This is a genomic window from Ferrimonas sp., from assembly GCF_048263965.1.
In the GTDB taxonomy this organism is placed as follows: domain Bacteria; phylum Pseudomonadota; class Gammaproteobacteria; order Enterobacterales; family Shewanellaceae; genus Ferrimonas.
In genome coordinates this window covers 55492-169999 of sequence record NZ_JBLXDO010000004.1, presented here as the reverse complement: position 1 = coordinate 169999, position 114508 = coordinate 55492, and the positions used below count along the sequence as shown (strand labels likewise).

95 protein-coding genes, 1 tRNA gene and 2 other RNA genes (2 of these 98 running past the window's edge) are annotated in these 114508 nt (G+C 59.0%); 50 read left to right on the top strand and 48 right to left on the bottom strand.

What is annotated here, in order from left to right; all coding sequences use genetic code 11:
• The 5 genes from ACN0RV_RS06215 to ACN0RV_RS06195 form a co-directional block, all read left to right on the top strand.
• Positions 1 to 1920: the 3' portion of a phosphoketolase family protein gene (locus ACN0RV_RS06215; RefSeq protein ID WP_417346544.1), read on the top strand. The gene continues 447 nt to the left of window position 1, outside the view; 1920 of the gene's 2367 nt are visible here — the last part of the coding sequence; its start codon lies beyond the left edge, outside the window; the stop codon is at positions 1918 to 1920.
• Between the two features lie 287 nt (positions 1921 to 2207).
• Complete coding sequence (gene epd, locus ACN0RV_RS06210; protein ID WP_417346542.1) at positions 2208 to 3227, top strand: erythrose-4-phosphate dehydrogenase; 1020 nt, start codon at positions 2208 to 2210, stop codon at positions 3225 to 3227.
• 25 nt (positions 3228 to 3252) lie between these two features.
• The gene (locus tag ACN0RV_RS06205) at positions 3253 to 4431 is read left to right on the top strand and encodes a phosphoglycerate kinase (protein WP_417346540.1); all 1179 of its coding nucleotides are present in this window, start codon (positions 3253 to 3255) and stop codon (positions 4429 to 4431) included.
• 85 nt (positions 4432 to 4516) lie between these two features.
• Positions 4517 to 5584, top strand: coding sequence for a class II fructose-bisphosphate aldolase (gene fba / locus ACN0RV_RS06200; RefSeq protein ID WP_028109226.1), 1068 nt, complete (start codon positions 4517 to 4519; stop codon positions 5582 to 5584).
• Positions 5585 to 5717: 133 nt separating this feature from the next.
• Positions 5718 to 6443: a DUF481 domain-containing protein gene (locus tag ACN0RV_RS06195; protein WP_417346537.1), complete on the top strand. Its 726-nt coding sequence runs from the start codon at positions 5718 to 5720 to the stop codon at positions 6441 to 6443.
• Here the strand turns inward: ACN0RV_RS06195 and ACN0RV_RS06190 are convergent.
• The 4 genes from ACN0RV_RS06190 to ACN0RV_RS06175 form a co-directional block, all read right to left on the bottom strand.
• Positions 6418 to 8451, bottom strand: a complete 2034-nt coding sequence (locus ACN0RV_RS06190; protein WP_417346536.1) for a hypothetical protein — start codon at positions 8449 to 8451, stop codon at positions 6418 to 6420. The two genes, ACN0RV_RS06195 and ACN0RV_RS06190, sit on opposite strands and share 26 nt — an antisense overlap.
• Before the next feature lie 235 nt (positions 8452 to 8686).
• Positions 8687 to 9283 carry a TatD family nuclease-associated radical SAM protein gene (locus ACN0RV_RS06185; protein ID WP_417346534.1) on the bottom strand — a complete coding sequence of 199 codons (597 nt, stop codon included), beginning with the start codon at positions 9281 to 9283 and terminating at the stop codon, positions 8687 to 8689.
• A gap of 8 nt (positions 9284 to 9291) precedes the next feature.
• Positions 9292 to 10515, bottom strand: a complete 1224-nt coding sequence (srmB, locus tag ACN0RV_RS06180; RefSeq protein ID WP_417346532.1) for an ATP-dependent RNA helicase SrmB — start codon at positions 10513 to 10515, stop codon at positions 9292 to 9294.
• A gap of 7 nt (positions 10516 to 10522) precedes the next feature.
• Positions 10523 to 11218, bottom strand: a complete 696-nt coding sequence (locus tag ACN0RV_RS06175) for a tRNA1(Val) (adenine(37)-N6)-methyltransferase (RefSeq protein ID WP_417346530.1) — start codon at positions 11216 to 11218, stop codon at positions 10523 to 10525.
• Positions 11219 to 11564: 346 nt separating this feature from the next.
• Between ACN0RV_RS06175 and brnQ the strand changes: the two genes are divergently transcribed.
• On the top strand, positions 11565 to 12869 hold the full coding sequence (gene brnQ / locus ACN0RV_RS06170; RefSeq protein WP_417346528.1) for a branched-chain amino acid transport system II carrier protein: 1305 nt from the start codon (positions 11565 to 11567) through the stop codon (positions 12867 to 12869).
• 45 nt (positions 12870 to 12914) lie between these two features.
• Here the strand turns inward: brnQ and ACN0RV_RS06165 are convergent, their stop codons facing one another.
• Positions 12915 to 14165 (bottom strand): hypothetical protein, encoded by a 1251-nt coding sequence (locus ACN0RV_RS06165; protein ID WP_417346526.1) that lies wholly within the window; start codon positions 14163 to 14165, stop codon positions 12915 to 12917.
• Between the two features lie 386 nt (positions 14166 to 14551).
• Here ACN0RV_RS06165 and ACN0RV_RS06160 point away from each other — a divergent pair, with 386 nt between their 5' ends.
• From ACN0RV_RS06160 to ACN0RV_RS06145, 4 genes are all read left to right on the top strand, one after another.
• Entirely contained in the window at positions 14552 to 15748 is a 1197-nt protein-coding gene (locus tag ACN0RV_RS06160) for a PP2C family protein-serine/threonine phosphatase (RefSeq protein ID WP_417346524.1), read from the top strand.
• A gap of 3 nt (positions 15749 to 15751) precedes the next feature.
• A complete protein-coding gene (locus tag ACN0RV_RS06155) occupies positions 15752 to 16078 on the top strand; it encodes an STAS domain-containing protein (protein WP_417346522.1) in 327 nt (108 codons plus the stop codon).
• Between the two features lie 19 nt (positions 16079 to 16097).
• Positions 16098 to 17246: a sugar phosphate nucleotidyltransferase gene (locus tag ACN0RV_RS06150; RefSeq protein ID WP_417346633.1), complete on the top strand. Its 1149-nt coding sequence runs from the start codon at positions 16098 to 16100 to the stop codon at positions 17244 to 17246.
• 63 nt (positions 17247 to 17309) lie between these two features.
• Positions 17310 to 17699 carry an ATP-binding protein gene (locus ACN0RV_RS06145; protein ID WP_417346520.1) on the top strand — a complete coding sequence of 130 codons (390 nt, stop codon included), beginning with the start codon at positions 17310 to 17312 and terminating at the stop codon, positions 17697 to 17699.
• Positions 17700 to 17923: 224 nt separating this feature from the next.
• On the opposite strand, the gene ACN0RV_RS06140 is transcribed toward ACN0RV_RS06145, so the two are convergent.
• The 3 genes from ACN0RV_RS06140 to ACN0RV_RS06130 form a co-directional block, all read right to left on the bottom strand.
• A complete protein-coding gene (locus ACN0RV_RS06140; RefSeq protein ID WP_417346518.1) occupies positions 17924 to 19525 on the bottom strand; it encodes a glycoside hydrolase family 9 protein in 1602 nt (533 codons plus the stop codon).
• 377 nt (positions 19526 to 19902) lie between these two features.
• The gene (locus ACN0RV_RS06135) at positions 19903 to 23019 is read right to left on the bottom strand and encodes an efflux RND transporter permease subunit (protein WP_417346516.1); all 3117 of its coding nucleotides are present in this window, start codon (positions 23017 to 23019) and stop codon (positions 19903 to 19905) included.
• Between the two features lies 1 nt (position 23020).
• The gene (locus ACN0RV_RS06130; protein ID WP_417346515.1) at positions 23021 to 24211 is read right to left on the bottom strand and encodes an efflux RND transporter periplasmic adaptor subunit; all 1191 of its coding nucleotides are present in this window, start codon (positions 24209 to 24211) and stop codon (positions 23021 to 23023) included.
• Between the two features lie 111 nt (positions 24212 to 24322).
• On the opposite strand from ACN0RV_RS06130, the gene xerD reads away from it, so the two are divergent.
• The 3 genes from xerD (at position 24323) to recJ (ending at position 27939) form a co-directional block, all read left to right on the top strand.
• Positions 24323 to 25240, top strand: coding sequence for a site-specific tyrosine recombinase XerD (xerD, locus tag ACN0RV_RS06125; RefSeq protein WP_417346513.1), 918 nt, complete (start codon positions 24323 to 24325; stop codon positions 25238 to 25240).
• Positions 25241 to 25441: 201 nt separating this feature from the next.
• Positions 25442 to 26152 carry a bifunctional protein-disulfide isomerase/oxidoreductase DsbC gene (gene dsbC / locus ACN0RV_RS06120; protein WP_417346510.1) on the top strand — a complete coding sequence of 237 codons (711 nt, stop codon included), beginning with the start codon at positions 25442 to 25444 and terminating at the stop codon, positions 26150 to 26152.
• Between the two features lie 62 nt (positions 26153 to 26214).
• Positions 26215 to 27939: a single-stranded-DNA-specific exonuclease RecJ gene (gene recJ / locus ACN0RV_RS06115; RefSeq protein WP_417346508.1), complete on the top strand. Its 1725-nt coding sequence runs from the start codon at positions 26215 to 26217 to the stop codon at positions 27937 to 27939.
• Between the two features lie 52 nt (positions 27940 to 27991).
• Here recJ and ACN0RV_RS06110 read toward each other — a convergent pair whose 3' ends face one another.
• Complete coding sequence (locus ACN0RV_RS06110; protein WP_417346506.1) at positions 27992 to 29461, bottom strand: Na+/H+ antiporter NhaC family protein; 1470 nt, start codon at positions 29459 to 29461, stop codon at positions 27992 to 27994.
• Between the two features lie 190 nt (positions 29462 to 29651).
• Here ACN0RV_RS06110 and prfB point away from each other — a divergent pair.
• From prfB to ACN0RV_RS06090, 4 genes are all read left to right on the top strand, one after another.
• A protein-coding gene (gene prfB / locus ACN0RV_RS06105) for a peptide chain release factor 2 (protein ID WP_417346504.1) occupies positions 29652 to 30750 on the top strand; the annotation gives its coding sequence in 2 pieces (ribosomal slippage) (positions 29652 to 29726 and positions 29728 to 30750; 1098 coding nt in all).
• Positions 30751 to 30765: 15 nt separating this feature from the next.
• Complete coding sequence (gene lysS / locus ACN0RV_RS06100) at positions 30766 to 32250, top strand: lysine--tRNA ligase (RefSeq protein WP_417346502.1); 1485 nt, start codon at positions 30766 to 30768, stop codon at positions 32248 to 32250.
• Positions 32251 to 32704: 454 nt separating this feature from the next.
• A complete protein-coding gene (locus ACN0RV_RS06095; protein ID WP_417346500.1) occupies positions 32705 to 33967 on the top strand; it encodes a dicarboxylate/amino acid:cation symporter in 1263 nt (420 codons plus the stop codon).
• Positions 33968 to 34228: 261 nt separating this feature from the next.
• Complete coding sequence (locus tag ACN0RV_RS06090; protein WP_417346498.1) at positions 34229 to 34972, top strand: ferredoxin--NADP reductase; 744 nt, start codon at positions 34229 to 34231, stop codon at positions 34970 to 34972.
• A 51-nt stretch (positions 34973 to 35023) separates the two neighbouring features.
• On the opposite strand, the gene ACN0RV_RS06085 is transcribed toward ACN0RV_RS06090, so the two are convergent.
• On the bottom strand, positions 35024 to 35218 hold the full coding sequence (locus tag ACN0RV_RS06085; RefSeq protein ID WP_417346497.1) for a DUF4250 domain-containing protein: 195 nt from the start codon (positions 35216 to 35218) through the stop codon (positions 35024 to 35026).
• Between the two features lie 161 nt (positions 35219 to 35379).
• On the opposite strand from ACN0RV_RS06085, the gene ACN0RV_RS06080 reads away from it, so the two are divergent.
• On the top strand, positions 35380 to 36333 hold the full coding sequence (locus ACN0RV_RS06080; protein ID WP_417346495.1) for a DUF3187 family protein: 954 nt from the start codon (positions 35380 to 35382) through the stop codon (positions 36331 to 36333).
• 54 nt (positions 36334 to 36387) lie between these two features.
• Here the strand turns inward: ACN0RV_RS06080 and ACN0RV_RS06075 are convergent, their stop codons facing one another.
• Positions 36388 to 37269, bottom strand: a complete 882-nt coding sequence (locus tag ACN0RV_RS06075; protein WP_417346493.1) for a YgfZ/GcvT domain-containing protein — start codon at positions 37267 to 37269, stop codon at positions 36388 to 36390.
• Between the two features lie 156 nt (positions 37270 to 37425).
• Positions 37426 to 38655, bottom strand: coding sequence for a phosphoglycerate dehydrogenase (serA, locus tag ACN0RV_RS06070; protein WP_417346492.1), 1230 nt, complete (start codon positions 38653 to 38655; stop codon positions 37426 to 37428).
• Between the two features lie 123 nt (positions 38656 to 38778).
• Here serA and ACN0RV_RS06065 point away from each other — a divergent pair, with 123 nt between their 5' ends.
• Complete coding sequence (locus tag ACN0RV_RS06065; RefSeq protein ID WP_417346490.1) at positions 38779 to 39396, top strand: DUF2238 domain-containing protein; 618 nt, start codon at positions 38779 to 38781, stop codon at positions 39394 to 39396.
• On the opposite strand, the gene ACN0RV_RS06060 is transcribed toward ACN0RV_RS06065, so the two are convergent.
• The 6 genes from ACN0RV_RS06060 to ACN0RV_RS06035 form a co-directional block, all read right to left on the bottom strand.
• Positions 39387 to 39968, bottom strand: coding sequence for a TetR/AcrR family transcriptional regulator (locus tag ACN0RV_RS06060; protein WP_417346488.1), 582 nt, complete (start codon positions 39966 to 39968; stop codon positions 39387 to 39389). The genes ACN0RV_RS06065 and ACN0RV_RS06060 overlap by 10 nt on opposite strands.
• A 9-nt stretch (positions 39969 to 39977) precedes the next feature.
• On the bottom strand, positions 39978 to 41414 hold the full coding sequence (locus ACN0RV_RS06055) for a coniferyl aldehyde dehydrogenase (RefSeq protein ID WP_417346486.1): 1437 nt from the start codon (positions 41412 to 41414) through the stop codon (positions 39978 to 39980).
• Positions 41415 to 41518: 104 nt separating this feature from the next.
• On the bottom strand, positions 41519 to 42055 hold the full coding sequence (locus ACN0RV_RS06050; RefSeq protein WP_417346485.1) for a glutathione peroxidase: 537 nt from the start codon (positions 42053 to 42055) through the stop codon (positions 41519 to 41521).
• Positions 42056 to 42147: 92 nt separating this feature from the next.
• Complete coding sequence (gene rpiA, locus ACN0RV_RS06045; RefSeq protein WP_417346484.1) at positions 42148 to 42804, bottom strand: ribose-5-phosphate isomerase RpiA; 657 nt, start codon at positions 42802 to 42804, stop codon at positions 42148 to 42150.
• Positions 42805 to 42980: 176 nt separating this feature from the next.
• Positions 42981 to 43421, bottom strand: coding sequence for an Hsp20 family protein (locus tag ACN0RV_RS06040; protein ID WP_417346483.1), 441 nt, complete (start codon positions 43419 to 43421; stop codon positions 42981 to 42983).
• 129 nt (positions 43422 to 43550) lie between these two features.
• Entirely contained in the window at positions 43551 to 46229 is a 2679-nt protein-coding gene (locus ACN0RV_RS06035; protein ID WP_417346481.1) for an ATP-binding protein, read from the bottom strand.
• Between the two features lie 251 nt (positions 46230 to 46480).
• On the opposite strand from ACN0RV_RS06035, the gene ACN0RV_RS06030 reads away from it, so the two are divergent.
• Together ACN0RV_RS06030 and ACN0RV_RS06025 are read left to right on the top strand one after the other, a co-directional pair.
• The gene (locus tag ACN0RV_RS06030; protein ID WP_417346479.1) at positions 46481 to 46933 is read left to right on the top strand and encodes a hypothetical protein; all 453 of its coding nucleotides are present in this window, start codon (positions 46481 to 46483) and stop codon (positions 46931 to 46933) included.
• The gene (locus ACN0RV_RS06025) at positions 46933 to 47955 is read left to right on the top strand and encodes a hypothetical protein (RefSeq protein ID WP_417346477.1); all 1023 of its coding nucleotides are present in this window, start codon (positions 46933 to 46935) and stop codon (positions 47953 to 47955) included. Before ACN0RV_RS06030 ends, ACN0RV_RS06025 begins: the two co-directional genes overlap by 1 nt.
• Here the strand turns inward: ACN0RV_RS06025 and ACN0RV_RS06020 are convergent.
• The 4 genes from ACN0RV_RS06020 to ACN0RV_RS06005 all read right to left on the bottom strand — a co-directional run bounded on the left by ACN0RV_RS06020 (position 47952) and on the right by ACN0RV_RS06005 (position 49490).
• On the bottom strand, positions 47952 to 48539 hold the full coding sequence (locus tag ACN0RV_RS06020; RefSeq protein ID WP_417346475.1) for a 5-formyltetrahydrofolate cyclo-ligase: 588 nt from the start codon (positions 48537 to 48539) through the stop codon (positions 47952 to 47954). The two genes, ACN0RV_RS06025 and ACN0RV_RS06020, sit on opposite strands and share 4 nt — an antisense overlap.
• Before the next feature lie 61 nt (positions 48540 to 48600).
• A non-coding RNA gene (gene ssrS, locus ACN0RV_RS06015) (6S RNA) lies at positions 48601 to 48781 on the bottom strand.
• 138 nt (positions 48782 to 48919) lie between these two features.
• Positions 48920 to 49100, bottom strand: a non-coding RNA gene (gene ssrS, locus ACN0RV_RS06010) — 6S RNA.
• Positions 49101 to 49151: 51 nt separating this feature from the next.
• A complete protein-coding gene (locus tag ACN0RV_RS06005; RefSeq protein ID WP_417346473.1) occupies positions 49152 to 49490 on the bottom strand; it encodes a cell division protein ZapA in 339 nt (112 codons plus the stop codon).
• A gap of 232 nt (positions 49491 to 49722) precedes the next feature.
• Here ACN0RV_RS06005 and ACN0RV_RS06000 point away from each other — a divergent pair, with 232 nt between their 5' ends.
• The 11 genes from ACN0RV_RS06000 (at position 49723) to ACN0RV_RS05950 (ending at position 62929) form a co-directional block, all read left to right on the top strand.
• Positions 49723 to 50283, top strand: coding sequence for a UPF0149 family protein (locus ACN0RV_RS06000; RefSeq protein WP_417346471.1), 561 nt, complete (start codon positions 49723 to 49725; stop codon positions 50281 to 50283).
• 26 nt (positions 50284 to 50309) lie between these two features.
• Entirely contained in the window at positions 50310 to 51611 is a 1302-nt protein-coding gene (gene pepP, locus ACN0RV_RS05995; RefSeq protein WP_417346469.1) for a Xaa-Pro aminopeptidase, read from the top strand.
• A gap of 4 nt (positions 51612 to 51615) precedes the next feature.
• Positions 51616 to 52821 carry a 2-octaprenyl-6-methoxyphenyl hydroxylase gene (gene ubiH, locus ACN0RV_RS05990; protein WP_417346467.1) on the top strand — a complete coding sequence of 402 codons (1206 nt, stop codon included), beginning with the start codon at positions 51616 to 51618 and terminating at the stop codon, positions 52819 to 52821.
• Entirely contained in the window at positions 52815 to 54011 is a 1197-nt protein-coding gene (locus ACN0RV_RS05985; RefSeq protein ID WP_417346465.1) for an FAD-dependent oxidoreductase, read from the top strand. Before ubiH ends, ACN0RV_RS05985 begins: the two co-directional genes overlap by 7 nt.
• A gap of 95 nt (positions 54012 to 54106) precedes the next feature.
• Positions 54107 to 55201 (top strand): glycine cleavage system aminomethyltransferase GcvT, encoded by a 1095-nt coding sequence (gene gcvT, locus ACN0RV_RS05980; RefSeq protein ID WP_417346463.1) that lies wholly within the window; start codon positions 54107 to 54109, stop codon positions 55199 to 55201.
• A 21-nt stretch (positions 55202 to 55222) separates the two neighbouring features.
• On the top strand, positions 55223 to 55612 hold the full coding sequence (gene gcvH, locus ACN0RV_RS05975; RefSeq protein WP_286341420.1) for a glycine cleavage system protein GcvH: 390 nt from the start codon (positions 55223 to 55225) through the stop codon (positions 55610 to 55612).
• Between the two features lie 95 nt (positions 55613 to 55707).
• Positions 55708 to 58587 carry an aminomethyl-transferring glycine dehydrogenase gene (gene gcvP / locus ACN0RV_RS05970; RefSeq protein WP_417346462.1) on the top strand — a complete coding sequence of 960 codons (2880 nt, stop codon included), beginning with the start codon at positions 55708 to 55710 and terminating at the stop codon, positions 58585 to 58587.
• Positions 58588 to 58781: 194 nt separating this feature from the next.
• A complete protein-coding gene (locus tag ACN0RV_RS05965; RefSeq protein ID WP_417346460.1) occupies positions 58782 to 60401 on the top strand; it encodes a Na/Pi cotransporter family protein in 1620 nt (539 codons plus the stop codon).
• Positions 60402 to 60762: 361 nt separating this feature from the next.
• Positions 60763 to 61677: a LysR family transcriptional regulator gene (locus ACN0RV_RS05960; protein ID WP_417346458.1), complete on the top strand. Its 915-nt coding sequence runs from the start codon at positions 60763 to 60765 to the stop codon at positions 61675 to 61677.
• Positions 61678 to 61861: 184 nt separating this feature from the next.
• Positions 61862 to 62641, top strand: a complete 780-nt coding sequence (locus tag ACN0RV_RS05955; protein WP_417346456.1) for a nucleoside phosphorylase — start codon at positions 61862 to 61864, stop codon at positions 62639 to 62641.
• Positions 62642 to 62698: 57 nt separating this feature from the next.
• The gene (locus ACN0RV_RS05950) at positions 62699 to 62929 is read left to right on the top strand and encodes a uroporphyrinogen decarboxylase (RefSeq protein WP_417346454.1); all 231 of its coding nucleotides are present in this window, start codon (positions 62699 to 62701) and stop codon (positions 62927 to 62929) included.
• A 12-nt stretch (positions 62930 to 62941) separates the two neighbouring features.
• On the opposite strand, the gene ACN0RV_RS05945 is transcribed toward ACN0RV_RS05950, so the two are convergent.
• Both ACN0RV_RS05945 and ACN0RV_RS05940 read right to left on the bottom strand, forming a co-directional pair.
• The gene (locus tag ACN0RV_RS05945) at positions 62942 to 63913 is read right to left on the bottom strand and encodes a glutathione S-transferase family protein (protein ID WP_417346453.1); all 972 of its coding nucleotides are present in this window, start codon (positions 63911 to 63913) and stop codon (positions 62942 to 62944) included.
• A 1-nt stretch (position 63914) separates the two neighbouring features.
• Positions 63915 to 64745, bottom strand: a complete 831-nt coding sequence (locus tag ACN0RV_RS05940) for a pirin family protein (protein ID WP_417346451.1) — start codon at positions 64743 to 64745, stop codon at positions 63915 to 63917.
• Positions 64746 to 65270: 525 nt separating this feature from the next.
• Between ACN0RV_RS05940 and ACN0RV_RS05935 the strand changes: the two genes are divergently transcribed.
• The 6 genes from ACN0RV_RS05935 (at position 65271) to ACN0RV_RS05910 (ending at position 73682) form a co-directional block, all read left to right on the top strand.
• Positions 65271 to 67562, top strand: coding sequence for an OmcA/MtrC family decaheme c-type cytochrome (locus tag ACN0RV_RS05935; RefSeq protein ID WP_417346449.1), 2292 nt, complete (start codon positions 65271 to 65273; stop codon positions 67560 to 67562).
• Between the two features lie 193 nt (positions 67563 to 67755).
• Positions 67756 to 68709: a LysR family transcriptional regulator gene (locus ACN0RV_RS05930; protein WP_417346447.1), complete on the top strand. Its 954-nt coding sequence runs from the start codon at positions 67756 to 67758 to the stop codon at positions 68707 to 68709.
• Between the two features lie 444 nt (positions 68710 to 69153).
• Positions 69154 to 69606 (top strand): hypothetical protein, encoded by a 453-nt coding sequence (locus tag ACN0RV_RS05925; protein WP_417346445.1) that lies wholly within the window; start codon positions 69154 to 69156, stop codon positions 69604 to 69606.
• Positions 69603 to 71498 (top strand): putative bifunctional diguanylate cyclase/phosphodiesterase, encoded by a 1896-nt coding sequence (locus ACN0RV_RS05920; protein ID WP_417346443.1) that lies wholly within the window; start codon positions 69603 to 69605, stop codon positions 71496 to 71498. Before ACN0RV_RS05925 ends, ACN0RV_RS05920 begins: the two co-directional genes overlap by 4 nt.
• A gap of 163 nt (positions 71499 to 71661) precedes the next feature.
• Positions 71662 to 72483, top strand: coding sequence for a hypothetical protein (locus ACN0RV_RS05915; RefSeq protein ID WP_417346441.1), 822 nt, complete (start codon positions 71662 to 71664; stop codon positions 72481 to 72483).
• A gap of 263 nt (positions 72484 to 72746) precedes the next feature.
• On the top strand, positions 72747 to 73682 hold the full coding sequence (locus ACN0RV_RS05910; protein ID WP_417346439.1) for a VirK/YbjX family protein: 936 nt from the start codon (positions 72747 to 72749) through the stop codon (positions 73680 to 73682).
• Between the two features lie 36 nt (positions 73683 to 73718).
• Here ACN0RV_RS05910 and ACN0RV_RS05905 read toward each other — a convergent pair whose 3' ends face one another.
• Together ACN0RV_RS05905 and ACN0RV_RS05900 are read right to left on the bottom strand one after the other, a co-directional pair.
• On the bottom strand, positions 73719 to 74636 hold the full coding sequence (locus tag ACN0RV_RS05905) for a M14 family metallocarboxypeptidase (protein WP_417346437.1): 918 nt from the start codon (positions 74634 to 74636) through the stop codon (positions 73719 to 73721).
• 71 nt (positions 74637 to 74707) lie between these two features.
• Positions 74708 to 75010, bottom strand: coding sequence for a monooxygenase (locus tag ACN0RV_RS05900; RefSeq protein ID WP_417346435.1), 303 nt, complete (start codon positions 75008 to 75010; stop codon positions 74708 to 74710).
• 93 nt (positions 75011 to 75103) lie between these two features.
• Here ACN0RV_RS05900 and ACN0RV_RS05895 point away from each other — a divergent pair, with 93 nt between their 5' ends.
• The gene (locus ACN0RV_RS05895; protein WP_417346433.1) at positions 75104 to 76021 is read left to right on the top strand and encodes a LysR family transcriptional regulator; all 918 of its coding nucleotides are present in this window, start codon (positions 75104 to 75106) and stop codon (positions 76019 to 76021) included.
• On the opposite strand, the gene ACN0RV_RS05890 is transcribed toward ACN0RV_RS05895, so the two are convergent.
• The 3 genes from ACN0RV_RS05890 to ACN0RV_RS05880 form a co-directional block, all read right to left on the bottom strand.
• Positions 76022 to 76990 carry a LysR family transcriptional regulator gene (locus tag ACN0RV_RS05890; protein WP_417346431.1) on the bottom strand — a complete coding sequence of 323 codons (969 nt, stop codon included), beginning with the start codon at positions 76988 to 76990 and terminating at the stop codon, positions 76022 to 76024.
• 4 nt (positions 76991 to 76994) lie between these two features.
• The gene (locus ACN0RV_RS05885) at positions 76995 to 77963 is read right to left on the bottom strand and encodes a LysR family transcriptional regulator (RefSeq protein ID WP_417346429.1); all 969 of its coding nucleotides are present in this window, start codon (positions 77961 to 77963) and stop codon (positions 76995 to 76997) included.
• Positions 77964 to 78272: 309 nt separating this feature from the next.
• Positions 78273 to 80246, bottom strand: a complete 1974-nt coding sequence (locus ACN0RV_RS05880) for a putative bifunctional diguanylate cyclase/phosphodiesterase (protein ID WP_417346427.1) — start codon at positions 80244 to 80246, stop codon at positions 78273 to 78275.
• 216 nt (positions 80247 to 80462) lie between these two features.
• Between ACN0RV_RS05880 and ACN0RV_RS05875 the strand changes: the two genes are divergently transcribed.
• On the top strand, positions 80463 to 80705 hold the full coding sequence (locus tag ACN0RV_RS05875; RefSeq protein ID WP_417346425.1) for a hypothetical protein: 243 nt from the start codon (positions 80463 to 80465) through the stop codon (positions 80703 to 80705).
• 3 nt (positions 80706 to 80708) lie between these two features.
• Here the strand turns inward: ACN0RV_RS05875 and ACN0RV_RS05870 are convergent, their stop codons facing one another.
• The 6 genes from ACN0RV_RS05870 to ACN0RV_RS05845 form a co-directional block, all read right to left on the bottom strand.
• Positions 80709 to 81590 carry an AraC family transcriptional regulator gene (locus tag ACN0RV_RS05870; protein ID WP_417346423.1) on the bottom strand — a complete coding sequence of 294 codons (882 nt, stop codon included), beginning with the start codon at positions 81588 to 81590 and terminating at the stop codon, positions 80709 to 80711.
• Positions 81591 to 81703: 113 nt separating this feature from the next.
• Positions 81704 to 83314 (bottom strand): Ig-like domain-containing protein, encoded by a 1611-nt coding sequence (locus ACN0RV_RS05865; RefSeq protein ID WP_417346421.1) that lies wholly within the window; start codon positions 83312 to 83314, stop codon positions 81704 to 81706.
• Positions 83315 to 83555: 241 nt separating this feature from the next.
• Complete coding sequence (locus ACN0RV_RS05860; RefSeq protein WP_417346419.1) at positions 83556 to 84437, bottom strand: AraC family transcriptional regulator; 882 nt, start codon at positions 84435 to 84437, stop codon at positions 83556 to 83558.
• A gap of 99 nt (positions 84438 to 84536) precedes the next feature.
• The gene (locus ACN0RV_RS05855) at positions 84537 to 86141 is read right to left on the bottom strand and encodes an Ig-like domain-containing protein (protein ID WP_417346418.1); all 1605 of its coding nucleotides are present in this window, start codon (positions 86139 to 86141) and stop codon (positions 84537 to 84539) included.
• A gap of 292 nt (positions 86142 to 86433) precedes the next feature.
• On the bottom strand, positions 86434 to 87054 hold the full coding sequence (locus ACN0RV_RS05850; RefSeq protein ID WP_417346416.1) for an esterase/lipase family protein: 621 nt from the start codon (positions 87052 to 87054) through the stop codon (positions 86434 to 86436).
• A 41-nt stretch (positions 87055 to 87095) separates the two neighbouring features.
• Positions 87096 to 87380, bottom strand: coding sequence for a hypothetical protein (locus ACN0RV_RS05845; RefSeq protein WP_286341451.1), 285 nt, complete (start codon positions 87378 to 87380; stop codon positions 87096 to 87098).
• A gap of 233 nt (positions 87381 to 87613) precedes the next feature.
• On the opposite strand from ACN0RV_RS05845, the gene ACN0RV_RS05840 reads away from it, so the two are divergent.
• The 4 genes from ACN0RV_RS05840 to ACN0RV_RS05825 all read left to right on the top strand — a co-directional run bounded on the left by ACN0RV_RS05840 (position 87614) and on the right by ACN0RV_RS05825 (position 93143).
• A complete protein-coding gene (locus ACN0RV_RS05840) occupies positions 87614 to 89071 on the top strand; it encodes a catalase (RefSeq protein ID WP_417346414.1) in 1458 nt (485 codons plus the stop codon).
• A gap of 333 nt (positions 89072 to 89404) precedes the next feature.
• Positions 89405 to 90580, top strand: a complete 1176-nt coding sequence (locus ACN0RV_RS05835; RefSeq protein ID WP_417346412.1) for an amino acid permease — start codon at positions 89405 to 89407, stop codon at positions 90578 to 90580.
• Positions 90581 to 90780: 200 nt separating this feature from the next.
• Positions 90781 to 92940, top strand: a complete 2160-nt coding sequence (locus tag ACN0RV_RS05830; protein WP_417346410.1) for a S46 family peptidase — start codon at positions 90781 to 90783, stop codon at positions 92938 to 92940.
• Between the two features lie 128 nt (positions 92941 to 93068).
• A tRNA-Gly gene (locus tag ACN0RV_RS05825) sits at positions 93069 to 93143 on the top strand.
• 22 nt (positions 93144 to 93165) lie between these two features.
• Here the strand turns inward: ACN0RV_RS05825 and ACN0RV_RS05820 are convergent.
• The 7 genes from ACN0RV_RS05820 to ACN0RV_RS05790 form a co-directional block, all read right to left on the bottom strand.
• Positions 93166 to 94221, bottom strand: coding sequence for an FAD:protein FMN transferase (locus ACN0RV_RS05820; RefSeq protein WP_417346408.1), 1056 nt, complete (start codon positions 94219 to 94221; stop codon positions 93166 to 93168).
• Between the two features lie 60 nt (positions 94222 to 94281).
• Positions 94282 to 96033: a flavocytochrome c gene (locus tag ACN0RV_RS05815; RefSeq protein WP_417346407.1), complete on the bottom strand. Its 1752-nt coding sequence runs from the start codon at positions 96031 to 96033 to the stop codon at positions 94282 to 94284.
• Between the two features lie 16 nt (positions 96034 to 96049).
• Positions 96050 to 96796, bottom strand: a complete 747-nt coding sequence (locus tag ACN0RV_RS05810) for an outer membrane protein OmpK (RefSeq protein ID WP_417346405.1) — start codon at positions 96794 to 96796, stop codon at positions 96050 to 96052.
• 297 nt (positions 96797 to 97093) lie between these two features.
• Entirely contained in the window at positions 97094 to 98305 is a 1212-nt protein-coding gene (locus ACN0RV_RS05805; protein WP_417346404.1) for a sensor histidine kinase, read from the bottom strand.
• The gene (locus ACN0RV_RS05800; RefSeq protein ID WP_417346402.1) at positions 98295 to 98969 is read right to left on the bottom strand and encodes a response regulator transcription factor; all 675 of its coding nucleotides are present in this window, start codon (positions 98967 to 98969) and stop codon (positions 98295 to 98297) included. The genes ACN0RV_RS05805 and ACN0RV_RS05800 overlap by 11 nt, the downstream gene beginning before the upstream one ends.
• A gap of 3 nt (positions 98970 to 98972) precedes the next feature.
• Positions 98973 to 99686 (bottom strand): helix-turn-helix transcriptional regulator, encoded by a 714-nt coding sequence (locus ACN0RV_RS05795; RefSeq protein WP_417346400.1) that lies wholly within the window; start codon positions 99684 to 99686, stop codon positions 98973 to 98975.
• 262 nt (positions 99687 to 99948) lie between these two features.
• Positions 99949 to 101163, bottom strand: coding sequence for a LysR family transcriptional regulator (locus ACN0RV_RS05790; protein WP_417346398.1), 1215 nt, complete (start codon positions 101161 to 101163; stop codon positions 99949 to 99951).
• A gap of 403 nt (positions 101164 to 101566) precedes the next feature.
• Here ACN0RV_RS05790 and ACN0RV_RS05785 point away from each other — a divergent pair, with 403 nt between their 5' ends.
• On the top strand, positions 101567 to 103771 hold the full coding sequence (locus ACN0RV_RS05785) for an OmcA/MtrC family decaheme c-type cytochrome (protein WP_417346396.1): 2205 nt from the start codon (positions 101567 to 101569) through the stop codon (positions 103769 to 103771).
• A gap of 99 nt (positions 103772 to 103870) precedes the next feature.
• Here ACN0RV_RS05785 and ACN0RV_RS05780 read toward each other — a convergent pair whose 3' ends face one another.
• A complete protein-coding gene (locus tag ACN0RV_RS05780; RefSeq protein ID WP_286341463.1) occupies positions 103871 to 104773 on the bottom strand; it encodes a 1,4-dihydroxy-2-naphthoyl-CoA synthase in 903 nt (300 codons plus the stop codon).
• 571 nt (positions 104774 to 105344) lie between these two features.
• Positions 105345 to 105749 (bottom strand): (deoxy)nucleoside triphosphate pyrophosphohydrolase, encoded by a 405-nt coding sequence (locus ACN0RV_RS05775; RefSeq protein WP_417346394.1) that lies wholly within the window; start codon positions 105747 to 105749, stop codon positions 105345 to 105347.
• 162 nt (positions 105750 to 105911) lie between these two features.
• Between ACN0RV_RS05775 and ACN0RV_RS05770 the strand changes: the two genes are divergently transcribed.
• From ACN0RV_RS05770 to ACN0RV_RS05760, 3 genes are all read left to right on the top strand, one after another.
• Positions 105912 to 106241, top strand: coding sequence for a hypothetical protein (locus tag ACN0RV_RS05770; protein ID WP_417346392.1), 330 nt, complete (start codon positions 105912 to 105914; stop codon positions 106239 to 106241).
• Between the two features lie 101 nt (positions 106242 to 106342).
• The gene (locus ACN0RV_RS05765; protein WP_417346390.1) at positions 106343 to 107089 is read left to right on the top strand and encodes a hypothetical protein; all 747 of its coding nucleotides are present in this window, start codon (positions 106343 to 106345) and stop codon (positions 107087 to 107089) included.
• Positions 107090 to 107201: 112 nt separating this feature from the next.
• On the top strand, positions 107202 to 108740 hold the full coding sequence (locus ACN0RV_RS05760; RefSeq protein ID WP_417346388.1) for a GGDEF domain-containing protein: 1539 nt from the start codon (positions 107202 to 107204) through the stop codon (positions 108738 to 108740).
• Here ACN0RV_RS05760 and ACN0RV_RS05755 read toward each other — a convergent pair.
• Positions 108737 to 109672, bottom strand: a complete 936-nt coding sequence (locus tag ACN0RV_RS05755; protein WP_417346386.1) for an adenosylmethionine decarboxylase — start codon at positions 109670 to 109672, stop codon at positions 108737 to 108739. The genes ACN0RV_RS05760 and ACN0RV_RS05755 overlap by 4 nt on opposite strands.
• Before the next feature lie 347 nt (positions 109673 to 110019).
• Here ACN0RV_RS05755 and ACN0RV_RS05750 point away from each other — a divergent pair, with 347 nt between their 5' ends.
• Positions 110020 to 110343, top strand: coding sequence for a hypothetical protein (locus ACN0RV_RS05750; RefSeq protein WP_417346385.1), 324 nt, complete (start codon positions 110020 to 110022; stop codon positions 110341 to 110343).
• On the opposite strand, the gene ACN0RV_RS05745 is transcribed toward ACN0RV_RS05750, so the two are convergent.
• A complete protein-coding gene (locus ACN0RV_RS05745; protein WP_417346383.1) occupies positions 110322 to 111272 on the bottom strand; it encodes a LysR family transcriptional regulator in 951 nt (316 codons plus the stop codon). The genes ACN0RV_RS05750 and ACN0RV_RS05745 overlap by 22 nt on opposite strands.
• Before the next feature lie 97 nt (positions 111273 to 111369).
• On the opposite strand from ACN0RV_RS05745, the gene ACN0RV_RS05740 reads away from it, so the two are divergent.
• Positions 111370 to 112548 (top strand): multidrug effflux MFS transporter, encoded by a 1179-nt coding sequence (locus ACN0RV_RS05740; protein ID WP_417346381.1) that lies wholly within the window; start codon positions 111370 to 111372, stop codon positions 112546 to 112548.
• Positions 112549 to 112631: 83 nt separating this feature from the next.
• Here ACN0RV_RS05740 and ACN0RV_RS05735 read toward each other — a convergent pair whose 3' ends face one another.
• Entirely contained in the window at positions 112632 to 113597 is a 966-nt protein-coding gene (locus ACN0RV_RS05735) for an ABC transporter permease (RefSeq protein ID WP_028109150.1), read from the bottom strand.
• Between the two features lie 3 nt (positions 113598 to 113600).
• On the bottom strand, positions 113601 to 114508 hold the 3' portion of the coding sequence (locus ACN0RV_RS05730; RefSeq protein WP_286341472.1) for an ABC transporter permease. The gene runs 211 nt beyond the window's last position; only the last 908 of its 1119 coding nucleotides appear in the window; its start codon lies beyond the right edge, outside the window; it ends in the stop codon at positions 113601 to 113603.

Here is a 114508-nt window from a genome sequence, read left to right as displayed (position 1 = left end):
GGCTACGGCGCTGCCCTGGATAACCCTGACCTGATCAACGTGGTTCTGGTGGGTGACGGTGAGTCCGAGACCGGTCCTCTGGCCGCGTCCTGGTACGCCAACCGCCTGCTGGATCCTAAGAACTCCGGCGCGGTGCTGCCGATTCTGCACATCAACGGCTACAAGATCTCCGGTCCTACCCGTCTGGGTCGTATGGACGACGAAGAGATTCGCATGGAGTTCACCGGCCTGGGCTACGAAGTGCTGTTCGTTGACGATGAGAAAGAGGAGGACGTGTACGTTCAGATGGCTGATGCCATGGACCGCGCCTACGAAATCATCAACGACATCCAGACCCGCGCCCGCAACGGCGAAGATGTATGCAAGCCCAAGTGGCCTGTCATCGCCATGCGCACCGCCAAGGGCTGGACCGGCACCAAAGAAGCCGATGGTAAGAAGCTGGAGGGTAACTGCGATTCCCACCAGGTTATCATCAACAACTGCGCCAAGGACCCTGAGCATCTGCGGATGCTGAATGAGTGGATGGCCAGCTACGGCTTTGATGAGCTGTACAAGATCGAAGATGACGGCTCTATCAAGTTCGATGCCGACATTGAGACTCTGATCCCCCGTGAAGATCTGCGCATCGGTCGCCAGATCCTGTCCTACGGTGGTGAGGTGGTTCGTCCGCTGAACAAGCCTGACCTGAAGGGACTGTCCTACGGTTCCGAGACCCCACGCGGTCAGCGTGGCGTGTCCATGAACAAGATGGGTGAGTGGATGCGTGATGCATTCCGCCTCAACGCCGAGCAGAAGAACCTGCGTATCTTCTCTCCTGATGAGACCTACTCCAACCAGCTGCAGGCGGTATTCGAAGAGACCAGCCGTGCCTGGCAGTGGCCCATCAAAGAGTGGGACAACGACATGTCCCGCGACGGCCGCGTTATGGAGCTGCTGTCCGAGAACCTGCTGTTCGGTATGCTGCACGGTTACACCGTGACCGGCCGTCACGGCATGTTCCCAACCTACGAAGCGTTCGCCCAGGTGGTTTCCTCCATGTGCGACCAGTACTGTAAGTACGTTTACGCTTCTCAGGGCGTGCCTTTCCGCAAGCCTGTGCCTTCCTGCAACGTGGTACTGTCCTCCCTGCTGGAGCGCCAGGATCACAACGGCTACTCCCACCAGAACCCGTCTCTGCTGGGCGCCATGCTGGAGAAGCACCCCACCATCATCTCTGCCTACCTGCCCGCCGACGGCAACAGCACCCTGTGCTACACCGAGAAGGCGTTTGACGACCGCGACAAGCTGAACGTCATCGTGGCCGGTAAGAAGGAGCTGCCTCAGTGGCTGACCCTGGAAGAGGCCAAGAAGCAGTGTGCTGAAGGCATCATGACCTGGGACTTCGCCTCCGATGAGAACCCGGACGTGGTATTGGCTTCCTGTGGTGACTACGTGACCCAGGAGTGTATGGCTGCCCTGGTTCTGATCCGTGAGCTGCTGCCTACCCTGAAGATCCGCTTCGTGAACATCTCCGAGCTGACCTCCGACGGCATCGGTAGCCTGAAGTACGGCCAGAACCCCACTCTGCTGGATGAGTTCCTGACCAAGGACAAGGGCGTGGTGATCAACTACCACGGTTACCCCAACACCATCCACAAGCTGCTGTTCAACTACCCGGGCATCCAGCGTTGCCGCGTGAAGGGTTACGTTGAAGAGGGTTCCACCACTACCCCATTCGATATGGGTGTACGTAACGGTACCTCCCGTTACCACCTGGTAATCGACATGGCGTACAAGGCCTTCCAGCAGGGCGTGATCACCGATGCTCAGCACGTTGAGATCACCACCGACATGCTGCAGCGCCTGGTAGACCACAGGAACTACATCAAGGAGTTCGGTGTGGATCCCAAGGAGATCACCGATTGGGTTTGGTCTCGCTAAGACGCAGTGACTGACAATAAGAGGGCCTGATGGCCCTCTTTTTTTCAGGTGACTTTGTCTCAAATTCGGTGCCGAGTTACTGAGCGTGGATGCTTTGCCTGAGAATTGTTCAAATCTGCACCAGCCTGATGTAGCTGGCTTTCATTTGATGGTTTCAGGTTGTCTTTTAATTACTGATTTGGGAGCAAAGCCACCTGTCGGCACCATTGACCTTGGGGATAAGCCTTTGGGACGTGGCCTGTTCTGGGATAAAATGGCCGCCGCTGTAAAACCGATTAAGTGAATAGATGACAATACGGGTCGCCATCAACGGATTTGGCCGCATCGGCCGTTCTACTCTGCGAGCGCTCTATGAGAGCGGATTGCGGGAACAGATACAGGTCGTGGCCATCAATGAGCTGGCCTCACCAGAGGCGATCGCCCACCTGACCCAGTTCGATACCACCCACGGCCGCTTTGCCCAGTGCGTCAGCCTGGAGCAGGGGGCATTGAAAGTGGGGACAGACAACATCGAGCTGCTCCACTGCGCCGATCCGGCCCAACTGCCCTGGAAGCGGCTGGGTGTGGATATCGTATTGGAGTGTACCGGTAAGCTGAGCAGCCGTGACGACGCCGGCCTGCATCTGCAGGCGGGGGCGGGCAAGGTGTTGTTTTCCCATCCGGCGGCCCCGGATGTGGACGCCACCGTGGTGTTTGGCATTAACGAGGTGAAACTGAAACCGGAACACCGCATAGTGTCCAACGCCTCCTGCACCACCAACTGCTCGGTGCCGGTCATCACCCTGCTGGATGAAGCCTTTGGCATAGAGCGTGGAGCCCTGACGACCATCCACTCCGCCATGCATGACCAGCAGGTGATCGACGCCTATCACGACGATCTGCGTCGAACCCGAGCCGCCAGCCAGTCCATCATTCCGGTGGACACCAGACTGGCCCGGGGAATTGAGAGAATACTGCCCCATCTGGCAGACAAATTTGAGGCCATTGCGGTGCGGGTGCCGACCATCAACGTCACCGCCATGGACCTGTCGCTGACCCTGAGGCAGCGAGTCGACATTGACAGCGTAAACCGGATCCTGGCCAAGGCGGCTCAGGGCAGGCTGCGCGGCATCCTGGACTATACTGAAGCGCCACTGGTCTCCAGTGATTTTAACCACGATCCCCACTCCTGCATCGTGGATGGGACCCAGACGCGGGTGGCGGATGGCCACCTGGTGAAGCTGCTGATCTGGTGTGATAACGAGTGGGGCTTCGCCAATCGGATGCTGGATACCTGCCTGGCAATGTCGGCACAAGAACAGATTTGATTTAATCACTTTAAGAGGAATAACCATGAGCGTTATCAAGATGAAGGATCTGGCTCTGGCCGGTAAGCGAGTGCTGATTCGCCAGGACCTGAACGTGCCGGTCAAAGAGGGTAAAGTTACCTCCGATGCCCGTATCCGTGCGTCTCTGCCCACCATCAAGCTGGCCCTGGAGCAGGGCGCCAAGGTGATGGTGATGTCCCACCTGGGTCGTCCCACCGAGGGTGAGCCTGCTGCCGAGTTCTCTCTGCAGCCCGTGGTGGAGCACCTGGCAAATGAACTGGAATGCCCCGTGCGTCTGGCCACCGACTACCTGGACGGTGTCGAGGTTGCCGAGGGTGAGCTGGTGATCCTGGAGAACGTTCGCTTCAACAAAGGCGAAAAGAAGGATGACGAGACTCTGTCCAAGGCCTACGCCGCCCTGTGCGACGTGTTCGTGATGGACGCCTTCGGTACCGCCCACCGCGCCCAGGCCTCCACCCATGGTGTGGCCAAGTACGCCCCTGTGGCCTGTGCAGGTCCCCTGCTGGCCGGTGAGCTGGAAGCCCTGGGCAAGGCCCTGGACAACCCGGCCCGCCCCCTGGTGGCTATCGTCGGCGGCTCCAAGGTCTCCACCAAGCTGACCGTTCTGGAGTCTCTGTCCAAGGTGGTGGATCAGCTGGTTGTGGGTGGCGGCATCGCCAACACCTTCATCGCGGCTGCCGGCCACAAGGTGGGCAAGTCCCTGTATGAAGCTGACCTGATCGACCAGGCCAACACCCTGACCGCTCAGGCACAGAGCCGTGGTGGCGATATCCCTGTTCCCACTGACGTGGTGGTGGGCAAGGAGTTCTCCGAGAGCGCCGAAGCCACTCTGAAGCCTGTGGCCGACGTGGCCGACGACGACATGATCTTCGACATCGGTCCCGACAGTGCCGCCGCCCTGGCCGAGGTACTGAAGTCTGCCGGCACCATCGTCTGGAACGGTCCTGTGGGCGTGTTTGAGTTTGACCAGTTTGGCAAGGGCACCGAGACCATTGCTCGCGCCATCGCCGAGTCCGATGCCTTCTCCATCGCCGGTGGCGGTGACACCCTGGCGGCCGTGGACAAGTATGAGATCGCCGATAAGGTCTCCTACATCTCCACCGGTGGTGGTGCCTTCCTGGAGTTCCTGGAAGGCAAGAAGCTGCCTGCGGTGGCCATGCTGGAGCAGCGCGCCCAGGGCTAACCGGCCCAGACCTCAATAAGAATGAATTCAGGCGCGCGGGAAAGCGCGCCTAATAAGCCTTACATATACAACAGGAGCTTTTCCCATGGCACTGATCTCTTTGCGCCAAATGCTGGACCACGCCGCGGAGCACAACTATGGTGTGCCCGCCTTCAACGTTAACAACCTGGAGCAGATGCGTGCCATCATGCAGGCCGCCGAAGCCACCGATTCTCCGGTGATCGTTCAGGCCTCCGCCGGTGCCCGTAAGTACGCCCGTCCCCAGTTCCTGCGCTACCTGATGAACGCCGCCCTGGAGCAGTACCCGGATGTGCCTGTGTGTATCCACCAGGACCACGGTACCTCTCCCGATGTCTGTCAGCGCTCCATCCAGATGGGCTTCAGCTCCGTGATGATGGACGGCTCCCTGCGCGAGGACGGTAAGACCCCTGCGGACTACGGTTACAACGTTCAGGTGACTCAGCGTACCGTTGCCTTCGCTCACGCCTGTGGTGTGTCCGTTGAGGGTGAGATCGGGTGCCTGGGCAGCCTGGAGACCGGCATGGCCGGTGAAGAGGATGGTGTGGGTGCCGAAGGCGTTCTGAGCCACGACCAACTGCTGACCGATCCTGAAGAGGCGGCCCGCTTTGTTGCCGCCACCAAGGTGGATGCCCTGGCCATCGCCATTGGTACCAGCCACGGTGCCTACAAGTTCTCCAAGAAGCCGACCGGCGACGTTTTGCGCATCGACCGCATCAAGGAGATCCATGCCCGTATCCCTGATACCCACCTGGTGATGCACGGTTCCTCCTCCGTACCTCAGGAGTGGCTGGCGGTGATCAACGAGTTTGGCGGCAACATCCCAGAGACCTATGGTGTGCCTGTTGAGGAGATCGTTGAGGGGATCAAGCACGGTGTTCGCAAGGTGAACATCGACACCGACCTGCGTCTGGCCTCTACCGGTGCCGTTCGCCGCTTCCTGGCGGAGAACCCGTCCGAGTTTGACCCTCGTAAGTTCCTGAAGGCCTCCATGGACGCCATGGCTCAGATCTGTACCGATCGCTACGAAGCCTTCGGCTGTGCCGGCATGGGTTCCAAGATGAAGCCCCTGTCCCTGCAGGCGATGTACAAGCGCTACCAGACCGGTGAGCTGGACCCTAAGGTTCACATCTAAGGCGCATTCATTCCGAACTGCTGAAACGCCCGCATTTGCGGGCGTTTTTTTTACGCTTGTGTTAACTTTGTCACACCTCCGGGCCCAGTGTTGGGGCGGAGCGTTTTAGGGATGCAGTAGAAAGGATTGGATGATGAAAAAAACACTATTGGCCGTTGCCCTGATGGCACTTTCTCCCTGGGCAGTGGCTGAAGATGCCACCGCCCCGGTCGGCAACGCAGAGCTGGGTTTTTCCAACACCACGGGCAACAGTGAAGTGACCACGGTGAAGGGCAAGGTGGAGTACAAACACTGGCTGAGTGACTTCGAGAACCGCTACCTGCTGGAAGCCCTCTATGTGGAGGATGATCAGCAGGTCTCCAAAGAGCGTTACTATGGTGAGGCCCAGAGCAACTACCGCTTCAGCGAACACTCCTACCTGTTTGGTTTTGCCTCCAACGACATCGACAAGTTCTCCGGCTACCGCTACGTGGCCACCGCCGCCGCCGGTTACGGTCGCCGCCTCTATCAGGGCAACAAGATCTATCTGGACGGTGAGATTGGCCCGGGTTACAGCTACAAGCGGGTAGACCCGGCTCAGGCGCCGGATGCGGGCAATGAATCTTCCATCATCGCCCGGGCCAACCTGGATTTCTGGTGGGCCTTCTCGGAGAGTGCGGAGTTTCGTCAGAAGCTGGCGTCGGACATCAGCCTGTCAGGCAACGCCACCATCACCAAGGCGGAATCTTCGGTCACCGCCAGCCTGGTGGGTTCCCTGGCGATGAAGTTTGCCTTCGCCGTCAAGCACACCACCAAACCGGTGGACGATAAGGATTCTCTGGATACAGAGACCTCTATGACCCTTCTGTATAAGTTCTGATGGCGTCATAGGCCGGTCCTTCGGCGGCCCATTCCAGGTCGCCGGTTCCGGCCCCCTCACCCTGGCGCATCAGTGCCAGGGCATCTCCCAGCTCCATCTCTCCATCGAGCCAGCAGGCGTTGAACTGCAGGCTGATGGGTGTGCCCCTGAAGCGGGCAGCCATCTCATCGGCGATCGCCTCCACCTGCTGGGGCCGGCTGTCCGATACCAGCAGCAACGTGTGTTCCCCCACCTGGGCGATGCAGCTGTGCATGGGCACCAGGGTCGCCAGTTGCTGGCGGATCAGACTCTGGTTGATCTGCCGGGTTTCGTGGGGCGGGGTGATCTCCTGATTCAGGCTGATGCGGATCAGTGCCGCCGGTGCCACCGCCCTGCGATAGAACAGCTGCAGCTCGCGAATGCCGGCAACCGCCACCGAGGGTTCGGCGGGGCTCATCAGGGTCAGGACCAGCTGGCCCCGGTCGTCGCTGGTATTGATCTTGGCCAGCAGAGGCAGGATCCCCTGGTTGGCGGTGGCCAGCCACACCCGCTCCTCCCAGGCTTCATTGCGTCCCAGGGTGGCGGTGATCCCCTTGGGGGTGATCCCCTCAGGCAGGCTCACCAGATCGGTGAGGTTCAGCTTACGGCAGGAATCGGCGTCCAGCCCCAGCATCGACTGCAGAGAGGGGTTGCTCAACACCAGGTGATAGTCACTGTCCATCAGTGCCAAGCCCACAGGGGTGCGTGACAGGGAGCGGTAGGCCTCCTCCTCATCGGTGATGGCATGCAGGTTGGCCACCACCAGAGGGTAATGTCCTTCGCCCTGGGTGTGGCACAGCTCTACGCTGAGCAGCTGCTGCATCTCCCGGGCGGGCAGCTGGCCGCGCCAGTGCCCCTTCTCCAGGGCAATCTCCCAGCCGTGACGGGCCAGGGAGGAGTCAAACAGCTTGGAGAACCACAGAGCCCCCTGACGCCCCCCTTTGAGGCCCAGCATGTTGAGGGCGCTAGGGTTGCCGGAGAGCAGCTTGCCCGAGGTGGTGAACAGCAGGGTGCTGCCGGCGTGCTGGTAGATCTGCTCGGTGATGTCCATGGCCAGCTGGAAGTGGCCCTGCTGACGCAGCAGGCCATGCTTCTGGATAGTGAGCCAGCACAGGAAGAGCACCAGAACCAGGCCGGTGGCGCCCAGCAGACGGCGGTGGTCCCTGGCCAGCAGCTCCAGATCATGATCATCGAAAGAGGAGACCAGATAGAAGGGTTCGAAGTGTCCCGCGGTCACCTTGAGGTAGAGGTAGTGGCGGTCATCCAGGGTCAGCTGACCAAACTGGCGACCGCGAATTTCGGGCCAGAGGGCGTTATAGTTCGCCCGCTCCTCGCTGGTGAGACGGATGTTTCCCCCGGTGTGGGACACCTTGATGGGATCGCCCTGGATGTCGAACATCACCAGGGGGATCTCGCCCATGCGGTCGGTGCGATAGAAGGCGCTCAGCACCGGGGTGAGATCGGAATAGATGGCGGCGTACTCCACCCCATGAGGGTTGCGGGGGATGGGGATCCGCTGCCAGTGCTCAATGCGGTGAAGTTTGGGGTCCACCATCAGCGGCGAGTAGCGTCCCAGCTCCTCTCCCATGGCGGGCTGATTGTCCGCCTGTCCGCCATAGCTGTTGAGGCCCTTGAGATCCGTACCCACCACCAGACGGTTCTGTTCGTCGTAGAGCTCGATGGCTTCGATCGCCTCGAACTTGTTGGAGAGCCCCTGCAGGTAGTTTTTTAGCAGGGGTTTATCCAATTGAGGGTCGTCCAGCAGGAAGCGCAACACCCCCAGTTGGGCGATGGCCTGGCCTCGGGCCTGAAGGGAGAGCAGCCGATCTGACACCCGGTCGCTGAACAGCTGCACCTCGGAGAATCTGTGATTCCCCAGCTGCTCCCGCTGGGATTCCAGGTTGACGCCGAAGGCCCACCCCAGGATCACCGCGGTCAGGCAGATGATGACGGCGATCTGGCCCCAGAGGGTGTCCACTCGTCGTCCCATGCTGCTCAGTTCCGGCAGGGAATCCAGTAAAGAGGAGAGTTTCGGTGTCATGTCAAATAAGGGTTGAGTCGAATTTGCCTCACTGTATCACTCATGTAATCGGTGAGCCACGGCCCCGGTCATCGTTGACGAGTTTCTGGTCGAGGATTTGAGACGGCAATTAGGGATTTCGATTAGACACGGCGGGATATCGCGCAGAAACAGAATGGCGGCCAGTGGCCGCCATTCTGTGGGTTTACCCCACCACATCCAGGGCCCGGTGCCTGAAGTGGACGCCCGCTTCGTCACAGATCGCCTGGCAGGCGGTAATGTTCACCCCTTCCAGGCCGTCGATGGCGGAGGCACTGACCCTGGCAATGTGCTGTGGGGCCTCCTTCAGGAAGGCGCGCATGGCCTCATAGCTGCCCTTGAGCCTGGGACGGCAGTGTTTGTGGTAGGTGGCCTCATCCTGGGCATTGAGGGAGATGGAGAGGGCATCGATGCACTCCCCCAGCTCCGGCAGGATATTGCGGCGGTGAAACAAGTTGCCCAGACCATCGGTGTTGATGCGGGTCTTGCCGCCGTGGGCTTTCACATGGCGGGCAATGGCCAGCAGGGCATCCAGGTTGAGGGTGGGCTCCCCATAGCCGCAGAAGACGATCTCATCGAAGTCGGTGACCTCGCCAAGCAGGGGGATGATCTCCTCCGCCCTGGGCTGTTTATCCAGCTTCAGCTGGTACTGGTGTACCTCGGTGCTGCCGTTGTGCTTGGGGCAGAAGGCACACTGCAGGGTACACCGACCGGTCAGGTTGATGTAGCGGCTGTTGCGGATGTCGTAGACCAGCTGGCTCATCTTGGATCCTACTTCTTTGGCTTCTTCGGCTTCTTAGGCTTTTTCACCTTGGAGGCCGGCTTCTTCGCTTTTTTCGGGGTACTGGGTTCCTTGGTCTGGGGCTTCATATCCTGGAACACCCGGCGACGAATGGGGTCGCCCACATAGCGCTCAATCTTGCCCAGATAGGGGTGATCGTGGGCTTCGACGATGGAGATGGCGCAGCCCTTGGCACCGGCGCGGGCGGTACGTCCGATGCGGTGGACATAGGTGTCTGCATGGCGGGGCAGGTCGTAGTTGATCACATGGGTGATCCCCTGAATGTCCAGGCCACGGGCGGCCACGTCGGTGGCGATCAGCACCTTGATCTCGCCATCGCGGAAGCGGGCGATGGCGGCGTCGCGCTTGGCCTGGGGCATCTCACCCTTGAGGCAGTTGGTGCGAATGCCGGCTCTGTCCATCTGGGCGATCAGCTTCTCCACCCGCTCACGGGTGCGAACGAACACCACCGCCTTGGTGCATTCTTCATCGGCCAGCAGGCGCTTGAGCAGGGCCAGTTTGTGGGTGGCGTCGTCGGCACGGTAGTAGTATTGGGCGATCTTCTTGCGCTCTCTGCGGGAGGGCGAGGTGCTGACCCGGGCGGGCTCATCCAGCAGATCCCGGGCAAACCCTTCGACGGCGTTGCCCTCCAGGGTGGCGGAGAACAGCAGGGTCTGCTTACGCCAGCGAGCCTCAGCGGCGATGCGATCCACCGTGGGGCCAAAGCCCATGTCCAGCATCCGGTCCGCTTCATCGATCACCAGGATCTCCACGTCGCGACAGGCCACCTTCTCCTTCTCGATGTAATCCATCAGTCGTCCCGGGGTCGCCACCAGCAGATCCAGGTTTTTACCCAGCATCTCGTCATCCTGGTTGTAATCCACGCCGCCGGTCAGGGTGCCTGTGGTGATTCCCAGGCCAGCCAGCAGCTTGTCCGCATAGTCGCGTACCTGGGATGCCAGCTCCCGGGTGGGGGTCAGCACCAGTACCCGGGCATGGCCTGGGTCCTTGCGGGGGAAGTCCAGCAGGTGCTGCAGGGCAGGCAGCAGGTAGGCGGCGGTCTTGCCGGTGCCCGTGGGGGCGTTGGCCAGGATATCTTTCTGCTCCATGGCCAGGGGGATCACCTCCTCCTGTACCGAGGTGGGGGTGGTGTAGCCTGCCTTGGTGATGGCGCGCATCAGCCGGGAATCCAGCTCCAGGTTTTCAAAACTCATGTGGGGTCTATCCCTTCAGATAAAAGTCGGCGGTCAGGGCGCGGAACTCCTTGGAGTAGCCGCCGTCAGGGCCATGAATCACCAGTTGTTGTATGGGGCAGTCGGCCGTTTCCCGGGCCAGTTCCGCCAGAATCAGTTTGTCCCCCTTGACCGGGGTGCTGCTGACCCGGGTTAACCGGGTCAGGGTCAGGCCGCTCTCCATGGCGGCCTGGTTTAGTCTCTGCAGACTGAAGGCGGGCAGCACCAGGCTGATATGCCCCCAGGGGGCCAGCAGCTGTGCCATCGCCTCCAGCAGCCTGTTCAGGCTGAGGCCACTTCGGGCCTGGGCACGTTTGGGGCAGGGCGCCGCCAGGCTGTCTTCGAAATAGGGCGGGTTGCTGATCAGGTGCCGATAGCGGCCCTGGTGGGCGTCGGCCCACTGACGCAAATCACCCTGGAACACCTGGATCTGCTGATGCCACGGGCTGGCGGCCACATTGTCCCGAGCCTGTGAGGCCGCATCCGGATCCAGTTCCAGGGCGTCTATCCGGCCTGAGCCTCTTTGGGCGCAGCACAGTGCCAGGAGTCCGGAGCCGCAACCCAGATCCAGGGTGCGCCCCTCGGGGACAACCCGCGCCCAACTGCCCAGCAGCACCGAGTCGGTGCTGACCTTCATGCCGCAGCGGTCGTCGTCGATGTGAAACTGCTTAAAGGTAAAACCCATGGACACATTCCAAATGTACAAGGCGGGGATTTTACCAGATTCGATATCAAAAGCCTGTGTCTCTAATAAAACCGAAATGTTAATGAAATGGTCTGACTTGGTTTCATTTTGTGGTGAGGGCATTGTGTATTGTACGCGATTGCGGTATTAACTGTCGCTGCGATTTGATGGTCCATTGGATCGCCCTTAACGAAAAAGGACGAGAAACTAACCACGGACATTCGCTTTTACCAAACGATTGGTTAGAAAACCCTCAGAATAAGAGGGAAAAACAGCAAATTGAGTGTAACCCAAAGTTTACATGGGTGGCCTTGGCAACAGGGTTTTAAATGAAGAAGAGGCAAGTTTGGAAAAGCGTTTAACCTTGATGGACACCTTGAGTGTCGGCTTTATGACCTTCGCGTTCTTTTTGGGCGCCGGTAACATGATCTTTCCCCCCATGGCGGGCTTCCTGGCCGGAGACAACTACTTCCCGGCCATGATTGGCTTCCTGTGCACCGCCGTGGGTCTGCCGCTGCTGGGCCTGGTGGCCGTAGCCAAGGCCGGTGGCAGCATTCCGGTGATCACCAAGAAACTGCCCGCCTGGGTGGGTGTGGTGATCGCCTGTGCCATCTTCATCATCATCGGCCCCGCATTCGCGGCACCCCGAGCCGGTCTGGTGGCTTACGAGATGGGGGCTGTGCCCTTTCTGACCGAGCCCGGTGCTACCACCCAGGCGCTCTACTCGGTGATCTTCTTCGGTATCGCCATGTTGCTGGCGCTGTTCCCCGGTAACCTGGTGGACAGCGTGGGCAAGGTGCTGACGCCTGCCCTGATTCTGCTGTTTGCTGTGCTGGCGGTTGCCGCCTTTGCCTTCCCCCAGGATCCCATTGGTCAGGCCCAGGGAGCGTACACCAGTGGCGCCTTCACCAAGGGTTTCCTCGAGGGGTATGGCACTATGGACGCCCTGGCCTCTCTGGTGTTTGGCATGCTGATCGTGGATCTGCTGCGTAAGAAGGGGATCACCGACAGTGGCCGTCAGGCCCGTTACCTGGGGATTGCCGCCATGATCGCCGCTGCCGGCCTGGCCTTTGTCTATGTGCCCCTGTTCTATCTGGGTGCCACCAGCTCTGTGCTGGGTGCCGGTGCTGACACAGGCGGAGCCATCCTGACCACCTTTGTGTACCAGGTGTTTGGCAATGCCGGTGTGGTGATGCTGGGTGCGGTGGTGACCCTGGCCTGTCTGACCACAGTGATTGGCCTGATCTCTGCCTGCTCCGATTACTTCGCCGAGCTGATGCCCAAGGTGGGTTACCGTGGTTTCGTGGTGGCCAACGCGGTGTTCTGTGCCGTGGTGGCGAACGTGGGCCTGAGCCAGCTGATTCAGGTGAGCATTCCTGTGCTGATGGCGGTGTACCCCGTGGCCATGGCGCTGATTGCCTTCTGCTTCATTCGTAGCCTGATGCAGAACGAGCGCGCAGGTCTGCTGCTGATGGTGTCCGTATCCGGTCTGTTTGGTGTGTTTGACGGCATGAAGGCCGCAGGCCTGAGCACCGACTTCATCTCCGCCGTTCCTCTGTACGATCAGGGTATGGCCTGGCTGCTGCCCACTGTGCTGGCCAGCGTCATCGGTTGCCTGTTGCGCCGTCCTCAGCCGCAGCTGGCACACTGAACGCCAGAATAAAGATTCAGGGCGCCCAAGAGGCGCCCTGTTTTTTTATGCGGCGGTGCCGGCTTTCTGGGCCAGCTGCACCGCACTCATCAGTTCGGTGCTGCACAGGCGGCTGATCTCCACCCCATCAAATATCGGTCCCAGAGCCGCAACCAGCCGCTCCCACTGGTCCTCATTCATCGTGTCGATCAAGGCGGCAAACTGATCCGAGACCGGGTGAGCGGGAAGGTAGTGGCGGTAGATGGCGACGACAGATTTGAGCATGCTCAGGTAGGGAGAGAGCTCGGTGGTGGTGGAGAGGGCATCGCTGTCGATCCAGCCGACCGCCACCTTGCCGATGCGCTGAGGCTGAGTCAGCGACATCCTCAGCAGCAGCTCGATGTCGAAGGCAAAGCGTTTCTCCAGCATCTGACGGGTCAGCTCATCGATGCAGCTGGACCTGAGCATCTTAAATCCGCACTGGGTATCTACGATGCTGTCCAGTTGAGGGAGCATCCTTTTCCAAAGATAGATGAACAGCTTGCCTCGGTGATTTCGCACGCCTTGCTTGACCACGACCGAGGTGGGCTCCCGTCTTGAGCCACAGGCGATCAGATTGTCATGGCGATGGAGGTTTTCCACCAGCAACCCCAACTGGCCAAGGTGGGTGGAGAGATCGGCGTCGGTGTAGGCGACGAAGTGGTCCCCCTTGTGAGGGTATTGGGCCGCATGCCACAGGCCATAGGCGATGGAGCCGCCCTTCTGACTGTCGCCGGTGCTGCTGAGGCTGGCGGCAGGCCCGCGCCTCTCCCTGATCGCCTCCTCCAGAAACACCACTTCGATGGGAGGGAATCCTGGCAGGGCATCGAGTTGATCGAGGGCACGGCCTCCGCTGTTCTCCGGGCAGCCATCGTCCACCAGTATCAGGCGCCAGCGAAGGTTGGGGTTGTCCTGGCATAACCACTGCAGTTGCTCGAACTTTCTCTGGATGAAGGCTTCACCATGGGGGTGCTCCTGGGGGCTGAGCATCCTGTTGTGTTCCTTGTACATGGCAAACACCACACTGATCACTGTGTCGGGTCTGCACTCTCTCAGGTAGAGCTTGGATATGGCCAGCTTGACCGCCATCTTGGCGGCCAGTGCCTGGTGCAGGATCAGCTCCTGTTCCAGCTGCTTGAGCTGATACAGGTCCAGCCCCTGTTCCAGCAGATGGTTTGCCATGGAGGTCAGTCTGGACTGATGTTGACGGTTGGCCGGGTTCAAAAGATGAGAAAGCTCCCCTTGTTCGGCAATCAGTTCCGTTAAGGTTTGATTCATAACCCCTCCCTGGGCAGAAAACCTGTCAGTTCAATAACGCTAGGACAGAAAACTGGATTTAACCAATGGGGCGGATAAAAACTTCAACCCAGTTTCTGGTTCGCGCTCTGGCCGGAGTTTTTGACTGTGTCAGCGGGGAGCCCGGTTAATCCTTGTCCTGGGCTGATCGCAGACAAAGGGTGATTGCCGGGACGGCGGCAAACTGAGAGGAATGAGACCGATAAGCAGATTGTGCCGGTTCAATCTCGGTCAGACTTACCCAGAGAGCCTGTGTGACTCCCTGTTCTTTCAGGCAAAGATAAGTGCAGTTCAGATTGCTGGACCCCTTGTTGTCTACTAGCGTTACTAGAGCACAGTGGAGAGTGCCAACAGGGAATTGGGTCCTAATGAAGTTACTGGTTGTGGAAGATGCCACGGATGTGCGCCTGGTCTTGGTCGCAACACTGAAGCGTTTTGGTTATCAGGTCAGGCAGGCTGCCGATGGTGCTGAGGGGTTGGCGATCCTCAAGCAGGAAACCGACATTCAACTGGTCGTGTCCGATTGGGCGATGCCGGTGATGGATGGCTTTGAGCTGTGTCAACAGCTCAAGCAGTGGCAGGCGGTCGATCGTTTCATCTACTTCATCATGTTCTCCTCCAACGACGACGAAGAGCGAATCATCTCCGGGCTGGAGGTGGGGGCGGATGACTTTATCGCCAAGCAGGCCCCCAGGGCCGAACTCAATGCACGGATTCGAGCGGGGGAGCGGATCATCGAGCTGCACAATCAGCTTCAGCGCAAACAGGAGAAGCTGGAGAAGGCCTACGCCAGCATTGAAAACGACGTGATGCAGGCGGCCGAGATGCACGCCAGGTTGCTGCCCACCATCAAGGGCCTACCCGGGGTCAAGTTTGCCTGGCATGCGGTCAGCTCGGCGTTTCTGGGGGGCGATATGTTCGATTACCTCGAGCTGGATGAGTGCCATATCGCTTTCTATCTGCTGGACGTGTCGGGTCATGGCCTGCCCGCCGCCCTGCTCTCATTCACCCTCAAGCATGTGTTGACCCCGTCCCACCAGGGGCGAAGCCTGATGAAACCGCCCCTTGACTCGGCCCCCTTCTACTACGTGGCGGATCCTGCCGAGGTGGTGGCCAAGCTGAATGACAGGTTCCAGTCTGATGATGAGCAGTATTTCACCATGGTCAGCGGCGTACTGAATACGGAGAGCGGCCGGTTGTCACTGTGTCAGGCGGGGCACCCTGGGCCCCTGCATCAGAGGGGCGGGGAGATCGTTGAGCACCACAGGAACGGCTTTCCTGTTGGCATGTTGCCCGAGCTCGACTACGAATCCTATCAGGTTCAGTTGGCGCCGGGAGACAGGCTCTTCCTATACTCCGATGGCGCCAGTGAGTGTTTCAATGCCGTCCGGCAGGAGTTCGGGGTGGCGCGCCTGATCAGCACACTGGAGCAGGGTAAGCGGCTGGATCTGGAGAGCCAGCTTCAGCGGTTGACACAGCGTCTGGCGTATTGGAACCAAGGCCCGGACTTTGACGATGATGTATCTGTGCTGGCCATAGAGTGGCTTGGCAATAAGGGAAAGTAAGCTATGGATATGCGTACTGAGACAAGAGATGGACATCTGATTGTTACCTTGAAACAGAGTCGGCTGGACGCCAGAGTGGCGCCGGGGTTTCGCCGGGCGCTGGAGGCGGCCATTGCCCAGGGGCATGACAGTATCGTCCTGGATCTGTCGGAAGTGACCTTTATGGATTCCAGTGGCCTGGGGGCGGTGGTGGCGATTCTGAAAGCCATGAAAGGGGGGGAGCTGCGCATCGTCGGGCTGCAGCGAGCGGTTCAGGAGCTGTTCCGTCTGACCAGGATGGACAGCATCTTCCGTTGCCATGACGACGTCGGCTCTGCCCTGTCTGCATAGGAGAGAACCAGTGCGAGGAATGATTCTGGGCGCGGGAAAAGGAACCCGGGTGCGTCCCATTACCGAAAAGATACCCAAGCCGATGATTCCGATACTCCGTCGGCCGGTGATGGAATCGATCGTCTATCACTTCAAGCGCCACGGTATCGATGAGATCGTGGTGAATACCTGTCACCTGGCGCCGGTCATCGAGGATTACTTCCGTGATGGCAACCAGTACGGGGTGGACCTGTGCTACTCCTATGAGGGGATCAAGGAGGGAGATACCCTGGTGGGTAAGGCCCTGGGCAGTGCCGGTGGCATGCGTCAGGTGCAGCAGACTTCCGGCTTTTTTAACAATACCTTCGTGGTGGTTTGCGGTGATGCCTGGATCGATCTGGACCTGACCGAGGCGGTGGCCTGGCACAAGAGCAAGGGCGGGCTGGCGACCATCATCACCAAGCGGATGCCGGAGGAAAGTCTCAACCGGTATGGTGTGGTGGAAACCGATGAGCAGGGCAGGGTGCTGGCGTTCCAGGAGAAGCCCCCCCTGGGCACTGCAGTCAGTGACATGGTGAATACCGGCATCTACATCTTCGAGCCGGAGATCTTCAACTACATCCCCCCCACCGGAGAGTACGACATCGGATCGCAGCTGTTTCCGGAGCTGGTGCGTCAGGGCATCCCCTTCTACGCCATCGCCATGGAGTTTCAGTGGGTGGATGTGGGCCGCTTAAGTGATATTTGGGAGGTAACCTGCAGCATCCTCAATGGTGAGGTGAGCGGCTACCCCATTCCTGGCCGGGAGATGGCGCCGGGGATCTTTGTGGGGATCAACTGCGTGATTGACCTCGAGATGCTGGACATCGAGGGGCCGGTGGTGATTGGCAACGGCTGTCGAATTGAGACCGGTGCCAAGCTCCGGGGGCCACTGGTGATTGGTCACAACTGTGTGATCGAGAGGGGGGCGGTGGTCAGTAACTCCTGCCTGGACGATTACACCCACGTCAGCGGCATCGCGGCGGTGACAGACAGAATGATCTACAGGCACCACTGCATCGACCATCAGGGACAGCACTGTACCCTGGGGGAGATAGGTGCTGAGGGGCTGGTGCGGGACAGCCGTGCCCCTTCAGAGCCGGTTACGCGAGACCGGCATCAGATGCTGGGGTTCAAGAGGGGGAACTGATGAGTGAGCGACATGGCGAAATGCATCACTCTTAGTGGAGAGGCTGGCTACGCGGAAGTGAGTATGATGGCTAAGGCGGTGGCGGCGATGTATCAGTTGTCGTCCCTGCCGGCGAAAGACGCCTGTCTGGTGGAGCTGGCGGTGGTGGAGGTCGGCAATAACATCGTGGAACACGCCTATGGGGATAGGCCGGGAGGCTTACTGGAGCTGAGATACCTTCAGTCGGAGTGCTCCATTGAGATAACTCTGGTGGATGAGGGGGCACCGATGCCGAAGGAGATGCAGGCCAGGGTGGCCTGTGCCGAACTGCTGAAGCTGGACCCGGGTGACCCCTCCACCTGGACCACCAGTGGCCGCGGTCTGGGCATAGTCAACGAAGTGATGGATGATCAGTGTTATCGCCGTGAAGGCGATAGAAACTACTTCAGGATGATCAAGCTGGCACCGGCATAGGCCAGTGGGGTCCTATCCAGTTTAGCCCCTCGACCTATTGCGATAAGCCGGTCACGAATCGCACCGCTCAGTGATTTGCTACCGCCGTGTGTCCCTGCGCCCCCCCACACTGGATCACCTTCGGTGTCCCGCAATGGCTTAGGGACGGGCTGCCTCCCTAAAGGACAATGGGGGCGTCCGTTTGGGCACGCTGCGTAACGCCAAGGCAGCGGCGAGGGGCAATCTCATCGTGGAGCCGGGGTCTTCCCGTCCACGGTCAGCAATAGACTGATCAGCCCAATGGCGGCGGCGTTATAGTCGATGGCAAACCGGTTCACCGAGTAGTCGCGCTCATCATCCACATAGCTCTTCATTCCCAGGCCCTTGGGGGCGATGCCCGCCTGGCTGTCGCCGTTGGGGCCCCCCACCATCATCCCGGCAGGGATAATGCCGGCACTGCGAGCCCAGATATGGTGGAGGTGCTTGACCGGTTTGTGGCCGATTCCTGTGATGTAGCTCTGTCCCAGGGGGTTGAGTCCGACCAGGTAGTGCCACTGGTTCCAGGCCAGGTCGAGAAAACCGCGGTTGGGCTCCAGGGCATGGCATTGGGCCAGCATGATCCCCTGTTCTGCCACCATCTTGTTTGATCCCCTGACGAATCTGAGGTTGGCCACCCGGTAGGGGTTGTCTCTGGCCTGCTCCGCCAACTGTCTGCAGCGGGCCAGCAACCGGATGGAGAGCTGCTGGGAGAGCAGGGAGTCGACATCGGCCTCCAGCAGGTGCAGGGCGCCCATCAGGGACGGATCCTTCCACTCAAACAGCATCAGGCTGCCAGGCAGCTTGGCACGGATATGGGGAAGCAGCATCTTTTCGCCGGTGGTCAGATAGAGCTCCACCGCGGCCCAGAACCTGTCATCCCGGTCGTGGTTGAGGGAGGGCTGCTGATCCCAGCGGTTGAAGATGTAGGGGTTTGATCCGCCATCGTCCGAGGTGCGCCAGTCGATGTGCTGGCGGGGGATGGACCGCAGCCATTGCCAACCCTTTTCGGCGCTCTCCAGGTAACGCTTGGCACGTTGGGGATCCCGGTCGGAGAGTTGGCGGGCCGCCATGGCCAGAACGGCGACCGCCTTGGCGCTGTCCGGGGTGGAGATGCCGTACAGGTATCGCGGTTGACGATCCAGATGCGGGGGCACCATCTCGGGCCAGCGGGCGCCAGCCACCTTGCGATAGAAGGCGCCATCTGGACGCTGCATCTTCGGCAGCCAGTCCAGGCCGATCAGGGCTTCCTCCAGTATCGCTTCGGCCAGCTCGGGCCGAGACGGGGCCAGTTGCTTTGCTGCTTCCAGCAACCGGGCGGCGGTAATGGTGGTCGTGGCCAGGTACTTGCCGTAGTCGCCGGCATCGTACCAGCCACCCCGAACCTCCACATACTGCCCCTCCCGATGGAAGGTGTCTCCCCGGGCGAGAATGGCGTCATTGCCGTGACCGGCGGGGCGGCGGTAGCCCGTGGCGCCGTCGAGCAAGGCGCGGCCTGCGTGTTGATACAGGTAGGCGCGGACCAGGAGCTCCAGAGTCTGCTCTTGACCGGCGGGGCCTATGGGAAACAGCTCCCCTTCGCTGCCTTCGAGCCTATACCAGCCGGGAGAGATGGGGCGCTCGGGCTTGAGCCAGCCATCGGCCCCGGCCACCAGGGTGGCGGCCGGGCGCTCCTGCTGGTCGAGCAGAACCACCGAGCTGTCCGGGGCGCCTTTGGCCACCAGGTGGTCACCACTGAGGTAGCCGCTCTGATTGAAGAGTATCTGGGCGTTCAGTGGCAGGCTCACCAGCAGCAGCATCCAGCGGGTCATGGGGATACCTCGAACTCGACGTCGTTTCGTGTCAGCCACTGATCCTGCCCAACATGGGTCAGGGCCTCTGCGCGGCAAGGCCTCGGGGGGATCGACCGATTAGGAAATGGGGCCAGGGGCATAACACTGTCTCCGGGAATATCCAGTAGTTCTCGTTGATGTTCCAACAATTTTTCAGTGTGGTAAAGGGAAAGCGTCAGGTTGGCCTGACCGAGGGGCGCCAGGTGGTCATTCATCAAAGCATGGGCAGGACACCGACTTTCCAAGGTCGGCATTGCCCCTGTCTTGGCTGTACCCATTCAAGGCTAGTCCAGGGGGGGATGCGTGGCAACGTACGGTAATGCAAAAGAAAAGGGAGCCAGATTGGCTCCCTTTGCTCAGGCTTTCTGCTCCTTGGCGTCAGGGCGCCACCACCAGATGAGGAAGCGTTTGAAGTCATCCAGAATCAGGTAGAGGCTGGGCACCAGCAACAGGGTCACCAGGGTGGAGAACAGGATGCCGAAGGCCAGGGAGGTGGCCATGGGGATCACGATCTTGGCCTGCAGACTCTTCTCGAAGAACACGATGGGCACCAGGCCCAGGAAGGTGGTCAGGGAGGTGAGTACGATGGCGCGGAATCGGCGAGTGCCCGCTTCGACCACGGCATCTTTCAGGCGGATACCCTGGCGCCGGGCCTGGTTGACGAAGTCCACCAGGATCAGCGAGTCGTTCACCACCACCCCGGCCAGGGCGATGATGCCACACAGGCTGAGGACGTTCAGGCTCAGGCCCAGCATGTAGTGGCCAATGGCGGCACCGATCATGCCGAAGGGGATCACCGACATGATGATCAGCGGCTGGCTGTAGGACTTCAGTGGGATCGCCATCAGGGCGTAGATGACAAACAGGGCCAGGCCGGCCCCCTGCAGCAGGCTCATCAGGGCGTCGCTCTCTTCGGCGCTGGCGCCGTCCAGCTCACTCTTCACCCCGGGGTAGTGGGAGAGCAGTTCCGGCAGATACTCCTCGTTCACCTCTTTGGCAACCTTGCCAGGCTCCACCTTGTCCTTGTTGGCCCGGGCCGTCACAGTGATCGCCCGTTTGCCGTCGGTGCGGATGATGGCGCTGTAGCTTTCCGCCAACTCCACCCTGGCCACGGCGGAGAAGGGCACCTCAACTCCGGAAGGGGTGCGGATGCGCATGTTCTCCAGGTGGCCCAGGTTGCGGCGCTCGCTCTCCGGGTAGCGCACCATCACCTTCACCTCCTCCTTGTCCCTCAGCATCCGCTGGGCTTCGTAGCCATAGAAGCCGTAGCGTACCTGGCGGGCCAGGTCGGAGAGGGTCAGCCCCAGGGCTTCCGCTTCCGGCTTGATCGCCAGACGCAGCTCCTGGGAGCCTGAGGAGTAGTTGTCGTTGATGTCCTGCAGGCCGTCATAGGTGGCCAGCTTCGCTTTCAGTTCGCTGGCGGCCTGGGAGAGCATCACCATATCCTTGCCCTCCAGGCGGAAGGCGATGTCGGCACCGGCGCCGCCTGTGGTGCCCTGGATCTCGATGCCTTTGACCCCGGGCATCTGGCCGATGGCGTCCAGCCAGAGTTCACTGATCTGGTTGGTGTCCAGCAGACGGTCCTCCCCCTTGGTCAGTTCGATGACGAAGGAGCCCGAGGTGCGTGAATTGAGGTCTGCCAGCACATGCTTGACCATGGGTTGGCCAAACTCCTGCTGCCACTGGCCATCCAGGTTCTCCAGCTGCTCCTCCATGTGCTGCAGCACCTTAAGGGTGTTTTGCTCCGAGCTGCCCTGTTCCATGGTCAGTTGCACCTGCATAAAGTCCGAGGGGATGTCCGGGAAGAACACGAAGCGGATGTGGCCTGTGCCCATCATGGCCCCCACCAGAATCAGGGCACTGACAAAGCCGGTCACCACGGTGTAGCGGCGGGCGATGCAGGTCTCGAGGATGGGCTTGTAGCGCTCCTGGATAAACTGGCGCACCTTGAGGTTGAAGGCGTGCTGCTTGCTGCCCAGCCAGCCGGTCTTGCCTCGTTTCTGCAGCCTGGCGTGGACCAGGTGTGCCGGCAGGATCCACTTGGATTCCACCAGGGAGAAGGCCAGACAGAGGATCACCACGAATCCGATGGTTTTCCAGATGATGCCAAAGGGCCCAGGCACCAACAGCATGGGCACAAAGGCGGCGATGGTGGTCAGTACCCCGAAGGTGGCGGGCATCGCCACCCGCTGGGCGCCGGCGATGACGTTGTCCGTGGTGTGACCGTGCTGCTCAATTTCGCTGTAGGCGGACTCGCCGATGACGATGGCGTCGTCCACCACGATTCCCAGTACCAGGATAAAGGCGAACAGGCTGAGCAGGTTGATGCTCATTCCCAGGGGCGGCATCAGGAACAGGGCGCCGAGGAAACACACCGGCAGGCCCATCATCACCCAGAACGCCACCTTGAACTCCAGGAACAGGGCCAGGATCAGGAACACCAGCAGGGCCCCCTGGGCCATGTTGGTGAGCATCATGTTCAGGCGTCCCTGCAGGTAGAAGGTGACGTCACCCCAGTGCTCCACTTCGATGGCGGCGGGCAGGGTCTCTTTCAGTTTGGCCACCTTGTCACGCACCTGTTCCGAGATCTCCAGGGCACTCTGTTCACCGACGCTTTTCACTCCGACGAAGACCGCAGTCTTGCCATTGAATCTGGTGTACCTCAGCCCTTCGGTAAATTCGTCGCGGATGCGGGCCACGTCGGACAGCATCACCCGGGTGCCGTCGGCACGGGTCAGCACCAGGGTGTTGGCAAAGTCCTGCTCTGTGTAGGACTGTCCCTTGGTGCGCAGCAGGATGTCGCCGTCCTGGGCGCGGATGGAGCCGCCGGGCAGGTCGATGGAGTTGCGCTGCACCGCCGAGGCCACCTCCTCGAAGGTGAGGCCATACTCCCTCAGCTTGTCTTCGGACAGCTCAATGCTGATTTCATAGGAGGGGGCGCCGGTGAGGTCGGCGCGGCTGACCGCAGGCAGGTTGGTGATCTCGTCGCGGATCTCCTTGCCCAGCTCCTTTAGTTCAGACAGGGGGGCATCGCCGTAGATGGACAGCCAGATCACGTCCTGCTCAGGGCGGATGCGGTATACCTCGGGCTTCTCGATGCTGTCGGGGAAGGTGGAGATGGTGTCGATGCGCAGCTTTACCTCGTCGAGCACCTCGGCGGGATCGGCTTCATCCTCCACCTCGATGGTGACCGTGCCGCTAGAGTCTGAGGCGACCGAGGTAACCTTCTTGATCCCCTGGACATCCTTGATCGCTTCCTCGATCTTGATGGTGATCCCCTCCTCAATCTCCTGGGGGGCACCGCCGGGGTAGCCTACGGAGACCCGGAGCAGATTCAGCTCAAATCGGGGAAACACCTCTTTGTTGATGGTGAAGGTGGCAAAAAAGCCCCCTATCAGCAGGCCGAACATCAACAGGTTTGCCGCCACACTGTTGCGGGCAAACCAGGCGATCAGCCCTTTTCTGGTTTGCATATCACTCATTGGCGCTGACCTCAGCACTCAGGGTGTTGCCATTAGTGGCCTGGGGCTCCTCGCCCAGGATGCGCACCTCGCTGCCATTCTGGAAAGAGTTCAGGGCGGTCAGGGAGATGCGATCCCCTTTGCTGATGTCGCCGCGGATGTAGACGGAGTTGAGGTCGGTGTGCACCACTTCCACCGGTCGACGCTCCAGCAGGTTGCCTTCGCCAATCACCATGACGGTGTCATTGCGGACACTGTGGCGGGGCAGGCGGATGATGTTTTTCAGGGTGCGTCCTTGGATCTCGGCGTTGACGAAGCTACCAAACTTAAGCACACCAGAACCAAGCTGTCCGTCGTGGTTGTAGGGGTCGTCGATCTGAGCCACCAGGTAGATCATCCGGCTTTGGGCATCAATTACCTGTTCGGAGCGCACCAGGTGGGCGGTCCAGCTCAGGGTGCCTGTGGGGCTCTCCTGGGTGAGGGCCACTTCGCTGTCCGGGTTGTCCGGGTTGGCAATGAAGCGCAGTTGCTCGGCACTCAAAGGCAGGCGGATCTCGGCAATGTCGGTGCCCAGCACCTCACCCAGCTTGGTGCCCAGACCGACATACTGGCCCAGGTCCACATCGCGTTTTTTCACCAGTCCATCCAGGGGAGCACGAATGACGGTGCGCTCCAGGTTACGCTGGGCACGGGCCAGGGAGGCCTCGGCGGAGCGAAGCTTGGCCTGCTCCTGGGCCAGCTGGGGCTTTCGCAGACCCAACTCTGGTGGCAGGCCGCTGGTGACCCCCTTCCACTCCTGCTCTGCCACCTTGCCCCGGGCAATCTCCTCCTGGAGCTGAGCCTTGGCCTGGGCCAGGTTGGCCTGGGCCTGCATCAGGTCGGCCTGGTAGTCGGCGGGCTCGATCCGGGCCAGAATGTCACCCTTCTTCACCTCGCCACCGGCAATAAAACCCTGTGCCAGTTCGACAATGCGGCCGCTGACCTCGGCCACCAGCTGGGTCTGATGCTTGGGCTGAACCACGCCGTAGGAGTTAAGGGACAGGGTGATGTTGTCGCTGCGAATCTCCTGTACCTCCACCAGGGGCAGGGCCTGGGTCTCTTCCTTCTTCTCGGGTTGGGGCTTGGTCTTAATAATTAGGGTTACGCCGCCCGCCAGCAGACAGAGTATGATGGCGATGGGCATCAGGCGCCTTAACCAAAGCATAATTGCGTTCCTTCGAGAATGGTTTTGTCTTTATAGCCCCACAGGTTAACAAAATGTTGAGTGGCCCGTGAGGGTTATTTGTAAGTGATTTTTTGTAGAGTGTAAGAGGCTATGACTGAGAGTAACAACAAGCTTCGTCATAAGGATCAGTTGCTTATCGAAAGGTTTCTCGACCGGCTCTGGGCCGAGCGGGGCCTGTCCGAGCATACCCTGGCGGCCTATCGCAGCGACCTGCTGCGCTTCTGCGAATTCCTGGTTCCCAGAGAGGAAGCCCTGCTTCAGGTGAGCGGCGAAACCCTTCGTCAGTACCTGGAGAAGCGCCAGCAGGCAGGGATGGCCAAGACCAGTACCGCCCGTACTCTCAGTGCCCTGCGTCGCTTCTATGGTGATCTGGTGCGCCGTGGCGAACTGGAGAGCGACCCCCTGGCCCGGATTAAACCGCCCAAACTCAGCAGGAACATACCGGATACCCTGAGTGAGGCTCAGGTCAGTGCCCTGTTGGATGAGCCGGACCGCGATGACCCTCTGGAACTGAGGGATGCGGCGATGCTGGAGCTGCTCTATGCCACCGGCCTGCGGGTCTCAGAACTGGTGGGCCTGCAACTGGAGCAATTGGGACTCAGGCAAGGGGTGGTGCGGGTGACCGGCAAGGGCAGCAAGGAGCGGTTGGTGCCCGTGGGCGAGACCGCCCTGGATCTGCTGACCCTCTATCTGAAGCAGAGCCGCCCTCACTTGCTGGCCGGTCGTGACTCCGATGTGCTGTTTCCCAGCAGCCGCGGCATCATGATGCAGCGTCAGACCTTCTGGCACAGAATCAAGCTCTATGCGGTAAGAGCCGGCATCAGCAGCAGCATCTCGGCCCACACCCTGCGCCACGCCTTTGCCACCCACCTGCTCAATCATGGCGCGGACCTGAGGGTGGTGCAGCTGTTGCTGGGGCACTCGGATCTCTCCACCACCCAGATCTATACTCATGTGGCCCAGGCCAGGCTGCAGCAGCTCCATGAAACTCATCACCCCAGGAGCTGATCTCCCAAGTTGTGCTTTGACTGGATGCCCGTCAAAAGGCCGGGCAGAGTTCGGTTTCTCCTATAAACTCAGAGCTGGTTACAAAAAAACCGGATTCGCCGCGGGTTACGGGGAAATGTAGCTTGGCTAAACAGGTTGCATACTGTAATTTCTGCTGTCACAGCCCGGTCTATACCACTGAGGCGAAATGGAGTCATTGAAATGAAAAAACAGATTTTGTCCCTGATGGGGGCACTGACCCTGGTTGCGGGTAGCGCAGTTGCAGGGGAAGCGGAAGTGAAAGCCGCCATGGAACAGAACCTGGGTATCAAGGCCGAGGCGATCTCTCCCGCACCCATCAAGGGGCTGTATGAAGTGGTCACAGGTCAGGGACTGTTCTACGTAACAGAAGATGGCAGCAAGCTGATTCACGGCCAGGTGTACGACCTGAAGAACCAGATGGCCAACCTGACTGAGCAGCGCATGTCCGGTATCCGCAAGGAGTTGCTGGCCAAGGTGGCGGATACCGCCATCGAGTTTAAGGCCCCCAACGAGAAGCACGTGGTGACCGTGTTTACCGACACCAGCTGTGGTTACTGCCGCAAGCTGCACAATGAGATGCAGGATTACCTGGATGCCGGCATCACCATCCGCTACCTGGCGTTCCCCCGTGGCGGTGCCAACAGCGGTGCCTGGAAGGAGATGGAGAAGCTGTGGTGTGCCAAGGATCCCAAGGCGGCCATGGGCGATGCCAAGGCGGGTCAGAAGCTGCCTGAGGCGACCTGTCCTGCTGCGGCGGCCATCGCCAAGCACTACCAGCTGGGTAACACCTTCGGCGTCAACGGCACCCCCGCCATGGTGCTGGATGATGGCACCATGGTGCCGGGTTACCTGCCTGCCAACCGCTTGCAGATGCAGCTCAGTAGCCGTTAAGCTACCCCCAATCCCAGAAGCGGGCCCAGGCCCGCTTTTTTATTGCCCCAGATTGAGCCCCTATGACCAGAATCGTTCGCCGCGACACCGTGGATGATGCCCATCTGCCAGATACCCTGCCGCCCCTGCTCCGTCAGCTCTATGCCCGCCGTGGCGTCCGCTGTGCCTCTGAGCTGGAACGGGAGCTCAAGGGCCTGCTCAATCCGGCCAGGCTCAAGGGCTGCGCCGAGGCGGCCGCCCTGTTGGCGGATGCCCTGGCCAGGCAGCAGCCGATGCTGGTGGTGGGGGATTTTGATGCGGACGGAGCCACGTCCAGCGCCCTGACCCTGCTGGCGATGCGCGCCCTGGGCGCCCAGCGCATCGATTACCTGGTGCCCAATCGCTTCGATTACGGCTATGGCCTCAGCCCAGAGCTGGTCACCCTGGCCCAGGAGATGGGGGCCGAGGTGCTTATCACCGTGGACAATGGCATCTCCGCCCACGCCGGTGTCCGTGCCGCCAAAGAGGCCGGGATGACGGTAATTGTCACCGATCACCACCTGCCCGGTGACACCCTTCCCGATGCGGACGCCATCGTCAATCCGGTGCAGCCCGGGTGCGAATTTCCCTCCAAGGCGATGGCCGGGGTCGGCGTGGCCTTCTACCTGATGCTGACCCTGCGCGGAGAGTTGCGTCGCCGAAACTGGTTTGCCGAGCAGGGGATCGCCGAACCCAACATGGCCAACTATCTGGACATTGTGGCCCTGGGCACGGTGGCGGACGTGGTTCCCCTGGATGCCAATAACCGGTTGTTGGTGCAGCAGGGGATCAACCGTATCCGAGCCGGCCGCTGCCGTCCCGGCATCACCACCCTGCTGGAGGTGGCGGGACGCAGTGCCACCCGCCTGGTGGCGTCGGACCTGGGGTTCACCGTGGGGCCCAGGCTCAATGCCGCCGGTCGCCTGGATGATATGTCTCTGGGGATCGAGTGTCTGCTGACCGAAGACCTGGTCGGGGCCCGCCAGCTGGCCAGCCGACTGGACAGCCTGAATGCGGAACGTCGGGAGATTGAGGCGGAGATGCAGCAGGAGGCGGTGCAGGCCCTGGAATCCCTGCAGTTGAGCGACAAGGACCTGCCCTGGGGACTGGCGCTCTATCAGGGAGACTGGCACCAGGGGGTGATCGGCATCCTGGCCTCCCGCATCAAGGAGCGTTACCACAGACCGGTGATCGCCTTCGCCGATGCCGGTGGCGGGGAGCTCAAGGGCTCGGCCCGCTCCATTCCCGGGCTGCATATGCGCGATCTGCTGGATCGTATCGACACCCTCAGTCCGGGGATGATCATCAAGTTTGGCGGTCACGCCATGGCGGCCGGCCTCAGCCTGGATGGTGCGCGCTTCGAGGAGTTTGCCACCGCCTATGATCAGGCGGTGCGGGCCGAGCTGGAGGAGCATCAGTTGACCGGTGAACTGCTCAGTGACGGTGAGCTGGCGGCGCAGCAGTTGAGCCTGCAGACCGCCTCACAGTTGCGGGACGCTGGCCCCTGGGGACAGGCGTTTCCTGAGCCGATGTTTGATGGGCGTTTCCGCCTGCTGGATCAGCGTCTGGTGGGGCAGAAGCATCTGAAGATGGTGGTGGAGACCGAATGCGGTGCCCTGCAGCTGGATGCCATCGCCTTCAACGTGGATCTCAAGCAGTGGCCCAATGGCGGTGTGCAGTGGGTGGAGCTGGCCTACCGGCTGGATGTGAATCACTGGCGGGGCAACGACAATGTGCAACTGATGGTGGAGTGGTTGTCACCCAACTAAGATTTTCCGGCAGAAAAAAAAAGGCGCAGAGTGCGCCTTTTTTTCTGCCTGGTTATCCGGTTCTGGCCTGGCCCTTGACGGCCATGGTGCCCAAAATCAACATCAGTACCAGCATCAGCGGCCACACCAGCACCAGGGAGAGTTGCTGCCCCAGCAGGGCGAAGCCCACCAGGGCCAGGCCGGCACTGGTCAGTGCCAGGGGCAGCTGGGTGCTGACGTGATCCACCGGAGCACAGCCACTGGCGGTGGCACTCAAAACCGTGGTGTCTGAGATCGGCGAGCAGTGATCCCCAAACACCGAGCCGGCCATCACCGCGCTGAGGGCGGGCAGCAGCAATTGAGGCTGCAGCTGCCAGGCGATCTCGGCGCCTATGGGGATCATCAGGGCAAAGGTGCCCCAGCTGGAACCGGTGGCGAAGGCGGTAACCGCACACAATAGAAAAATCCCCGGCAGCAGCAGTCCTTGGGCCAGATGGGCCGAGGCCCAGGTGGCCATCACCCGGCCGGTCTCCAGATCGCCGATGGCCCGGCCCACCATCCAGGTCATCATCAGAATGCCCAGGGCGGTGGTCACCGAGCGCAGTCCCATCCAACTTGCCACCAGCATCGCTTTCACTTTGATCCCCTGGTGCCACTGCAGTCCCAGGGAGAGCAGCACCGCACCGAGCGAGGCGTTGCGCATGGCGGCGCCGATGTCGGCGTTGGCCAGCCACTGCATCAGGGTGTCGCCCCCCTCCAGGCCGGAGAGGATCGCCAGCAGCAGGCTGCCGCCAATCAGCACCAGCACAGGCAGGCCCAGCAACCAGGGGCTGCCCGCCTGCTGCTCCTGGGTCTGGAAGTGTTCGGGCTTGGCGGCGGCGGGTTGAAAGCCCAGGTTGCTCCAGGCCACCAGGGCGGCCAGGGCCAGGGTGATTACCGCGTAGAAGTTGGTGCAGGCTACCTGCAGGAAGGCGGTCAGAGGGGCTTCATTGAGGAAGGTTAGTCCCGCCAGCAGAGTCATCACGTAGGGGCCCCAGCTGGAGAAGGGCAGGATGGCGCACAGGGGGGAGGCGGTGCTGTCCACCAGGTAAGCGAGCTGGGCATTGGAGATGCGGTAGCGTTCGCACAGGGGGCGGCTGACGTTGCCGTTGGCCAGGCAACTGAAGATGCCGTCGATAAACACCATCCAGCCGACGGCCACCACCGCCAGCCTGGCCTGGCGGCGGCTGCGGATCCTGGGAAACAGCCAGTGAGCAAAGGCATTGACCGCGCCGCTGCGGGCCAGTTGCTGGGTGAGGATGCCCAGCAGGGCGATGGTGAGGATCACATCAAGGTGCCACCCCTGCCATTGGCCCTGGACATAGAGCTGACCGGTGAAGTTGTTTACCAGGTAGAGCACCGGACCGCTGACCGTGCCCCAGTGCAGTATCAGGGCCGCCAGCAGCAGGCCACTGCCCAGGGCCAACAGGGTTCGGCGGACCACCAGAGCCATGCCAATGGTGAGCACCACCGGAGCCAAACTGAGAAGCTCTTTGGTTATCATATTGTTGTGCTTGTAGAGGTCAGGCCTCCATGATGCAACATAGGGAACTTGGGTGCCAGTGAAGCGCCCGGAAACCGGGCAAATTCATCGACAATTTTTTGCACAAAAACCCCGCAGAACCCGGTGCGATCCGCCCTGCTTTAGGTTAAAATTGCCGGTTTGCATAGTGTCATCAATCTGTAGGACGGAAATGTTCGAAATCAATCCGGTTCAAAACAAGATTAAGGAGCTGTCTGAGCGGACAGATCTCCTTAGGGGGTACCTTTGACTATGACGCCAAGAAAGAGCGTCTGGAAGAGGTTAACGCGGAGCTAGAGCAGCCCGACGTCTGGAACGAGCCTGAGCGCGCCCAGGCTCTGGGCCGTGAGCGTGGTGCCCTGGAGGAGGTGGTGAAAACCATCGACACTCTGGATCAGGGTCTGGAAGACGTGGCCGAACTGCTGGAACTGGCGGTCGAAGAGGAGGATGAGGACAGCTTCAACGAGACTCAGGTCGAGCTCGATGAGCTGGAAGCCCGTCTGGCCAAGCTGGAGTTCCGTCGTATGTTCTCTGGTCCCCAGGACGGCAACGACGCCTACCTGGATCTGCAGGCCGGTTCCGGTGGAACCGAAGCCCAGGACTGGTGCAACATGCTGCTGCGCATGTACCTGCGCTGGGGCGAAGCCAAGGGCTTCAAGACCGAGATTATCGAACTGTCCGAAGGGGACGTGGCTGGCCTCAAGAGTGCCACCGTCAAGTTTACCGGCGAGTACGCCTACGGCTGGCTGCGCACCGAGACCGGCGTACACCGCCTGGTGCGCAAGTCCCCCTTCGATTCCGGTGGCCGTCGTCATACCTCCTTCTCCTCGGCGTTCGCCTACCCCGAGGTGGACGACAACATCGACATCGACATCAATCCGGCGGATCTGCGTATCGACGTATACCGCGCCTCCGGTGCCGGTGGTCAGCACGTGAACACCACCGAATCTGCGGTTCGTATTACTCACCTGCCCACCAATACCGTGGTGCAGTGTCAGAATGAACGCTCCCAGCACAAGAACAAAGACCAGGCAATGAAGCAGCTGAAAGCTAAGCTGTTTGAACTGGAAGTGCAGAAGCAGAATGCCGAGAAGCAGGCGGCGGAAGACGCCAAGTCTGACATCGGCTGGGGCAGTCAGATCCGCTCTTACGTGCTGGATGACTCCCGAATCAAAGATTTGCGTACCGGGGTGGAGAACCGCAACACCCAACAGGTACTGGATGGCGACCTGGATCGCTTCATCGAAGCCAGCCTGAAATCTGGCCTGTAAGACTGAGTAGAGAAAATGACTGAACAGGTACAAGACGAAAACAAGTTGATTGCCGAACGCCGCGCCAAGCTGGACGGCATCCGCAAAGAGTGCAACGCCAACGGTCACCCCAACGACTGGAAACGCGAGCACCAGGCTGCAGATCTTCAGGCTAAATACGCGGACAAATCCAAAGAGGAGCTGGAAGAGCTGGCCGAAGTGGTGTCCATCGCCGGTCGTGTGATGGCCAAGCGTGGTCCCTTCCTGGTGATTCAGGATGTATCCGGCCGCATTCAGGGCTACGCCTCCAAGGGGGTGCAGAAAGAGCTGAAGGCGATCGGTGGTCTGGATATCGGTGACATCGTTGGCATCAAGGGCCAGCTGCACCTCTCTGGCAAGGGCGACCTGTACGTGGACATGGGTGAGTACAAGCTGCTGACCAAGGCGCTGCGTCCCCTGCCTGAGAAGTTCCACGGCCTGACCGACCAGGAGCAGCGCTACCGTCAGCGCTATGTGGATCTCATCGTTAATGAAGAGTCCCGTAACACCTTCAAGGTGCGCTCCAAGGTGATCTCCGCCATCCGTCAGTTTATGACTGAGCGTGAGTTCATGGAGGTGGAAACCCCCATGATGCAGGTGATCCCAGGTGGTGCTTCCGCACGTCCCTTCATCACCCATCACAACGCCCTGGATCAGGAGATGTTCCTGCGTATCGCCCCTGAGCTGTATCTGAAGCGTCTGGTGGTAGGTGGTTTCGAGCGGGTGTTCGAGATCAACCGTAACTTCCGCAACGAAGGTCTGTCCCCACGCCACAACCCAGAGTTCACCATGATGGAGTTCTATATGGCGTATGCGGACTTCAATGATCTGATGGACTTGACCGAGGCGATGCTGAAGGAGGTGACTCAGAAAGTTCTGGGCACCAGCGTGGTCAGCTACGGCGAAGAGACCTTCGACTTCGGTGCGCCCTTCGCTCGCATGAGCATGGTGGACGCCATCCTCAAGTACAACCCTGAAGTGACTCGCGAGCAGCTGGCCGACTTTACCACCGCCTGTGAAGTGGCCAAGGATCTGAAGATAGAAGTGGACAAGGGCTGGGGCCTGGGTCGGGTGATCACCGAGATCTTCGAAGAGACCGCCGAGCACCGCCTGATTCAGCCGACCTTCATCACCGAGTACCCTGCCGAGGTGTCTCCTCTGGCCCGTCGTAACGACGAGAACCCGGAGATCACCGACCGCTTCGAGTTCTTCGTGGGTGGCCGTGAGATCGCCAATGGCTTCTCCGAGCTCAATGACGCCGAAGACCAGAAGCAGCGCTTCCTGGATCAGGTGAAGGCCAAGGACGCCGGTGACGACGAAGCGATGTTCTACGATGGTGACTATGTGACCGCCCTGGAGCATGGTCTGCCCCCCACAGCGGGTCAGGGCATCGGCATCGATCGTCTGGTGATGCTGTTTACCGACAGCCACACTATCCGTGACGTGATTCTGTTCCCGGCACTGCGTCCCCAGGGCAGCTAAGCCTCGATGAATCACCGAATGCCCGCCTTATGGCGGGCATTTTTTTGGGCTGTCGCTTGCTATGTTGTCAGTTTGTTGTTGCTGCTTGGTCTGCCGAAGAAAATCAACACCAGTGGATTACACTGCCCCCCTAACAAAAAGCCAGTGAATTACAGCGCCCTGACACAGAGGCTGATCCGATGAGCCCGAGGAATTGAAAAAGTGTGATCCGGATCGCCTGGTGGATTGTGCTGGCTTCAACCGGGCATCCAGTGGATGAAACCAGTGATCGTCGACGCAACGGCTAGATATTGTATCTAAATTCCGCTCTGTGATTGGATAAATTGCCTGTTAACGGCCGTGCAACCTGTGTCTTTTCCCTGGCATCAGCGATAGTATGTGCCGGTCTTAGATGAAGGCTCCGCCACAAGAGAGTCGTCGAAGCGCCACAGGGCGCCCAACACAGGTAGTTCATATGCATTCCAACTCCTTGTCCAAAAGGATCTTCATTGGTCTCTTCTCCGGCCTGCTCCTTGGGACAACCATCCAGTTTCTCCTGGCCGACGTGGCCCTGTTCTCCGAGTCCCTGGTGGAGCTGGCCACCCTGGGGGGCCAGCTGTTCGTTAACCTCATCATGTTGATGGTGGTGCCGTTGGTGTTTGTTTCCATCGTCAGCGGAGTCTGTGAGCTGCCGGATGTGCGCGCCTTTGGCCGCCTGGGGAGCAAGACCTTCGGTCTGTACATCATCAATACCGTTATGGCCATTGCTGCGGCGGTGGCGATCTCCCTGATTTTCCAGCCCGGCCTGGGCGCCAACCTGGTGAGCATGGGCGAGGGGGCGCAGATTCAGTCCACCGACCTGCCCAACATCGGCCAGTTGATCCTGAACATCGTTCCCCGCAATCCGGTTACCGCCTTTGCCTCGGGCAACATGCTTCAGGTGATCTTCATGGCCCTGCTGCTGGGCATCGCCATCAAGAAACTGGGCAGTGAAGTGCAAGGGGTGGCCCGGGGCTTCGGGGTGGCCAACCGCATCATGATGACCCTGATCACGATGGTGATGAGCCTGGCGCCTTATGGGGTGTTCTGTCTGATGCTGAAGCTGGGGGCCACCCTGGAGGCCTCTACTTTCCTGTCGGTGCTCAGCTATATGGGACTGATCCTGGGGCTGCTGCTGCTGTGGCTGTTTGTGGTCTACCCTGTGGTGGTCTCCCTGACCACCGAAATGAGTGCCGCCGAGTTCCGCCGTAAGACCCGGGAGCAGGTGCTGTTCTCCTTCTCCACCGCCAGCTCCAACGCCACCATTCCAGTGACCATGCGTACCCTGGTGGAGAAGATGAAGGTCAACAAGGCCACCGCAGGTTTCGGCGTGCCCCTGGGAGCCACCATGAACATGAGCGGCGTGTCCATCTACATCACCATCGCCGCTTTCTTCCTGGCCAATGCCTATGGTGCCCCCATCACCATGGCCCAGTTGCCCGCCCTGGTGACCTCCTGCTTCCTGCTCTCTGTGGGTGCCGGTGGTGTGCCCGGTGGTGGCATGGTGATGATCGGTGTGCTCATTCATCAGATGGGACTGCCGGTGGAAGCCTTCGCCCTGGTGGCGGCCCTGGATCGGGTGATCGACATGGTGTTGACCTCCACCAATGTGGTGGGCGATACCGCGGTGGTGACCATAGTGGACCGCAGCGAGAGCCGCCAGGCCCTGCTGGAGGAGCGCACCGAACTGTCCGGTTGATCCTTACCGGCTCAGATAAAGACCCCGCTCTGGCGGGGTTTTTCTTTGTGGGGGTTCTGTTATTCTGGATATATCAATTTCATTAAGTAAGTGTTCTGCCTAGTGCGCAGGAGAAATTGTTCCAATCAAGGCGTGAGGCGCCGCTGCTAGTGGTTCTAACAGCCAGTCTCACAACGTGGAGTGGGATAATTTCAGCCAGCAGTAGTGATCAGGTATTTAGTGAAATTGGTATTCAAGTTCAACGCCACACGAGGGATGGGAATGAGCCTTTGGGTTAACGGCACCGTAGTCGAACGGATCGACTGGAACGACAAACTCTTCACTCTCAAGGTGGAGGCCGAGGTGGAGCCCTTCGTGGCTGGCCAGTTCACCAAGCTGGGGCTGGAGCAGGAGGGGGAGCGGGTCCAGCGTGCTTACTCCTTCGTCAACGCCCCCGGCGAGCCCCTGCTGGAGTTTCTGGCGGTGTCCGTGGAGGAGGGGAAGCTCTCTCCCAGGCTGCAGGATCTTCATCTCGGCGATCAACTGATGGTGGCCAAGCGTCCCACCGGCTTTATGGTGCTCGATGAAGTGCCTGCTGGCCGCGACTTGTGGATGTTGGCGACCGGCACCGCCATTGGCCCTTTCCTCTCCATACTCCGCGACCCGGCAAGCTGGGATCAGTTTGAGACCTTCAACCTGGTGTACGCGGTACGCAACCTGGAGGACATGGCCTACCTGGAGGAGATACGTGCCCTGGAGCAGGCCCGCCCTGAACAGTTCAAGTTCATTCCCGTGGTCAGTCGCGAAGAGGTGGAGGGGATGCTCAAGGGGCGAATTCCGGCACTCATCTCCGGTGGTCAGATTCAGGAGTACGCCGACTGTCCCATCACCCCCTCCCGCAGTCAGGTGATGGTCTGCGGCAATCCGGACATGATTCGCGATACCCTGGCGGTGCTGGAGGGGATGAAACTGAGGAAAAACCTGAGGCGCACTCCAGGACAGATCACCATGGAGAAATACTGGTAGGTTCCTCTCCATGTCGCGACAGGTCAGGAGGCGACCGCCCCTGGCCTGGGCTTACTCCCTGCGAAACTGATTCTGTTCCGGCAGATAGTGAAAGCCGATGGCCCCCAGTTTGTGTTCCAACTGGGCGCCGCTGATCCCCAGATCCTCCTCAAGCTCTCCAAGGTTGTCGCAGGACAGCCTCAGACGCTCGTTGACTATGCCCAGCAGGATGTGGGCATCCAGCAGTTCCGGCCGTTGAATCTCCATAATGCCTCCAGAAAGATGGCCCCTGTCGTTAACTATAGATTAGGGGCTAAACGACGGAGTGTGTACAGCAGGGGTTAAGGTAGGATCTCCCTACACTGGTATAAACTTGCCATGTTTTCTATTGAGGGCATGATGGAAGTGGGATTGAGGGAGGGAATCGGATGCGAACCAGAACAATCTTATGGTCCCTACTACTGGCCCCGGTGGTGGCCCAGGGAACCGAATATGGCCCCCTGATGGTGAAAGCCCAGTCGCCATTGCAGGCCCAGGCTTACACACCCATGTTGCGCAGTGGCCAGGTGTTGGAGACCGGTGCCGTGGAGTGGTACCTTACCGGCACCATCGCCAGCGTCTGGGCGGTCACCCCAGACTACGAGATGGACTACTACCACAATGAGGTCAATTTCGGGGCTCGCTTCGCCCCGTGGGAACGCTGGGAGTTTGAACTGAACTACCAGTACCGTTTTGCCGCCGATAACGGCCTGGACACCATCACCGAGAAGTTTCATGACTTCTTCGGCCTGGGGCAGAACGGTCGCGACCTGGTGCCCAAACATCGCTTCTATATCTCCGCCCCCCAGTACGGGGTGCTTTATGAGGACTTCCAGGGAGAAACCCTCAGCAATGCCCTGTCTGGTTATGCCGGCTACCAGCTCTACCTCAAGGGGCCCCATGCGGTGTCTGCCGGACTGGGTCTCTCCTATAACTACGTAGGCAGTGGTCCTTTCGAGATCAGCTCCTTCGAGCAGATTGCTCAGCTGAATTACAGCTATCAGCCTAACTCACCCCACCATTTTCATTTCACCGTGGGCACCGCTCACAGCGACGATCAGGAGGTGTCTGGGGGATTGAAGATGAGCGACTGGTCCTGGATGGCCGGTGGCAGCTATCAATACCGCATCGGTGAGCGTCATCGGTTGCTGCTGGAGTATCACGTCTACAGTGGTGAAACCAAGGATGTGAATGAGCTGGACGAGATCTCCCACGAGTTCCTCCTGGGTTACCGTTATCACCTGAAGCGGGGGGCGATCGAACTGACCATGATTGAGAACGTGTTCAATATGGACAACAGTACCGACATCGCCTTCGCCCTGGGCTATCGTCACCGGATGTAGCGCAGTCCGATAATAAAAAAGGGCACCCGGGGCGCCCTTTTTCGTTGGAGGAGGTTACTCTTCGCCAAACAGTGGGTAGGGGCGTGGCTCGATGGCCAGTTCCACCTCTCCGATGCGCAGCTTGGCATCGGCCTCCACATCCTTAGCCATCACCGCCGTGGCCCAGAGTTCCCCCTCAACCAGCTGGCTGCTCAGCAGGGTGCCGCCACGACGCCAGTTTTCACCCAGAGCCAGCTCCAGATCCCCTTCGGGCAGGGCTGACGCGGCGCCTTTGAGTACAAAGGTGGCGCGCTTGTTGCCACCGCGGAAGTGCATCCGGGCCACGGTCTCCTGGCCGATGTAGCAGCCCTTGTCGTACTGGATGCCGCCGACGGCGTCCAGGTTCAGCATCTGGGGCACCAGCTCGCCGCTTTGACTGGCGGGCAGCATCGGCCAGGCCTGGGCGATCTCGTGGCGTAGCCACTGCGCCTCAGGGCCGCTCTCCAGGGCAGCCAGGCCGTTGGGCAGCTCGCCCAGGATGATGGCACTGGTTTTGTCCAGCAGCAGGCTGGCGTTCTCCTGGTGGCGCAAGTTGCCTTCTCCGGCAAACAGCTCGCCGGCCAGATGACAAGCATCGTCACCCAGCAGGCCATGAATCGGCAGCTCGTTGCTGGCGTCGGTGATGGACACCTTGTTGAACACCGCGTATTTCTGCAGCTGGGGCATATCCAGGGAGATCAGCTCCTTGGGCATCAGCATCAGAATGTCGCCGTTTTGCTTCAGCAGTCGGAAACTGGCCAGCAGCTTGCCCTTGGGGTCACAGTGACCACCCCAGCTCCACTGGTTCTCCTCCAGGGTCATCAGGTTGATGGTGAGTTGCCCCTGCAGGAAGGTCAGGGTGTCGTCGCCGCTGATGCGGACAAGACCCAGGTGGGTCAGGGGGATGAGCTGCGCCATGGCAAATCCTAAAAATATGGTCTTTGGAAGCCCATCAGTGTAAGCCATGGCGAAGTGGAAAAAAACTGGCCTAAGTCCCCATTTTGAAAGGGGCTACTCACCGGAAGGTGAATAGCCCCAACAGAGTCAGACCTGGCAGTGGGCCACCGAAAAAAATCAGTGGAGGATGCGGGCCCGAATGGTGCCGTCGATGGCGCTGAGCTGGAGCAGGGCATCGTCGGCGTACTGGGTCTCTACGTCCATCACCACGTAACCCAGGTCGCCCTTGGTCTGCAGGAACTGAGCGACGATGTTGATCTCCTTGGCAGCGAATGCCTGGTTGATCTGGTTGAGGATGCCGGGCACGTTGTGGTGAATGTGCAGCAGGCGGCTGGCACCGGTGTGTTCCGGCAGGGACACTTCGGGGAAGTTTACTGCAGAGAGGGTGGAGCCATTGTCGGAGTACTTCACCAGCTTGGAGGCCACCTCGATGCCGATGTTTTCCTGAGCCTCCTGGGTGGAGCCACCCACATGGGGAGTCAGGATCACATTGTCGAACTCGCGCAGCGGGGTGACAAACTCCTCGTCGTTGGATTTGGGCTCCACCGGAAATACGTCGACGGCGGCGCCGCGGATGCGGCCGCTGGAGAGGGCGGCGGAGAGGGCGTTGATGTCCACCACAGTGCCCCGGGAGGCGTTGATCAGTATGCTGCCCTGACGCATGTGAGCTAGGGTGTCTGCGTTGATCATATCCTTGGTGGCCGGGGTTTCCGGTACGTGCAGGCTGACGATGTCGGCCTGGGCCAGCAACTGAGGCAGGGATGCCATCTGACGGGCATTACCCAGGGGCAGCTTGTTTTCGATGTCGTAGAACATCACCTGCATTCCCAGGCTCTCCGCCAGCACGCCCAACTGGGTGCCGATGTGGCCATAGCCGATGATCCCCAGTACTTTGCCTCGGGCCTCGAAGCTGCCGCTGGCACTCTTCTGCCAGACGCCGCGGTGGGCCAGGGCGTTCTTCTCCGGAATACCACGCAGCAGCAACAGGATCTCACCCAGCACCAGCTCGGCGACGGAGCGGGTGTTGGAGAAGGGGGCGTTGAATACCGGCACGCCCTTCTTGGCGGCGGCGTTGAGGTCTACCTGATTGGTGCCGATGCAGAAACAACCGATGCCCACAAGCTTGTTGGCGGCTTCAATGACTCTCTCGGTCAGCTGGGTACGGGAGCGGATGCCAATGAAGTGCACATCCTTGATTCGCTCAATCAGTTCCTCCTCGGAGAGGGAGGTTTTCAGGGCTTCAATGTTGTCATAACCGGCCAGCTTGAAGCTTTCGATGGAGCGGGGGTGCAGTCCCTCCAGCAGCAGAACCTTAATTTTGTCTTTTTCGAGAGAGTATTGGGTCATGGTACAGATTCCATACAGCGCGAGTGGGAATAGCCCAGCTTACCCTAATTCCTTTTTGTATGAATAGTGGAATTGATCGTTATACTTAGCCGCAATACAACCATAGGAATGATAGATAACGCCATGTCACAAACCTTGTCCCGCCTGGCCTGGGCCGCTGTTTTTATCCCGGTGCTGATCTGGTCCGCCATCGATCCCAAGGATGGTTTTACCTGGTTTCTGGAGGTGCTTCCGGCCCTGATCGGGGCGGTGATCCTGCTGGCCACCCTCAAGCGCTACCCACTGACGCCCCTCTCCTACCAACTGGTGCTGGTGCACTGCGTCATCCTGATGGTGGGGGGCCACTACACCTACGCCGAGGTGCCCCTGTTCGATACCCTGGCCGAGTGGTTTGATTGGGAGCGAAACAACTACGACAAGGTGGGGCATCTGGCCCAGGGGTTTGTTCCCGCCATCCTGGCCCGGGAGATTTTCCTGCGTAACCAGGTGGTACGCCCCGGAGGCTGGGTCTTCTTCCTGTCGGTCTGCTTCTGTCTGGCGTTCTCCGCCTTCTACGAACTGATTGAGTGGTGGGTGGCACTGCTCAGCGGGCTGGAAGCCGAAGCCTTCCTTGGAACCCAGGGTTATGTCTGGGATACCCAGTCCGACATGATGTGGGCCATGGTGGGAGCCATTGCGTCCCAGCTGCTGCTGGGACGGATGCACGATGGTCAGCTGAAGGCGCTGAACGATCAGGTGTGATGGCCGGGGGCGGCCAGGGCGTTCCAGAAGATGCTCATGGCCGCCTGCTGCTGCTGAGGATCCGCCGCTTGTTCCGGATGGTCGATAAAGTGGCCGGCACTGGCCATAAACAGGCTGTGGCACACCTCCATCATCAGCTCATGGGGGTAGTTGGCCAGCTCTCCCCGCGCCTGACCCATCTTGATCAGCTCCAGCACGAAGCCCAGGGTTTCAAACTTGGCGGTTCGCCGTGTCTGCGGCGTCAGCACCGGAGACTGGTAGTAGGCCAGCAGGAAGCGCAGCTTGTCCGGGTGGCTCAGGGCCCACTCCATGGAAGCCTGCCACATCTTGCCTGCCATCTCCCGGGTGGGAGTCTGGGCAGTGACCGGCGGCAGTCGCTCCGCCAACTCGCCCTTGATCGCCAGATAGAGGGCTGACACCAGCTCCTGCTTGTTGGCAAAGTGGTGAAACAGGGTACCGGTGGCCACACCGGCTTCCTTGGCAATCTTGGCGGTGGCCGCCCCCTCAAGCCCTTGCTCCACGAAGAGCACCAGGGCGGTATCCAGAATCTGCTGACGTTTCGAGGCGCTCACCTCAGCTCCTTATTTGAGGAAGAATTTGAAGATCAGCTTCTGCAGCCATTTGCCATAGGGCGGGTACATCATCTTGCCCGCAAAGAAGCGTCCCTGACGCAGCACCGTCTTGGCATGGGAGAAGGTTTTGAACCCCTCGATGCCGTGATAGTGGCCCATGCCCGATGGTCCGATGCCACCGAAGGGGGCGTCGTCTGCAGCCACGTGGAACAGCGCATTGTTGATGCACATGCCGCCGGCGTGGCTCTGGCTGATCACCTTTTGTTGCAGCACCTTATCATAACTGAGCAGGTAAAGGGCCAGGGGGCGGGGGCGGCTGCGAACATACTCCAGCGCTTCATCGATGCTGTCATAAGGGATCAGTGGCAGCAGGGGACCGAAGATCTCCTCCTGTCGCAGGGTCATCTCGTCGGTGGTGTCCAGCAACAGGTGGGTGGTCAGACGTTGGTCTTCATCGCTCCTGTGATGGCCGGGGACGCAGGGCAGTACCCTGGCGCCTTTGGCTTCCGCATCCATCAACCAGGCGGTCAGTCTCTGGTACTGGCGTTGATCGATCACTGAGGTGTAATCCGGGCTGTCCACCCCCTTGGGGTAGAGGCGCTGGAACCGGCGCTGATAGGCGTGTGCAAAGGCGGTCAGCTTCTCTCTGGGCACCAGTACATAGTCCGGAGCCACGCAGATCTGTCCGGCGTTAAGGCATTTGCCGAAAATCATTCTCTCGGCGGCGGTGTCCAGATCCATGTCCGGCCCCACTATGGTGGGACTCTTTCCACCCAACTCCAGAGTGACTGGGGTCAGGTTGTCTGCGGCGGCGCGCATCACGTGACGCCCCACAGTGGTGGAACCGGTGAACAACAGATGATCAAAGGGCAGGGCGCTGAACTGGGCGGCCACGTCGGCTTCTCCCTCGATGCAGACTACCTGCTCCTCCGTGAAGGCTTCTCTGAGCATCTTGATCAGGGCGACATTGGTGTGGGGGGTAAACTCGGACAGCTTGATCATCGCCCGGTTGCCAGCGGCCAAGGCGGTGATCAGCGGGCCTATGGAGAGCATTACCGGAAAGTTCCAGGGCACCACGATGCCCACCACCCCCAGGGGCTGATAGTGCACCTCGACCTGAGCGGGAGCGAGCAGCAGCCCGGCGTGTCGGCGCTGAGGCCTGGTCCATTTTTTCAGGCGCTTGGTGGTGTAACCGATGTTCATTACGCAGGGCAGGATGTCTGAGATCAGGGTGTCCTGCTGGCTGCGGCCCTGGTAGTCCTGGTCCAGGGCCTGACAGAGGTGGTCACTGTGTTTCAGCAGCGCCTGCTTGAGGCGGTTGAGATCCTCGATGCGGCGGGAGACCTCACGGTAGGGCTCCTGGTGAAACGCCCCTTTCTGCTGCTCAAAGTGCAGCAGCATGGCGTGCTTTTCACTGGTCAGGGGCTGAGAGGGCTGCTCGGTCATGGGGCCTCCGGGACAAATAAAGAAACCGACTGATTGGTCGGTCTGATCTTGGTCCAAAAATCAGGCGCCGTCAAGGCGCCTAATGAGAATTATTCAGAGTTGGTTCAGCTGCCAGAAACCAACTTATTGATCTCTGAGACTATCTCTTCATCGTCTGGCTTGGTGGTGGGGGCCCAGTAATCCACCAGCTTGCCGTTGCCGTCCACCAGATATTTGTAGAAGTTCCACTTGGGGGAGCCTCCCTGGTCCGCCAGGGCTTTGAAGATGGGGTCGGCATCGCTGCCGCGAACCGAAATGGGGGCCAGCATGGTGAAGCTGACGCCGTAGTTGCGATAACACACCTCGGCGGTCTTGGCCTCTTCATCCTCCTCCTGGAAGAAGTCGTCGGAGGGGAAGCCGATGATCACCAGCTGCTCGCCGTAGGTTTTGTGTAACTGTTCCAGTTGTTTGAACTGGGGGGTGTAGCCGCAGTTGCTGGCGGTGTTGACGATCAGGGCGGGGCGGCCGGCGGTCAGTTGGCACAGGTTGACCTGCTCCCTGTCGTGCAGGCGGCGTTTGTCCACGTCCAGCCAGTCTGGGCAGGAGGCGGCGTAGAGGGAGGGGGTGGCCAACAGGGCCAGCAGGGCGATAACAGCTCGCATTGTCACTCCTTGGACTGAATAAAGGGGTATCCACTACCCCTTACGTGAGAAGGTGGCGGGCCGATCACCTGATTGGCCCGACACTGGCACCATTACTTGATGGTTTTGACGCCTTGCTCGGTGCCCAGCAGCAGCACATCGGCACCACGGTCGGCGAACAGACCGTTGGTCACCACGCCAACGATGGCATTCAATTGAGCCTCCAGTTTCTTGGGCTCGGTGATCTTCATGTCGTACACGTCCAGGATGACGTTGCCGTTATCGGTGACCACGCCTTCACGGTAGACCGGGCTGCCGCCCAGCTTGACGATCTCACGGGCCACGTAGCTGCGAGCCATGGGGATCACCTCAACGGGCAGGGGGAAGTCGCCCAGGATATCCACCTGCTTGGAGCCGTCGGCGATGCAGATAAACTTGTCGGCCACGGCGGCCACGATCTTTTCGCGGGTCAAGGCGGCACCGCCACCTTTGATCATCTCCATGGCTGGATTGATCTCATCGGCACCGTCCACATAGACGGAGAGGTTGTCGACGCTGTTCAGATCGAACACCGGGATGCCCAGGGCCTTCATCTTGGCGGTGGAGGCTTCGGAGCTGGATACGGCACCCTCAATGTTGTTTTTCTTGGTGGCCAGAGCATCGATAAAGTGGTTTACGGTGGAGCCGGTGCCCACGCCCACAATGCTGCCGTCTTCCACGTATTCCAGCGCGGCCCAGCCGGCGGCTTTTTTCAGTTCATCTTGTGTCATCGAAGGATCTCCTAAAAGTCTGTCGGGAATTATAGTTCCCTTGGCTCTTGGAGATAAACCATTACGTCACATTTGGGGAGAGAAAAAGAGAGGTGGTATTTCAGAGGCTTTTAATGCCGGAGCCGCAGGGAGATAACGGCTCCGGCAAGGCGCCCGATAGTGGGCGCCAGCGGTCATCAGGCTTCGACCAGGCGGCCTTCCTGCTTGATGGCGATCTTGCGAGGCTTCATCGCCTCCGGGATCTCGCGGACCAGATCCACGTGCAGCAGGCCATTCTCCATCTGGGCGTCACTGACCCGAACGTGGTCGGCCAGCTTGAAGCGGCGCTTGAAGTTGCGCTCGGCGATGCCCTGGTGCAGGTAGTGGCGTTCCACGTCACCCTTGGCCTTGGTGCCCTCGATGCGCAGGGTGTCACCCTCAACTTCGATATCCAGCTCATTGTCACCGAAGCCGGCCACGGCCATGGTGATGCGGTAGTGGTTCTCTTCCACCAGCTCGATGTTGTACGGAGGGTAGCCGTTGTGGTTCTCGGCGCGTTGGGCTTCATCTATCAGCTTGGCGAAGCGCTCGAAACCGATGGCGGATTTGTACAGGGGGGCAAAATCAAAACTACGCATAACAGTGTCCTCTATTGAGCAACAAATCAGTGTTTAAGGTTGTCGTCCGGGCCTCCATTGAGCACCCATGCTTCGACACTGTTAGAGATGGAGTCGCCGCAGGGCTTTTCAACCCTCTCATAGAATTTTTTACACAGCTGCGGCTTCCAGTGTTGGGGTGAGTCGAGCTATTGCTCCGATAAGCTGCTGTTTATCATATGGTTTTGGCACGTAGTAATCCATGCCTGCGTCGTAACAGGCCTGGACATCGTCGTCCAGAACGCTGGCGGTCAGTGCGATGATCGGTGTGCGGCGTCGCTGCTGTCGCTCCTCCAACTGGCGAATCTGCCGACTGGCTTCAAAGCCGTCCATCACCGGCATCATGCAGTCCATCAGAATCAGGTCGTACTCGCCCGCCAGTACCATGTTGGTGGCCTCCTGACCGTTGTTGGCGATCTCAACATGGAACCCGGCTTTGGTGAGAATGATCTGGGCGACGCGCTGATTGGTCTTGTTGTCCTCAACCAGCAGCAACCGGGCGCGATACTGGTTTGACTGGATCGAGTGGGTGAGTTGCTGGGAGCCGGTTGCCAGGTTGTCGGAGGCCATCAGCTTCTCCAGATTTCTCTGCAGCCGCTCACCCCGAATGGGGGCCAGCATCACCTGAACCGGAGTGGTGATCTCATCCAAAGTCAGGCTGTTGGAAAGGTCATTGAGCAGCATCAGTGGCAAGGGGTGCTCATTCTGCAGGGCCATCAGGGTGCGCTCGCCATCGGGCAGGCTGGAGAAGCGTGCCATCATCAGATCGAACCGGTTCTCCCCCCGGAGCATCGGCAGCAGTTCACTGACCTGGGTGATGTAACTGACCTCCATCCCCAGGGCCACCAACTCCTGAGTGTAACGCTGGGCGGAGTCGTGATAACCATCCAGCAATAGCACCTTCAGACCCTCCAGTTTATTGGCGTTGATTCTGGGGGCGGGCACCTCCTCCAGCGGCAGCTCCAGCAGGAAGGTGCTGCCCTCTCCCTTGAGACTGCTGACCCGAATCTGGCCTCCCATCAACTGGGCCAACTGCCGACAGATGCTCAGCCCCAGGCCGGTGCCGCCAAACTTTCGGGTGGTGGAACCATCCTCCTGCTTGAAGGGGTGAAAGATCTCCTCCTGCTTGTCCGCGTCGATACCGATGCCCGTATCTTTGACCCGGATACAGAGGATGGCAGGCTGCGCCTCCCGCTTTAGTACCCGGCAGCCTAGCAGTACTTCGCCCTCCGCGGTGAACTTCACCGCGTTGGAGAGCAGGTTCAGCAGAATCTGGCGCAGGCGATGGCTGTCTATCATCACCTGTTCCGGCAGCTCAGGTGGGTACTCCACATCGAAGCGGATCCCCTTCTTCATCGCCTTGGGAGCCACAACGCTGGCTACTTCGTAGAACAGCTCTTTGAGTTTGGTTTTGATGGGGGAGATCATCAGACTTCCTGCCTCGATCTTGGACAGATCCAGCACATCATTGATGATCGACTGCAGCGCCCTGGAGGAGCTCTGGATGGTATGCAGGTACTCCAGCTGCTCACCGCTTAACTGGGTGCTGTTGAGAATATCGCTCATGCCAAGAATGCCATTGAGGGGGGTGCGGATCTCATGACTCATGTTGGCCAGAAAGATGCTTTTGGCGTGGTTGGCTTTCTCCGCCTCCTCCTTGGCGCTGATCAGGCTGGCTTCGAAGCCTGCCCGCTCCTGCACCAGGCGGTTCAGTGTGGTGCCGAGACGGCTGAGTTCGTCCCGGCCTGGCAGTTCGATACGCAGGTCGTAGTTACGGGTCTCTTCAACCTGTTTCATGGTTTCGCCTATGGTTGCGATCCCCCGTCGCAGGTGACGGGCCAGCCTTAGCGCCAGGGCGGTCATCATCCCCAGCATCAGCAGCAGGATGGCCAGGTTGACGGCAAAGTGGGTCTGCCTGGCGTGATAGGCCTGACTGGCGGAGTGGGCGATGTCGTTGCGCACCGACTCCAGCACCTGATCCAGCAGTTTCATACGGGTATCCGCTGCCTCGATTCTTGCCGGGGTCAGGGAATGGCTTTCGCCCTCCAGCAGGGATTGGCGCAGCTCATTGCCCCGGGTGAAAGCATCATTGGTGAAGGCGGAGAGCAGCAAGTTGACCTGGGATTCGCTGGCGTAGACGCTGACGTACTTATCCAGCACCGATTGTTGCAACAGTGCCAGCTCCTGCAGCCGTTGTCGGGCGGAGATACTCAGGGTGCCGGATTTGAGCGCTTGCTTGATCACCAGCAGCTCCTCGCGGGCATACTCCAGCATGAACAGCAGCTGGTTGTAGGCGAGAATCCCCTCCCGAACGGTGCGGCTCTCCACCTCCACCGGCAGCGACTCCACCATTCTCAGGCTGTTTTGCTGCCAGTCATCGACCAGAGAAAGCCACTCCCAGCGGAGATCGGTATCCAGCTCGCTGTCCGGCAACTCCCCGATGAGGTAAGAGAGCTCCTCCAGGTGGAGGTTAAAGCCGTCGGCGTCTGCGGCGAAGAGTTGGTGAAACTCAGCGGCATCAAGGTGGGTGGCAGCCAAGCGGGCATTGGAGATCTGGGTGGCCAGGGACCCGAGGGAGGGCTCGACCACCATGGAGCGACGCAGCTTGTCTACGGCGCCCATGGCCAGCTGCAGTTCAGAGATTAACTGGTAGCGCTGTTCGATCTGCTGCAGATCCTTGAGTTCGTTGTACTGCCCCATCATGTAGCGGCCAAAGATGATGGAACAGAAAAGTAGTGGTATGACCACTAGCAGTTGGATTCGGCTGCGCAGCGAAAGATGTTGAGCCATTGAGCTTCCCTTCTCAACCAGCAAAAATGGTGATGTGTTTACCGGAGTTGTCGACCTTTGTGGACTGTTTTATCTGTATGAACTGCCCGTGCTCCATGCTTACCCGGTTCCCCCATGCCAGCAATCCAACGTCTTGATTGATTGCCATGATTTCCGGTTAATTTCTGAACGTCAAAGATAAACACGCCCTATACTGTTACCTGATAAAGCCTAGCAATGATTACGGATTTTGCTTATCAGGGATGACTTGAATGATGCATTCAGGGATGAAATGGGCTTATCGGCTACTGTTGCTGTCGCTGTTGCTGGTCTTCTGGCCGGCACGGGGGCAGTACGTGCTGATCACCCTCAACGACAATATGCCTGCCATCAGTGAGAGCAAGGCCAAGATGCTTTACCTGGGTAAACTGCGCTCCCTCGACAGTTTTGGCCGGGTGGATCTGCTGGATTTTCCCGAGGGAAGCTCCCAGAAGCAGGCGTTCTATCGATCCTTCCTCAATAAATCGATTCCCCAGATCAACAGCCGCTGGGCTCGGATTGCGTTTTCCGGTAAAGGCAAACCACCGGAGAGCCTGTCCGTAGCCAGCGAAGAGGCGGTGCTCAACTGGCTGGCTGAGCACCCCAGGGGCATCGCCTATGTGCCAAGAAACCAGGTGCCCATGGGGGCGCGGGTTATTCTCGACATCGAACAGGGAGTGGATTGATGAGAGCCGTCATTGTGATTATTGCTGTGCTGACCTCCTGGGGAGCCCAGGCAGCCATTGAGTTGTGGGACCAGTATCTGACCCTGTCCGGATTTGCCTCTGTATCGGCCACCAAAAGTGACAACAGTGTGCCACTCTACTTCCACCGTGGCATAGGGGATGAATGGTGCTACGACTGTGACACCACCGTAGGACTGCAATTGGATTCCAGCTTCAGCGAGCAGTGGCGCGCCTCGGCACAGGTGGTCAAGCGTCCCCAGGATACCTTCTCCGATCCCCAGTTTGAGTGGGGTTACCTAAGCTGGCGGGGGGAGCAGACTGAGATCCGGGCCGGGCGGTTGCGGATGCCCCTTTTCCTGGCGTCAGACTACTACTTTGTGGGCAATGCCTACCCTTGGGCCCGCCCTCCGGTGGATCTCTATGACACCCTGCTTGGCATTACCGCATTCAATGGCATCGACCTTATTTATGAGACCAGCTTGAGCGATGAACTTGAGCTGGCGCTGCACCCCTACTACGGTGGGCACAATCATGAGACCGTCGATGTGGGCGTGGCGAAGTTGAGGGTCGAGACCGACATTCAGACCGGCATCAACCTGAAGCTCAATACGCCGGAGCTGCTGCTCAACTTCTCCTACCTGTACACTGAGTTCACCCTGGACGGGGTGGAAGATCGGATGGACATCTTTACCATTGGTGGCCGGTACGAGGGTGAGTTATGGGAGTTCTGGGTCGAATTTGAGAAGGACAACCTGCAGCACGGCGGCTACCTGGGCGTGGTGATGAACCTGGATCTGTGGCGCCCCTACCTGATGGTGGCGAGAAACTGGGAAAGGCTGGAGTCGGTGAGTTACATCGGCGGCATCCGTTATGACCTTCAGCCAAACCTGTCGGTGAATCTGGAGGTGCAGTTGGCGGATGCCCTGGACGATACCGCAGGCCAGTTCATACTGCCTCCCAGGCTGGTGGGGGAATCGACCCAGGCCAACCTGGTGACTCTGATGCTGAGTTACAACTTCTAATCCCCTTGGTATGTGGCCAGCCAGCGCTTGGGGGTGGCTACCGCATCCAGAGGAACGTCCCAGGGGGCAGACTCCAACCGTTCCAGTCGCTGATTTTCGTGGGCGCAGCCCACCAGCAGCGGTCTGGGACTGTCGCCCGCCAGATAACGGTCATAGCAGCCGGCGCCCATGCCAAGACGGTTGCCCTGATCATCAAAGCCCACCAGGGGCATCAGCATCAGGTCAATCTCCTTCCTGTGGAACACTTCACCCTTATCCCAGGTGGGTTCGGCGATGCCATACCTGTTGTTGACCATGGTGGTATCGGGGGCGAAGCGCTGGAACAGGATCTGTTTAGGATCACTGGGATCCATCACCGGCAGCGCCAGGCTCTTGTGCTGCTGCCACAGCAGGCGTATCAGCGGCATCAGGTTGGGTTCGCCATCATTGGCCAGGTAGAGCGCGATGGTATCCGCTTGGGCTATCTCAGGCTGGTTGATGAGATTGTGGGCCAGTGCCTGAGAGGCCTGACGTTGCTGTTGTGGGGAGAGCGTGCGGCGCAGTAGGCGCAGATGCTGACGAAGTGCCTGGCGATCCTGTGGCATAAGCTGGGGTCCTTGGGAAATCCAAGTCCAAAGGTACAGAAGATGGGAGGAGAGAGAAAGAGTGCTCCCCACAGATGTCGCTGCAGGTGTAAGCCCGTGAACCGTAGGTTCAGGGCGGGAACACTGCCTTCGCCGTAGGCTTCTCGGTACCTGCCGAGCATGCGCAGTAGCGCCGGAAAGTGAACCCTTGGTATGTAGCATCGGCCAGGGACATAACCCGCTGACGAGCACCACAGGGAGCGTGTAACTTGTCGGGCCCGGGGCCCGGGACGGTTCGATCTTTTGAGACCCTGGGGTCGCAGAAACCGGTTTGCCGTCACTAAAGGCTGTCACCAGAGGTGGCTGCCATACCGGACTCAAATGAGCCTCGGTAGAGAAGAGTGCTCCCCGCAGATGTCGCTGCGGGTGTAAGCCCGTGAACCGTAGGTTCAGGGCGGGAACACTGCCTTCGCCGTAGGCTTCTCGGTACCTGCCGAGCATGCGCAGTAGCGCCGGAGAGTGAACCCTTGGTTGATAGCATCGGCCAGGGACATAACCCGCTGGCAAGCATCACAGGGAGCTCAGTAATTGTAGAGCGATTTACCGTTCGGTGCCTTGCTCTGTAAATCCAGACTACTGCGAGTCTGAGCCGGACTCAACCGATTTTGGCTGCGCCACTTCACGTTTGCGCAAAGCCTGTTCAATGGCATTTTCAAGTGCTTGAATTTTCTTCGATCTCTCCTGCATTTCCCGTTGAGTACGGGTTTCCAGGCTCATCAATTCATGGGTGAGATTGAGGGCGGCCATCACCGCCAACTGATCGATGGAGAGCAGGGCGTTACGCTGTTTGAGCTCAAGAAAACGCTGGTTCAGCTGGTGCGCGACCTGCTGCAGGGTGGCCTCCTCCCCAGGGGGGCAGGCGATGGTGTAGACCCGTTCGAGAAGCGTAATTTCTATGGTGTTTGAGCTCATTCTGGGTTCCGCTGTTTTGGCCGGGTACGGACTATATGCCGCGAGGGCCGATTCTGCAAGGCGATGCCCCCTGTTATGCCTTATGGTTAGCCGGATCTCAATACGGCTGTAACACCTTGTATCAATGAATGAACAGCAGAAACTTCGGCCTGGCTGACAGTGCAGGGAAGATATGGAGCACGACCTGCCGCCGTGATAGCATGAGCTCACTTCTACTGCGGGAATAGAACAGATGAAATGCAACTCACCTTTACTGCTCAATAAGCTGGATGCGGCGCTGAGCAAAGCCGGTTTGACCATGCTGCCCAGTGAATTCCACGGCCTGATGACCGGCCTGATCTGCGGCGGCATTCGCCTGGATAAGCGCGGTTGGCAGGAGAGCTTCCTGGCCCTGGCCAACGAAGGCCAGCCGTTCGGTGAGGAGTTGGAGAAGGTGATGAAGGAGGTCTATCGCTGCATCGATAAGAGCCTGTCTGAAGATCCTGAAGTGCCGTTCCAGCCGTTGCTGCCCGATGAAGATGAAGCCCTGGCGGTGCGCCTGGAATCTCTGATTGAGTGGATCCAGAGCTTCTTCCTGGGTCTGGCCCGGCTGCAGCCCACCTTTAATACGGTCGGGGGCGAGCTGGGTGAAATGATCGGCGATCTGCGAGAGATCACCAACGTTGAGTTCGACGTAGAAGACAACGAAGAGAATGAACAGGGCTTCCGGGTTCTGGTGGAGCACGTGGTGGACACCTGCTGGAAAGCCCTGCTGGAGTTCGGCACCCTGCCCGGCGACAAGACCCTGCACTGAGAACAATAACTAAGGATTAGCGCCCAATGGAGATTAAGGATTTCAAGGCACAGCGTCAGCAACTGATGGCCAGCCTGCCCGAAGGCAGTGTGGCCCTGCTGTTCGCCGCCCGGGAATGCACCCGTTCCAACGATACCGAGTACCACTTTCGCCAGAACAGCGACTTCTTCTACCTGACCGGATTCAATGAACCCGATGCCCTGCTGGTGTTGCGTCCCGGTCAGACACCGGAGTCGGTGATCTTTGTCCGGCCCACCGACAAGCTGGCGGAGATCTGGCATGGCCGCCGCCTGGGGGTGGATGCCGCCCCAGAGGCGCTGCAGCTGGATGCCGCATTCAGCGTGGAGCAGATGGCGGAATTGCTGCCGGACCTGGTCAATGGCGCCGATACCCTGGCCTGGCTGCCCGGCCAGGAAGGCTACAGCGACGAGGCGGTGTCCGCCCTGATGGCCACCCTGCGAGGCGGCTTCCGTCAGGGACGCCGCGCCCCCACCCAGCAGCTGGATCTTCGCGCCCAGCTGCATGAGATGCGTCTGCACAAGAGCGACGCCGAGGTGGCGGTGATGGCCCGCGCCGGTGAGATCAGCGCCAAGGCCCATGTGCGGGCCATGCAGGCCTGTCGCCCTGGCTTGTACGAGTATCAGCTGGAAGCGGAGATCAACCATGAGTGCGTCATGCACGGTGCCCGCTTCATGGCCTACAACTCCATCGTGGGGGGCGGTGACAACGCCTGCATCCTTCATTACACAGAGAACGAATCACTGCTCAAAGAGGGCGACCTGGTGCTGATCGACGCCGGTTGCGAGCTCGAAGGTTATGCCGCCGACATCACACGCACCTTCCCGGTCAATGGCCGCTTCACCGAAGAGCAGAAGGCGATCTACGCCCTGGTGCTTGAGGCTGAGAAGACCGCCATTGCCATGATCAAGCCCGGGGTGTCCATCAAGGAGGCCAACGACCAGGTGCTGAAGATCATGGTTTCCGGCCTGGTGGAATTGGGGCTGCTTCAGGGAGAGGTGGATGAACTGATCGAGCAGGACGCCCACAAGGCGTTCTATATGCACGGCCTGGGTCACTGGATCGGCATCGACGTTCACGATGTGGGTGACTACCACACCGCCGAGCGCACCCGCCCTCTGGAACCTGGCATGGTGCTGACCATCGAGCCCGGACTCTACATCGGCCCTGACGCCGAGGTGGACCCCAAGTGGCGGGGCATCGGCATCCGGGTGGAGGACGATGTGCTGGTTACCGAGGAGGGCCACCGGGTTCTGACCGGTGACGTGCCCAAGGAGATCGACGAGATTGAGGCCCTGATGGCCGGGTAATCCCATGGATCAGTTTGATATTGCCATCGTCGGCGGTGGCATGGCCGGTGCCACCCTGGCACTGGCCCTGGCAGGACAGCAACAGCAGGGGCGGCGCTGGCGCATCGCCCTCATCGAGGCGCACGCGCCCCACAGCCAGACCCACCCCGGCTTCGACAGCCGGGCCATCGCCCTGGCCCATGGTTCGGTGGCCCGCTATCAGCAGTTGGGGTTGTGGAATGCCCTGGCACCCCATGCCGCGCCCATCCACACCATCCACGTCAGTGACCGTGGCCATTGGGGCCAGGTGAAGATGACCGCTGCCGAGCAGGGTGTGGATGCCCTGGGGCAGGTGGTGGAGCTGGAAAGGGTGGGACCGGTGCTGCATCAGGCCCTGGCACAGACCCAGGTGGTGCGCTTCTGCCCCGATGCCCTGGCCAAGCTGGAGCAACAGCCACAAGCCTGTCAGCTGACCCTGGAGTCCGGCGCCCAGCTCAGTGCCAAACTGGTGGTGGCCGCCGACGGCGGGCCCTCCCTGGTCAGGCAACAGCTGAAGCTGCCGGTGAGTCGCAGTGATTATGGCCAGGTGGCGGTGATCACCAATGTGGAGCTGAGCCGCGGTGGCGACATCGCCTATGAGCGCTTCACCGACGAGGGGCCCCTGGCCCTGCTGCCCATGACCGGGGGGCGTTACTCCCTGGTGTGGGTACGCCATGAAGATCAGGCCGAAGAGTTGATGGCCCTGGAGGATGAGCCCTTCCGCCAGGCACTGCAGCGGGCCTTCGGCTATCGTCTTGGCGAAGTTAACCGGGTGGGCAAGCGCTTTAGCTACCCCCTGGTGCTGCAGCGCATCGAGCGCCCCATCCATCACCGGGTGGCCCTCATTGGCAACGCCGCCCAGACTTTGCACCCCATCGCCGGGCAGGGGTTCAACCTGGGGATGCGCGATGCCCTGACCCTGGCGGATCGGCTGGCACAGGCGCTGGAGCAGAGCGAGGACCCGGGCAGCTTTGCCCTGCTGGACGATTATGCCCAGGGGCGCAAACCGGACGTGGACCGCACCGTGGGGCTGACCAACAGCCTGGTCAAACTGTTTTCCAATAACAATTTCCTGCTTCAGGTTGGTCGCAACCTGGGGCTTATCGCCATGGACCTGTTCCCCTCGCTGGGGCAGGAGATGGTGTCCCACACCATGGGACAGGGATCCAAGAGAAGGAGCGCAAGGTGGTAACGGCACAATCGGTTCAGGTAGCCATCGTCGGCGGTGGCATGGTGGGCATGGCAACCGCCATCGGGCTGGCCAAGGCCGGCATCAGCGTTGCGGTCATCGATCGTGAAGAGCCCACCCCGGCCAGCGGCCCGGCGGACCTTAGGGTCAGTGCCATCAACCGCGCCAGCGAACTCTACCTGAAGCAGCTGGGCGCCTGGCCCCGCCTGCCCAAGGAGCGGGTCTCCCCCTACACCGGCATGCGGGTCTGGGACAAGGACAGCATCGGCGTCATCGAGTTTGATGCCAGGGATTACCATCAGCCGGATCTCGGCCACATCATCGAGAATCGTTCCATCGCCTACGCCCTGTGGCAACAGGCCCAGAGTGAGCCCAAAATTCGCTGTTTTGTCGGCGCGCCGCAATCAGTGGCGTTCGGCGAGCAGGAAGCCTGGCTGACCCTGGCAGACGGCGCCATGCTCAGTGCCCGGTTGCTGGTGGCCGCCGACGGTGCCAACTCCTGGTTGCGTCAGCAGCTGAACGTGCCCCTGACCTTCCGCGACTACGGTCATCATGGCCTGGTGGCCACGGTGCAGAGCAGCCGCCCCCATGAGCGGGTGGCCCGTCAGGTGTTCCTGCCCCAGGGGCCTCTGGCGCTGTTGCCCCTGCCGGACGCCAACCAGTGCTCTATCGTCTGGTCCCTGCCACCGGAGCAGGCCCAGGCGCTGACCGAGTGCGATGCCGAGACCTTCTGCCGCAAGATCAGTCTGGTCAGCGAAGGGGTCCTGGGCAAAATCGAGGTGGTCAGCGATCGTATGGCGATCCCCCTGACCATGCGTTATGCCCGCGACTTCGTCCTGCCCAGGCTGGCCCTGGTGGGGGACGCCGCCCACACCATTCATCCGCTGGCGGGCCAGGGGGTGAACCTGGGGCTGGCGGACAGCGAGCAGCTGGTGAGTGTCCTCAAGGAGGCCGCAGACCGTGGCTGGGACCTGGGGGATCTCAAGGTGCTGCAGCGCTACGCCCGCCCGCGCAAGGCGGCGGCCCAGGAGATGATTGCGGCGATGAGTGGATTCAAGTGGTTGTTCTCAGGACAAGATCCTGTGAAAAAGGGGGTGCGCGACATAGGTCTGGCCCTGGTCAACCGCATGCCCGGTTTAAAGCAGAAGTTTATCGCCCAGGCACTAGGCATTGCTGCCTCAAACCTAAGGTGATTTTGTATACAAACAGGCTGGGTTGGGTATAATGCGCCCAGCCCCTAAAATAGACCCTGATCACAAAAGGGCATAAAGCCAGACAAGGAACACAAATGGCGAATCAAACCGTACTCTACGCGAAGCACCTGGAGTCCAACGCGAAGATGGTGGATTTTCATGGCTGGGACATGCCGATCCACTACGGCTCCCAGGTTGAGGAACATCATCAGGTCCGCACCGACGCCGGCATGTTCGATGTGTCTCACATGACCGTGGTAGACATTACCGGTGCCCAGGCACAACCCTTCCTGCGCAAGCTTCTGGCCAACGACGTGGCCAAACTCACCCAGCCCGGCAAAGCCCTTTATGGCGGCATGCTCAACGAGCAGGGGGGCGTCATCGATGACCTCATCACCTACTATCTGAGCGACAACCACTACCGCATGGTGGTGAACTCTGCCACCCGGGAGAAAGACCTGGAGTGGATCGGCGCCCAGGCCCAGGGATTCGAGGTTTCCGTGACCGAACTGCCGGAACTGGCGATGATCGCCGTCCAGGGCCCGAAGGCGGTGGAGCGCACCGCCACCGTGCTGGATGACGCCCAGCAGGCGGCGGTTGCCGGCATGAAACCCTTCTTCGGCGTGCAGGCGGGCGACCTGTTTATCGCCACCACGGGCTACACCGGCGAAGCCGGCTATGAGATTATGGTGCCCCAGGACCAGGCGGCGGACCTTTGGGATAAGCTGCTGGCAGCCGGGGTAAAACCAGCTGGCCTTGGCGCACGTGATACCCTGCGTCTGGAAGCGGGCATGAACCTCTACGGCCAGGATATGGACGAGAGCGTCAACCCTCTGGCGGCCAACATGGGTTGGACCGTGGCCTGGGAGCCGGCGGACCGCGACTTTAACGGTCGTGAGGCCCTGGCCCAGATCAAGGCCGAGGGCACCCACAAGCTGGTGGGCCTGGTGATGACCGACAAGGGCGTGCTCCGCAGCGGTTTGAACGTCTTTTTCACCGATGCCGACGGCAAGGAACAGCAGGGGGTGATCACCTCCGGCAGCTTCTCGCCTACCCTGGGTTACTCCATCGCCATGGCGAGGGTACCCCGCAGCGTGGGCGAGGAGGTAGAAGTGGAGATGCGCAAGAAGCGGGTTACCGTCAAGGTAATCAAGCCCAGTTTCGTGCGTAATGGCAAACAAGCCTTTTAAGAGATTGATGGGGAAACAACAATGAGCAACATTCCATCCGAACTGAAGTACACCAGCTCCCACGAGTGGATCCGTCCCGAGGGTGACAACGAGTACACCATCGGCATCACCGAGCACGCCCAGGAGCTGCTGGGTGACATGGTGTTCGTGGATCTGCCTGACGTGGGCGACGAAGTAAACGCCGGCGACGACACCGCCGTGGCCGAGTCCGTTAAGGCGGCCTCCGACGTTTACTCCCCTCTGACCGGTGAGGTGGTGGCCATCAACGAGGAGCTGGAAGACAGCCCTGAGCTGGTCAACAGCGACCCCTTCGGTGACGGTTGGCTGTTCCGCGTGCGCATCAGCGACGAGGCCGAGCTGGCCAACCTGCTGGATGCGGAAGGCTACCAGGCCGTCATCGACGACGAGTAACATACCGACTGATTAAAGCCCCCGCAGAGGGGCTTTTGTCTTCTTATCTGAGCCGCCCTGTACCCTGGACGCGGCATCACAAGGATTATTGGATAATGAGCGAGCAGCAGTCTCTGTCCCAACTGTTTAACCGGGACGAGTTCCTTCCCCGCCATATTGGCCCCACCCTGGCACAGCGTCAGCAGATGCTGGAGTTCGTCGGCGCGACCTCTCTGGAGGATCTCACCGGCCAGATCGTGCCGGAAGGGATTCGTCTTCAGGGCCCCCTGGGGATCGGCGATCCTCAGCGCGAAGTGGACGCCTTGGGAACACTGCGCGGCTTTGCCGAGCAAAACCAAGTGTTTACCTCCTACATCGGCATGGGTTACTACAACACCCATGTGCCCCATGTGATTCAGCGTAACGTGCTGGAAAACCCGGGCTGGTACACCGCCTACACCCCCTATCAGCCGGAGATCGCCCAGGGCCGCCTGGAAGCGATCCTCAACTTCCAGCAGCTGACCATGGACCTGACCGGTCTGGACTTGGCCTCTGCCTCCCTGCTGGATGAGGGCACCGCCGCCGCCGAGGCGATGGCCCTGGCCAAGCGGGTGTCCAAGAACAAGAAATCCAACCTGTTCTACATCGCCGACAACCTCTTCCCCCAGACCATCGACGTGGTGGTGACCCGGGCCAAGCACCTGAACATCGAGGTGCAGGTGGGCCCGGCCGAGGAAGCGGCGGATCACGACATCTTCGGCGTGTTGCTGCAATACCCTGACCGCAGCGGTCAGGTGACCGATTTCTCCTCCATCGCCGAGGCGGTGAAGGCCAAAAAGGGTATCGTCTGTGTCGCCTCCGACCTGCTGGCCCTGGTGAAACTGACCGCCCCCGCCGAGCTGGGTGCCGACGTGGTGCTGGGCAGTGCCCAGCGCTTCGGTGTGCCCATGGGCTATGGTGGTCCCCACGCCGCCTTCTTCGCCACCCGCGACGCCTACAAGCGCTCCATGCCAGGGCGTATCATCGGTGTGTCCAAGGACACCCGGGGCAAGCCCGCCCTGCGGATGGCGATGCAGACCCGTGAGCAACACATCCGTCGTGAGAAGGCCAACTCCAACATCTGTACCGCCCAGGTGCTGTTGGCCAACATGGCCTCCTTCTACGCCGTCTACCACGGTCCAGAGGGTCTCAAGCGCATCGCCGAGCGCACCCACCGCCTGACCACCCTTCTGGCGGCGGCGCTCAAGGGTGCCGGCATCTCCCTGGTGAACGACAGCTGGTTTGACACCCTCACCTTCGAGGTGAGCGATGTGGACGCGGTGCTGGCCCGGGCCAAGGTCGCCCGCCTGAACCTGCGGGTGGACGGCGGCAACCGTCTGGGCGTCAGCCTGGATGAGACCACCACCGCCGAGGCGCTCAAGACCCTGTTTGCGGTGATCGTCGACAAGGGCGAGCTGGACCTGGACTCTCTGGATGCGGCCAGCAGCAGCCCTCTGAATGATGCCCTGGTGCGCAGCGACGCCATCCTCAAGCACGAGGTGTTCAACGCCTACCACAGCGAAACCGAGATGCTGCGCTACATCCGTCGCCTGGAAGGCAAGGATCTGGCCCTGAACCACTCGATGATCTCCCTGGGCTCCTGCACCATGAAGCTCAACGCCACCGCCGAGATGATGCCGGTGAGCTGGCCCGAGTTCGCCAACATGCACCCCTTTTGCCCCCAGGAGCAGGCCCAGGGGTATCGCAAGATGGTGGACACCCTGGCCGACTGGCTGGTGAAGGTGACCGGTTACGATGCCATGAGCATGCAGCCCAACTCCGGCGCCTCCGGTGAGTACGCCGGTCTGCTGGCGATCAAGGAGTATCAGGAGTCCATCGGTGAAGGCCATCGTGACATCTGCCTGATCCCAAGCTCCGCCCACGGCACCAACCCGGCTTCCGCCATGCTGGCCAGCCTCAAGGTGGTGGTGACCGCCTGTGACGCCAACGGCAACGTGGATCTGGATGACCTGCGCGCCAAGGCGGAAGAGCACGCCGAACGCCTGTGCTGCGGCATGATCACCTACCCCTCCACCCATGGGGTGTACGAGGAGACGGTGCGCGAGATCTGCGACATCATCCACCAGGCCGGCGGCCAGGTGTACATGGATGGCGCCAACATGAACGCCCAGGTTGGGGTGACCACCCCGGGCTCCATCGGCTCCGACGTGTCCCACCTGAACCTGCACAAGACCTTTGCCATCCCTCACGGTGGCGGCGGTCCCGGCATGGGCCCCATCGGCGTCAAGGCGCACCTGGCCCCCTTCGTGGCCGGCCACTCCGTGGTGAAAACCGGCGCCGAGTCCCAGCACAATGGGGCGGTCTCCAGCGCCCAGTACGGCTCTGCCAGCATCCTGCCCATCAGCTGGATGTACATCGCCATGCTTGGGGATCGCGGCCTGGCCGAGTCTACCCAGGTGGCCATGCTCTCCGCCAACTACCTGGCCAAGAAGCTGGGCGCGCACTATCCTGTGCTCTACACCGGCCGTAATGACCGGGTGGCCCACGAGTGCATCATCGACCTGCGCCCCCTGAAGGAGAGCAGCGGTGTCACCGAGATGGACGTAGCCAAGCGCCTGATGGACTACGGTTTCCACGCCCCTACCATGAGCTTCCCGGTGGCGGGCACCCTGATGGTGGAACCTACCGAGTCCGAGTCCCAGGTGGAGCTGGACCGTTTCGTCGAGGCCATGGTCAAGATCCGCAAGGAGATCGACAAGGTGCAGTCCGGTGAGTGGCCGGCGGACAACAACCCGCTGCGCAACGCCCCCCACACCCAGGCGGACATCATGGACGAGGCCTTCGGTGAGCGCCCCTACAGCCGTGAGCTGGCGGCCTTCCCCACCCAGGCTACCCGCGAGGGCAAGTTCTGGCCTACGGTGAACCGCATCGATGACGTGTTTGGCGACCGCAACCTGTTCTGCGCCTGTGTGCCCATCGACGCCTATCAGGAGTAAGGGCTGCGAATAGCAGAAATGAAAAGCGAGCCTCCGGGCTCGCTTTTTTGTTTGCCAGGCTGAACAGCCAGCCCGGTACCCCAATCCTGCCGGGCCGAAACTTGGCAATGAAAATCCTGGCGTAGGGACGACCTTAATCAGCTAACTCGCCTATTCTTAAAGGGAATTGGGCTTAATGGAGTGAGCCGGACGCCATGGGAAACTGGCTGGAGTTTGTCGCCGGGCTGGGGATCTTCCTCTATGCCATGCAGCGGCTGGAGAGCGCACTGGGCACCCTGGGGGAGGATACCTTTCGCCGGGTGCTGCTTCGTGCCACAGGCTCCAATGCCGGCTCAGTGGCCAGCGGCACTCTGGCCACCGCCGTTTTGCAGAGCAGCTCCATGGTGGGGTTGATGGTGCTTGCCCTGGTGGGCAGCGGCCTGCTGCCCCTGTCCAACGCCATCGGCATGATCATCGGTGCCAACCTGGGGACCACAGTCACCGGCTGGCTGGTGACCCTGCTGGGGTTCAAGTTGTCGCTGTCCACCATAGTGTTGCCACTGATGGGGGTGGGGGGACTCATCTATATCTGGGGTGAGGAGCACAGCCGTCGACGGGCCGTTGGCCTGACTCTCTTTGCCATAGGGCTGCTGATCTTTGGCCTGGATACCATGAAAGAGAGCGTTGCTGGCCTGAAGGAGGGGTTCAGGCCGGAGGCCTATGCTCACCTGGGCAACTTCTCCTATCTTTTGGTGGGTCTGGTGTTTACGGCCATCATCCAGTCCAGCTCTGCTTCCATGCTGATTACCCTCAACGCGCTCAGCGCCGGGCTGGTGGATCTGCCGGCGGCGGCGGCGATCATCATCGGCGCCGATCTGGGCACCACCATCACCATAGTGGTTGGCGGTCTCAAGGGCAGTGACAACAAGCGAAGGGTGGCGGGTGCCCACGTACTGTTTAATCTGGGGACCTCCATCCTGGCCTACCCCCTGATCACCCCAGTATTTGGCCATCTCTATCCCTGGTTGAATTTTACCGATCCCCTCTATGGGCTGGTGGTGTTCCACAGTCTGTTCAACCTGATTGGGGTGGTGCTGGTGTTCCCCATGATGGGCGGCTTGGCCAAACTGCTTAAACGCATGTTCCATACGCCGTCACCCGCCATGGACAGGCTGATGATGGACATTCCACCGGATCAGGTGCCCATCGCCACTCTGGCCATCGATCGGGCCCTGCGCGAATGCTGTCAGCTGGCGCTCCTGGTGAACAATCGGGTACTGAAACTGCCCATGCCGTCGGCGACTGGGGGGGCAGAGGATGCCCCGGCGAGGGCCAGTTATCCGGAGGAGTACCGGGCACTGAGGGATAGGGAGGGGCAATTGAGCGCCTTTATTCTGGAGGTTCTGGCTCATGCTCAGGAGCGAGAAAAACCAGCCTTGCTACGGGCGTTGAAACTGCTGCGCCACCTGGGCTATGCCACCAAGGCGGTCAAGGACATACGAGAAGATCTTCGCCATGCTTCGGTGGCAGACCGCGAGCTGATGCGCCTCAAGCGAGAGCGCACTCAGCTGGAACAGCCCAGGCTGGAGCAGATAACTGGCTGGCTGGCAGAGCCCCACCGGGTTGTTGATACCGAGGCTTTGCATCAACTTCAGCGCCAGGCCCGCAAGGACCACCTGGAGTTTATCGACCGCATCTACGGCTGGATCCGTGAGGAGGCGATCCAGGGGGAGACCTTCATCGTTCTCACCAACCTGAGCAAGCACCTGCAGAATATGCAGAAGCAGTGGGTGAGCTGTCTCGAGCTGATGGGCCCACTGCCTGAGCAGGTGTAAGTGATCTCATTACATTTGATTACATTGCGGGATTTCCGAATGCTGCATAATGTCTGACCTTATCCGCGATTGCGCTCTTGCCGCATAAGTGGATGGGAGGAGCGTGAGGCGATAGCGCTTACGTTTCCACAAATTCATCAATTTTGGTGCCTGATGGGCGCCGATTGTTGGATTTTCCAATCAGTTTTTCAAGGCCGTTCCCGCCAATCCCGACAGCGTCCGGTGGGTCCGGTCATTTTTTTGTCCGCGTTTTGACCTTCCGGTCTGTTCAGCACGATCTCAGTTCCTATCGATGCAATCTGCAGTATGATGCCCACAGACAGTGCGATTCCACTGATGCCGTGACTCGGGTGCCCTCATCATGAACAAGCAGATTAAATACGATGCCTATCAGATGATCCTGTTTGATGCTGTGGCATCAACAGGCAGCTTTACCAAGGCCGCCGAGCGGCTCGATGTGTCGATCTCCCATGTCAGCAAGCAGGTGAAGGACCTGGAGCAGAGGCTGGGAGTAAAGCTGATCAAGGTGAACTCCCGGCACCTGACCCTGACCCGTGAAGGGGCCATGTACGCCGAGTCCTGCAAGCAGGTGGTCAGCATGATGAAGCAGGCGTCGGACCAGGTCATGGATTGCCGGGATGAAGTCAGCGGCCGGGTGCGTATCGCCATGTCCCACTCCTTGGGGGCCAGATACATTCAGTCCATTGCCGAGCGGCTGAACAGAGACCATCCTGATCTGATCCTGGAGGTCACCCTGGGGGATTGTCGGGTGGATATGCTTGAGGATGACGTCGATCTGTGGTTTACCACCAGCAATGAGATCACCCCGGGCTATATCGCCCAGAGGTTGTGTGATATCCGCTTCCTGCTGCTGGCCTCCCGGGAGTATCTGACCCGACATGATGCCCCCCGTCATCCCCGAGACCTCGAGGGGCACAACTGCATCACCTACCAGAGTAAGACCCGGGATTACCACCGCTGGTCCTTTAGCCAGGCAGAGCAGCGCCATGAGGTAGAGGTCAGTGGTAACTTTGTTATCGACAGCGCCGAAGTGATTCTGGATGCCGTGGTGGCGGGTATGGGCATCGGCTATATCGCCGATTATCTGCTGCTCAAGCAGCCGGGGGCGGAGAAACTGGTCACCCTGCTCGATGACTGGAAGGCCGATCAGACGATGCCGGTGTACGCCGTCTACCCATCTCGTACCGCCCTGCCTAACAGGTTGAAGGCGGTGATCGAGGTGGTTCGGGCACACCTGAACACCTCCCCTGACTGATTTCACTTAACTCTTTCAATAATCCGTTCTGCCTTGGCGGGAAAAGCAGCTTTTCCCGCTGGATCTGTTTGACCCCGACTCTCACCGATACCATGACTCCATGTCTGGAAACTGCCGATACAGCAGCAGCTTTCGGTTATTTACTTATTGTTTTTAAAAAGCTTTGTTGAGCTGGAGGCCTGGTATGACCGTGGTAAATAAGGATGAGAAGACCAAGGGGATCCGCCAATACCATATCGGTATGGTGGAGGGGGATGTGGCGGAGTACGTCCTGCTCCCGGGAGACCCTTTCCGCACCGACATCATAGCCAACTATCTTGAGGACGCCAAACTGGTGGCCCACAAACGGGAGCACAAGACCTACACGGGTTACTACAAAGGGGTGCGGGTTTCGGTGACCTCTACCGGCATGGGCTGCCCCTCTACCGCCATCGCCGCCGAGGAGCTGGCCAACATTGGTGCCAAGGTGTTTATTCGTCTGGGAAGCTGTGCGGCGCTGCAGGACGAGATCAACATTGGCGATCTGGTGGTGACTACAGGGGCGATGAAAAACGAGGGCACCTCCAAGTTTTACGTGCCCGACAACTTCCCCGCCATCGCCGACCTGGAGATCACCGCCGGGCTGATCGAGGTGGCCAAAGAGTACTGCGCCGATAAGGACCCACAGGTGCATTGGGGAATCACCTCAACGGACGACTCCTTCTATGGCGAGAGCCCGGAGTGGATCCAAAAGCTTATCGACCTTGGGCTGAAGAATATTGAGATGGAAGCCTCCGCCCTGTTTACCGTGTGTCATCGCCGTGGACTGCGCGGTGCCACCATCTGCGCCGTGGCAGCCAATCACAAGCGGGCGGAAAACTTCTGGGGCAAACGCAACATCCCTCTTGAGCAGGGCATCGAGCTGGAGACAGAGGTCGCCCTGGAGACCATCTATCGGCTGCATCAGTCTGGTCTGGCGCTGTAACCCCGGGCGGGAGAGCACTCTCCCGCTCACTGATTCACCCTGCTTGAGGATTTGACCATGAGTGTGGAGCTACTGGGGTACCTGGGTTCAGCCCTGATCACCGTGTCGCTGTTATCGGCCAATGTCTATTTTCTAAGAACCTTCAACTCCCTGGGGTGCCTCATCATGGCGGGGTATGGGCTGGCCATTGAGGCCTATCCGGTGACCCTGATGAATGTCATCTGCGTGGTGATCAACCTGACACAGATGGTCAAGGCCCGGCGAGCGTCCAGTCGCCGGGCTGTGTGAGCCTCTGAGGGGTTAGCTTCGGCCGTGGGGCCTGTCCAGATCCAGCTGGGGGCCCTCGGGCACCACCTGGGTCGGGTTGATCATGGTGTGGCTGAAGTAGTAGTGACGCTTGATGTGGTGCAGGTCCACGGTGTTAGCTATCCCCGGCTGCTGATAGAGCTCCCTCAGGTAGCCTGACAGGTTGGGGTAGTCGGCGATCCGCTGCTTGTTGCACTTGAAGTGCCCCACATAGACAGCATCAAAGCGCACCAGGGTGGTGAACAGCCGCCAGTCCGCCTCTGTCAGGCTGTCGCCGGTAAGATAGCGGTTGTCGGCCAGCCGCTTGTCCAGCTTATCCAGGGCATCAAACAGGGAGGCATAGGCTTCGCTGTAGGCTTCCTGGCTGGTGGCGAAGCCTGCCCGGTATACCCCGTTGTTGATGGTCGGGTAGATAAAGTCGTTCAGCGTATCGATGACCGGCCGCAGTGCCGCCGGGTAGAGATCCAGGGTATTGCCGGTAATGGCGTCGAACTCCGAGTTCAGCATGCGGATGATCTCCGACGACTCGTTGCTGACGATGCGGTTCTGCTGCTTGTCCCACAGCACGGGCACAGTGACCCGGCCGGAGTAGCTTGGGTTGTTCCTGGTGTAGACCTGATGCATATGGTCAAAGCCAAACAGGTGGTCGCCACTGCTGCCGCGGTCGGTGTCGAAAGTCCATCCCTGTGCCAGCATGTCAGGGCTGACCACAGAGACACTGATGTGCTCCTCCAGCCCCTTGAGCTGGCGATAAATCAGAGTGCGGTGTGCCCAGGGGCAGGCCAGGGAGACATAGAGGTGGTAGCGGCCGGACTCCGCCTTGAAGCCCCCTTCACCACTGGGGCCCGGGGAGCCGTCGGCGGTAATCCAGTTTCTCAGCTGGGCTTCCTCCCGCTGAAACTTACCCTTGGTGTCTTCTGTTTCGTACCAGACGTCCTGCCATACGCCGTCCACTAATCGTCCCATGTCAGTCTCCCAGAGTGCCAAATTTGCCTGATTGATAGTCCTTCACTGCCTGGCGGATCTCCGCTTCGGTATTCATCACGAAGGGGCCCATGTGGACAATCTCCTCGTTGATGCGGTTGCCGGAGAAGATCAGGGCTCCGCCCCCTAATTCGCTGCTGAGTTGCAGCGGTGCGCCGGGATCGGCCAGCAGCAGATGGCCGGCACCATAGCCATTGATGTGACCGCTATGAATATAGATAAACAGCTGCTCATGGTGGCCCCTGTCCAGCTCGGTGTTACCAGCCGGTGAGAGTCGCAGGTCTGCGACTGAGGCCTGCCCTGCCAGCTCATCTATGGGGGAGCGGACCTCCTGACCCTCCATCTGCCATTCGCCTGCCAGGGCGCGCAGCAGGGCGCCATCATTGCCTTGGATCTCAGGAATTCCCTGGGCGATCGAGTCCTGGTAGCGGGCGGGGCGCAGCTTGTCTTTGGCGGCCATGTTCACCCAGATCTGGAAGCCGTGCATGCCACTGGCACCGGCCACTGGCATTTCGGAGTGCACCACGCCAAACCCCGTGCTCATCCACTGTACATGACCCGGACCAATGACCTTGCGATTGCCCATCTGGTCCCTGTGTTCAAAGCCGCCATCGATGATGTAGGTGAAGGTCTCTATGCCCCGGTGGGGGTGTGGAGGAAATCCTCCGATGTAGTCCGCTTCGTTATCAGACTTGAGCTCATCAATCATCAGGAAGGGATCCAACATCTGACCGCTGAAGTCGGCAACCCGGGAGATGTTGACCCCGTCTCCATCCTGGGTGGCTACGCTCCTGGCGAGATTGAGAATCTTCATGGTCGCTCCTTAAGAATTTCGATGATCCAACCCTAGCAGGAGCCCAGAGACACAACTATCGCAAAGATCTGGTCACTAGATTCTAAAAAATAGAATGGATGCCGGTTAGGCGCGGGAAATTCTTGCCTTATCTAGCAACTACCCTGGGTCTGGCCGGCCTTTTATTCGAATTTTACGAACGCCGAAGGGAGGGTTAAACAGGGGGAGACCCCGTCACAGCGGTCAGGAGAGTTGGGGTGCAGTCGTTAGCGGCAAGAATAAATCAAAAATGCTGAAAATGAATTCAACATTTGCTGCTGGTGCAATCTGCCAGAACTCTCCTTTGCGGCACATCTGCCGGGGTGGATGTTCTGTTGGCGGGTGCCTGGCCAGAAGAATTCATCGGTTTATCCAGGTCGATGCGGAGTAATCCCGAAGTCTGTTGCGTCTTGGTTAAGTTGATATGGGTCACCATATTTAAGTCATTGTTTCTCTTACTATGCCTTGGACCATTTGGATGGTTATTCCTTTGTTGGAGAAATGATGATGAAACTTACAACTAAAACTCCGCTGGCAGTGATGCTGGCCTCTGCGCTGATGATGAGCGGCTGCAGTGACGGCGACGATGGCAAGGATGGTGCGCCGGGAGAACCTGGTGCTCCCGGTACTCCCGGAGAGCCAGGTTTGCCTGCGGGCTCCTTTGTCGATACCGCCAATAGCCCTGCGGATCTGGTCTACACCATAGTCCCCACCGATGTGGTGATTGAGCCCGGAAAACCCTTCGCGGTGAAGTTCACCGTGACCGGCAAGAACACCAAGGGTGAAGACGTGCCTTTCGTGGGCCTGGATAAGATCGCCCTCTACCTGACTGAGCAGGTTGCCAACGAGTCCGGCACCGGTGCCCCCTATCAGTGGATAAACCACGGTGTGGCCACTGAATTTGGTTCCTCCCTCTATTGCTCCCCCACAGGGGCGACCACGGATCGCAGAGGCAATGAGGTTCAGGCCTGTACTCTGGCCGAAGATGAAGCCAATCCGGGCAGCTACTCCCTGACCTGGGAGCACGATGGTGAGGCTCCGCTGATCTGGGCCGATGCCGACATCAACAACCTGCACCGCCTGATGATCCGCTCCTACAACATCGTCGATGATCAGGGAGTGGGGCTGTCGGACAAGGTACTGACCCCGCCGATGGACTATGTTCCGGCAACCGGCGAGTTGGCCGTGTCTGAGAAGGACATCGTCAGCAGCAACGCCTGTATCCGTTGTCACGGTGAGAAGGAGGGATGGATAGAGAATATTCACGCCCACCACAACTATCAGCGGGTGGAGAACTGCGTCTCCTGCCATAACGTGCAGATCAATCTGCCCGACAGTGAAAACAGCGTGGCCGATGACAATGGGGACATCAAGGGGTTCAACCCCAACTTTGCCCCCATGGTTCACCGCCTGCACGCTGGTCATCACATTGAGGACGCCCTGCTGGGCGAAGCCAAGGAGATGTTCGGTGAGATTGGCTTCCCAGCGGACATGAGTGAATGCTCTGTCTGTCACGACAATGGCGCCGGGTGGGCGGTCAACATCTACGCCGATGCCTGTCAGGCCTGTCACATCGATGTGAACTTCGAGACCGGTGAAAACCACGCCGGCATCGTTCCTCAGGACGACAGCGTCTGCGCCGGTTGTCACGGTGCCGGAGCCCTGAGCCCGCTGGAGGCCCATAACGTGGGTGGCCGCTCGGCGTCCGAGTCCGCCTTTGAAATTGTCCTTTCCAGCATCGCCATCGACGATGTCACCGGCGACATGACCCTGGTGTTTGATACCACCGCCCGCCTGGCGGATGGCGTGGCCGTGGCTGATGCCATCCTGCGCGATGACATCATGTTTGGTGAAATTGAAGCGGACGGCATCTTCAACCAGTCCGGTACCATCAATCTGCTGAAAGGTGACGAGTCCAGCGGCAGCTATACCCTGATAGTGAATGCGCCCGAACTGGTGGGCAACAGCGCTTACTTCGTGCCTGATTTTGCCATCTGCACCGACGGTGCCGACATGGTGGCCTGTGCCGACGTGGAGCTGAAGGTGTCTGCCACCATGGCACCCACCTACTGGAACTTCGCCAATGTTGATGGCAGTGACTTTATTGCGCCCCGTATCGAGAGAGAGAATGTCTCCATTGATGAGGATACCTGTAATAACTGCCACGACAACCTGACCTGGGTGAAGCTGGGCCATAACCATGGTGCCAACCAGTTCACCACCTGTGTCAGCTGCCACAGTCCCAAGGATGGCTTCACCGGTTCCTTCCACAGTCAGGTCAGCGCCATCGGCAAAGACGCCGACGGTAACGATGTGGTCGTGGACGTGAAACCGGCACAGTTCTACAACCGTGACCTGATGACCGTGGCTCACCGCTATCACAGTGGCGAGTGGCACGTAACCGGTCCTCACGGTGTATTCCGCCGGGTGGATGACCAGGGCGTCATCGGTGATCTCAATGGTTACCCGGATGTTCAGAGTGATTGTCAGGCCTGTCACAAGGCAGACGTGAGCCTGTTCACCGCCAATGGCACCCTGGCCTCGGGTAAGGACGCCATCGCCATCACCAAGGACTTCGGCACCACCTACGGCTACATCTCTCCGGTCTCCGAGAGCTGCCGTAGTTGCCACGTCCACAATACCGATGCCGCCAAGGCCCACTTCGCTGCCAACGGTGCGACCCTCACCGAGGAGCCCGCCGATAGCGCTGCCGAAGTGAGCATTGAGAGCTGCGGTGTGTGTCATGCCGAAGGTAAGACCTACGGTATCGATTCAGTGCACAGCGGTCCTGCGCACTAGCGTTTGCATTTCCCTGCAACGCACCAAGCCAAAGCGCCTTCGGGCGCTTTTTTTGGTGTAAGAAAAGATCATGAATAATAAAGGAAAATAAAGTTCTTCTTACTGTTATGAGTGACTGTATTTCCGTGACGGAGCTCCGTAAAGCCCGAGGTGGGATCGCCTATATTAGCCTTTTCAGATGTCGGGGCATTCGATGAAGCGGCTCAATGATGTGAGTATCTTTTCGTTCCAGGTGTTTGTACTCGTCTATGAGTCGCTGAACTCAATGACAGTGGCCCAGGCTCTGAATGTTCCTGCCTCGAAAGTCAGCCGAATCCTGAATCAACTGCGTCACGCCCTGGATGATCCCCTGTTTCACCGAAAGCAGTATGGATTTGAGCCCAGCGAGATGGCCGTGCGCATCTACCCTGAAATGAAGCGGGTACTGGAGTTGGCTGAGCAAGCCTGTTCACTGGATCAGGATGAGCACAGCCGAATCAAGAGAGAGGTGTGCATCGCCGCTCCGTCTGGCCTCAGGGTCGGTCTCTCCCTTCACCTGAAAAAGCTGGGGGAACAGCACAACCAGAGTTGTACCTTCGTGGTTAAACCCACCAACTACTACGTGGAGCGGGATATTCGCCAGGGGGACATCGACCTCAGTATCTCCAACGAATCCTCGGTGGCAGAGGGGGTAAACAGTCAGTTCATTACCCAGTCCAACTCGGTATTTGTGGTTGGCTGTCAACACCACCCCATCTGGCAGGTCGCCGAAGATAGGATGTTGGAAGAGATTATCCGTTTCCCCTTTGTGGTCAATGGCATCCCTGCATTCAATGATCGGATTGACCCCCTGGAGGTCTATGCCCGGGATCTGGGGCGGGAACTGGCGATTGAGGCCAGGGTGTGTGACATTGCCGAGCTGGCCAACCAGCTTCTGGACACCCGATCACTCTCCTTCGTTGGCGGGCTGCCTGCCGTGGCACTGCTGGAGCGGATAGAGGGGATAAGGGTGGAGCGTATTCCCCCCGGCCAGATGGCCCTGCTTCATGGTCGCATGGGCGCCCCTAACTACTTTCTGCTCAGCTCTTCACGCCAGCACAGCTACCCTGAGTGGCTGATTGAGGCAATTTTTAACTATGTTTCCGACGCCGTGGTGATTCCCGATTAATTTTAGAGATAAATTAGTTGATTACTATATAAGAGTATTGGCTCTAATTGTGGGGGTGGTTTTTCATGCTGTGTTAGGGCGAGTGGAAAGAATAACCTCAGACTCTAGTTAATTGATTAAATAATATGAAAAACTCAGGCCTAAGGCGCATGCCGAGCCAGTGCTGGTGCGTATTTATGCGGACTTAGCGCCACTAAAGTGAATTTTTAGATTTGTTTTCAGCCCTTCTCATTCACGCCATTCATGCTACATTCGGCACTCTTAACGCCGGTCTCGACGTGTAAAGTTTCTCATTTCTATCTGGTTGGCGCGCATCTGATTTGTGGGATCTCTTCTCTGAAATATACAGAAGTTGTCCGAGAACTTTCATTTAAAATTATAGATATGAATAACATGTGGAAATGCTTCGTCTCAGTTGCATTGGTTTTTCTTCTGACCTCGCTGGTGTCAGCCTCAGAACTTGAACGGCCTCAGGGGCGGGTTCTGTTGACCATCAGTGGCAAGATAGAGCAAACCAATGCCGTCGGGGAGGCTCGCCTCGACCGGAAGATGTTGTCCCTGCTGCCTCAGAGTAGCGTGACCACCCTGACCCCCTGGACCGAACAGCAGCACAAATATGAAGGGGTGTTACTGTCGGATCTGCTGTTGTATCTGGGGGCGTCAGGTGGACGGGTCAAAGCCAGTGCGCTCAATGATTATTTCACCCATATCGATCTGGCCGAGCTGGGGCGCTATCCACTGCTGCTGGCTACCAGCGTCGATGGCAGGCAGATGCGGGTCAGGGACAAGGGGCCCATCTGGCTGGTACTGCCTTTGACCGAGTATCCCCAGCTGGATGAGGTCAAGTTCCACGAGAAGATGATTTGGCAGCTGCGATATCTGGAAGTGCTTGAATGAAGAGATTCAAGTTGTTGGTGCTTGCCGGTGTCGTGTTGCTGTTTGCCTTCAGTTCGGCGGTAAGTAGTCAGCGTCATAGCCAGATGACCAAGCTGCTCTCCCTCTCCATGAAGACAGTCAGCTGGTCTGCCGCTGAACTGGAGATGGAGCTGATCAAGCTGCAGCATGCGTTTCGACGTGTTGCCCTGTCCGATCTGGCCGCCGATGAGGCCAGAATGAGATTTGAGATCTTCTGGAGCCGGGTGGAGGTGTTGGCTGTGGGGGCAGAGGCCAGGGACTTCAGGAGTCACCCAGGGGTCGAGCAGCTGCTTGAGAGCCTGGGGAGCTCTCTGGCGCGGATGGATCCTGACGTGATGGCGCTGACAGACGGGGATGCCAGGGCGCTGGCGTTGCTGAAACAGCTGGAACCCATGGCGGAGCAGGTGCGCCAGCTCAATGTTCAGAGCTTTTCCGGAGACCGGGCCCTGTTCAACCTCAAGAGGGTGTTCGACCTTCAGTATGAGGCCAATATCTACCTTCTTGGGCTTCTTATCAGCGGTGCGCTCCTGGTGATTCTGGTGATTCGTGAGAGCCGCAACAATCGTCGCCAGGCGCTGCACGACAGCCTCACCAACCTGCCCAACCGTAACCTTTTCCAGAGGCGCCTTGAGCTGGCCATCTCCAAAGGGCGACGAAAGCGGCACAGGGTCGCCGTTTATATGATGGACATGAACGGCTTTAAGGAGATCAACGATCAGTTGGGCCATGCGGCCGGGGATCAGCTTCTGCGGGAGGTGGCCGCACGGCTGAAGAACTCCAGTGGAGAGGGAGAACTGGTGGCCAGACTCGGTGGCGACGAGTTTGGCATCCTTCAGCAGAGTGCGGCGGGCCCGGAGGAAGCCCTGGTGTTTGCCCGGCAACTGGCGGCAGAGATCAACACGCCAGTGACCATCATGGGCCAGCGGATCTCTCCCAGGCTCAGTATCGGCATCAGCCTGTTTCCCGAAGACGCCCTACAGCCAGATAAGCTGCTCAACAACGCGGACACTGCCATGTACGCTGCCAAGAACGAGGAGATGTGTTGTCGTCTGTTCGAACAGGAGATGGAGAACCGGGCGTTGCGCAAGCGGATCCTGGCGGACGATCTGGAACGTGCCATCGCCCGGGACCAGTTGCTGCAGTTGTATCAGCCCATAGTCTCGATGAAGAATCGCCAGGTGATTCTGGTGGAGGCGCTGTTGCGCTGGCGTCATCCTGTCTATGGGGAGATCTCGCCCCTGGAAGTGGTCGCCATCGCCGAGCAGTCGGGCTTGGCCGAGTCCCTGAACTTCTGGGTGATGACCCGGGCCTGCCGCCAGAATATGGCCTGGCGCACCCAGGGGCTGGTTTCCCCTAAGGTGACGGTCAATATCTCACCCATGATGTACAGTCGCTATGACCTGGTGGCCATGGTGGAGCGGGTGCTGTCCGAGACCGGGGTGCCGGCGGACCAGCTGGTGATTGAGGTGACCGAAGACACCACCATGCAGGACATTGAATCCTCGCCGCAGATTCTGTCCCGGCTGAGGGGGCTGGGGGTAGGGCTGGCGCTGGATGATTTTGGTACGGGTCACTCCTCCCTGAGCCACCTGAAGCAGTTGCCATTCCAGAAGCTGAAGATAGACAAGACCTTTGTCAGAGAGCTGGAGAGTTCTCCCAGAGATATTGAGTTGATCAAGGCCATTATCCATATGGCCCACGGGCTGGGCATGCAGGTGGTCGCCGAGGGGATTGAGGAGTACAGCAGCTACCGTCAGCTGAGTCTGCATGGGTGTGAGTATGCCCAGGGGTATCTGTTGTATAAGCCGTTGCCCAGTGACGAGATAGGGCAGATATTGAGCAGCAGTGTGTCTCCCGAGCTGCAGCAGCGCTAGCGGCAAAAAGCGGAAATTCCCCCCTCTGACTGGAAATGAGAGCGATTCTGACTTATACCGGAGTAAAGGCACTAGTTTTACGGCGACCGCTTCCGTTCGTGCCTTCCCATTTCACACGTTCGGCCAGTCAGGCGGTCGCCAACCCTCTTCCCCTTGGGCTAGAATGGCTCCCCTGACCCATAATCCACTTCCCCCAATGACCCAACTGGATGAACGCTATCGGCTGCTCCGGGCCGCTGACGAAACCCACTTCCACACCTGCTTCTACTGCGGCTGCATCGCCACAGAGCAAGACTTTGCGCCGCCGCAGGCTCACTGGGGAGCGTTTGAGCACCACCGTCAGGCGGCGGATAACCTGCAGATTCCGGCGTGCAAGGAGTGTGTCACCCTGTTAAAAGGCTGCACCATGGGGTTGTTGCAGCAGCGTCGAGATGTGGTTCAGGCCAAACTGGCCGCCAAGTACAAGAAGGCGATCAACGTCTACCTGCGTTGGAGCCAGGAGGAGGTGGCGGAGCTGGATCGTTCCCTCAAGCACAGCATCGCCGCAGGACTGACCCTGGGAGAGGAGTCCCATCGCCGGGCGAACTATCCGGGGTTCACTTACGAGGTGGACGGCAGCCGCGTGGCTGTGGAGCAGGTGCTCAGTCAGCCTGTGGTGGTCTTCGGCCAGCGCTTCGAGGGGATTAAGGCAGCCCTGGAGCACTCTGCCAAGGCCTACGGCCTCAGTCAGGGCAAGCTGGCTCAGGGGTTGGAGCAGCACAATGACAACCTGGAGGCGGTGATCCTCTCTCTGCAACAGCAGCAGCAGAAACAGTTGGAGGCGCGTCAGATGAATCGGCTGTGCGGGGAGTTTGCCAGGACCCATAATCAGTCCCGTCGTTATGTGGTTAATGCGGTTCAGCGTTATCTGGACCGGGACGACAGGCTGACTGTGGCTGAGGCGTTGGAGAAGCTCTACGACGAGAGGGTTCGTCACTTCAGCTGATCGTTCTCCTACATAAATGTTTTGTTTTATTTACCTTTAGCCATATTGTCATCATATGTAAGGGAGTTTATTTCTCCACTCCTGATTCAAAATTAAATTTATTGGTTGCTTTACCCTTTTCGTAAATACTCTTCTTGGCAGCATGTCTGCCAAGTCATATATGTACTCGCCCTTATCTTTTTAAGTTAATTCATTGTTCACTGTTGGTAATGGATTCGATGGAAATTGGGCATGAATTAACTTTTGGTTGTTGACAGGTAAATATGCAATCGAATGGCAAAGTGAATTTTGTCAGGGAACTCTATTCTCTGGCCAATGATATTCATCGTGATCAGGGCGCTCTGCGCCGCCTGTTTCGGACTACCTCATTCATGACTTGGGGCGTGATGCACTCCAAGGGGATACGGCAGCTTTCTTCGATACTGAAGTGTGAAGCCCTGAACCCGGTGATCCGTCTTAACCCAAAGGTGATCCAAAAGCCTTTTAAACCTTATGTGTGCCGAAGTTGGAACAGAAAGAGGCGAATGGAGGAAGTGGCCAGCCATTTTCAGCTTCTTTCTCAACTGTTCCCAAATACCATTGAGCAGGTTTATACCTATAAGAAAGTAAAACTCCTTCAGATCAATGATGAGGATGGGAATATTTATCACCTGTATATTGAGCAGGGGCATAATAAAGAGGGCAGTTTGGGTATTGCCTTAAGGGATGCCAACGATGTTGGGGTGTTCTCCTCGACATTCAGCCTGTCATCCAAGGAGAACGGCAGTTTATATGTCGGTGCTGTCCAGGGGCCATCCAGCAAGGTGGAGGGCAGGGAGAAGGTGATTCGCTCCCTGACCAAGGCGATGCATGGCCTTCGTCCTAAAGCGCTGATCGTCGAGTTGCTGCTGATGCTGGCTCGGGAGTTTCAGCTAGCCAATGTCTACGGGGTATCCAACCGCGGTCATATCTATCAGAGTCTGAGGTACCTGGGACGCAAGAAGCGGGGCAAGGTGAGTTTCGATTACGACACCCTCTGGCTGGAACATGGCGCCGAGCCAGCGGATCCCTATCTTTATGCTCTGCCTCTTACCCTGCCTCGTAAGGAGGTGGCGGAGCTCAAACGCAGTAAGCGCCGGCTCTACACCAAACGCTATCAATGGCTGGATGAGCTCGAAACCGAGTTTCGCCACAACCTGAAGGCACTGATGGTGCATTGATAAGAAAAGAGGAGGCCTGAGCCTCCTCTTCTGGTTTTAACCCTGGGTCAGGATAAAGGTCAGCCCGCCGCAGATGGCGGCCACCTGAGCCTCATTGCACTCCACAGGGGTGGCTGACGGGCTGTCCGGATAGACTTCGGTGGTGGTGACATAGCGGGCCTGGCTGAGGCCGGCACACAGTCCCAGTTTCTTGGTGGGGTAGTTGATTACGCCCTCCTGCTCCAGTGGCGCGCCGATGATATTGCCCTGATCGTCTGGGGGCGCAATATGGGTCACCTGACGTACCGCCTCGATCATCGCCTTCTGAAACTCAGGCTGAGGCTGGTCGCTGTCCCCCACCAGGTAGAAACCGTCCGGGATGACACCGGGTTCAAAGGGTTTGCCGTCGCGGGCGGCGAGGGCGGGGCGGAACTCCTCCTCATCGCTGTCGGTGGTTTCATGAAGGTCGAAGTGTGCCAATGGGGTGCCGACGGAGCCGACCAGCGCCATCAGGGCGGCAGCTTCCTCTGAGGGGCTGCCCGGGTAGAAGGAGCGGTTGGGGTCCACTGCCTGTGGGTTCCAGCGGTTGATCACCTCGTAGCCCCAGGGGCTGATGCAGGGGGCAATCAGAAAATTGAAGTGTTGTTCGAAGCTGGCGGCTTGAGTCTCTGCAAAGGCGAGGGCGCCGTGAACGCCTGAGGTTTCGTAGCCGTGGACGCCACCGGTGACCAGCACCACAGGCTTGCTGTCATCCCAGTGTTGGGTTTTCAGGGCGAGCAGGGGATAGCGCTGCGGGTCATAGCTCAGGGCGCCATATGGCACCAGCTCGAATTTCTCCTTCAGCTCAGTGATCTTGCTGACCACTTCCTCCTGATAGCTGCGCTTGCGGCCGATGCGCGCCAGCCACTGCTCTTTATGGGCTTGGGTCCAGGGCTGGCCTGGTGTGCCAACTGGGTAGAAAGGGGTAAGACTCATGTTGCTCCCTGTCTCGGGTTCCTTTGAAGGCACCAGTATAGAGACAGAGAGGCAACCGGGGTAGTCCACCTTTACAGCGGGGCCCCATTGATGGCCGACAGGGGAGTGTTCACACAAAACAGTTTGCCATTGACCGGGCCGATGCCCCACTGCGCCAATCTGGCGCTGTGCATCTCCAGATAGGCTTTGGCACTGGCTTCATCCTCAAACAGGTAGATGCCGCCGGCTTCGCCGCTCTGTGGATTCTCGGTCCAGATTTTCCAAACCATTCCCGGCTCCTGGTTGATCGACTCCGCCAGCTCTTTCATCTGGTCACTCATAGCCTGTCCCATCGGGCCCTGATAGGGGAAGTCGACTTGCAACATGGTTTTCATAAGGGGTCTCCTCTTGGTGAGATTCCATATTATTGGTCTAAAAAATCATGATAAAGTGCAAAATATAAAGCCCAAATGTAGAAGAAATAGACCATGAAGCTGAAGACAACTCTGGAGCAGTGGTTGACCCTGATAGAGGTGGATCGGGCAGGCAGCATACAGGGGGCGGCTCAATCTTTGAACAAGAGCCACACAACCCTGATCTACGCCCTGCGTAAGCTGGAACAGCAGTTGGGGATGGAGTTGATCCGCATCGAGCAGAGACGCTCTGTGCTGACCGATGAAGCCAGGGCGCTGCTGCGCAGGGCGATCCCCATGGTGGCGCAGGCCAGAACCCTGGAGATGGTAAGCAACCAGATGGCTCAGGGGGTGGAGTCAGAGATCACCCTAACGGTGGATCACCTATGTTGTCGACAGTGGTTGATGGGCCCCCTGGCCCGCTTTTCCCGGCAGTATCGCGGAACATCTGTACAAATTCGTGAAACATCACTTTCCGCTACCGAGCGGGCGGTGACCGAAGGAGAGGGGGATTTGGCCATCATCAACCTGCCGGTGGGCAATCATCTCACCGATCCCTTTGGGGTGGTGACCATGGTGCCCGTCGTGGCGCCCAACCATCCTCTGAGCAGACTGGAGTCGGTGACCATCTCGGATCTTATCGCCCACACTCAGGTGGTGGTGAGGGATCTGGGGGCGTCAAAAACCGAAGGTGAGCGGGATGTGGGCTGGCTGCGCTCTGAGCTTAGAATTACGGTGGATAATTTCGACCATGCCTGGGATGCGGTGCGAGCGGGCATCGGTTTTTGTCGGATGCCGGAACATCGCCTGGCGGAAGTGGACAGTTCGCAGGTGGTGAGGCTGGCTCTGGATGGAGGGGGGGCTTATCAGGTTCCTCTGCACCTCACTCTTCCCAAAGGGGAGCAGACAGGAGTGGCTGCCAGGGCTCTGTACCAGCTGTTGCTGGAGGATGCCCAGAGCAGGATGGGGCGCCCTGACGGCGCCCCAATCTGATCAAATGGCCTGCCCCAAAGCCTGGCGAATATGCTGCTCCAGGATCTGCTGCAGCCAGAAGGGGGTAGTGACCCTGCCGTCGCTGTCATGCCTGAGCCACAGGTAGATGGTTTTCGGGGTCTTGTAGCTCACCAGCTCTTCATACTGCTCGGCGCTGAGCTGAGTTGCCTTCAGGCCCTTAAACTCTCTGAAGAAGTTGGCGCAGGAGTCAAACTCCAGCACCGACAGGGCGTCGGATTCCTGCAGAGAGTGGGCAACGGCCCCCATGTCTGAGGCGATGGAGTCCAGTTTGAAGGGGACGCCCTTGCGGCGGCAGTAGAACTTCATCGGCGACTGGCTGTTGGGGTAACAGCTGTTGCCATAGAGAATTTGTGGGTAGCGGGCGATCTCTTCCAGAACCGGGTTATTCCAGACCGGGTGGGACTCCCTGGCCACCAGAAACACCTTCTTTGGGGAGGCGATCGCTTTGGAGATGACCCCATCCCGCTCCGCTGGTGTAAAGCTGAGTACCGCATCCGTTCGGTTGGCCGCCAGGTCGTCCAGGCTGGAGTCGTTGAACATCCGCAGGTGGACACTGTGGGGGTCGTCATGGGTGTCTGATGCTCGCCGAACCTTCTGAATCAGGTTGATCGCCAGCTGAGGGGGGGTGGCGATATGCAGGTTCTTGTGCTGATCCATCTCCTGAAAGTGGCTGATGGCCGCGACCGATTCGGACTCTCCCAGCAGCCGGCTGAGGATGGGGTAGAGTCGACAGGATAGAGGGGTGGGCTCGAACCCATGCTGACGGCGGATAAACAGCGGATCCGAGAAGGATTGCCTCAGGGCGTTCAGGCTTCGGCTGATCTTTGAGGGCGGAACGTCCAGGATGCTGGCGACGGCGATGGAGTTGCCGTGCTGGAACACCAGACAGAATACCCGGATGACAAAGAGGTTGATGTCTCTCAGCTTATCGATATTGGTACTTGGCACTCCGTTACTCCTCTTCGCCGGCTTCAGGCAGGACCACTGTGTTGACCACAAACTCACTGATGGCAGGCAGTAGCCACTCCGGCAGGTTCCGTCCACGGGGAGGACTCAGCAGGAAGTAGCTGGGAACCCCCATGCGTTGATGCAGCAGATCAAACTGATCCTGGGGCAGGCGACGGACCTTGAGATCGGACATGCGACTCAGGAACTCGGCGGCGTACTTCTGGCCCACAAAGGTGAGGCTGGATGAGTTGTCCAGCTGATCCGTCAGTTCCGTCAGCCCGCTGACCTTGACCTCAACCTCCAGGCTGCGATCGATGTCATTGGCATACACCTCCAGAGGATCGATGCGATCATTGAAGGCCGGGCAATCGGCCACAATGAAGGGGTAGTCGATGATCTCTGCCAACTGTGGCTGGGGCGAGCGCTGCCAAATGGGGTGGTCGTGACCGCCCGCCAGATAGAGGCCGGTCCCCTTGGTGACAAATTCACTCTTTACCCCTTCAGAGTTGCTGGATTCGAAGGAGATGGCCACATCCACGTTGCCATGCTGGATCTCGTTGTCCACATGGTGATTGATGGGTTTGACGATAAAGGTGAAGTGCTGATCATGCTTCTGGGCATGCTCCTGAAGGCTACGGGACAGCCTGACGCACAGGCCGGTGGGACAGGCGATGGTCAGCTCCTGCTTCAGCCTGTTGTTATCGTCCATGTCTACGGTGCACGCCTGCCCGGCCAGTTCCAGGATCTTCTTCATCTCAGGGTAGATGCGGGTGGCCATCTCACTGGGCTCAAATCCGTACTGCTTACGGTAAAACAGAGGGTCGTCCAGGGCATGGCGCAGGCTGTTGAGACAGCGACTGATCTTGGAGGCGGGCACATTCAGGGTTTGGGCAACACTCAGAGAGTTCAGTGACTCGTAGACGAGCACAAACACCTGGAATGAGAAAATATTGATGTCTTTAAGTCTGTCCATCACCGGGCCCATATCGGTTTTGTGCAACTATACGGTATTGCAGATATTGGTTTCCTGATGCAAATCACAGAACTGCATCGAATTCTGTACTTTCTTTATTGTTAAACAGGCCAAAACTGACCATAAGTGACTGATTTTTTGATTCTTGCAATAAGTGAAATTGATGAAATTGAGGGATATATTCAATATATCAGTTGCAGTGGCTAGTCATATTCGACGCTATTTTAAGATGCATTTTCAATATGTCTGAGCCCAGAATGTCAGGCCCATATTTCATTCGGAATAAAGGGTGAAGCTACTTCTTTGTATTTATTGCGCTTCTTGCAACCCAGCCGGTTCTGCTGACTGACAGAGCTTCAGAGTGAACTGAGCCGCAGGCTCAGGCCGGGAGAAGAGGAAGCCCTGAACCAGGTCACAGCGCTTGCTTTGCAGCACCCGGTATTCCGCTTCGGTCTCCACCCCTTCGGCCACCACCTTGAGTCCTCCCTGATGGGCCAGTGCCAGAATCATATCCACGATGGCGGCGTTATCCTGAACTTTGTCCAGGTTGGAGACAAAGGCCCGGTCGATCTTCAGGGTGTCGATGGGCAGCCGCTTCAGGTAGGAGAGGGAGGAGTAGCCGGTACCGAAGTCATCCATGGCGATGGTGACACCGCTGGCTTTGAGCTCCTTCATGGTATCGACCACCCTCTGGGGATCGCTGGCGGCTACCTCTTCGGTGATCTCCAGCTCCAGTAATCCGGGGTGGATGCAATGGTGTGCCACGGTATCGGCCACCAGTTGTGGGAAACTACTGTCCTGGAACTGTTGGGCCGACACATTGACCGCCACCGGACAGCCGGTGATGCCCCTGGCCTGCCACTGCGCCAGCTGCCGGCAAGCCTCATTCAGCACCCAGTTGCCCAGGGGCATGATGAGTCCAGACTGCTCGGCCACGGGGATAAACTCCCCCGGGCTGACCAGTTCACCGTTGCGACGCCAGCGTATCAGCGCCTCTGCTCCGGCAACCTGGGCACCGTTGGCGGTTACTTTGGCCTGGTAGAAAAGCTCAAACTCATCGTCACTGAGCGCGTTGCGCAAAGCACTTTCGGTCGCCAGCCAGCGCTGGGTCCTGGCGGTCAGTTCGGCATCATAGAAACGGTAGATGCGTCCAGGCGCCACCAGGGCGTGGATGGCAGCGTCGGCGTTGCGCATCAGCCTGTCGCTGTCTGAGCCATCCTGAGGGTAGCGGGTGATGCCGATCTTGACGCTGAGATTCAGCAGGCGGTCACCGATGCAGAAGGGGTCATTTGACATGGTCGCCAGGGAGCAGGCCAGTTGCTTGAGGTGCTCGGGCTCGTTGCTGCAGGTCAGCTGCACCGCCCAGGTGTCGTCGCTGTAGCGGTAGAGGATGGCGTCACAGGGGCTGACGCGCAGCTTCTCCTGGATCCACTTGCCTATGTGCTGAATCACTTCGCCGCCGAAGGCGTGGCCATAGGTGCCGGTGATCAGCGGGTAGCGCTCCAGTTTGAGCAACACCAGGGCGCCGCTCTCCCCCTCCTGCTGGGTCTGTTGCAGGGCGTCCTCCAGGGAGCGGCGATTGGGCAGGCCGGTCAGGCTGTCGTAGAAGGCAAAGCGGAACAGCTGGTCCCTGTCCTTCAGTCGTGAGTAGAGGGCAACAAGAACAAAGAGGGAGACCACCACGATGGCGATGGTGAAGCCAGAGAGCAGTTGAGCCAGTCGGTCCACTTCGGTGAGGGCGGATTCGCTGTCCTGCATGGTGATCATGCGGATGCTGGCCTGCCACAGATCCAGTTGGCCCTGGGCGTCAATGGCGGCGGATTGAGCGTCGGAGAGGTGCTCCCTGAGTCTGTCCCAGTCACTGTCGGGCCGGGTCATTTCGCGGTCAAAGCGGTCGGCATGCAGCTGCATCTTGGTGAGGGTGGTGCGCAGTGCCAGTGCGTCCTGATCGCTTATGCCAAGCTTTATCAGGTGGTCGATGTTGTGGTCTATCTTGTCATCTTCGAGGCGGCTGCCTGACAGATAGGCCTGCCGTTCGGTGGTGGCGTAGTAGAGATAGAGCTGGTTGACCCTGTTGCTCAGGGCCCGCTGCAGAAATCCGATGGTTTCCAGCTCGGGGATGTGACGTTCCACCATCTCCCGGGAGTCCTCCTGAACCATAAAGCCGGTCTTGACGCTGAGCCAGCTCATGGAGGCCAACATGGCGGTCATCAGGAGAAACGCGGCAAACATCCATTTGGCCATGTGCTTCGATCCCAGTTTGGGGGTTCCTGTCTGCGCCATCCGGCTGTATCCCTGAATTCCATCGGAAGCGGCAGTGTATCAAATTCATCATTTGTTACCCCTACCTCATTGGTTAACATGCATTTAATAATCACTAAAGGGTTTGAAACACCAGGCAGGTAGGGGATGGCTCCAGGTTCGATCACTCTGGCTGTGGCTGGACTGACTTACTCAGTACCCGGGACTACAATGGGAGGGGTGACCGGAGGGATAAGCATGGAACTGCACTGGATATGGGATTGGGTCGGCTATGCGGCGTCCATCGTTGTGGCGATTTCGCTGACCATGGCGGACATCAAGAAGTTGAGATGGTGGAACCTGCTTGGGGCGGCCCTGTTTGTGCTTTACGGCTGGGCGATTGCCGCCTATCCGGTGATGTTGGTGAATGCCTTTATCGTTGTTATCGACGCCTACTATCTGATTAAGATCTACCGCCATGAGGCGGAGGAGGCCAGCTGAGCCTCAACCCTCCAGTTCTCGCTTAAAGGCCGCCGGGGTTTTTCCTGTGTGGCGTTTGAAGTATTTGATGAAGTGGGTGATGTCTTCAAACCCCATCTCGAAGGCCGCATCCTGAACTGAGAGTCCGTCCATGGTCAGCTTGCGCTTAATCTCCAAGATGATGCGAAAATCGATCAGCTGCTTGGCGGTGTGACCACAGCAGGTTTTGCACAACTGATTCAGGGATTTATAACTGATGTGCATCAGCTGGGCATACTGGCTCGCTTCGCGAATCTCGGTGAATTGCGTATCCACCAGGCGCAGGAACTCTCCGAAACGCTCCTTCTGCTGTTCACTCAGGTGAACAAGGTGGCCCTCCCTCTGCTTGGCCAGCTTGAGCATTACGGCTGACAGCAGCAGTTGCACTATGACGCCGCTGTCCGGCCCCTCTCTCATCGCTCTTGTCATCTCGCTCAGCATAGCCCTAGTGCTTTCGTACAGCTCGCCGGACAGGTGCAGTATCGGAAAGGCGCTCAGGCTTTGATGTGCAGGTACAAAATAGGAGGTGCGGATGTTGGCGGCGCTGGTGGCGAAGAACTCCCGGGTCTGCAGCACCACTTTGCCTTTGATTTTGTTTTCTGGGTCAAATTTATGCGTTTGATATTTATTAAGAAATATGACGCATTTGGGCTCGTATGAGTAGGAGTGGAAGTCGATGTAGTGCTCCCCCTCTCCCTGTTCCACAAGAATAAGACAGAAGTGACTGACCCTGTGAGGTTGGTAGGGGTTGGCACCCCGGTTACAGAGTTCTTGAAGAAACTCCTCAAGGTCCAGTACGTCGATGCCTGTCTTACGAAGCTCAGGGCTGTCGTAGGTGATCTGGGGAATGTCGTCGATTTTGTCCATCTATTGGGCTTCTCAAGAGGCTTCAGCACGGAGACTGTAAAGCAGATGCTCGGCGTTGTATCAAAAAGAGAGGCGCCAGCGCAAAGCGTTGACACCTCTCTCCATAGAGTATCTTAGAGGTGCACTTGTTTCATCTTAGCGGCTCGAGCGTCATAGTCCTCGGTATGGCATCCCTGACAGGCGTCTAAGGGGCGCAACCAGGGCTGACTGTACTGGCCATCCTCGGAGTAGTGGTGACCATCCTCGGAAGGCGCGGAGATGTCGACCTTGAACAGGTGTGACTGACTCGGCATATGACAGCTGGTGCAATCGGTGCTGCCGTGCACCATGGCAGCCATGCCATTGCCACCCTCGGCGTTGGCGAACTCCATCTGGTGACAGTCGGTGCACGCCTTCTTCAAGGCCCCTTCGTGTCCGGGCTTATCCCTGAAGTGAGTGGACATGTGGCTTTCATGGCAGGTGTTGCAGTGCATGTTGCGCTTCTTGCCCTGAGCCACGCCGGTATCCGGATCGTACCCCATCATGGTGTCGGCCGCGACACGACCACCGCGTCCACCTCGGCCGCCCGCCCCTTTGGCAACCAGGCCGCCGACCGCATCAACACCGCCAAAGGTTTCGGTGTAGTGGGTCAGGTATTCGGGGTAGGACTTATCGCCGCCATGGGTGTGGCACTCCACACAGGCCACAGCCTGGCCGAAGGCCTGATCCTCCGCTGTCATCTGTGCCACGGTACGAGGCTCGGCCAGGCGGGTAATGTTGCTGCTGGATGGGGCCTTGATATGGTCGCTGCCCGCGCCATGGCAGGACTCACACTGGACGCCGGGCTGCTCAAAGGTGCCCAGGATCCCCTCCATGTCATCCTGGTGGTGGGGGTTGCGATCATCACCCTCTTGGGAGGTGAAATCCTTCCAGCCTGTGGTATGACAGCGCCCGCAGTAGAATGGGGCCCGCTCTGGGCCGAGGTTATCTCCCCAGGACCACATCTCATAGACATAACCATCTTCGTCGAGCTTGCCGATCACCTTGTCGCCGGTGTAACGGTAGCCATCCAGGTCCAGCCACATCACCTGTTTTTTATAGCCGCCGATGACGTAGGAGACATCCTCATAGCTTTCCGGAGCACCGCCTGGGTTGACCACACCTTCGAGCATCTCCAGAGCACCAATGATGTTGGTGTAGGGGTACTCGGGCATCTGACCGTCGACCACCTTGTTGAGTTTGAAGGGGTGGCCGGATGTCAGGAAACTCTCCTTGTCGCTGTGACAGCTGAGACAGGCCTGGCTGCCCACATAGCTCAGCTGAACTACCGGTTCGGCTTGGATGGAGAGGGTGAGGGTGGAGGTGGCTTCACCGCCGTTGCCATCGGTAACCAGGTAGGTGAACTTGGCTTCTCCGGCCATTTTGGGTTCAAACACTACCTTGTTGTCCTCGATGGAAACGTTGCCGCTTCCCTCGGTCATATCAACTCGGGTCAGGGTCAGGGGGTCACCATCGGCGTCGGTATCGTTGGCCAGCACGTCTATGGTGACCGGCGTGCCAACGGTGGCTTCGGCGGTGTCCGGGTTGGCGACTGGAGCTGTGTTCGCAGGCGGCGGAGGCGGAGGAGGTGGGGGAGTTACGGACTCCCCGTTGTTGTCATCGCTGCCGCAGGCGGTCAGCATGCTGAGCAGTATGGCGGCTGTCAGCGCTTTCATGGGCGCATGGAGCGCAGTGGGGTTCATCATCATCATTTCCCTGTAGTAGGTGACACGGTGGAACCTGTGTGGGCAGGGACCAACAGGAACCGGGCTGTGCAGAGGGAAAAGTAATGGCGAACGCACTGAGGAAACAGGTCGGAAAAGTCTCGAAAATTGCCGTTAATGTACCTTGTGACGGGAATGTGATCACCGCCGTCTCCTGATATGGATCCGGATCTCAAAAATGATTCCTGCAAGGTCGGCTGCGGTTCGCAGAAGTGACTTGGCGCTAGAACTCATTGTCCCGTTTAAAGGCCGCCGGGGTCTGCCCGGTCAAACGCTTGAAGTACTTATTCAGGTAGCTGGTGTCCTCGAAGCTGAGATCTGACGCGGTCTCCTGAGTCGACAACCCGTCCATCACCAGCTTGCGCTTTATCTCCAGTATGGTGCGGAAGTCGATAAGTTGTTTGGCGGTCTGGCCACAGCAGCTTTTGCACAGCTGATTGAGGCTCTTGTAACTGGTGTGCATCAGGCCGGCGTACTGGCTGGCCTCCCTGAGCTGGCCGAAATGCTGCTCCACCAGGTTGAGAAACTGGCCGAAGCGCTCCTTCTGCTGTTCGCTCAGGTGGGCAAGGTGGCTCTGTCGCTGACGAGCCAATTTAACCAGCAGGGCGACAAACAGCAGCTGGACCACCAGATCGTCCTTTCCCCGTTCTTGCTGCGCCTTGCCAACTTCGTCCAACAATACCCGACAGCTTTGGTCCAACGGAGGAGATAACTGCAGAACTGGCGAGGAGGCCCGGTTCAGATGAAAGGAAACAAAGTAGGAGGTGCGGATATTGGCGGCACTATTGGCGAAAAAGGCTGGGGTCACATTGATCATCTTGCCCTGGGGCTGATCTGAAGAGTCGAAGGCGTGCACCTGGTTTGGATTGATAAAGATAAAACTGCCTGAGCGGTAGGGGTAGCGCTGAAAGTCAATCAGGTGTTCGCCTTCTCCCTGTGTGATGTACAGGAAGCAGTAGTATTTCACCCTGTGGGGCTGATAGGGGTCGAAATGGTAGCGCTTCAGCCTTGCTCGAAACAGCTCGAGGTCGAGTATCTCGATGCCGGACTCCTCTATGGAGGGGGCCCGATAGCTGACGTCGGGAATGGGATCGCTGTTGTCCACGGGATCTCCTGTTAAAGCCTGCTTGTAATGATGACACCTCCGATGGGAGGTGTCAGCAAGCCTGAGAAAGCCGGCGACCACGGTCGCCGGCCTTTGGCTTTAGTTGTGGATGGTGCCGATGCGGGCAGCGCGCTCGTCGTAGTCCTCCTGGTGACAGCCGGAGCAGCTGTCGTAAGCACGCAGCCAGGGTTTCACGTAGTCACCGTTGGCCGAGAAGTGTCTTGGGTCATCCTTGGCCCCCTCGAGATCGATCTTGAACATGTGCGAGTCCGAGCCCCCGGGCATGTGGCAATCGAGGCAGGTGGCGGTGAACTCGTGGGCCGCTGAGGCGATGTCACTGCCGGGAGCGTTGTTGAACTCCTGGGTATGACAGTCGGTACACTGGCGCACCATGGCGTTTTCGTGGCCGGGTTTATCCATATTGACTTTGGATTGATGCGGGTTGTGACAGGTTGAGCAGGTGAAGCCCTTCTTCTTGCCCATGGCCTCGCCGGTGTCCGGATCGGTGCCCAGCAGTTCCGTCGCCGCCTGGCGACCACCCCGGCCATCACGACGGCCTTCGGGACCAAAGCCGGTCATCACTTTCAGCCGCGCTTCCAGGCTGTCGCCGCCAAACTCCTGGTTATGAGGCGACACGTAGTCTGGATAGCGCCTTACCGCATCATCGGTGCTATGACACTCGGCGCAGGCGATAGGCTTGCCAAAGCCCATATCCTCTGCCAGGAAGTCGTTGGTGGAGCGGGCCTCGGCAACCTTGACGATGTTGTCTTTGGAGGGCTTTTGAATGTGGGCCAGGCCGGCGCCGTGACAGGCTTCGCACTGAATGCCGGTGAGGGCGAAGGTGCCGCCCATGCCAGGCATGTCATCCTGGCGGTTGAGGTTGCGGTCGTCTCGGCTGCCCTCGGTGTAGTCCCTCCAGCCTGTTGTGTGGCAGCGGCCGCAGTAATCGAAGGGGGCAGAGTCGGGTGCATCGTCTGCGTGCCAGGGCCACATGTAGGGCACCTGCTCTCCCTTAGGCGCCACGCCTGCGCCCGCCTTGTCTCCGGTCATGATGTAGCCGTTCTGGTCGATGAACATGGCGCTGCGCATGTAGCCACCGATCACGTAGCTGATGTCCTCCCAGCCATTGGGGTTGCCCAGGGAGTTGTTCACGTCCAGCTGTTCCACCGAACCGGAGATGGAGGTGAAGGGGTAGAGGGGCTCTTCACCGTTCACCTTGGTCAGCTTAAAGTTGTGGCCCGTCTCCAGGTAGCTCTTCTTGTCGATATGGCAGGAGAGGCAGGCCTCTGAGCCCACATAGCTCAGTGCCTGGGCAGCGACGGAGATGGTGACCGTGGAACTGGCGTGGCCGCCGTTGCCGTCAGAGATGCTGTAGTTGAGGATGGTGGTCCCCACCTCCAGGGGTTCGAAGCGGATGCGGTTGCCATCTATGGTGGCGACACCCCGGCCGTCGAACAGGGTAACGGTTTCCAGGGTGAGAGGATCGCCGTCGGCATCGGTGTCGTTGGCCAGTGCATCGATCATGCTGGGGCTGCCCATGGTGGCGCTGGCGTCCACTGGGTTGGCAACAGGAGCCGTGTTTCCGGGGGGAGTCAGGTCCCCGCCATCGTTATTGTCGTTATCGCCGCCACAGGCGCTCAGCAGGCTGAGCAGCACGGCTGCGGTCAGTGTTTTGAGGGGCGCATTGAGCGCATAGAGTTTCATCATCATTTCCCTTTGGTAGGTGACACAGTCTGGTGCCAAGGCTGAGTTGATGCCTGGGCAAAAAGGTTTGTGCACCTGTGAAAGTAATGCTGAAACCGGGGACAAAACAGGTAACAAAAAGCCACAAACAGGCCGATTGTGTACCTGAGTTTGAGAGTGTGATCCTGACAGCCCGGGAGCTGTGATCAGGCTCAAAATCAGCCTGGTCCCGGATCAGCTCCGTGACGGGGACCGAGGCATAAGATGGAGTAGCCACGTGGGAGACTTCTTGTTGGCTAGAGGGGGGGACCGCTCATTCAGGCTGCTGAAAGCGCCCTTGTCTCAGGAAGAGATCCGTCTGTCTGGCGACCTCGGAGGAGAACAGCATCGAGGTGTGGCTGTGGGGCAGAATGATGTGGTCGTGAAACCCCTCCAGCCGGGTTTCCTCAACCAGTACCGTACCGTCAGTGTCCGACTCTTCATCGGGCAGGAGCAGTCGGCCCACGCCGATGCCGGCGTTGCCTGCCAGGCTGCCCAGTTCTGCAGAGCCTTGATAGTGGTCGTTGGGGTTGGTCAGAAGTCCATGCTGATGGGCATTGCCCATGACGCCCTCCAGGTTCCACTGGGCCAGGCGGCGGGCGATGGCGGCGCCCTTGTGGGGAGAGCCCAGGGTGACGATGCGCGAGCCTTCGGGGAGCTCCATCTGTTCGGCATAACGTCGCGCCAACACCCCGCCGAGGCTGTGTCCCACCAGAAACTGAGGTTCTCCCGGGCGTGACAGGGCGGAGAGGCGCTCAAACAACAGCCCGGCATCAATGGCCAGGCTGTTGTAACTGAACCCCTCTATCTGCCAGCCCAGGTTGCTTAGCTGGGCGGCAAGGGGCCGCATGATGGTGTGGTGCATATACAGTCCATGTAGCATCACCAACTGCATAATTCTCTGATCCTTAAAAGAGGCCGGGGCCTCAGCATACCCTATTTGTTCTGGGAGCGGATCATGCTCAGGGTTTCACCCTTGGGCTTGTTGCCGTAGAAGTTGTTGTAGTTCAACAGGTCGATGGCATCGTTGCCGGTGACGGGGCATTGACGCTCCTTCTTCATGTCGGCGCTGTTCTTGATGCGCTTACCCTGTGCATCGTAACAGTGGGTGGCGGAGTTTGCATTCGCGTATGCCGGGCCGGGATAGCCGCCGCCGCCGCCGCCGCCAGTGGCCATGGCTGCGCCGCTGAAAACCAGAGTTACCAATAACAGTGACTTCATAGTGCTTCTCCATTTGCTACCTCATTCTTCAGGGTAGACCGGATCGCTCCTGTATGTATTTCAACCTTTAGCTCAAATCCTCAATCGATAAAAGCGAATACGGGAATGTCTTTTGTTCGTTTTATTAAATCAAGAGTGGAATCCACAATTGATTTTGTCGATTAACGGAGGGGTTATGTGGCAAGGCCTCTATGAGTGGATTGAGTGGCGCTGTGGCGCCCAGGAGCAGAATCATGAGCAAACGACTGACAGCACAGAACGGTGCCCCCATCGCCGATGACCAAAACAGCCTGAGTCTAGGAGCACGAGGACCGGTGGCACTTCAGGATTGGCACCTGATTGAAAAGTTAGCCCATTTCAACCGAGAGCGGATCCCTGAGCGGGTGGTTCATGCCAAGGGAAGCGGTGCCTACGGCATCTTTACCCTGACCCGGGATATGTCTGAATTCACCCTGGCGGATCACTTCAATGGGGTGGGAAAACAGACCGAGGTGATGGTGCGCTTCTCCACCGTGGGGGGAGAGTCGGGCAGTGCCGATGCGGAGCGCGATCCCCGGGGATTTGCGGTGCGTTTCTACACCGAAAATGGTAATCACGACATAGTTGGTAACAATACTCCGGTGTTTTTCCTGCGAGACGGCATCAAGTTTCCCGATTTCATCCATACCCAGAAACGCAATCCGGTGACCAACCTGAAGGACCCGGAAGCGATGTGGGACTTCTGGTCATTGAATCCCGAAGCGCTGCATCAGGTCACCATCCTGATGTCGGACCGGGGGATTCCTGCCAGCTACCGACACATGAATGGTTATGGCTCTCACACCTTCTCACTGTGGAATGATCAAGGTGAACGTTTCTGGGTGAAGTTCCACTTCAAGACTCGCCAGGGGATCAGGAACCTCAGCAATACCCAGGCGGATAAGTTGAAGGGGATCGACCCGGATCATGCCCAGCGTGATCTCTATGGTGCCATCGCCGACGGTGACTTCCCCAGTTGGACCCTGTATATGCAGGTGATGCCCGAGCTGGACGCGGAGCAGTATCCGATCAACCCCTTCGATCTGACCAAGGTGTGGCCTCACAAGGACTATCCGCTGATTGAGGTGGGCATTCTGGAGCTGAGCCGCAACCCGCAGAACTACTTCAATGAGGTGGAGCAGGCTGCCTTTGCTCCCTCTAACCTGGTGCCTGGTGTGGGCGCCTCCCCGGACAAGATGCTGCAGGCCCGGCTGTTTGCCTACGCCGATGCCCAGCGCTATCGGGTTGGGGCCAACTACAACCAGTTGCCGGTGAACTGCCCCCACGCGTCCCAGGTTAACCATTACCAGAGAGCCGGGGCCATGGCGGGAACAGGTTGTCCCTACCAGGGTGACGCCAGTGAGAGTGGGGTGAGCTATGGGCCCAACACTCAGGGAGGCCCGGAGCAGCAGCCGCAGTTTGCCGAGCCGCCAATGAAGATCAGTGGTGATTTGGATCGCTATGATCGCTTTGCCGAAGAGAACTTTGTCCAGGCTGGCGATCTCTACCGGCTGATGAGTGACGCCCAGAGACAGGCGCTGGCGGATACCATTGCCGCCACCCTGAGTCAGGCCAGTGGGCCGGTGCAGCAACGGATGCTGGCTCAGTTCAGCCAGGCTGATGAGGAGTATGGTCATCGGGTGGCCCGGGCCATTGAAGCGGTCAATGCCTGACCGAACCCGGTTTACCCTTGTGGAAACTGTGATCGCCGTCTCTTGTTGAGGCGGCGTGGCCATTGATAGTCTGATGGCTCGGCCTGACGCCGAGCCATTTTATTATCAGGTAGAGATGATGCTGTACTCCATCGTTTTTATCGCTCGATTTTGCCAGCCTCAATGGCAAGGTGGAGCGTAAACTAGTTCGCTGACCATGCCATTGGGGCTAATTGAACCGACAGTTGTCGGGATTCAATTGGCAAGGTGGTGTGTCTCTTCCTGCTCCCCCTCCTGTTCAATTTCCCGACCACTGTCTACCGTTTTTACTGACAACACCGGGATAACTTAACTTTGAACACCAAACTCGTAGGCGCCACCCTTATCGTGGCCGGCACCAGTATCGGCGCCGGCATGTTGGCATTGCCCATCGCCGTGGCCAATATCGGCTTCTGGCCTGCCATTGCGCTGATGCTGCTGATCTGGGGCCTCTCCGGCTATACCGCCCTGTTGCTGACCGAAGCCAACCTGGCCACCGGTCGTGGCCTCAATTTCCACCGGATGATGGGACAGAGTCTGGGGCGGGGCGGTCAACTGCTTTGCTCCGCCAGTTTCCTGGCTCTGCTCTATGCCCTTACTGCCGCCTACCTCACCGGTGGCGCTTCGCTGGTGGCGCTCAAGGCCAAAAGCCTGTTGGCCCTGGAGTTGGGTGGCAGCAGTGCTACCCTGATCTTCGCCTGTACCCTGGGGCTGGTGGCGGCCTTTGGCGTGCGATACGTGGATCTGCTGACCCGGGGGCTGTTCAGCCTGAAGATGGTGGCTCTGGCGATTCTGGTGGTGCTGCTGTTGCCCCAGGTCGAGATGCATAACCTGGCCCCGGCGCTTTCCGATCAGGGGCAGGGCAGTCTGCTGATGGCGGCACTGCCGTTGATCTTCACCTCTTTCGGCTTCCATGTCTGTATTCCCCCCCTGGTGGATTATCTCGAGGGTGACGTTCGCTCACTGCGCAAGGTGTTCCTGATGGGCAGTGCCCTACCGCTGCTGTGCTATACCCTGTGGCTGCTGGCGGTATTCGGTCCTCTGGGGCAGGAGCAGCTGGCGAGCCTGGCTCAGGGTGACAGCCTGGCCAACCTGGTGAATGCCATCGCCACCCTCACCGGCTCCAGCAGCATCGCCACCCTGGTGACCCTGTTCGCCGATCTGGCTCTGGTCACCTCCTTCATCGGGGTCACCCTGAGCCTGTTCGAGTACCTGGCGGAGCTGCGTCAGGGCCACGGTGGCCGGGTCGGCACCTGGCTGATCACCTTTGTGCCCCCCCTGGTGCTGGCGCTGGCTCTGCCGGAGGGCTTTATCGCCGTGCTGGGGTTTGCGGCGGTGCCGCTGGCGGTGCTGATCGTCTTCCTGCCGGTGGCGGCGGTGCTGAAGCTGCGCGCCAGTGTTGACGCTCCCTATCGGGTAGCGGGCGGCACACCGGCACTGGTGTTGGCGACGCTATTTGGGGCGCTCATCGTTCTGGCTCAGCTGATGTGACTGCTGACTAGGCAACTGGCTGGGTTATGAACCTGATTTCCGGCCAAATTGCTTCATGATGTTACAGCGAGGTTATTCCGCACAATCGCTTGTGATAGAGTGTTCCGGAACTATTCTGGTGGCAGGTGACCCTGCCACCACCCACCCTAAAGGATGATCCGTCCGTGTATTAAGAGACGGAATCTGAGAAGGAAACAGCAATGAGAGCTTGGTTAACCGCGGCAGTGGTAGCACTGCCGCTGACGGCGCTTGCCGACGAGGGCATGTGGCAGCCCCATCAAATCCCCTCCCTGGAGGACAAACTGACGAAGATGGGCCTGGAGATCGACGCCAAGTCCATGGCGGATCTGGGTGCCTTCCCCATGAACGCCATCATCAACTTCGGTGGCTGTACCGCCTCTTTCGTCTCTCCCGATGGCCTGGTTGTGACCAACCACCACTGTGGTTATGGCGCCATCCAGTACCACTCCACTCCGGAAGACAACATCCTGGAGAACGGCTTCCTGGCCAAGACCCGCTCTGAAGAGAAAGAGCCGGTTCCCGGTTACAAGATCTGGGCCACCGAGTCCATGGTCGACGTCACCGACAAGGTGCTGTCCGGCACCAAGTCTGCCAAGAACGGTGAGGAGTACTACAACACCATCGAAAACAACACCAAGGCCCTGGTGGCCGAGTGTGAAGTGAGCGATGACTACCGTTGTGACGTATACAACTTCCACCGCGGCGCCCAGTACTTCCTGGTCAAGGAACTGGAGATCCGCGACGTGCGTCTGGTGTACACCCCCTCCATGTCCGTGGGCAAGTACGGTGGCGACATCGACAACTGGATGTGGCCCCGTCACACCGGCGACTACTCCTTCTTCCGCGCCTATGTGGGTAAAGACGGTCGTCCCGCTGACTACAGCGAAGAGAACGTGCCCTTCCAGCCTGAGCGTTTCCTCAAGGTCTCCGCCAAGGGTGTTGAGAATGGTGACTTCGTGATGGTGGCGGGCTACCCAGGCCGCACCAACCGTTACCGCACCGCCGAAGAGGTTCAGACCTACTTCGAAGCGATCTACCCCAAGTCCAAGGTGGCTCGTGAAGAGATCATCGACCTGATCAAGGCGACCTCTGCCGAAGGCAGCGACGCCCGCATCAAGTACGAGAGCACCCTGGCCAGCCTGGCCAACTACGCCAAGAACTTCCAGTCCATGATCGAGGGCTATGCCAAGACCGGCATCCTGGCCAAGAAGATGGGCGAAGAGAAGGCGCTGCTGGACTGGATCAACAGCGACAGCAAACGTGCCAAGCAGTACGGCGATGTGATCAACCAGTTGAACGCGCTGATCGAAGAGGATCACGCCCACCTGGATCGCGATATCATCCTGGGTTACCTGCGCTACAACCAGATGACCAGCATCGCTGCCCGTCTGTACCGCCTGTCCCAGGAGAAGCAGAAGCCTGATCTGGAGCGCGAGCCTGGTTATCAGGAGCGTGACTGGGACGGCATCATGGCCGCCATGCAGCGTGTTGACCGTCGTTACGACGTAGAGGTGGACAAGGCGATCCTGGCCCTGCAACTGGGTAAGTACGCTCAGCTGCCCGCTTCCGAGCACTTGGAAGATCTGGACCGCGTATTCGGCCTGACCGGCAAGTTCGATGCCGGCGCGCTGAAGAGCAAGCTGGACTCCATGTACGCCACCACCGACCTGGGCAAGGCGGAGACCCGCCTGGCGTGGCTGGACAAGACTCCTGAAGAGTTCCAGGCCAGCAACGACCCCTTCATCCGTTATGCCGTCGCCACCTACGACGCCAAGATGAAGCGTGAGAAGGAAGCCAAGGATCTGTCTGGTCGCCTGCTGCAGGTTCGCCCTGACTACATGAACGCCATCATCGCCTACAACGAGAGCCTGGGTCTGCCGGTCTACGCCGACGCCAACTCCAGCCTGCGTCTGACCTTCGGTACCGTGGTGCCTTACTCTCCGCAGGATGGCCTGGTTGCCGTACCTTTCACCTCTCTGGAAGGTCTGGCTGCCAAGGCAACCGGTGAAGCGCCTTTCCACGCCTCAGAGAAGCAACTGCAGCTGATCAAGGACAAGGTCTACGGCCCCTACAAGCAGGAGTCCCTGGGCAGCGTTCCGGTGAACTTCCTGACCAACCTGGATTCCACCGGTGGTAACTCTGGCTCCCCAACCATGAACGGTCGTGGCGAGCTGGTGGGTCTGCTGTTTGACGGCGTGTATGAGTCCATCACCGCCGACTGGAGCTACAACAACGACCTGAGCCGCTCCATTCACGTGGACAGCCGCTATATGCTGTGGGTGATGAAGTACCTGGACGGTGCCGACAACCTGCTGGAAGAGATGGAAGTGGTTGAGTAAACCTGCACCTCTTTGAAAAACGCCCCGCATTGCGGGGCGTTTTTGTTGGTGGATTAGGAAGAGAAACGCGAAAGAGTGGATTACATCTTGCCAAGGCATATGGGAATTTCATAAGCTAAGTGTCTGACGCGGCTATCGTATAATGGCCATTACCCGAGCTTCCCAAGCTCGTGATGAGGGTTCGATTCCCTCTAGCCGCTCCAAGATTCCCTTTAAAAAACCGGCTCAATGAGCCGGTTTTTTAGTTTCTGCATTTTGCTTTTCATTCAGGATCTTCTGCAGAGCCGGACTGAAGCGGCTGACCGGGCCCGTAGGGCCGTTCTCTACCAGCATCACCGCCAGGTCCAGCTCTCTGGCCAGAGAGAGGGCTTTGGCCGGAGTCAGCACCATCATCGCCGTGGCGTAACCGTCGGCGACGGCGCAGCTGGGGTGGAGCACGGTGACCGAAAGTGGGCCGGTGGTGGCCGGGAAGCCGGTGCGTGGATCGATGATGTGTCCCAGAGTTTGGCCCTGCGCCTGAATCACATTGACGTAGTTGCCTGAGGTGGCCATGGCCATGTCGTGCAGTGGCACTAGCTGCTGATACTCCAGACTCAGCTTTTCGGGGCGGGTGACCGCCACCTGCCAGGGTCGCCCAAGGGGGGAGTGGCCCCGGCTGCGTAGCTCACCGCCCACTTCCACTAGGAAGTGGCGGATGCCCATCTGTTCCATGGCTTCGGCGATGAGATCCACCCCATAGCCTTTGGCCACGGCAGAGGGGTTGAGCTCCAGCCCAGGAATGATTTTAGTGAACATACCCTCTCTGAGCAGAAATCCCTCCATTCCCGTCCTGCTGCGCACCAGTTCCAGCTGACCCAGACTCTTATGGCTCAGATCTCTGGGGCGGACGCCAAAGCCCCAGAACTCGATGACGGGTCCCAGGGTGATGTCCAGGGCGCCATCCGTCTGCCGGTAAATGTGTTTGGCCAGGCTCAGCACCCGGATCGTCTCTTTTGACACCCGGATGGGGTCTCCAACCGGTGCGCGATTAAGGGTGACAACTTCAGAGTTCTGGCGAAACACCGACAGGCTTTTGTTGATTCTCTCCAATTGGCGTTCGACCTGGTGCTGCACCTGGGCCGGGCTTTGCTCCGGAGTTTGCTGTTGCCAACGAATGCTGTAGCTGGTGCCCATGGTGTTGCCATGCAACTGACGTAAGGGGCTGCTGGCCGAAGCACTCAAGCTGAGCAGCATCAGCGCCAGCCAAAGGGGAGTGAGTAGAGAGTGACAAGATGGGGTCATACTGGCCTCCAGAAAAAAGCCGGCCGCGAGGGCCGGCAACAAGGGGCGGAATCCTTCCCCTTAGAGGTTGGCAGCTTCCTTACCTGCGATGCGGCCAAACACGGTCACATCGGTAATGGCATTACCGCCCAGGCGGTTGGTGCCATGGGTCAGTCCGGTGACTTCCCCGGCAGCAAACAGGCCGGGGATTACTTTGCCATTGTCGCCGATGACCCGGGTGTGGGTGTCGGTGACCAGGCCACCCATGGTGTGGTGCACTGAGGGTTTGGCCACCAGCATGTAGAAGGGGGGCTTGAGCAGGGTCTTCAGGCCGCCGCGATGGTTGAACTGCTGATCCTTGCCAGCCTTGGCAAACTGGTTGACCTGAGTCACCTGGGCCATCAGTGCCTGCTTGTCGATGCCGAATTTATCGGCCAGCTCTTCGATGCTGTCGGCCTTGTACATAAAGCCCTTGCGGTGGAGCTCGTCGAACTCCTCCTTGTGCACATCCACGGTGTGGGCGTACTTCTCGATCTCCTGGCCCCAGAGCACATAGGCTTGCTGGTTGGTCTGCGCCAGGATGGCGCGGCTGATGACGTCACGACGCTCCAGCTCCTCCACAAAGCGGTTGCCCTCTTTGTTCACCAGGATGGCGCCGAAGAAGCGCGAGTCGGCAATCAGGGAGATCACTCCGGTGTCCACATGGCAGATGGGGTAGGTCTGGATGTAGTTCATGTTGGCGGTCTTGGCCTTGAGCTTCTCCGCCATCACAATGCCGTCGCCGGTGATGCCGCGGGCGTTGGTGGTGCCGTAACGGTTGTCCAGCTCAGGGACAAACTTGGTGCGCATCGCCACATTGGCGCCGAAGCCACCGGTGGCCAGGATCACGCCCTTGGCGGCGTTGTAGACCATCTTCTTACCATTGTGCTCCGCTTCCACGCCGATGACCCGTCCGCTCTGATCCTTGATTAGGGCGGTGGCTGTGGTGCGGGTGTGGATGGGGATCTGCAGTTCATCGGCCTTGGCCATGAACTTGCTGATCCATTCGGCGCCGGTGTGGTTCTTGGGGATCAGGGCACGCTTGACGCTGTGGCCGCCAAACTGGAACAGCTGGTCTTTGTAGAAGTCGACTTTGATGTAGTCGCGCAGCCATTCGGCCGCAGGCAGGGATTGTTCCGCCAGGATGCGAACCATCTCGGGGTCGCCTTTGTAGTCGCCCCCTTTCAGGGTGTCCTTGATGTAGAGCTCGATGTTGTCTTCAATGCCCATCTTCTTCTGAACCCAGTTGCCGGGCACGTTCATCTGGCCGCCGGTGATCAGCGAGTTGCCGCCAACGGTGGGCATCTTTTCGATGATCACCACCTTGGCACCGGCATTTTTGGCGGTGATGGCGGCGCTGAACCCGGCACCACCGGAACCAACCACCACCACGTCGAAGTTCTGCTCTGCGTCCAGGGCTTTCTCTTTCTTGCCTGCCTTGGCGGCCCCGGCGATCAGGGTAACGCCGGCGGCATCCAGGGAGTTGTTGACCGCCTCTTTGAAGGCGCCGGAAGTGATGGTGGCGCCGCTGATGCCATCCACCTCAGTGCTGTTGGCCTGGAGCATGGCGTCTTTCATCTCGGTGAACACTGCGCCGGCCAGCACCTTGTTTTCGTTCTGCTTCAGGATCTGGATATCCACCAGCTGACCGCCTTTGGTTTCGGTCTGGACCTGAATTTCACCATGTTTGCCAAAGGCCTTGCCCTGGCTGGTGACGCCGGGTTGTTCGGTCTGGGCACTGCAGCCCGCCATCAGCGCCAGGATGGCGCCGCAGATAAGGGATTTCTTAATCATTCAGGAGTCCTCTCGATCAGAAGCTGAAGCCGAAGGCCAGGCCGTACTCGATGCCATCGTTGGGGGTGGCCCCCCAGCTGTCGAACTGGGTCAGATGCAGTTTGGTGTAGATGCCGTCGCCCAGGCTGGTCTTCAGGGTAGTGATGATCTGATGGCCATAGCTGTCGTAGCCCAAGGCGCTCTGGTGCTCGTCGTCACGACCGAACTGCCCCTCGTAGTTGACGCTGAGGGAGTGCTTGAGCCCAAGGAACTGAAGCGGATAGCGGGCATTGATCACTGCGGCTCCCCCGGTCATGCCATCGAAGCTGGCATTGGTGGGGCTGAAGGAGGCGGCAGAGTAGTTGACGCCGAGTCCGGCGTTGATAAACAGCTGGCCATATTTACGGTTGGTGGTGAAGCCCAGATAGAGGTTGTCCTCCATCACGGTGCGGTTTGAGGCGAGGAAGTTCTGCAGCCACCAGTTGTAGGCGGAATCGCCAATCTGTTTATCGACGATGGCCAGGGACTTGACCGTCAGTTTGCCATCGGCACCGTGCTGGGCATCTTTGACTTCGCCGGGGTTTTCCAGCTTCACGTAAGCAAACAAAGTGCCCCAGTCGGCCTTGTTGAAATGGCTCAGTTTGAGGAATGGCTGGTCATAGGCGCCGCGGTTATCATCCTTGGTGTCGGATGTGTAAGCCTTATAGCCGATATCCAGAGAGGTGGCGGAGAGGGCCGGAGTGGCGGCCAGGGCGACTGCTGCCGCCAGGAGTTTGAGTTTCATAATGTGTGTCCCCTTATAATTGACGGGGACAGAATAACTATTGCATCAGGGATTAATGTGAGTTGGTTCGCGCTGATTTTTAAGTGAAATATAACTCTGTGGGTTTAGGAAGTAATTGAAAAAGGTTTATAAATTTCACGTGGATGCTGTGGGCTAATTAACACTATTGGGCAGGTTCTTTAGGTATTTCCCCCAGGCAAAAGTCTCAACGTCAAATAAGTGTCAAAACTCGTGATAACTTCAACATTGTTTTCACGAACAAAAAATGGCGGCTGGAGGAGCCGCCATTTTTATTGGTCAAGTTCGTATCTGCAGCCTGGCGCAGAACTGCCCCTGTACTCTCGAGGTATCGAAGTGCCACCCCAGCTGTTTGGCCAGCCTCTTGACCAGCATCAGCCCCAGACCAAATCCGCTGTGATTGTCTTGGCTGGTGGGGTTGGTGATCTCTATCAGCTCTCCCTGCTGACGAATGACGATGCCCTGGGCACCGTGCTCCATGGCGTTGCGGACCAGGTTGTTGAGCATGATGGCCAGGGGCTCTTTCAGAAGCTGCAACTGGGTGTCATCACTGATTATCTCAATGGGTGCCTGATAGCCCTGAACCTGACGCTGGCTGGCGACCACCTTGTGCAGCAGTTGCTCAAGATCAACCCGCTCCTGATCCAGGGGACTGCACTCCTTATTGGTGAGCCAAAGCAGGGTTTCGGTGATCGATTTCATCTGTGCTGTGGCCTGGCTGGCGTGCAGGGTAGGGCCGCTGAGCTGTCCCTGCTGGAGATTGAGTATCTCAAAGGAGGATTGGCAGATGGCGATGGGGGTGCGCAATTCGTGACTGGCAAACCGGAGAAAGCTGAGCTCCCTTTGCTGTGCCTCCTGTAGTTTTTTCAGAGAGTTATCCAGGGCGTCCACGATGGACTGCAACTCGGCGTAGCACTGCTTGGGAAAGCGGAAGGGTTTCATGTTCTGCCAGTCGTGTTGTTTGATGGCGCGACTGATCTGGTGCACCGGGGTGATCACCTGGTTCTGCATGTAGAACGCCAGGCTGGCGACCACAAAGAAGGTCATGGTGATCAGCAGCAGTATGGCTGTCATGTTCTTGGGGGCGAACACCAAGTCGTGGGTGGCGTCGTACCTGAGCCAGATGAAGTAGCTCTGGCCATCGTCGCTCTGGTAGTTCATCAGGGCGTCGATATAGGCCCCGTCATCGTGATGATGGAGTACCCCCTGCTGTGGTGTTGGCTGCCTGTTGTCGTTGAGCTGCTTCGCCAGTTCCGGAACCGCTGACCAACTCCGGTAGACCCTGAGGTTTTCTGTTTCATAGGGCTGGTCAGTCAGCTCAAACCACTTCTTTGCAGCCTGTCCTGCGTTGGTCATGGTGATCTCATGCATGGAGAACATGCCGGTGCACATCATGCAAAGGGGAATGATGCTGTTGATGGCCAGGGTCAGGATAAGAAACCCGATGCCATAGAGCTGGTAGGTGCGTTTGAGGCTGAGTTTACGCGCCATCGTTGGTGCTCCTCAGGCTGAGCCCGACACCTCTGACGGTGTGGAGCAGCTTTGTCTCGAAGGGTTTATCTACCACCCGGCGCAGAAGGTGGAGGTGACTGCGCAGGCTGTCGCTGTCAGGGGGACTGTCTGGCCACAGGGTGCGTTCTATCTCTTCACGTTCGACGATCTCCGGGCTGCGCCTGGCCAATAGGGAGAGGATCTGCCATCCGGTTTTGGAGAGATTCAGAAGTTGGCCCTGACGATGGGCGCTGTGGCCCGCAAAGTCGATCTCCAGATCGCCCAGTTTGAGCGTCTTGGGGGCCGGGCGTCTTTGGGAGATCACCTTCAGCCTGGCCACCAGCTCCTCCATGGCGAAGGGTTTGACCAGGTAGTCATCCGCACCGGCATCGAAGCCGTCGAGCCTGTCGTTGAGACTGCCCCGGGCGGTAAGCATGATCACTGGTGTATTGATGCACTGCTTTTGCCAGCGTCGACAGGCAGTTACGCCATCGCCATCTGGCAGGTTCAGATCCAGAATGATGGCATCGAAATGGTGTTGGGACAGACGCTGTTCGGCTCGCTCAAGAGTGTCTGCATAATCACACTCGATCTCCCGAAGCTCCAGATAGTGGAGGATGTTCTTCGCTAATAGATGATTGTCTTCGACCAGGAGTACCAACATATTTCAGAACAACTCAAATTGGTGGGCGATATGAATCAGGTTGGCCCTATTGGCCGCCCCAAGTTTATTTCTCAATGACTCCATATGATATTCCACTCCTCGAGCAGTAATGTGGAGCCGCTCGGCAATTTCGTGATTATGAAATCCCAGTGCCGCCATTTTCAGCACTTCGATGGCTGTTGGGTTAAATAACCGACTTTGTCGATAGGGGTTAAACAGTGGCCGGTGGCTGTCCAGCAGCAGAGCCTGTCCCTGCCTGAGGGTTTGCTCCAACTCCTCCTCCTCAGTCGAGCCCTCCGGCTGAGCACTGAGCAGGATAAAGCGACCGCTCCAGGCGCTCAAACCAAAGCTTGGCAGAGGCCAGCTCAGTACCGAGGTGACGCCATGATTGAGGAAGAGTCGGGCTGCTTGAGGGGCAACAGAGTGATCCAGGCAGTAGCGATGGGGGGAGGAGAGATCCAGACTCTGTTCGAAGTTTGGATCCTGACGTGCAACCCGAGCCAGGTAGAGACGTTGCAGGCTCTGAACCTGACTGGAGGACGCCAAAGTCGCCACCGGGCGGCGTAGGGCTGCTGGCGTAAACAGTTGGCTACGGCAGGGGGCGCCATAAGTTTGCCGGGCATGGTGAGGGATCCCCTGATACCAGAAACCGGAGAAGCCCAGGGGCAGAATCATGGCTCTGAGGTGCTGGCGAAGCTGGTCCAGGCTGGGTGGCATCGGGTGCTCCTGCCGATGGGCAGGAGGGTGGACGGCGTGCATTTTCTTCCCCCTTTCACTGTGATTGATCACAGACTCTACGACTTGAGGTGCCGCTGGAAAAGCGGTGAGAACCGGAAGCGATAGCACCTCGGCAAAAGCGAAAATTCGGGGGAGAAAGTCAGGTTTTTTGACGAGATTTTGATGTTGGCTGCGCTACTATGGTGAGGTCCTTGAACCTCGCGCAAGGGCACAAAAAGGCCGCCCTGTCGGGGCGGCTTTTCTATTGATGTGCTTCCAGAATGTAGTTCTCCAGGCAGCGCTGCAGCCAGGGAGGAGTCGCCAGGCGCCCCTGGGAGTCCTCTTTCAGCCAGAGGTGGGTACTGGGTGGACTGAAGTGATCCAGCACCTGCTTATCTTGCTGGTAACCCATCTTTTGCGTTCTAAGTCCCTTGAACTGTTTCAGGTAGTCAACGGCAGAGCGGATGCCGACAATGATGATCCCTTCGCTGTTAAGCAGCAGGTGTGCCGCGCAGCCGAGATCGGGAACCGTGGCCAGTTCATCTTGGAGTTTACCCCTGGAGCGGGCGTAGCAGGCCAGGGGAGACTGGTTGTCGGGGAAGGGCAGGGAGGCCAGTTTCACCAGAGGGTATTTTATCAGCTGCTCGGGGCAGGGTTTCTCCCAAACCGGGTGGTCCTCTCTGGCCACAAGGTAGCCTGCTCTTATCTGTATGACCTTTTTGCTGAATACCCCATTTCGCACTGCAGGCTCGAAGGCGATCACGGCATCGGCTTCGTTGCCGCTAAGCCGGTTAATGCTCTCCTTGTTCCAGTACTCCATCTTCAGGGTCAGTTGGGTCTGATTGCGTTTGGCGGCTTGATGCAACGCCAGAGGCAGTGACATGGCCAGCTGGGGGACGGTGATGATGGTCAGGCTTGCGCTGCTGCCGTCCTGAAGGGATTCCCCGGTTCCGCAGGCTTCCTCTCTCAGCATGACCAACTGTCGCATCAATGGGTAGAGGTCGTGGGCGGTTTCGGTAGGGTGCATCCCCCCTTGCTGCCGGTTGAACAGAGGGTCCTCAAGGGCCAGTCTCAGCCCCTTGAGTTTACGGCTGAGTTTGGATGTGGTGACCTCCAGCTGCTCCGCCAGTTGGGCGATACCGCTGCCATTGTAGAGCTGGCAGAAGAGCTCCAGGCTGGAGAGACTGAGCTTAAGCATGCTGTCTGCCAGGCTGGGGAAGCTGGGATGTTGTTGCCAAAGCTGCTGCATTCGTTTGAACACTGGGTAAAGTTGCTCGGCAACCTGGCTGCGTTCAAAGCCGGACTGGCGTCTGATAAAAAGGGGGTCATCCAAACAGTCTCGCAGCGCATTTAACCCGCGGCTTATGGCCGCAGGCGTCGTTGCCAGAGCGGTGGCGACCTCCTTGGCGTTGAGGCGTTCATACACCTCAACGAAGAGGTTCAACTGGAATAGGGTGCAGTGCTGCAGCTTGTTCACGATTTCGATCCCTGAGTATTACTCGAGGTAATCTACCCGGCTCAATCGAGGTTGGCGATGGTCATTTGGTTGAAAGTGAACCCTTGTCAGTCCCGTTCCCGAGTTTCGTGATCCCGTCCACGTCAGGGGACCATCCAGTGGGCAGAATCGAGAATTGCTAAAGTCGACATTGGGTAATTCACATTGTTAAATATGGTGAAGGCTCTGAAAAATGTGTCTGAAGTCGAGCTCGTTGTCTGAATAGTTCTCCTCTTTTGGTTTGAGAGTTCCTCCAGCGTTAGCTTGGTGGTGAATTCCTCTTTTTAACGCTCTCCGTTCAGGGGTGACGGCCATCAACTCACTTGGTGGTCTGGGTGCCTACCATGTCTGCGACCACAGTGATGATGGTTTTACGGAGATGATAATGATGAAAACACCTAAGGCACCTTTGACGCTGTTGCTTGCTTCGGCTCTTTTGATGGGCGGTTGTGGGGATGGCGACGATGGCAAGGATGGGCAGCCAGGGCAACCGGGACAACCTGGGCAACCGGGCGACCCAGGGGCACCGGGCAGCGTCGGCTTGCATATCGACATGGCCCAAGAAGCCATTGCGCAGATCAAGGGGGCAACCTATTCGGACGGCATTATTGCCGTTGAGTTTGAGCTGACCAATGCCCAGGGCGTTGGCCTGTATGGGTTGGATGGCAGCAACCCATTCCACGACTTCCGCTTTTCGGTGGCGCAGCTGGCGGTAGAGGGCGACCTTAAGCAGTGGCAGTCACTGCTCAATGAGACCACCAATGATACCGGTACCACCTTTGAACAGGGGTTTGAGAAGCTTAAGGACTGCCCGGACTGCCTTCAGGACAACAGAGATGGCAGCTATAGCTACAGGTTTAACACCAATTTGTTGCAGTGGCAGGACCCTGCGGGTATCGCTTTTGACCCGACGTTGACCCAGAGACTGGCTATCGAGATGCAGTTTGAGTATGACTCCGGTCATGAACTGGCTGAGAATGCTCACTACGACTGGATCCCCTCCAGCGGAACCCAGGAGGGTGTGGAGACTCGGGAACTGCTCCTGATGGACACCTGTTATACCTGTCACCAGCCCGACAGCCTGAAGGCCCACGGCGGGCGGCGCCTGGATCTGGAGAACTGTCAGTCCTGTCACAATGGATTGGTGTCCGATCCCGAGGGAGTGTCTGTCGAGCTGGGGCACATGGTTCACGCCATCCACATGGGACCGAATCGCCAGGGTAAGGATGAGCAGGGGAATGTGGTTCCCATGCCCTATACGGTCTCCGGTTATCATGGTCCTCACGCCTTCGATTACCCGGCGTTTCCCACCAAGCCCTTCATGGACTGTACTGTCTGCCACACCGGGGACGAGTCTCTGGCCGATGCGGATTTGTGGTTGAAGGATGCCAATGCCAACGCCTGTATCGGGTGTCATACCGACAGCCCTGTTCAGCACAACTCTGCCAAGAATCCGCAGCTGGCCTGTACCGATTGTCACAGTGGTGTGGACCACCGCAAGCACGGTGCGCCCTATGACGCGGCGGCGGGTTACTCGGTGACGGTGTCTGACATCGTGGTCAACGCAGAGAATCTGCTGGAGATGGACATTCAGGTTGTCGATGCCGACGGCAACCTGGTGACCATCGATGAGATCTACCAGCAGGGATACTCCAACCCCTATGTGGTGGTGAGCTGGGATGTGGAGAAGGATTATCCCGAGCAGCGGGTGACCCTGGAGGGAGAAGGTTTCAGCGAGGGGACAACCTATGAGCATCGCCGCTTCAGCCTCAAGGGCGACGGCTCCACCACCTATGCTGATGGTACCTTCCACCTGACCACAGAGAAGGTTAAGCGGGGAACCACCTATACCCTGGATCTGCCTTTGGACATCGCCCAGAAAACCCTGGAGATCCTGCCTCTGGTGAAGGTGTGCTTCGAGGAAAACAGTGCGGTTCGCACCGACTGCGCCAGTGAAGGAGCCTACCCGGCCTATGTTCAGAGTGAGCCGGTTCGCACCATCCTGGGGGATACCGATGCTCAGCTGCCCCAGCGTCGCGCCATCATCGACTCGGCCAGCTGCCTGGGTTGCCACTCCAAGGAGTTCTACCATGACTCCAATGGCGCCAACTGCATTGCCTGCCACACCAACGATAAGAAACTGGTCGACGTTGAGGTGGATCATCAGCCCACCGGCTATCTGAAGTCCTCCAGCTTCATGTACAAGGCCCACAAGGCCCAGGGTCATGACAATGGCCACGGAGGAAGCGGTACCCTGCTCAAGACCGATTGCATGACCTGCCATGCCGCTGAACAGGGTTGGGGTGGCCTCGATTATGGTTTCGAACTGGGGCGCAACGCCGGCAGCGCTCTGGTGGTACCCAGCACCGTCAAGGAGAAGGATGTAGCACAAACCTGGTACGCCTCCCCTGACGTGGGTGCCTGCATGAGTTGCCATCAGAAGTACCTGTCCGATGCTGCCATGTCTCACATGATCAGCAACGGCGGTTACTTCGGTGACGACAAGGCCCAGGCTCAGGCGGCTCAGGAAGCCTGCGCCGTGTGCCACACCCCAGAGAAGGTGATGGCTCACCATGGGCACAAGCTCTAAGTATCATCATTACTTTCAGTGACTCAAAGCGCCCAATAGGGCGCTTTTTTTGCGCCATAAAAAAGGCCGCCCAATGGGCGGCCATTTCGTCGATGTTGCTTAGTAGTGCCAGGGGAACTTGCCGAAGTCCTGGTCGCGCTTCTCCAGGAAGGCGTCGCGGCCCTCCTGGGCTTCTTCGGTGCCGTAGGCCAGACGAGTGGCTTCACCGGCGAACAGTTGCTGGCCCACCAGGCCGTCGTCCGGCAGGTTGAAGCCGTACTTGAGCATGCGCATGGCGGTGGGGGACTTGGAGTTGATCTCCTTGGCCCAGCGCAGGGCTTCGGTTTCCAGTTCGGCGTGGGGGACGGACTTGTTGACCATCCCCATCTGGAAGGCTTCATCGGCGCTGTAGTTAAAGCCGCAGAAGAAGATCTCCCGGGCCCGCTTCTGGCCGATCATCTTCGCCAGGTAGGCGGAACCGTAGCCGGAGTCGAAGCTGGCCACATCCGGATCGGTCTGCTTGAATACCGCGTGCTCCTTGGAGGCCAGGGTCAGGTCACAGACGACGTGCAGGCTGTGTCCGCCGCCAACCGCCCAGCCGGGTACTACCGCGATCACCACCTTGGGCATAAAGCGGATCAGGCGCTGCACCTCTAGGATATGCAGTCGACCCATGCGGGCAACATCGGCCTTGCCTTTCTCCTCACCTTCGTACTTGTAGCCATCTTTGCCCCGAATCCGCTGGTCGCCGCCGGAGGAGAAGGACCATTGTCCCTTGGCGGAGGGACCGTTGCCGGTCAGCAATACGCAGCCAACGTCAGACCATTGGCGAGCGTGATCCAGAGCCAGATAGAGCTCATCCACCGTCTTGGGGCGGAAGGCGTTCAGGCAGTCGGCGCGGTCAAAGGCGATGCGAACCGTGCCCTGGTCCTTGGCTCTGTGATAGGTGATGTCTTCGAAGTCGAACCCTTCCACCTCCTCCCACAGGGAGGGATCGAAGATGTCAGATACCGCGTTGCTCATAGGGTGTTCCTTGTGTGTGCATTGGCCAAAAGTTTAGGGCCTGTTGATCTTTGCTGAGTCGTCTTGCGCCAACATTTGGCTGTTGTGAAGCCAAATAGATTGGTCTTCATTCGGTTTGGGTGAGCTGTTGGCAATGTCGTTGCGCCCTTCGGGGCCGGCCTGACGGCAGCCACTCTGCGTTGTTCGATCTTGACGTAGATGCAGTACCAATACAAAGTGATATCTGCGAGCTCAGTTTAAATCAAACGGGCTTCAGGTAAGGCTGCCAATCAAAGCTTTAGGGGCCTAAAGTAAGATTGGCAAACGCAGCATGAAGTCCGTTTGACTCAACCCGCAGGGAAGTTGCCCTGAGAGCTGACTCTGTGTTGTGACTCCTTAGAAGGGCAATACCATTCCTTCAGAGTCACGCCTTGATTCATCACTCATGGCAACTTCTGAGCGACACAGCTACCACATTGTATTGGTACCCTGCCTGCAATCGAACGCCTTGATTGGCTACCGTCACTCTCGGCCAAGACCTCGCTCCAAAGATCATCAGACCCTAGGCCTAAAGCTCAGCAGGGTCAATGGCTCAGGCTTTGGGGAGTGATCCCTGTTCATCGATTAGCGCCTGCAGCAGCGGCAGGTCCGCCGGTGCCAGAGTGGTCAGGTCCACCTTGTCAGGTTCAATCCACAGGTAGCGATCGTGGCTGCCGGTCAGTCGGATCGGCTGAGGGCGCCAATGACAATAGTAGCCATGCAACCTGACCCCCTTGCTGCCGTAGTGGTGTTCTGAGGTGCCCAGATGATCCCCTACTTCAAGACTGATGCACAACTCCTCTTTCAGCTCTCTGGTCAGGGCCTGCTCGAGGGATTCGCCCGGCTCGCACTTGCCACCGGGAAACTCCCACAGGCCTCCCTGGCTGCCGTCGGGGTGGCGACGGCATAACAACAACTTGTCCTGATGGACGATCAGGGCACAGGCGACTTCCAGCATGGGGGCTCCTTCAGAAAAGCGAGGATTAAGTGTGCGGATTTCCGAGGGGAATGCAAGGGATTGCTCTCTTCTTAAAAAATGTGATCTGGGATACACTTTTGCCGTGTATTCAATAGCTCAAGAGTAAGGAGTGCTGCTGTTATGCCAAGAGAGGAGAAGGATTTGAGTCGTCCCTGGCTCAAAGGGTGGATCGCCCTTATCTATCTTCCCCTGGGAGTTCAGATGATGTTCTGGATGATGGCCCTGGGCTTGGTGGATTTCAGTCTGCCTGATTCAATCGGGACGGTGCCCATGACCCTGGTCAACTACTATGTGTCGGTCACCATACTGCTCTACCCGGCGTTCTACCTCTATGGGCTGTTCTACTCTCTGCACCAGAACCGTAGTGGGCTTGCAGCCCCCAAAGTGATGCTGGCCAGTCTCATCCCCTTCCTGAGTGCCGCGCCCTACCTGCTGGTGGGGGAGATAGGTGCCTATTTCGGTGGAAACTGACTCTCAAGCGGGGAGTTGGATCACACTGTTGTGGGCGACTGATACACCGACATCTCCGCTGGGTTTAGACTGCTGATGTTCGGTATAGAGAAGAGGTTTCCATGAACGCCACCATCGCCACCGTTGTCAGCGCCAGGCTGGTCAATCAGGATGTCTACCACGTACGCCTGCGTCCTCACAGCCCCATGGCTGCGCAAGCGGGTCAGTATGTGGAGGTTTGTCTGGATAATGGTTGGTGCGTTCCCTACTCCATGGCCAATGATCCTCAGCCAGGAGGCGAGCTGGAGATGTACATTCAGCACTTCCCGGAAGGCAAAGCCTGTGATCAGGTGATCAAGACCCTGACCAGCCGCACCGAGGTGCCCATTCTGGTGGATGGCGAGATTGTCTATGAACAGGAGTGGGACAATGATCCTCTTATTGTGCTCAGTGCCGGCTGTGGCATCAGCCAGTCTCGCAGCGTGATTGAGCGCCGTCTGGCCAGCAACAGTGCTCAGCCCATCTATCTGTGCTGGGGGGGACGCGATGAGCATGAGCTGTTCGAGTTGCCCCAGCTGGAGCAGTGGCTGAGCGATCGTCGCTTTATGGCGGATCTGGCCCTGGAGAATCCTCCTGAAGGGTGGAGCAACAGTCGGGGGTATGTGGTCGATGTGGCTCTGCAACGCCTGGCTTGGATGACACCCCAGGAGCGAAAACGCGCCCGGGTGGTATTGACCGGCTCGCCCACCATGGTGGATGCATCCATGGCCCGCCTGGTTCAGACTGGTTTCAGTCGAGAGCGTCTGCTGGCGGACCAGGATTTTTATACTCCACGCACTCTGACCCCTATGGCGGCGCAGGCTGTGTAGCCGGTCGGAGAAGCCAACGGATTTTTAAGGGACGCATTGGCGTCCCTTTTTCGTTTTTCTGTCAAAACGGCGAAGCCGTGCCACACTTTACCTCTCGGGCTGAGGTAAACAGATGACTCTGAAAAGGCTGGCGTTACTGCTGTCCATGGTGCTGATACTGGTGTTGGTGGCGAGTTACTGGCTGATTCGAATGCTGGTGATCATCCCCATGCTTGAACGGGAGGTGGCCACCCTGCAGTGGCATGAGACTCTGACGGTTCGTCAGTATTTTTCCCAGCAGCAGATGCTGTTGACCGAGTTGGCGGCCTCCCCCGGTTACGACCGGTGGGCTCGGGGCGTGCTCACCGGTGGAGAGTCTGAGCCTCAGCTTACCAAGGGGGCAGAGATTGCCCTGCTATACGGCCCGGACCTCTCTCTTAAGAGCTTCGTTACTCACACTCCTCGGGAAACGGACCAATTTCCAATCTTGGTGGAAGATATTGCCTATGCCCGTGCCCGGCTGATGCCTGCCATGCTGCCGGAGAGCGAGATGTCCACTACCGGCTTGCTGTGGATGGATGAAGGCCTCTACAGCTACAGTGCTTCTACCGTCTGCAGCATGGATAAGCTGGGGTGCAGTCTGGGTTACCTGTTGCTGCTTAAACCCCTCAGGGTCAGTGAGATGGAGGCCAGTTTTGCCAAGCTGGGCCTCAAGGTGTCGGCCAGGCCGGCGGGTCTGGAAGACCAGGCTCTGTCCGAATTGATGATCCTGGAAGGGTTTGAACAGCCCGCAGAACAGCGGGAGCTGCTCGTTAAGGACAGCCTGGCCAAGGGGGCCTGGGTACTCACTCTCACCTACTCTGCACAGGTGAAACATGGCGTGGAGCAGAGGGAGTGGATCGCCTTTGTCCTATTGGTATTGCTGTTGCCCACCACCAACTTTCTGCTGTGGCGAATCTTTGTTACTCCCATCGAGTTTGGCAGCGCTCAGCTTCGGCAGATGGAGCGCGAACGCCAATACCGTAAGCTCACCGTCAATATGTACGTGCGGGAGTTCCAGCATCTGGTCAATGCCTTCAATGGTTTGATCGGGCGAGTGGAGAAACAGCGCAAACAGTTGCAAGACCTCAGTCAGACCGATTCGCTCACCGGGCTGGCGAATCGGCGGGGTATGGACCACTTTGCCATTCGAGAATGGCGGCGCTTGTGTCGGGCCAAGTATGGTGCCGCAGTGATGATGCTGGATATCGATGATTTTAAAGCCTATAACGACGAGTTTGGTCATCAGGCGGGGGACGATTGCCTGGTGTGTGTGGCCAGAGAGATTAAGCGGGTGGCCCGGCGGGGTGAGGATATCGCCTGTCGTTACGGGGGGGAGGAGTTTTGCATCATCTATGTGGAGGTGTTGCCTGAGACGGTGGAGAAGCTGGCGGAGAATCTGCGCGGGCACATTGAGCGACTGCACAAGTCGACAGCACTGCTCAAACGCCCCATCAGCGCCAGCATTGGCGTGGCCCTGATTGAACCCGGAGCGGATCTGACCAAGCAGTTTCAGGAGTTCGATCAACTGGTGCGCATTGCGGACCAGCAACTTTACCTGGCCAAACAGCATGGGAAAAATCAGGTGAAGATGTGGCGGCTGTCACCAGCCGCCACCGACAAACCCACTTAGAGAGTCAACAGATCGGCGCTGCGCTCGGCGCAGGGGGGCCTGAGATAGTGAGCGAAGCGCAGGGTGTAGCCGCAACTCAGGGGCTGGATCGCCTGGTCTACGCAGATGACGCCAGGCTGGTGATCCAGGTGCAGCTGCTGACTGAAGCTGATCAGGTCGTAACTGTCCGGCTGCAGAATCTTGAGTAGGGCATCCAGTACCTGGGTGGCTTCCTCACCTTCCAGATTGGTTTCGAAGCTGACGTAGGAGCTGTTTTCCTGCGGGGTGATGTGCATGGTGGCGTAGCGATCACCCCGGATGGCATTCATGGAGTAGCCAAAGGGTTCGAACAGGAAGTCATCCAGCTGGAATCCGGGCAGAAGTGCCTCCCAGTTCAGCCTCTGACGAATCCCCTCCACAGTTTGCTCTTCGCTGCGCAGGTACTGGGCATTGGCGCCGTTGATGTGGTACATCAGCAGCTCTACCGTGGCATCGTTCTCTTTCGGCTGATAGGGACGATCCAGGTGGTAGATGTAGTTGTGATGCCCGTCCAGGTAGCCCAGCTGGTAGCCCACCCCTTTGACCTGCTGCTGCAACGCCTTCACATCCTCTTCGAAAGAGCTCTTTTGCAGGTGGGACTGGTACTCGTTCTTACGCTGATAGCTGAGCATGGCCAGGTTGTCGGCACAGAAGCGTTCCAGGAAGCTGACCACGGCGTCCACCAGGGTGGTGGTGCCGCACGTGAGCATCAGGAAACGATCTTCCCAGACAAACAGGCTGGACTCGCTCAGCAGATAGGCATCGCACTCCTCATTATGCACGGAGGAGAGGATGGTGGCATTGGCCTTGGCAACGAGCTGTTGCCAGAATTCGCGTTCCAATTGTCTGAGTGAAGGCTGACCCGGCTGGAGAACCACCTCGATCTTCTTCTCAGACCCTTCGAAAAAAAGCATGATTGCTCTAACTCCTGTTGAAGGTCGGGCAGGTTACCTAAGTGTACGCCGCCCTGAATATCGGTTTAGCAGACGATGCTCTGCTTCCCCCCAACAAGTTTGGTGACCGCCCGATTGAACCGGGTCGAGAGTCACCTCCCCATATCCGACTTGCGGCGCTCGAGCTCCAATGAGGTTGCCCATTTTTTACGCCGATTTATAAGCCGGAGCTGGATTATACACAAATTCTCAACCAGGCCCAGAGCCCTGTCCTAGACTTACAGCATAGAGGCAAAAAACGGCGGCCAATGGTGCCGCCGCCCTTGTCTCTGAAGGATGTTGAACCGGGATTTTAGGGGGAGGTTCCAATGACCAAATGGATGGCTTGGCTGGGGGTGGCGATGCTGTTTCCCGTGTCTGCCCAGGAGCCGCAACAGTCGTTTGAATTAGTCAGCAACCACTGTCAGGAGCAGGAGTGTCTGTTGCTGTGGACCTATCATGGCAGCTATGCGCCCACAGGGCAGCAGTTGCTGGACCTCTATCGTCAGGGAGAGCGTTATGGTCGTGGGCCCATTACCCTGGAGGAGGACATTGTCAGCCGTACCCTATTGATGAGGGTGGAGCGAGACCTGTTTCCCCAGTCGCTGGGGGAAGCCGGGGATCCCTGCGATCAGGGGCAGTGTGCCCCCTGACCGGGCTGACACTGGGCAATAATGAACTCCCGCAGCCAGCGGTGTGCCGGGTCCGCCGACAGGTGAGCCGGCCATCCGAGCAGGTTGCTCAGGGGCTCCATCTTTAACGGCAATGGCAGCTTCACCAGGTTGTGGCTCTCAGACACCCGGTTGGCAAAGCTGCGGGTGCAGGTGAAGGCCAGGTTGCTGTGTTGACACAGCAGGGCGGCGGAATAGAAATCCGAGGTGCGCATGGAGGCGGTGATCTGGTGGCCAGTCTCTGCCAGTACCTGGTCCAGCAGCCAGGCATCGGAGCCCTCACACTCAATCTTCAGATGGGACAGTCCCACATACTGCTCCAGACTCCACTCCTTCCCCAGAACCGGGTGCTTGTCGTGCACCAGGCAGACGTGATCGTCCCGGCTCAGCTCCACATACTCCAGGTTCTTCGGCAGACTGCTGATGTGAAAGGGGTGGGGGGCCCGGGTGTCGTTGTCCCGGGGGAAGATGGCCAGGTCCACCTCGCCTTTGCTCAACATGGGCAGCCCCACCGCCTCCCAGCTCTTGGTTTCCAACATGATGCCGGGGGCGGCATTCATCATCGGTCCCAGGAAGCGGGTGAGCAGGGTGGCGAAGCAGGTCTCGGTCAGGGCCAGGCGGAAGCGTCGCTGGCTGTTGGCGGGGTCAAACCCCTGGGGCTCAAGAATCTCATCGGCCATGGCCAACCAGGTTCGTACCTGAGGTTCCAGGGAGCGAGCCCTGGGAGTGGGGGTCAGCCCCTTGGGATGACGGATAAACAGGGGATCCCCCAACTGCTGTCGTAGCCTGGCCAGTTGTTTGCTGACCGCCGACTGGGTCAGGCACAGCTTCTCGGCAGTGCGGGAGACACTGAGTTCCTCCAGCAGGGTCAGCAGGATTCTGAGCAGGTTCAGGTCGGTGTGGCGGATCATGATATTCCTTCTTGGACTATCAGCTTAGGATTATAAGTCATTTTATTTCATATCTGGCAATCCCTACAATAGACGCATCGACGTTTAAGGAGTAGTCATGCGTTTAACCAACCCTCTGCCGCTGTTCATGATGATGGTGCTGTTCTCACCCCTGGCCATCGACATCTTCCTCCCCGCCATTCCCCAGATGGCCGAGGCGTTGTCGGTACCTGTGTCCTGGGTGCAACAGAGTTTGCCCATGTTCATGCTCTCCTTCGGCATAGGGCAACTGCTGGCCGGTCCCCTGGCGGACCGCTACGGCCGCAGACCGGTAGCGTTGACCGGAACCCTGCTCTACATCCTGACCTCCTCCATGGCGGCCCTGGCCTCAGATTACGCCCTGCTGATGGCGGCCCGACTGGGACAGGGTTTCTCTGCCTGTGCCCTGTCTGTGGCGGCCTTCGCCGGGGTGAGGGATTTCTTCGGCGCCGAGCGCTCCAAGCCGATGTTCAGTTATCTGAACGGCGTTATCTGTATCGTCCCGGCGGCAGCCCCCCTGTTGGGTGGCCTCTTGACCCACTGGTGGGGCTGGACCGCCAACTTCTGGTTTATGGCCGGCTATGGGGTGCTGGTGAGTGCCGTACTCTGGCTGATGTTGCCTGAGACCCGGCCACAGAGCACCCGCAGCGAAGGTCGTCTGCTCTCCTGGAGCCGCTACGCCAGTGTGCTGGAGGTGGAGGCGTTTCGCTTCTACGCGGTGCTGGCGCTGCTGGGGATGGCGATGATAATCGGCTATGTGGCTCAGTCCCCCACCAGGCTGATGGTGGAGCTGGGGCTGGATGCCCGCAGTTACGCCATCTGGTTCGGCGTCAACGCGGTGATCAACATTGTGGCGGCCTTTGCGGCGCCCAAGGCGGTGGCCTGGATGGGGCAGAAACGCGCCCTGTGGGTCGGCGTGGTGCTGATGGCCCTGGCGGGCATGGCGGAGTTTGCCCTGCGTGGGCTGATGACCCCCATCGCCTTTATGGGCCCGGTATTCGTGGCCTCTGTGGCCTTCTCCTTCCTGATCGCCATCTGCGCCGGCAGTGCCCTGGCGCCCTTCGGTGACCGTGCCGGTACCGCGTCGGCCCTGTTGGGACTGTTCCAGATGACTGGCGCCGCCATAGTCGTGGGCCTGTTCGGTGCCAGCGGCCTTGGTGCGGTGGAGCAGCTGTCTCTGATGATGGCCCTGCCCCTGTTCTGGGTTTTGCTTCGCGGTCGTCGCCAGCAGCTGGAACCTCAGGTGGAAGCGGCTTGATGAGCCCGATGAATACGCAGGCCTGAGAGCGGCCATAAAAAAACGGCGCCACAAGGCGCCGTTTCTGTTTCTCTGCTCAGTCCTTAGCGGGACTTCACATAGGGCACACCTACAGACTTGGGTGCCACGGAGCGGCCGATGAAGCCCGCCAGCAGCAGTACGGTCAGGATGTAGGGCAGTACCTCGATGGCCTGAACCGGTACCTCGCCTACGCCGGGCAGGGACACGCCCTGCAGACGGATGGCAACGGCGTCCAGGAAGCCGAACAGCAGACAGCCCAGCATCACGGTCAGTGGGCGCCACTTACCGAAGATCAGCGCCGCCAGGGCGATAAAGCCTTTACCCGCACTCATGTTGGGTACGAAGCCAGCGTTCTGACCGGTGGACAGGTAGGCACCGGCGATACCGCACAGGATACCGGCGATGATCAGAGCCCGATAGCGCAGCCAGGCTACGGAGATACCGGCGGTGTCCACCGCGTGGGGGTTTTCACCCACGGCGCGCAGGCGCAGACCGAAGCGGGTGCGATACAGGATCCACCAGCACACAGGCACCAGGGCGAAGGCGCCATACACCAGCAGGTTGTGTCCGGACAGCAGGGTCGAGTAGAGCCCGCCAATCAGGGGAACGTCTGCCAGGGCGTCCGCGAAGGGGAAGGTGATGGGGTTGAAACGCTGCTCATCGGTCAGGGTCGGAGTCTGACCACCCAGGCCGAACCAGTAGCGGCCCAGGGTGATGGTCAGGCCCGCAGCCAGGATGTTGATGGCCACACCGGACACCACCTGGTCACCATTGTGGGTCACAGAGGCGAAGGCGTGGATCAGCGCCATGCAGATGCCCACCAGGATGGCGGCCAGCAGACCCAGCCAGACGCTGCCGGTGGCAGTGGCGGTGGCGGCCGCGGCGAAGGCGGCGGACAGCATCTTACCCTCCAGGGCGATGTTCACCACGCCGGAGCGCTCGGAGAACATACCGGCCATGGCGGCCAGCAGCAGAGGGGTGGACACCCGCAGGGTGGCGTCGAGGATCAGGATAATATTCTCGTACATAGCTTAGGCCTCCGCAGTCTGCTGCTTGCTGGATGATACAGCGGCGAAGAACTTCTCCATGTAGGGCTTGAGCATGTACTCAAGAGCACCACAGAAGAGGATCACCAGGGCCTGAACCACCACCACGATGTTGCGGTCCAGCTCAGGGTATTCGAACGCCAGCTCGGCTCCCCCCTGGAACAGCAGGCCGAACAGGATGGAGGCCAGGATGATGCCTACAGGGTGACCCCGGCCCATCAGCGCCACGGCGATACCGGTAAAGCCGTAGCCGGCGACGAAGTCCAGTTTGATCTGGCCGGAGTAGCCCTGCACCTCGTTGATGCCCACCAGGCCAGCCATGGCACCGGAGATCAGCATGACGATAACGGTCAGCTTCTTGGGATCAATACCGCCGTAGCGGGCGGCGGTGGGGTTGCTGCCCATGGCGCGGATGGCAAAGCCCCAACGGGTGTGCCACAGCAGGACCCACAGGAAGAAGCCGGTCAGCAGGGCGATGATGAACGCCAGGTTCAGCGGGGACTCTTCGATGGTGATGCCAAACCAGCCCATGATTTCATGCATGAAGGGCAGTTGGGCACTCTGTTCAAACACGCGGGAAACCGGTGCCATCTGGCCGTCCAGTTTCAGCACGTTCACCATCAGGTACACCATCAGCGACGAGGCGATGAAGTTGAACATGATGGTGGTGATCACGATGTGAGAACCGCGGTAGGCCTGCAGGTAGCCAGGGATCAGTGCCCACAGGGCACCGAACACCATGCCGGAGAGCATGGTGATGGGTAGCAGGGCCCAGAAGGGCAGGGCAGAGTCCAGGGCCAGACAGGCCAGACCCACGCCCAGGCCGCCGATGTAGGCCTGACCTTCACCACCAATGTTGAACAGCCCGGCGGAGAACGCCAGGGCCACACACA

Excerpts from the sequence above, each read along its gene's own strand:
- ACN0RV_RS06055 (WP_417346486.1), bottom strand. The coding sequence starts at position 41,414 with ATGACCGAGCAGCCCTCTCAGCCCCTGACCAGTGAAAAGCACGCCATG.
- ACN0RV_RS06195 (WP_417346537.1), top strand. The coding sequence starts at position 5,718 with ATGAAAAAAACACTATTGGCCGTTGCCCTGATGGCACTTTCTCCCTGG.
- ACN0RV_RS06035 (WP_417346481.1), bottom strand. The coding sequence starts at position 46,229 with ATGGCTCAACATCTTTCGCTGCGCAGCCGAATCCAACTGCTAGTGGTC.
- ACN0RV_RS05785 (WP_417346396.1), top strand. The coding sequence starts at position 101,567 with ATGATGAAAACACCTAAGGCACCTTTGACGCTGTTGCTTGCTTCGGCT.
- ACN0RV_RS05960 (WP_417346458.1), top strand. The coding sequence starts at position 60,763 with ATGAACAAGCAGATTAAATACGATGCCTATCAGATGATCCTGTTTGAT.
- rpiA (WP_417346484.1), bottom strand. The coding sequence starts at position 42,804 with ATGACACAAGATGAACTGAAAAAAGCCGCCGGCTGGGCCGCGCTGGAA.
- ACN0RV_RS05950 (WP_417346454.1), top strand. The coding sequence starts at position 62,699 with ATGAGTGTGGAGCTACTGGGGTACCTGGGTTCAGCCCTGATCACCGTG.
- ACN0RV_RS05920 (WP_417346443.1), top strand. The coding sequence starts at position 69,603 with ATGAAGAGATTCAAGTTGTTGGTGCTTGCCGGTGTCGTGTTGCTGTTT.
- gcvT (WP_417346463.1), top strand. The coding sequence starts at position 54,107 with ATGGCGAATCAAACCGTACTCTACGCGAAGCACCTGGAGTCCAACGCG.
- ACN0RV_RS05755 (WP_417346386.1), bottom strand. The coding sequence starts at position 109,672 with ATGCTTTTTTTCGAAGGGTCTGAGAAGAAGATCGAGGTGGTTCTCCAG.
- ACN0RV_RS06005 (WP_417346473.1), bottom strand. The coding sequence starts at position 49,490 with ATGAGCTCAAACACCATAGAAATTACGCTTCTCGAACGGGTCTACACC.
- srmB (WP_417346532.1), bottom strand. The coding sequence starts at position 10,515 with ATGAGTTTTGAAAACCTGGAGCTGGATTCCCGGCTGATGCGCGCCATC.
- ACN0RV_RS06075 (WP_417346493.1), bottom strand. The coding sequence starts at position 37,269 with ATGGCGCAGCTCATCCCCCTGACCCACCTGGGTCTTGTCCGCATCAGC.
- serA (WP_417346492.1), bottom strand. The coding sequence starts at position 38,655 with ATGACCCAATACTCTCTCGAAAAAGACAAAATTAAGGTTCTGCTGCTG.
- ACN0RV_RS05885 (WP_417346429.1), bottom strand. The coding sequence starts at position 77,963 with ATGGACAGACTTAAAGACATCAATATTTTCTCATTCCAGGTGTTTGTG.
- ACN0RV_RS06175 (WP_417346530.1), bottom strand. The coding sequence starts at position 11,218 with ATGGGTTTTACCTTTAAGCAGTTTCACATCGACGACGACCGCTGCGGC.
- ACN0RV_RS06205 (WP_417346540.1), top strand. The coding sequence starts at position 3,253 with ATGAGCGTTATCAAGATGAAGGATCTGGCTCTGGCCGGTAAGCGAGTG.
- ACN0RV_RS05810 (WP_417346405.1), bottom strand. The coding sequence starts at position 96,796 with ATGAAACTCAAACTCCTGGCGGCAGCAGTCGCCCTGGCCGCCACTCCG.
- ACN0RV_RS05875 (WP_417346425.1), top strand. The coding sequence starts at position 80,463 with ATGGAACTGCACTGGATATGGGATTGGGTCGGCTATGCGGCGTCCATC.
- ACN0RV_RS05775 (WP_417346394.1), bottom strand. The coding sequence starts at position 105,749 with ATGCTGGAAGTCGCCTGTGCCCTGATCGTCCATCAGGACAAGTTGTTG.
- ACN0RV_RS06000 (WP_417346471.1), top strand. The coding sequence starts at position 49,723 with ATGAAATGCAACTCACCTTTACTGCTCAATAAGCTGGATGCGGCGCTG.
- gcvH (WP_286341420.1), top strand. The coding sequence starts at position 55,223 with ATGAGCAACATTCCATCCGAACTGAAGTACACCAGCTCCCACGAGTGG.
- ACN0RV_RS05905 (WP_417346437.1), bottom strand. The coding sequence starts at position 74,636 with ATGAGTCTTACCCCTTTCTACCCAGTTGGCACACCAGGCCAGCCCTGG.
- ACN0RV_RS06185 (WP_417346534.1), bottom strand. The coding sequence starts at position 9,283 with ATGAGCCAGCTGGTCTACGACATCCGCAACAGCCGCTACATCAACCTG.
- epd (WP_417346542.1), top strand. The coding sequence starts at position 2,208 with ATGACAATACGGGTCGCCATCAACGGATTTGGCCGCATCGGCCGTTCT.
- ACN0RV_RS06040 (WP_417346483.1), bottom strand. The coding sequence starts at position 43,421 with ATGCGTAGTTTTGATTTTGCCCCCCTGTACAAATCCGCCATCGGTTTC.
- ACN0RV_RS06065 (WP_417346490.1), top strand. The coding sequence starts at position 38,779 with ATGTCACAAACCTTGTCCCGCCTGGCCTGGGCCGCTGTTTTTATCCCG.
- ACN0RV_RS05735 (WP_028109150.1), bottom strand. The coding sequence starts at position 113,597 with ATGTACGAGAATATTATCCTGATCCTCGACGCCACCCTGCGGGTGTCC.
- xerD (WP_417346513.1), top strand. The coding sequence starts at position 24,323 with ATGACTGAGAGTAACAACAAGCTTCGTCATAAGGATCAGTTGCTTATC.
- ACN0RV_RS06190 (WP_417346536.1), bottom strand. The coding sequence starts at position 8,451 with ATGGGACGACGAGTGGACACCCTCTGGGGCCAGATCGCCGTCATCATC.
- ACN0RV_RS05880 (WP_417346427.1), bottom strand. The coding sequence starts at position 80,246 with ATGGCGCAGACAGGAACCCCCAAACTGGGATCGAAGCACATGGCCAAA.
- ACN0RV_RS05815 (WP_417346407.1), bottom strand. The coding sequence starts at position 96,033 with ATGATTAAGAAATCCCTTATCTGCGGCGCCATCCTGGCGCTGATGGCG.
- ACN0RV_RS05850 (WP_417346416.1), bottom strand. The coding sequence starts at position 87,054 with ATGCAGTTGGTGATGCTACATGGACTGTATATGCACCACACCATCATG.
- ACN0RV_RS05940 (WP_417346451.1), bottom strand. The coding sequence starts at position 64,745 with ATGAAGATTCTCAATCTCGCCAGGAGCGTAGCCACCCAGGATGGAGAC.
- ACN0RV_RS05965 (WP_417346460.1), top strand. The coding sequence starts at position 58,782 with ATGGGAAACTGGCTGGAGTTTGTCGCCGGGCTGGGGATCTTCCTCTAT.
- ACN0RV_RS05745 (WP_417346383.1), bottom strand. The coding sequence starts at position 111,272 with ATGATCCGCCACACCGACCTGAACCTGCTCAGAATCCTGCTGACCCTG.
- ACN0RV_RS06025 (WP_417346477.1), top strand. The coding sequence starts at position 46,933 with ATGAGAGCCGTCATTGTGATTATTGCTGTGCTGACCTCCTGGGGAGCC.
- ACN0RV_RS06160 (WP_417346524.1), top strand. The coding sequence starts at position 14,552 with ATGAAGTTACTGGTTGTGGAAGATGCCACGGATGTGCGCCTGGTCTTG.
- ACN0RV_RS05955 (WP_417346456.1), top strand. The coding sequence starts at position 61,862 with ATGACCGTGGTAAATAAGGATGAGAAGACCAAGGGGATCCGCCAATAC.
- ACN0RV_RS05935 (WP_417346449.1), top strand. The coding sequence starts at position 65,271 with ATGAAACTTACAACTAAAACTCCGCTGGCAGTGATGCTGGCCTCTGCG.
- ubiH (WP_417346467.1), top strand. The coding sequence starts at position 51,616 with ATGGATCAGTTTGATATTGCCATCGTCGGCGGTGGCATGGCCGGTGCC.
- ACN0RV_RS06155 (WP_417346522.1), top strand. The coding sequence starts at position 15,752 with ATGGATATGCGTACTGAGACAAGAGATGGACATCTGATTGTTACCTTG.
- ACN0RV_RS05930 (WP_417346447.1), top strand. The coding sequence starts at position 67,756 with ATGAAGCGGCTCAATGATGTGAGTATCTTTTCGTTCCAGGTGTTTGTA.
- ACN0RV_RS06080 (WP_417346495.1), top strand. The coding sequence starts at position 35,380 with ATGCGAACCAGAACAATCTTATGGTCCCTACTACTGGCCCCGGTGGTG.
- ACN0RV_RS06095 (WP_417346500.1), top strand. The coding sequence starts at position 32,705 with ATGCATTCCAACTCCTTGTCCAAAAGGATCTTCATTGGTCTCTTCTCC.
- ACN0RV_RS05900 (WP_417346435.1), bottom strand. The coding sequence starts at position 75,010 with ATGAAAACCATGTTGCAAGTCGACTTCCCCTATCAGGGCCCGATGGGA.
- ACN0RV_RS05780 (WP_286341463.1), bottom strand. The coding sequence starts at position 104,773 with ATGAGCAACGCGGTATCTGACATCTTCGATCCCTCCCTGTGGGAGGAG.
- ACN0RV_RS05820 (WP_417346408.1), bottom strand. The coding sequence starts at position 94,221 with ATGACCCCATCTTGTCACTCTCTACTCACTCCCCTTTGGCTGGCGCTG.
- ACN0RV_RS06090 (WP_417346498.1), top strand. The coding sequence starts at position 34,229 with ATGAGCCTTTGGGTTAACGGCACCGTAGTCGAACGGATCGACTGGAAC.
- ACN0RV_RS05855 (WP_417346418.1), bottom strand. The coding sequence starts at position 86,141 with ATGAAACTCTATGCGCTCAATGCGCCCCTCAAAACACTGACCGCAGCC.
- ACN0RV_RS05805 (WP_417346404.1), bottom strand. The coding sequence starts at position 98,305 with ATGGCGCGTAAACTCAGCCTCAAACGCACCTACCAGCTCTATGGCATC.
- ACN0RV_RS05895 (WP_417346433.1), top strand. The coding sequence starts at position 75,104 with ATGAAGCTGAAGACAACTCTGGAGCAGTGGTTGACCCTGATAGAGGTG.
- ACN0RV_RS06150 (WP_417346633.1), top strand. The coding sequence starts at position 16,098 with ATGATTCTGGGCGCGGGAAAAGGAACCCGGGTGCGTCCCATTACCGAA.
- ACN0RV_RS05910 (WP_417346439.1), top strand. The coding sequence starts at position 72,747 with ATGCAATCGAATGGCAAAGTGAATTTTGTCAGGGAACTCTATTCTCTG.
- ACN0RV_RS05845 (WP_286341451.1), bottom strand. The coding sequence starts at position 87,380 with ATGAAGTCACTGTTATTGGTAACTCTGGTTTTCAGCGGCGCAGCCATG.
- ACN0RV_RS05915 (WP_417346441.1), top strand. The coding sequence starts at position 71,662 with ATGGCTCCCCTGACCCATAATCCACTTCCCCCAATGACCCAACTGGAT.
- ACN0RV_RS06165 (WP_417346526.1), bottom strand. The coding sequence starts at position 14,165 with ATGAATCAAACCTTAACGGAACTGATTGCCGAACAAGGGGAGCTTTCT.
- ACN0RV_RS06085 (WP_417346497.1), bottom strand. The coding sequence starts at position 35,218 with ATGGAGATTCAACGGCCGGAACTGCTGGATGCCCACATCCTGCTGGGC.
- ACN0RV_RS06140 (WP_417346518.1), bottom strand. The coding sequence starts at position 19,525 with ATGACCCGCTGGATGCTGCTGCTGGTGAGCCTGCCACTGAACGCCCAG.
- ACN0RV_RS06050 (WP_417346485.1), bottom strand. The coding sequence starts at position 42,055 with ATGCGAGCTGTTATCGCCCTGCTGGCCCTGTTGGCCACCCCCTCCCTC.
- ACN0RV_RS06135 (WP_417346516.1), bottom strand. The coding sequence starts at position 23,019 with ATGCAAACCAGAAAAGGGCTGATCGCCTGGTTTGCCCGCAACAGTGTG.
- ACN0RV_RS05840 (WP_417346414.1), top strand. The coding sequence starts at position 87,614 with ATGAGCAAACGACTGACAGCACAGAACGGTGCCCCCATCGCCGATGAC.
- ACN0RV_RS05740 (WP_417346381.1), top strand. The coding sequence starts at position 111,370 with ATGCGTTTAACCAACCCTCTGCCGCTGTTCATGATGATGGTGCTGTTC.
- ACN0RV_RS05765 (WP_417346390.1), top strand. The coding sequence starts at position 106,343 with ATGAACGCCACCATCGCCACCGTTGTCAGCGCCAGGCTGGTCAATCAG.
- ACN0RV_RS06130 (WP_417346515.1), bottom strand. The coding sequence starts at position 24,211 with ATGCTTTGGTTAAGGCGCCTGATGCCCATCGCCATCATACTCTGTCTG.
- dsbC (WP_417346510.1), top strand. The coding sequence starts at position 25,442 with ATGAAAAAACAGATTTTGTCCCTGATGGGGGCACTGACCCTGGTTGCG.
- ACN0RV_RS06020 (WP_417346475.1), bottom strand. The coding sequence starts at position 48,539 with ATGCCACAGGATCGCCAGGCACTTCGTCAGCATCTGCGCCTACTGCGC.
- fba (WP_028109226.1), top strand. The coding sequence starts at position 4,517 with ATGGCACTGATCTCTTTGCGCCAAATGCTGGACCACGCCGCGGAGCAC.
- ACN0RV_RS06145 (WP_417346520.1), top strand. The coding sequence starts at position 17,310 with ATGATGGCTAAGGCGGTGGCGGCGATGTATCAGTTGTCGTCCCTGCCG.
- gcvP (WP_417346462.1), top strand. The coding sequence starts at position 55,708 with ATGAGCGAGCAGCAGTCTCTGTCCCAACTGTTTAACCGGGACGAGTTC.
- ACN0RV_RS05795 (WP_417346400.1), bottom strand. The coding sequence starts at position 99,686 with ATGCCACCCAGCCTGGACCAGCTTCGCCAGCACCTCAGAGCCATGATT.
- ACN0RV_RS05750 (WP_417346385.1), top strand. The coding sequence starts at position 110,020 with ATGACCAAATGGATGGCTTGGCTGGGGGTGGCGATGCTGTTTCCCGTG.
- ACN0RV_RS05945 (WP_417346453.1), bottom strand. The coding sequence starts at position 63,913 with ATGGGACGATTAGTGGACGGCGTATGGCAGGACGTCTGGTACGAAACA.
- ACN0RV_RS06110 (WP_417346506.1), bottom strand. The coding sequence starts at position 29,461 with ATGATAACCAAAGAGCTTCTCAGTTTGGCTCCGGTGGTGCTCACCATT.
- ACN0RV_RS05830 (WP_417346410.1), top strand. The coding sequence starts at position 90,781 with ATGAGAGCTTGGTTAACCGCGGCAGTGGTAGCACTGCCGCTGACGGCG.
- lysS (WP_417346502.1), top strand. The coding sequence starts at position 30,766 with ATGACTGAACAGGTACAAGACGAAAACAAGTTGATTGCCGAACGCCGC.
- ACN0RV_RS05865 (WP_417346421.1), bottom strand. The coding sequence starts at position 83,314 with ATGATGAACCCCACTGCGCTCCATGCGCCCATGAAAGCGCTGACAGCC.
- pepP (WP_417346469.1), top strand. The coding sequence starts at position 50,310 with ATGGAGATTAAGGATTTCAAGGCACAGCGTCAGCAACTGATGGCCAGC.
- recJ (WP_417346508.1), top strand. The coding sequence starts at position 26,215 with ATGACCAGAATCGTTCGCCGCGACACCGTGGATGATGCCCATCTGCCA.
- ACN0RV_RS05800 (WP_417346402.1), bottom strand. The coding sequence starts at position 98,969 with ATGTTGGTACTCCTGGTCGAAGACAATCATCTATTAGCGAAGAACATC.
- ACN0RV_RS05760 (WP_417346388.1), top strand. The coding sequence starts at position 107,202 with ATGACTCTGAAAAGGCTGGCGTTACTGCTGTCCATGGTGCTGATACTG.
- ACN0RV_RS05870 (WP_417346423.1), bottom strand. The coding sequence starts at position 81,590 with ATGGACAAAATCGACGACATTCCCCAGATCACCTACGACAGCCCTGAG.
- ACN0RV_RS06030 (WP_417346479.1), top strand. The coding sequence starts at position 46,481 with ATGATGCATTCAGGGATGAAATGGGCTTATCGGCTACTGTTGCTGTCG.